The sequence below is a fragment of the Streptomyces sp. NPDC051243 genome, assembly GCF_044455405.1.
Lineage (GTDB): Bacteria > Actinomycetota > Actinomycetes > Streptomycetales > Streptomycetaceae > Streptomyces.
Window position 1 is genome coordinate 109315 of the sequence record NZ_JBITES010000002.1, and the last position, 108906, is coordinate 218220.

Sequence of the window (108906 nt, forward strand, 5' to 3'; positions counted from 1 at the left end):
GGAGACCCAAGCGGCCCAGGAGAACACTTCGTCGCTGCCAATCACCGCCGGCACCTATATCGAGATGGCGTCCCGCGTGACCGAGCCGGTCCTTCTGGGCCTGGCGGTCCTGGCCGTCCGTAACCGCGCCGAACGCCGACCCCAGCGCCCCACGGTCCAGCGGTCGACAGAACGCCACAGCCGCCGGGCACTGGAGTAGCCGGTGCGCCCGGACTGCCATGAGTTGCCGCACGGAAGATTTCAGTGCCCAGGTCACAGCCCCGCCCACTGAAATCTTCCGTGCGGCCCGACAACCCGGGCGCCTGCCCACCTTGGAGGCGGCGTGAGAAGCGGGTTCCACTGGCCGTTAAGCACTGGGACGGCCAGATGAAGATCCGTATCTTGGCCACATGGCGGATGAGGGAGAGCCGAGACTCTTCGTGAACCGGTGGGGCGACACATCGGACCCGGCATCTGTAGGACGCGCTTCCTATCGGGATGAATGCGCGTGCTTCGACCAGGCCAAGCCGCACCCGCGAGCCCGTGTCGGTTTCCACGCCGAACGCCAGGACACTTCGACCGCCGGCTGGCGACATCTGCTGGAGTTGATCGAAGAGGCCGCGGAGGATGGGCGGGAGGAATTCCGACCTCTGGTCGACCTCAGTGCCGAGGAGCGTCGGCAGGTCATCACCCTGCCGCCGAGCATCGCCAGACTGACGGCGGTCAAGCACTTCGTGCTCTACGGCAGCAACCTGGTCCGAATACCGCCCGAGATCGGTGCAATGACCAGCCTGGAGGAGCTCACCCCCTACACCTCGTACCGGCTGCACTGGTTTCCCTACGAGATCACCAGATGCTCAAAGCTGGCCCGGAGCACGGTGAGCACCCGCGCGCTCTTCGGGAACTACAAGATCCGTCCTCCTTTCCCCCGGCTTCAGCGCTGGAGGGGCTCAGTTGCTGATCTCGACTTGGCACAGCTCGATGCCCGGCGCTGGGGAACCACCGCCATCCGCGGGTGCAGTGTCTGCGATCGGCCGATCGAGCAGGGTGGGCTCCACCAAGTCTGGATCTCACTGCGGGTGGCCACCGATGTCCTACCTCTCTTGGTCAATGCCTGCTCGGCAGCTTGCGTTTCTGCACTTCCCTCCGGCGCTGAGGACTACGTGCAGCTGCCGCATACGGGCGGCCGGGTCGAGCAGCCACCGTCCGACTGGGACTGATCTCGTCCATGTGCGTACCGACGTAGCGGCGCGCGGCTCCGCGCACTGTCCGTCACTGTGATTCGCTCAGCAGCCAGACGGTCATGAGCCCTAGACGATCAAATCCAAGGGGTGCCTGCGGAGGGTGGGGGGTGGGCGGTCAGGCGTCGGGGTCGACTTCGGGGTGCGTGAACCGCACGGGCTTGCCCAGCGACCGGGCGTAGGCGATTTCGGCTCGGGTGCTGTCTCCGATGTAGTCGCCGACTAAAGCGCCTGAGTTCGCGATTACTGAGCGATCGAGGACGCGAACCCAGGCAGGGGTACTGATCGGGCAGGTGCTCGTCGTCGCCCCTCGAGCAACCGCGGTCCGGCCAGGGACTGAGAGTCCCGGTTTTTATACCTTGCTCGCGACCACCATGTAGTTCTCGGCCTCAAGATCGAATGTGCTCACTTCCGTCCGGAGTCCGACCCCGTGCAGCTCGACTTCGAGTTCCTCGTGCCGGTAGGGCCAGCAGGACAGCAGTTCCGAGCGGACAAGAACCGGCCCAGTCGCATCAACTTGGGCGATCGCAATCTCGATGTGGTGTTCATCCTCCCAATGCGGCGCAATCTCCCAGCGGTAAATTACGACGGCATCGCGACCGTTTCGTCGGACGAGTCGGTCCCAGATGTCCAGCCGGGAGCCTCTGGCCCTCACGAGTTCCCAAGTGCGGGATGTGAGCACCAAGCGCCCGCCAGGGCGCAAAAGCCGTGACATCGACTCCAGAGCAGCACCCCTGCCTGTCGCGCCCGCGGCGTGATGAAGCGAGTTGCCAACGCAGAACACCATGTCGAACGTGTCGTCCTCGAAATGATCGGGCAACTCTTCCCAGTTCGCCCGTAGGGCCCGGACGGATGCCCCGAACTCCTCAGACAACTCTGCAGTCCGACGAACCATCGCCTCGCTGGCGTCAGTTGCGACAACCTGCATGCCACGACCGGCGAGGCCAACCGCCAACTGTCCGGTTCCGCACGAACAGTCGAGGACGTGAGCGTTCGACGGCAGGAGATTGAGGACGTCGTCGAACGACGCAGCGAACTCGTCTGGAGGCAACTTTTCATCCGAGATGAGCCATTCGTAAACCTCGGCAAGCACGCCATAGCCTGTCACAACCTCTACCTCCGTCACGCGGCAGACTCACGGTAGGACGTCAGTCCATCAGCGGAGCGAGCTGGGTACCAATGGTTTTCGCAAGGATGGCTCTGACGGTGTTTCTGGGTTGTCAGTTGTCCGTCTGAGCGGATGGCACCGGACCAGAACAACTCGGTGCAGTGGAGCCCAAAGAACTGCTTATGAACACCCCTGGGTTCCGAGGCGGTGCCGGATGAGATGCACGATCACGCGGCTCACGGCGTGCTCCCACTGGGCTCCTCATCAGCGAGCCGGATCTTCGCTCGGTGCAGATCGTCGAGTCGAACCTTCAGCGCCTCAGCCTCGACAGGATCGGACCAAAGTTCGTGCGGCGACTTCATGTCGCAACCCGGTTTGACGACAATCTTTCCGGCTTTGGTCTCTCGCAGATCGGCCTCGGTCATCTCGGTCATGAAACGGGTGGAGCCGCAGACCACGACGACACGCGGGAGGCGCAGCTGCTTCTTCGCGTCGGCGAGTTTCTCCTCGGGGGTGAGCGGTTGCGGGTATGACGCTGGTTCCTCCTGGTGGTGTGGTCCAACGGGTGCCATCCAGCACGATGGTTGTCGTTGATCTCCCACCCCGACCTGGCCTTTCTTGAAGCGCTGAGCACGCATCGCTGTTGACGTGTTCGGTGCTTTGGCTGCAAGCAGGCATTCCCCGAGAAGCGGGCAGGTCAGGACCGCGCGGTCCGGAACGCGAGATACCGGCTGAAGGCTTCGTGGCTGTCGGGGGTGAAGCGCCACTCCAGCAGGGCCGAGGCGAGCTCCGGCTCGGTCAGCCAGTCATGCCAGGCGACCTCATCGGGATCGGGGACCACGGCGTCCGGCACCACGGCTTCGTGCACGCCGAGCCAGTGAGGGCTCAAGCCGCTGCGGTTGATGAACGTGAACAGCAGGCGCGGCAGCGCACGAATACCCAGCTCTTCGGCCAGCTCCCGCGCGGCGGCCTGTTCATAGGACTCGCCGACATTTGCGGCGCCACCGACCTCGACCTCATAGAGCCCGGGGAAGCGCGATACCTGCTCCGACCGCCGGTGAACGAGGATCCGCCCACGCTCATCACGACACACCGTCACGGCGACCCGGTGCAGCCAACCCTCCCGGATGGCCTGCCGGCGGCTGACCACCACCCCCAGTAAACGATCTTGATCGTCGACACGCTCCACCAGTTCGTCCACGACGCACACCCTGGCAGAGCCCACTGACAACGCCGCTTCTCGGAGCCCCGTGTCTCGGAGCCCCGTGGGAGGCCGACCCAGGAGAGCCTGCACCAGGACGGCGGACGGGGATGACGACAGTTGTCGTGCAAATACGACACCTATCGTGCTCAGGCTCAGCTCCCTCGCACGTGGCGTGGCGCACTATTGCAAGCGGGTGCTTGCAATAGTTAGCGGCGGTGAGGCAAGGTGGAGGCATGGCATCGCTCAACGTCGGCAATCTCGGTGACTATCTGCGTGAGCAGCGGCGCAACGCGCAGCTGTCACTGCGGCAGCTCGCCGACGCCGCCGGGGTGTCCAATCCGTACCTGAGCCAGATCGAGCGCGGGCTGCGCAAGCCGAGCGCGGAGGTGTTGCAGCAGGTCGCCAAGGCGCTGCGGATCTCCGCCGAGACGCTGTACGTGCGCGCCGGCATCCTCGACGCCGACCGGGACCGGGACGAGGTGGAGACGCGCGCCGTCATCCTCGCCGATCCCACGCTGAACGAGCGGCAGAAGCAGGTGCTGCTCCAGATCTACGAATCCTTCCGCAAGGAGAACGGGTTCGAGATATCCCCGCAGGCGGGGGAGGCTGCCGAGACGGTCGAGCCGTCCGAGGCGGTCCGACTGGCCGACCTGGGCACCCGACAGAGCGACGGCCACGACGGCGCGGACGCGGTAGACGCAGCGGACGCGGCGGACGCCCAGGGCAGCGACGCCGCCGCACGCCGCAGCCGTACGACCCGCAAGACGCGCACAACCCGCACGAACAGCACAACCCGTAAGACCCGCACGACCCATGCCTCCGACGGCAGCGACGCCGGCCCGGAGGACCCGACCAACCCGCAGCAGTCGGCCGGCTGACCGAGCTGACCGAGTACCGCCGTACGCGCGCCACGCCCAGCACGCGTAGGCACGCTCGAGCATGCGAGGGCAGGTGACGGTGAGCAGCCGTGACCTGTCCGGCCGGCCTGCGGAACCCAAAACCCTCACCTCACAGCACACCGGGAGGACCATCACCATGGCCATCGCCGACGACCTGCGTAAGACCCTCAGCGACCCGACCCCGTTCTACTTCGCCGCCGGTACCGCCGACCTGGCCCTCCAGCAGGCCAAGAAGGTGCCCGGCCTGGTGGAGCAGCTGCGCACCGAGGCGCCGGCCCGGTTCGAGGCCGTTCGCAACACCGACCCGAAGGCCGTCCAGGAGAAGGCCACCGCCCGCGCCAAGGAGGCCGGTGCGAAGGCCCGGGAGGCGCAGGAGAACATCCAGGCCAAGGTCAACGAGTTCATCAGCAGCATCGACGCCGACTTCAAGAAGTTCGGCAGCAGCCTCGACGCCGACTTCAAGAAGCTCGGCAGCAGCCTCGACGCCGACCTGAAGAAGCTCGGCGAGACCGCCCAGGACCTCGCGCTGCGCGGTGTCGGCGTCGCCGCCGAGTACGCCGTGAAGGCCCGTGAGACCTACGAGAAGGTCGCCGAGCACGGCGAGCAGGCCGTGAAGACCTGGCGCGGCGAGGCTGCCGAGGAGATCGAGGAGCTCGCCGTGGCCGTCGAGCCCAAGGCCGAGCCGGTCGAGGTCAAGGACGACAAGTCCGAGGCCAAGCCCGCCGAGGCCAAGCCGGCCGCCGAGGCCGCCCCGGCGAAGAAGACGACCACCGCCAAGAAGACCACCCCGGCGCGCAAGACCACCGCCAAGAAGACGACTCCGCCCGCCAAGTAACACGTACCGGTGAAACGGGGCCGTTCGCCACGGGCCGGGCACTCACGGAGTGCTCGGCCCGTTGTTCGGGTAGCGGTCCTGCGGTTGCGGGTACGGTGACCGCGTAGGTACGAGCCGATTCGGGTGGTGGACGTTGTGCTGATGCAGGGCTTCGCGAACTTCATGTGGCTGCTGAGCATGGCTCTGATCGTTTTCAGCGGCTTCGCGCTGATCGACGCGGCCATCCGCCGGGAGGACGCCTACCGCGCGGCCGACAAGAAGACCAAGCCGTTCTGGCTGATCATCCTCGGCCTCGCTTTTGTGGTGAACCTGCTCTTCCCGATCCTGTCGTTCCTGCCGATCATCGGCCTTATCGCGACGATCGTGTACATGGTGGACGTCAGGCCCGCGATCAAGGGGCTGCCGGGAGGGGGCCGCAGCAGAAGGGGCTCCAGCAGCGACGGGCCCTACGGCCCGTGGAACGGCGGCCGCTGATCACCGGAATGACGCCTGCTGATCGGCGCCGCTGAGCGGCAACGCCCTTTGGGGACGCGGGTCTGTATCCATTTGCGGCTCCGCCGCGATGGGAGTCCCCCTGTTCGAGCGCAGTCGAGAACCTGGGGGAGCGAGCAGCCGAAACGGACCCGCAGTTGGTCCGGGACCTGCTGCGGCTACGGCAGTACCCGAACGGCGTGTCTGCGCGCCGGCATCAAAGCGCGGCGCCGCTCAAACTCCCCGATCCAGCAACAACACAGCCACGTCATCCGTCAGCTCCCCGCCATTGAGCTCCCGAACCTCATTGACGGCGGCCCGCAACAACGCCTCTCCCCGCAGTCCCTCATCCAGCTGCCGGCGGACCATCTCCACCATGCCGTCCTGCCCGAGCCGCTCCCGGCCCTCGCCGACACGCCCCTCGATGAGCCCGTCGGTGTAGAGCATCAGACTCCACTCCGCCCCCAGCTTCACCTCCATGCGCGGCCACCGCGCACCCGGCAGCAGACCGAGCGCGGGCCCGTTGTTGTCGTACGGCAGCAGCTGCGCCGGCCGTCCGGGCCGGGCGAGCAGCGGCGACGGATGCCCCGCGAGGCACAGCCCCGCCCGGCGCCCGTCCGGTGCGATGTCCACCGTGCAGAGGGTCGCGAAGATCTCGTCGTCGGCCCGCTCGTGCTCGAGGACCTGCTGGAGCGTCCCCAGCAGAGCGTCCCCGCACAGCCCGGCCAGCGTCAGCGCCCGCCAGGCGATCCGCAGCTCCACACCGAGCGCCGCTTCGTCGGGGCCATGCCCGCAGACGTCGCCGATCATGGCGTGCACGGTGCCGTCGGAGGTGCGGACGACGTCGTAGAAGTCACCGCCCAGCAGGGCACGCGACCGCCCCGGCCGATAGCGCGCGGCGAACCGCAGCGACGACCCCTCCAGCAGCGGCGTCGGCAGCAGGCCGCGCTCCAGCCGGCGGTTCTCCTGCGCCCGCATCCGGCCCTCGGCAAGCCGCCGCTCGGCCGTGTCGGAACGTTTCCTCTCCACCGCGTACCGGATCGCGCGGCTCAGCAGCCGCCCGTCCAGCTCGTCCCGGAAGAGATAGTCCTGGGCGCCGACCCGCACGGCCTCAGTGGCGCGCTCGGCGTCGCCGGACGCGGTGAGCGCGAGGACGGCGTGCCGGGGCGCGAGCTCCAGGACGTGCTTGAGCACGGCGAGCTCGTCCTCGTCGGCGGCCCGGCCCGGCGCCGGCAGCGAGAGGTCCAGCAGGATGCAGTGGACGTCGTCGGTGAGCAGCCGCTCGGCCTCGGTGAGGTTGCGGGCGGTGCGCACCCGGATCGGCTTGCCGGCCGAGTCGAGCAGCTCGGGCACGAGTGCGGAGCCGCCGGGATCGTCCTCGATCAGCAGCAGCGTCAGATTGGTGTGGGTGGTGTTCTCGACCGTCTCTTCCTTACGCGGGGCCTCTTCCTTGGAGGTGCCGCCTGGGGACGCGGCCGGCGCCTGACCACTCTCCACGGCCGGGATCGCTCGCTGCCGCGGTATGGGTAGGGGCATGGTGTTGAGTTCCTTCCCTCCCCCCGAGGGCACTGGTGGCAACGAGGGACCTCGATCCACCGACGGGGACCATAGCGGTAGTCCGCGCAGTAACGGAATGGTGTGAGGCACGCCGCCTGGACACCGGCCCCTGTCATATGCCGCGTTCCGTACCGCAGTTGGACAGGCCGCTGGCGGGGTGGGGATGACGAACGTCACGTCAGCGCGGAGTTTGGGGGCGATGTGACGTGGGGTGGGTCACGTGGCGGGGGTCACGGCCCGGCGGTCAAAAGCCCCCTGAATCCTCACGCATCGGGCCGAACCACCCCGAGGATCGGCATCGAGCCGGCCCCCGCGATCGTCACCGTCCGCCCCGGGCGCGGGGCGTGGATGATGGCGCCGTCGCCGATGTACAGGGCGACATGGCTGGCGTCGGCGTTGTAGATGATGAGGTCGCCGGGGCGCATGTCCTCGACGGCGATGCGCTTCAGCTGCTTCCACTGTTCCTGCGAGGTCCGCGGAATGCCGGTCCCGGCGCTCGCCCATGCCTGTGACGTGAGGCCCGAGCAGTCGTATGTCTCCGGCCCCTCGGCGCCCCATTCATACGGTTTGTCCAGCTGGGCGGTGGCGTACTCGACGGCCTTGCGGCCCTGCTCGGAGGCCTTCGTGTCGAGGTCCTTCAGGATGCCGGAGTCCAGCCAGGCGGTCTGCGCCTTGTAGGCGGCCTCCTCCTCCAGCTGGGCGAGGCGCTCCCGCTCCTCCTTCTCCAGCTGGGATTCGAGCTGTTCGGCCGCCTTGATCTGCTTCTCGATCTTCTTCTGCGCGGCCGCCTTGGCCTTGCGGCCCGCCTCCAGCTTCTGCCACTGGGCGGAGGCGTCCTTGGCGTACTGCTCCAAGTCCTGCTGGGTGCGGGTCATTTCGTCCAGCAGCCCCTTGGTCGCGCGCTCACCCTGCAGCACCCGCCCCGTGCCGTCCAGGAACTCCTGCGGGTCGTCGCTGAGCATCAGCTTCGCCTCGTCGGGCAGGCCCCCGGAGCGATACTGGGCGGCGGCCGCCGCACCGGCCCGCTTCTTCAACTCGGCGAGCTTCTCCTGGCCTTTGACGATCCGCTTCGCCAGCTCGACGATCTCGGCGGACTGCTTCTGGGCCGCCTCCTCGGCGGCGTTGTACTCGTCGGTGGCGACGGCCGCGGCGTGGTAGAGCTTCTCGAGCCGCTGGCGGACCTCCTCAAGGTCCTTGTTGGACACGGGCGTCGGTGACGCGGAGGACGAGGCCCTCGGCGACGGGATGGGGGTGGGTGCCGCGAACGCCGTGCCTGGTGCCGCCAGTGCGGTGACCGCGCCGATGACGATCACGGCCGCTGTGATCAGGCCGCGCTTGCCCGAGCCCATACCTGTTGCCCCCAAACTGATGTCTCGTCAGTAACTTACGAGCGTCCGGGGGATCGTGCCACGACGGCGCGCAAAGTGACAGAGGTCTGCTTCCCCCCTTTCCCTCCCCGTCATGACGATCTCCCCGTCTTTGTGACGAACGACTCGCGGAGATCGTTCCCCGCAGGTCACGCCCGAGGCGCCAACGCCTGCCACCGCACGGTCACTTCGCCCTGCCGCCACCGCACCGGCCCGTCCGTCACCGGCCAGTCGGCGGCGAGGTCCCGCACCGCCCGGATCCAGCGCTGACGTACGCCGTAGGAGGCGTAGGGCGCGGCGGCGGCCCAGGCGCGGTCGAAGTCGCGAAGGAAGGCGTGCACGGGCTCCCCGGCGACGTTGCGGTGAATGAGCGCCTTCGGCAGCCGCTCGGCGAGATCCGACGGCCGCTCCAGCGACCCCAGCCGGGTGGCGAAGGTCACCGTACGCGGCCCCTCCGGCCCGAGCGCGACCCACACGTGCCGCCGCCCGATCTCGTCACAGGTCCCCTCGACGAGCAGCCCGCCACGGGCCCCCGAGACCGGATCGGCCGGCGCGAGCCGAGCGCACAGCCGCTCCCAGACCCCCGCGACCTCGCCCTCCTCGTACTGCCGCAGCACATTCGCGGCCCGCACGAGCACCGGCCGCTGAGGAATCGGGATCTCGAACCCCCCGTGCCGGAAGACCAGCCCCTCCCGCTCGTACGACCTGGCGGCGGCGACCCGGGCCGGTTCGATCTCGACACCGACCACACGCGCGCGTGGCGCCACGGTACGCAGCCGCCCGAGCAGCTCCACGGCGGTCCAGGGGGCGGCGCCGTACCCGAGATCGACGGCGACGGGATCCGCGGCCCGCCGGAGCTCGGCCCCATGGGTGTGGGCGATCCACCGGTCCATGCGGCGCAGCCGATTGGGGTTGGTGGTCCCGCGCGTGACAGTGCCCACGGGGCGGGCGGAGGCGCGGGACGACATGCATACGAGGGTAAGCGGCCGGAAACAGGCCACCCGCCACGCGCCCAAGCTCCGAACAGTTGAGCGACCCCCGGTAATTCCTCGGTAAAAACCATGCCACCCGGAATGGGAACCCCTCCCTCCGCTGTTGCACCCCCGTGGAGGGCCCCACCCCCTCCGTCCGGCATGCCCGCAGCCAAGGAGGACCGCCACGTGAGCCGACTGAGGCTCCATCGCCGCCCCCGCCGCGTAGCCATGCTCTCCGTGCACACCTCCCCGCTCCACCAGCCCGGCACAGGCGACGCCGGCGGCATGAACGTATACATCGTGGAGCTCGCGCAGCGCCTCGCCGCGATCAACATCGAGGTGGAGATCTTCACCCGCACGACCGCTGCCGACCTCCCGCCCGCCGTCGAACTGGCCTCCGGCGTCCTCGTCCGCCACATCGACGCGGGCCCCTACGAGGGCCTCAACAAGGAAGACCTCCCCGCCCAGCTCTGCGCCTTCACGCACGGCGTGATGCAGGCCTGGGCCGGCCACCGCCCCGGCCACTACGACCTGGTCCACTCCCACTACTGGCTCTCCGGCCACGTCGGCTGGCTGGCGGCCCAGCGCTGGGGCGCCCCGCTGGTGCACGCCATGCACACCATGGCCAAGGTCAAGAACGCCAACCTGGCCGACGGCGACACCCCCGAGCCCGCCGCCCGGGTCATCGGCGAGACCCAGATCGTCGCGGCCTCGGATCGCCTCATCGCCAACACGGCCGAGGAGTCCGTCGAACTGGTACGGCACTACGCCGCCGACCCCGGCAAGGTCGCCGTGGTCCACCCCGGCGTGAACCTCACCCGCTTCTCACCCGCGGACGGCCGGGCCGCGGCCCGCGCCCGCCTCGGCCTCCCGCAGGACGCCCTGATCCCGCTCTTCGCGGGCCGCATCCAGCCCCTGAAGGCCCCCGACGTCCTCCTGCGCGCGGTGGCCGTCCTCCTCGAAGAACGCCCCGAGCTCCGCTCCCGCATCCTCGTCCCGATCGTCGGCGGCCCCAGCGGCAGCGGCCTCGCCAAGCCCGAGGGCCTGCAGAAGCTGGCCGCCCGGCTGGGCATCGCGGACGTCGTACGGTTCCGCCCGCCCGTCGGCCAGGATCAGCTCGCGGACTGGTTCCGGGCGGCATCGGTGCTGGTCATGCCGTCGTACAGCGAATCGTTCGGCCTGGTCGCGATCGAGGCGCAGGCGGCGGGCACACCCGTGCTGGCGGCAGCCGTGGGCGGCCTGCCGGTGGCCGTGCGGGACGGCCGCACCGGCTTCCTGGTCCAGGGCCACGATCCGGCCCACTACGCGCGCGTGCTCGGCGCCTTCGCCGACGACCCCCACCTGTCCCCACGGATGGGCGAGGCCGCGGCCCGGCACGCCCAGTCCTTCGGCTGGGACGCGGCGGCGGCCGCCACGGCGGACGTCTATGTGGCCGCGGGCCACGCGCACCGGCGTCGCGTACGCTCCCACCATGGCTGACGTGCAGAAGACGGCGCAGGTCGTCGAGGGGGCCCTGAAGGACGCGGAGCTGGAGTGGGAGAGCCCCGCTCCCGGCAACTACGTCGTCAAGCTCCCCGGCACCCACAAGCTGTCGACGACGGTCTCCCTGCTCGTCGGCCGCCACTCCCTCTCCCTGAACGCCTTCGTCATCCGCCACCCCGACGAGAACGAACCCGGCGTCCACCGCTGGCTCCTGGAGCGCAACCTCAAGCTGTACGGCGTGAGTTACGCCGTCGACCCGCTCGGCGATGTCTACGTCACCGCCAAGCTCCCGCTCGCCGCCGTGACCCCCGACGAGATCGACCGCCTCCTCGGCCAGGTCCTGGAGGCGGCGGACGGCGCCTTCAACACCCTCCTGGAGCTGGGGTTCGCCTCCGCGATCCGCAAGGAGTACGAGTGGCGCGTCGCGCGCGGCGAGTCGACGCGGAACCTGGACGCGTTCACCCATCTGACCCAGCGTCCCGCTGACTGAATCCAGGTCCGCACTAAGACGCGCTAAGCCGTACTAAGCCGTACTAAGCCGTAGTAAGCCTCGTAGTGAGCAACCCTGGCGCACCCTCTTCCGCGTGCGGGGGTCGCGTGGCATGCTCACCGGCCAACGCAGTTCTGAACGTCGTTCACATCCATGAAGAGCCGCATGGAAGGACGTACGGACATGGGCAACGCCAACCAAGGCATGGCCAGACGGAGCCTCCTGCTCGGCACCACGGCGGCGGCCGCCGCCGCACTCACCGGCACACCCGCCCTCGCCGCAACGCCCCAAGTCCCGTCGCTCTGGCGCGAGTTCACCCGCACCCCCTTCACCCACCCCCAGATCCCCTATGTCGGCCGGGCCGGCTGCCGCGCCGGAGCACCCCGCTTCCCCCGGCGCCCAGTCGTCGCCGACGTCCGTGACTTCGGCGCCGTGCCGGACGGCACGACCGACTCCGCCCCCGCGATCAACCGTGCCGTCGCCGCCGCCGGAAGGGCCGGCGGTGGCACGGTCACCATCCCGCCCGGAACGTTCCGCATCGACGACGTGATCCGCGTCGGCCACTCGAACGTGGTCCTCCGCGGCGCCGGAAGCAGCCGTACGACACTCCGCGCGACGAAGAACCTCACCGAACTGATCGGCCCCTACGGTTCCCGCTACGGCGGCGACAAGTCGTCCTGGTCCTGGGCGGGCGGCCTGATATGGCTCGCCCCCGGCGCCCGCTGGACCTCCCTCGTGGCCGCGATCAAGGCGAAGGCGTGGCCCTTCGAGGGCTGGACGGGCAACCGCCGCGACGAGTGGCGCACCCTCACCACGGTCGCCCCGGCCCAGCAGGGCTCCTGGACGGTGACGGTCGCGGACCCCTCGGCGCTGTGCCCCGGCGCCCTGGTCCTGCTCCGCCTCGCCGACGACGCCGACCACACCCTCCTGGAGCACATGTGCGGCGGCGGACCGGGCCCCGAGGCGTACACCTGGGAGGACAAGACGAAGCTGACGTCGTACGTCCCCTACGAATGGCCGGTCCGCGTCACCCGCGTCCACGGCCGCAGGGTCACCCTCGAACGCCCGCTCCCCCTCGACGTACGCCCCGAATGGGCGTCTCAACTGACCACCCATACCGGGGAGTTGAGTGGATCAGGGGTCGAGGGCCTGACCCTGGAGGCCACCGAGACCCCACAACAACCCCACCTCCTCGACAAGGGGCACAACGGTGTCGTCCTCCAGTGCGCCTACGACTGCTGGGTGGACGACGTGACCGTCCGCCACGTCGACAACGGCTTCGGCCTGGTGGCGGCCTCGGCGTGCACGCTGCGGCACACGCGGGTGGCGGGCCGTGGCACCCACCACCCCTACTTCTGCCGCGAGGGCTCGCACGACAACCTGATCGAGGACTTCACGATCGAGGCCCGCACGACCCCGGCCCCCGCCGGCACCCAACTTCACGGCATCAACGTCGAGGGCCTGTCCTCCCACAACGTCTGGTCGCGCGGCGACATGCGGATGGGCACCTTCGACAGCCACCGCGGCCTGCCCTTCGCCAACGTCCGCACCGACATCAGCGTCCACAACGACGGCCGCCACGGCGGTGACGCGAGCGCGGGCCCGCTGTTCGGCGCGCGCTTCACACACTGGAACGTCCGGGTCGGCAATGGCCGCGCGGGCATGGTCCGGCTCGACGGGCTGGCGCCGTATTCCGCCACCGTGGGCCTCAACGAGGTCAGGGAGTTCGACCAGATCGACGTACCGGACTTCGCGGGTGACCTGCACTCCCGACTGGAGCTGTACGGAACGACGGACGTCGTACGCCCGCGCAATCTGTACGACGCTCAGCGCGCGCTGTTCCGGTAGCGCCCCGGCGGCACTCCCACCAGCCTCCGGAAGTGCCGGGTGAGATGGGACTGGTCGTGGAAGCCGGTCGCGGCGGCCACCTCGGCCGGCGGCCGGCCCTCCAGGAGCAGCCGGCGGGCGCGGTCGACGCGGCGGGACATCAGGTACTGGTGCGGGGCGATGCCGTAGGCGGTGCTGAACGACCGTACGAGATGGGCGGGATGGGCCTGGACGAGTGCCGCGGCCTCGTCGAGGGCGATGCCCTGGACCACCCGCTCGTCGAGGAGTTCGCGCAGTCTGCGGGCGAGCACGGGGTCGCGGCGGGGGACGTCCGTGACGGCTCCGGGGCGCAGGTGGGTGCGCAGCCGGTCGCCGATGAGGGTGAGCCTGCTGTCGGCCTCCAGTTCGTCGCCGGGGTGGGCGAGCGCGGCGTGCAACTGGCCGACGCGCAGCCGCAGGACCGGGTCGCGCAGGTCGGGGGAGTCGACGGCCGGGCCGATCAGGTCGTCGCCCAGCCGCGTGCTGTCCAGGTACAGCACCCGCTTGCGGAAGCCGTGCGGGGTGGCGGGGGAGCCGTTGTGCGGGACGTGCGGCGGGAGGAGGGACACGGTGTCGTGCGGGGTGCCGTGCTCGTGCCGGTCGAGGTCGTAGCGTACGGCGCCGTCGTCGACGATGAGGAGCGTCCAGGCCTCGTGCACGTGCATCGGGTACGCGTACTCGGTGAAGTGGGCGTGGAAGACCTCGGTGACGCCCGGGACGCGGGGCCGCCACGCGGTGACTTCCTGCCGGGTGGCCATGCAAAGAACGTACAAGACGCGGGTGTACGGCGGCCGCGAGTCTCGTCGCATGAGTGAGACGAGTGCTGAACCCGCTGTCCGTTTCGACACGAAGATCGCCGTGCTGCTGCGCGAGGACCTGGAGACCTGGCAGCGCCTGAACGTCACGGCGTTCCTGGTCAGCGGCCTGGGGACGCAAATCCCGGAGGTGATCGGGGAGCCGTACGAGGACGCGGGCGGCGTGCCCTATCTGCCGATGTTCCGCCAGCCGGTGCTGGTCTTCGAGGGCACCAAGGAGACCCTGACGACGGCCCACGCGCGCGTGCTGTCCCGTTCGCTCCCGCGCGCGGTGTTCACCTCGGACCTCTTCGCGACGGGCAACGACCGTGACAACCGGGCGGCGGTGCGGGCCGTGGGTACGGGGGAGCTGGATCTGGTGGGGCTGGCGGTGTACGGGCCGCGGAACGCGGTGGACAAGGTGATGAAGGGGGCGCGTATGCACCCGTGAGCGCCCGTATTCACCCGGGACCGCCCGCGAGGGCCGTACCGGCTCAGGCCGGGCTGACCTCGGGCTTCGCCGCGGCCGGGGTCTCGGTGGCGGCCGGTGCCTCGGCGGGCAGCCGGCGCATCAGGGCGGCGTATCCGATCGCCGCCACCGTACCGACGACGGCGCACAGCCCCCACAGCCACTCGGCACCGAAACGGTCGATGACGAGGCCGGACACGAGGGGTGCGACCAGGGCCGCCACCGACCAGGACAGGGTGTACATGCCCTGGTAGCGGCCTCGTCCGTGGGTGGGGGACAGGCGGACGACGAGGCCGGTCTGGGTGGGCGCGTTCAGCATCTCGCCGAGCGTCCACACGCACACCGTCAGGGCGAAGACGCCGACGGACCCGGCGAAGGCGGTGAGTCCGAAACCGTACCCCGCGAGCAAGGACGAGACGACGAGGATCCGCGCGGGGTCGCGCCGCTCGATGAACCGTGTGACCGGGATCTGCAGGGCGACGATCAGGACGCCGTTGACGGCGATGGCGAGACCGTAGTCGGCGGCGGAGAACCCGGCCTCGCCCATCGCCACCGGCAGCCCCACCGAGCCCTGCTGGAAGAGGAAGGCGACCAGGAAGGACAGCCCGACCACGCTCATGAAGCGCCCGTCGCGCAGGACGGTACCGAGCCGGACCTCGTCGCCGGCCTTCTCCGCCTCGGTGCGCCGGGGCCGCGACTCCGGCAGCTTCACGAACACCACCACCGCGCAGACGGCCGTCATCCCCGCCTCGATCAGGAACCCGGCGAGGTAACTGACCTCGGCGATGAAGCCGGCCGCCATGGCGGAGACGGCGAATCCGAGGTTGATGGCCCAGTAGTTGAGCGAGAAGGCCCGAACCCGGTCCTCGGGCCGCACGATGTCGGCCATCATCGCCTGGACGGCGGGCCGGGAGGCGTTGGAGGCGGCGCCCACGAGGAACGCCACGGCGGCGATGGCGACGGGGTGCTGCACGAAGCCGAGCGCGGCCACGGACCCGGCGGTGGCGGACTGGGCGACGAGGAGGGTGGGCCGCCGACCGATCCGGTCGGTCATCACCCCGGCCCCGATCGACGATATGACGCCGCCGAGGCCGTGCAGGGCGGCGACGAGCCCGGCGTAGGAGGCGGAGTAGCCGCGGTCGAGGGTGAGGTACAGAGCCATGAAGGTGGCCACGAAGGCGCCGAGCCGGTTCACCAGCGTGCTGGTCCACAGCCACCAGAACTCGCGGGGGAGCCCGGAGACGGTCTCCCGGGTGGCACGTCTCAGGGCGGCGACGGACATGTGGATCCCCCACGGAGGTAAGAAGCTCAGGCGGCAGACGCAACTTACAAGCGCGGGCTCTTCGGGGGCCACCGGATTAACAGATCCTGTCAACCGTCCGCTCTTCGAGAGCCCGGCGCACCCGGCCAAAGCCTTCGATTACGCTCGGACGCATGGCCGACGCACCGTACAAGCTGATCCTCCTCCGCCACGGCGAGAGCGAATGGAACGCTAAGAACCTGTTCACCGGCTGGGTGGACGTCAACCTCAACGAGAAGGGCGAGAAGGAGGCGGTCCGCGGTGGCGAGCTCCTGAAGGACGCCGATCTCCTCCCCGACGTGGTCCACACGTCCCTCCAGAAGCGCGCGATCCGCACGGCCCAGCTGGCGCTGGAGGCGGCCGACCGCCACTGGATCCCGGTCCACCGCTCGTGGCGCCTGAACGAGCGCCACTACGGCGCCCTCCAGGGCAAGGACAAGGCCCAGACGCTCGCCGAGTTCGGCGAGGAGCAGTTCATGCTGTGGCGCCGCTCCTACGACACCCCGCCGCCCCCGCTCGAGGACGGCACGGAGTTCTCCCAGTCCTCCGACCCCCGCTACGCGACGATCCCGCCGGAGCTGCGCCCCCGCACGGAGTGCCTGAAGGACGTCGTGGTCCGCATGCTCCCGTACTGGTACGACGGCATCGTCCCCGACCTGCTGGCCGGCCGCACGGTCCTGGTCGCGGCCCACGGCAACTCGCTGCGCGCCTTGGTCAAGCACCTCGACGGCATCTCCGACGCCGACATCGCGGGCCTGAACATCCCGACGGGCATCCCGCTGTACTACGAGCTCGACGCCGACTTCAAGCCGGTGACGCCCGGCGGCAAGTACCTCGACCCGGAGGCGGCTGCGGCTGCCATCGAGGCGGTCAAGAACCAGGGCAAGAAGAAGTAGGGTTTGTGATCATGCCCCTGAGCTGCGTAAACGGCGCGACTCAGGGGTATTTTCACGGCCTGGGCCCTCTCTGGGCCCTCAGTGCCCTTTGATCACGTCGAGGTGGACTTTGCTTCGCCCGTACTCAGACGCTCGTTCTTGTAGGCGAGCCAGCCCCTCCGCAGATAGCAAGCGTCACCAAGATGGTCACCACGATTAGGGTGGTGGTTAGGTCGAACTGGTCATGCACCTGCGGCCCCTTCGGCTGGGGGTCTGCTCGGAGCGCCTACTCGGAGGCGCCGGCATGCTACATAAACCCGCCTTCACGCTTGCATGGTGTGTGAGTGTGGCTCCGAGAGCCTTTCGGGCACGATCCCGACTACTCGGCATGAGGTGCGCGTACACCTTCAGCGTCAGGCCCGGGAAGTGCCTCAGGGCGTGCATGCCGTGCTCCCGCGCGGCGGTGTGCTCGCGGCTCTTGGCCTTGGGGATGACGCCGACTTTGGCGAGCGCGGGCTTCCAGTGGTCCTCGTTCAGCGAGGTACGCCAGACGTGCCCGCCCTTGGGCCCACTGAAGATCAGACGCTTGGTGACAGGCTGGCCGTTCGCTCGCATCCACGGCAATGTGATCTCGGCGGGTGGGAAGCGCTCGATGTGCTCCTGCAGCGCCTCCGCCACGGGGTCGGGGAGAGGCACGTCACGGAGCTTGCCACCCTTCGGGGGCGCGAATACAGGCTTACTCAGGCTCAGAAGGAAAGTAGCAACGCCGAGGCCGTCATCCTGGCCGGCCTGAGCGACGTCCTTGCAGTGGCCGACGAGGTTCGCTGGGCAGTGGATCTCACCGGCACCGCGCCCGCCCTGCTGTTGACCCTGCTCGCCGAACACGGCCAACAGGTTGTCCATGTGCCCGGCCGGACGGTCAACCGCATTTCCGCCGCCTACCGGGGCGAGGCCAAGACCGATGCCCGCGATGCCTACGTCATCGCCGACACCGCCCGCTTACGACGGGACTTCGCCTCCGTCTCGGTGCCCACGAACCTCGCCGCTGACCTGGCCCTGCTCACCACCCACCGCGCCGACTTGATCGCCGACCGGGTCCGTCTGCTCAACCGCCTCCACGACGTGCTCACCGTCATCAGCCCCGCACTGGAAGCAGCCTTCGACGACGCCGGCCACAGGGGCGCCCTCATCCTGCTCACCGGCTACCAGGCCCCCACCGACACCGCGCGCGTGCGACGCTGCGGCCAGACCCGCCTGACCCGCTGGCTGGCCGCCCGAGGAGTGCGCCACCCCGAAACGGTCGCCACCACCGCCCTCACCCCTGCGCATGCCCAGCACGTCCAGCTGCCCGGTCAGGACACGGCCGCGGGCATCACCGCAGACCTTGCCGCACAGGTGCTGGCCCTGGACGAACGGCTCAAGCAACTCGACCGGCAGATCAGCGATGCCTTCCACACCCATCCGCAAGCCGCCATCATCGAGTCCATGCCCGGCATTGGCCCCATCCTGGGCGCCGAATTCCTTGTTGCCGCAGGCGACCTGGCCGCCTACCCCGACGCCGGCCACCTCGCCTCCGCCGCCGGCCTCGTCCCCGTCGCCAAAGTCTCCGGACGCCGCACAGGCACCCTCCACCGGCCCCAGCGCTACAGCCGCCGCCTGCGCCGCGTCTTCTACCTCTCCGCGCAGACAAGCATCATCCGCGACGGCCCCAACCTGACCTCTACCTGAAGAAACGCGCCGAGGGCCACAAGCACATACCTGCCGTCATCGCCCGAAAGCGGATGCGCCCGCAGCGATCGTGCTCCTCCTCGGACGCGTCCGGAGAACAGCAGCAATGACGAGAGAGCCACCGAAGGTCATCAGGATCGAGCCAGAGGGTACGCGCCCCTTCTCCTGCTCACTCTTCGAGTCACTCGGTTCGACGGCAGTCATACAGGGAGCGCAGCCGGGCCATCGCAAGCCCACTGGGCGAGGACCGGTCTCCGTCGAACCCACACTTCACCGACCTCACGCGCAATTCACCCCTGGGTCCGTCACCTCCAAGTGCCAGCCGTAGGGTGCTGAGCGTGGACAGCAACCTGCAATTGCCGACAGAAAAAGACATGGAGCTGGTCGAGTTCGCCCAGCGCATTGTGAAGGCCAACGGCGACGGGGAGGTGCACACGGTTGGCGCCGCTGTCCGAGATGCGCGAGGACGGATATTCGGTGGCATCAATCTCTACCACTTCACTGGCGGACCCTGTGCAGAGCTCGTGGCACTGGGGCATGCCCGTGCGGCAGGGGCGCGTGAGTTGGCAACCATTGTTGCTGTCGGCGACAGAGGCCGCGGTGTGCTCGCGCCGTGTGGCCGTGATCGACAAGTCCTCCTCGACCACCATCCAGGCATACGCGTCCTGGTGCCCACGGCCGACGGGGTTCGCAGCATCGCCATAGCGGACCTCCTTCCGCACAGCTATGTATGGGCCGACCAGGCCGCTTCCTCTGATGAACCGGGCTGCCATGCGACGGCGAGGCAGTCCATGTATTTCCATCGGGACTATCTCGACGCCGTCCGCACCGGACGGAAGACGACGACCGTTCGCTTCCGTGATCCGGTTGCCCCTGGGCCGGTCAACATGGTCTTCGAGCTGGATGAGGAGGTGGTGCTACGGGGTGTCGTAACGCAGATCATCTCAAAAAGGGTCGACGAGCTGACCGAACAGGACGCCATCGCTGACGGGTTCCGCGATCTTGAAGAACTACACGACAGGCTGCGGTACCACTACCCCGACATCGTTCCCGCCGATGATATTGCCATCGTCCAGTTCCGCTTGGCTGACGCATGAACCCTTGCCCAGACTGAAGGGGTGAGTGTCTGACTGTGTGACAACGCCTACGGACAGGTCAGGCGGAGGAGCGAGCCGCTGAGGAGGTCGAGGCCTTCAATCGACAGTTGGATGAGCAACGCGAGGCATATCGCGCTGGCGAGCCGGAAGCAGCGGAAGCGCTCCTCGGGGCCGTCCTCGATGCTTCGTCGTACCCGATGGGCTTCCCTCACGAGCACCGCATCGCCTTCCGTCCTGCTACGGGGGACGTCCTTGTTGAAATTCAGCTGCCGCCGGAGACGATCGTGCCTGCCGCGCGCGGCTATAGGTATGTGAAGAGCCGGGACGAGACGACTGTGGTGCCTCGGCCGGAGAAGGAGCGCAAGGCGATCTACTCGTCTGTCTTGGCGCAGGTCGCTCTACGGACTGTCCACGAGATCCTGGCCGGCGATCCGGACCGAGTGGTCAACGGCGTCATCCTGAACGGATTCTCGAACAACTCCCCCCCGTCCGTCTCGGCAGTGCCGGCCGAAGCCCGCCCGATCGCCCCGGCGGGTGCCACTCTCCTCGACCGGCAGCAGAGATCCGGCAGCGTTCGCGCCGATCGACCCCTACCAGGGCGCCGCGGGCGTGGCTCGCAACTTCCCAAGCCGAGGGCTTCGATGCCGTAGTTCCGGGGCGGACGGCGTCGCTCACCGGCAGCAGCCATGCCGGTCATCATCCCGGCCGTTCGAGGGAGACGCGCGCGGCCTCGGGGAGCGTGTCCCATCCTGCGGGGCATCCCTTGCTGAGACGAAAGGGAGACATGATGCCGCTCTACCTGTCGACGTTCAGCTACACGCCGGAGACCTGGGCGAGACTCATCGGCCACCCCGAGGACCGCGCAAAGGCCGCTCAGTCGTACATCGAGTCCGTCGGCGGAAAGCTCCACGGCTTCTGGTACGCGTTCGGCACCCGCGACGGCTACAACTTGTGGGAGGCTCCCGACAACGTCTCCATGGCCGCGGTCGCCCTGGCGATCAGCGGAGGCGGCGCACTCAGCTCGTTCGAGACGACCGTTCTCCTGACCGTCGACGAGACCATGGATGCCCTGCGCAAAGCGGGACAAGTCCAGTACCGGGCCCCCGGCGCGTAGCGGTCGAGGCGGCCGGCAGCGACCAGCAGGTCCCAGGCGCCCGGAACCATGGCCCGGACTTGCAAAGACCCAGGTCCCCGTGATCCCCGACAAGACCCAGGGCGAGAAGAAGTCGGGCGGCTGCCTCAGCGCACGGTGGCGGCGGTGCGCTCCCGGTGTCCCTCGTGGTCGGGGGAGCCGCAGTGGCCCGGTTCGCGTTGCGTCTCGCCGAGCCACAGGTGGGGGGCGTGCTGCCGGATCGCCTCCACCATGGGCTCCCGGTACCTGGCGTACCGGCCTGTGGTCGCGAAGCGGTAGCGCAGGCGCGGGAGGCCGGGGCGGATGGGCTCGTCGTCGCGGACCAGGCCCCACAGGACCGGATCGTCCCGGTCGATCGGGCCGTTCGGGCACAGCTCGATCGAGTACTGCCTGACACCCCGGTCGGTCTCGCTCCAGTGGACGGCGACGCCGGCGAGGCTGTCCCAGCGGATGACGTTCTGCCCGGCGCTGTTGCGCAGCCACAGCCCTGTGCCGTCGACGCTTACGGCGAACGGGCGGATCGCGAGGGCCGAGCGGAAGACCTTGTAGCCGGAGTAGCCGATGGTCGCGAAGAACAGTGATGCGAGCCCTGCCGGCTCGGGGTCGTTGCCGTTGAGCCCGGCCATGATGACCACGGCCAGGATCACGAAGAGGACACCCATCGCCATGAGGATCCCACCGATCACGAACCCCTGTCGGGCGACTCGTCGGGTGTAACGAATGACTGTGGCGGTGGGGGCGGGACCGTACGCGGGCGACGTCGACATGATCCGAGAGTCTAGGCAGGCCGTCCTGGCGCGAAGTCGCCGCCCTGCTGGGTCAGTTGTCCGTCTCCGGACCCCAGTGCTCCGGCCCGACTCCGCGCCAGTCGATCCACGGCGACTCCGCGACGTCCGCCGGATCGATCTCCAGCCCGGCTCGGCGCAGGAACTCGGCGACGTCGACCACGTTGTGGGCGAGGCCGAGGATCTCGCCGTCCACGCGCACGCGTCGGCCGCCCGTGGGCGACGGCGGATGCACGATCACGCGCGGTGGTCCGGACATGCATTCAGGATCATCCGGGACATACGGCCCCGCATTCCAGCGCGTCATCGATGAAGCCACTCACTCATGTCCCCGCCCGACCGCCCCAGGTCACGCAGCTCCCACCAGGCCGCGGGGCTCGGACGCCGTCGCTGCCAGTACGGATGGAAGTACAGCTGGACCGACAGCCGGTACAGGCGCCGACGCAGCTCGGTACGGCCGGGCCGTGCGGCGAGCTGCCGGTAGGTGGCGCTCCATTCCTGCTGTGCCTGAGCCAGGTCGGCGGGAAACGATCGCATGGCCGAATTCAAGCATGTGTTCGATTTTTGAGTCCATCGAGGGTGATGCCGAGGGCGGGGGGTGAGGTGGGAAACGGCCGCCCCGCGGTGCCGGCTGCTGACGGCCCGGGTTCGGAGCTGTGGCTCGTCGGCGGGGGCTGACAGCTTTCCGGGGACGGCCGGCCGGAACCCACCGGGCGGCCCCCATCCGAAGGAGCCACCTTGCGCACTCCCGTCACGATCATCGGCGCCGGACTCGGCGGACTCACCCTGGCCCGCGTCCTGCACGTCCACGGAGTCCCGGTCACGGTCCACGAGGCCGACCCGTCCCCGTCGGCGCGCTCGCAGGGCGGGGTGCTCGACATCCACGACTACAACGGCCAGCTCGCCCTCCAGGCCGCCGGTCTGATGGACGAGTTCCACGCCATCGCCTGGCGGGCCGCCAGGCGATGCGGGTCCAAGCCCCCTGCCCGCGTTCGCCGCGAGACAGGGGGCTCTTCGTGCCTTCGTGCCGCCTCGGGCTCGGCCCCTGCGGGCCGTCACCCCTGGGACCGCGTCGCTACGCCCGCCCCCGGCCCTCCGCCTCGGCGTCGGCGACCGCGATCGTGATGCCGAGGGCCTGGGCGATGTTGCCGGCTGCCGTCATGACCCGGGCCGTCCCCACGACGGGCGCGATGGCCACCAGCACGTCCTGCACCTGCTCGGCGGTCAGGCCGGCCTGGATGGCGGGGTCGATATGGGCGACGTACGAGATCGGCGGGGCGTCCGACGCGGCGAGGGCCGCGATACGGGTGAGCATGAACGTTTCCGGGCGCAGCCCGCACCGCTCGACCGAGTCGACCGTCATCGCGGCGAGGGTGTCCAGTACCGGGGTTTCAGATGCTGTGGCCATGGCAGGTCGTCTCCTGTCGGTGACGTGGAAGGATCGGCCGGCGCCGACACCCGAGGGCGCCCACTCGGTACAGCGCCTACCGCTCGACCGTAAGTCCGTCTCCCGCGGATCGCCTGTTGAGAGGAGCGTCGGGGAACGGAGGCCCGCGAGGGGGCGCGGTCGTGCGGATGGCAAACTGGCCGCTGTTCGTGGGTAGTTCGGGTGGGGGCGGGATGCGCAGGCGCGCCAAGGGGTGGCTGTTCGGCGGTTGGCTCGTGCTGGTGGTCGCCGGCTGGTCGTTCACGGAGTCGATCAACGACGGGATCGAGCCGACCTCGGGACCGCGGCCGAAGTCGTCGCCGGATCGTGCCTCCGACTGTTCGGTGGCGACGCCGACCCCTGCGCCGAGTCCCACACCGATGCCGACATGGCCGGCCAGAGCGGACGGTTACGGCCTGGCCGACCAGTACGGCGAGGCGAACGCCGGCGTCGTCGTCACACTCGTCGCCTGCAAGACGGTGGACTGACACCTCACCTCACACCGTCAGCGGCACCGCGTGAATCTCGTCCGGTACCCCGCCACCCCCGCGCTCGTGGGCGCGCTTCACCGCCTCCGCCGAGGGGCCCTCGCTGAGGCAGTAGACCGTGCCGGACTCCGGGTCCGCCCAGGCGTGTTCGAAGTGGACTCCTTCTTCCTGCTCGACCGCGGCGGTGGCGTCGTGACCTTCCTGCAGCTGTTGGGCCGTGATGCCCTGCATTCCGTGGTGGACGTCCATGAACCGTGTCACGGGCCCCGCACCTCCTTCCGATCCATTGCCCCCGTTACCTCCCGCGTGCTCAGACCGACAGCGGTACCGGATGGATCTCGTCGGCCTTGTGCCCGGCGCGCTCATGGATGCGCTGGACCGCTTCGGCCGAGGGCGCCTCGGAGAGGCAGTAGACGACGCCCGACTCGGGGTCGGCCCACGCCCGCTCGAAGTGCACGCGCTCGTCCTTCTCTATGGCGAGGTCCGCGTTGTGGGCCTCGCGCAGTTTGTCGGCCGTGATGCCCTTCATGTTGTGGTGTACGTCCATGAACTGAGCCATACCTCGCACCTCCTCACGATCCTCGGACGAAACGTCCTCGGAGTGCGTCGGCCGCTCTCCTTCCATGCTCCTCCCGCACGGCACGGCGAGCGAGGCGAGAACCGAGGTCCGGGCACGCGAAGGGCCCCGGCGCGGCAACCGCACCGGGGCCCTTCGACGTCGTACGAGATCTACCTCACCCGCACTGGCAGGGGTTCCCCGACTGGCACCCGCACCCGCAGCCGGAGCCACAGCCGCAGGCGCCGAAGAGCGGGAGGCTCCTGATGTCGGCGGGCTGCTCGGTCGGGCGTTCCTGAGTGGGGTCGGGTGTCGTGCCGGAGACGCTGGGGGATTCGGCCATGGTCCCTCCTCGAGGCTGGTGCCTGTGCCCATTCCATGCCCGCCCCGCTGGGCGCATCAACGGCGCACAGAGGCTTGCGCACGCCCCGAGCAGACCCCAGCGAGCCCGCGTACGAGCCGACCCGACCCGCACGCACCACGAGCCTCGCGCCCCTCATGCCACCCCGGCCGGGACGACCTCGAAGGGACAGGAGGACCAGAGGACCCGGAGGACCAGAGGACCTAGAGGACCGAAGGGCCCGCAGCAACCGGAGGCCCTACGCGCCTTCCGCCCCCGCGACCGGCTGGATCTCCGGCTGGATGTCGGCCTGGAGCTCATCCGCGTGCTCACCCGTCACCAGGTACACCACACGCTTCGCCACAGCCACCGCATGGTCGGCGTACCGCTCGTAGTAGCGGCCGAGCAGCGTCACGTCCACGGCCGTCTCGATGCCGTGCTTCCAGCGCTCGTCCATCAGGTGCTGGAAGAGCGTGCGGTGCAGCAGGTCCATCGCGTCGTCGTCCTGCTCCAGCTGGAGCGCGAGGTCGACGTCCTTGGTGATGATCACCTCGGCGGCCTTCGCCATCAGGCGCTGCGCGAGCTGGCCCATCTCCAGGATGGTCGCGTGCAGGTCCTGCGGGATCGCGCGCTCGGGGTAGCGCAGCCGGGTGAGCTTGGCCACGTGCTGGGCCAGGTCGCCCGACCGCTCCAGGTCCGCGGACATCCGCAGCGAGGTGACGACTATCCGGAGGTCCGTCGCCACCGGCTGCTGGCGGGCGAGCAGCGCTATGGCCCGCGCCTCCAGGTCGTGCTGGAGGTCGTCGACCTTCTGGTCGGCCTCGATCACGCTCTCGGCGAGCTTCAGGTCGGAGTCGAGGATCGCCGCCGTGGCGCGTCCGATCGCCGACCCGACCATCCGGGCCATCTCCACCAGGCTGTCGCCGATCGAGTCCAGTTCCTCGTGGTACGCGTCCCGCATCAGGGGTCCCTCTCTTACGTCTGCCTCGGGGGTTCCGGGGGCCGGGAGACGGCCGGCGAACCGCCGACCTCATCCGCTTTATCCGTTTTATTGGCCGAACCGACCGTGTTGTCGTCAAACCAGTCAAACCGTCGAGCGGACAGTCTTACGGTCATGACCTCCGACAGTAAGACTGTCGCGAAAACGTCAGTCGGACTGTCGTGAAACCGCCAGTGTGATCTCCACGCTAAACCGCCGGAGCGAGATGCTCGCGAACCCGACGCCTCCACGATCCGGTGGCTACGCGTCCGTTTCCGCCAACCCAAATGAACCATCACTGGCTCCAAGGTGAACTCTGGGCGACGAGTGTTCGAGCTCGCACTCCGACGGCTGTGGCCACCACCCACCGCATGCCTAACCTGGACGCATGGACGTGAACGCGGCGGTCGCCGCAGCGGCAGCGATCGCCGGTGTGCTCACCGGTGTGATCGCCATGCTGGCGTTCCGCTGGAGCGAACGCGACCTGAAGCGACCCACCCGAACCTCCCTGCACACCGACCCGGTCCTGCCGCCCGGCGTGGACACGGTCCTGTCGGTGCTGCGCTCCTCCGCCGTCGTCCTCGACGAGGGGGACGCCGTGGTCAAGGCCAGCTCGGCGGCGTACGCCCTCGGACTGGTGCGCGGTGGCAAGCTCTCCGTCGAGCCCATGCTGCAGATGGCCCGGGACACCAGACGTGACGGTGAGATACGGCAGGTCGAGCTGGACCTCCCCCGGCGCGGCACCGGACGCGGCGAGGCCCTCGCCGTGTCGGCCCGCGTCGCGCCCCTCGGCTCCCGCCTCGTCCTCCTCCTCGTCGAGGACCTCACCGAGGCCCGGCGCATAGAGGCGGTACGCCGCGACTTCGTGGCCAACGTGAGCCATGAGCTGAAGACCCCGGTCGGCGCGCTCTCCCTCCTCTCCGAGGCCGTCATGGACGCCTCGGACGACCCCGAGGCCGTACAGCGCTTCGCGGGCCGTATGCAGATCGAGGCCACCCGGCTCACCAACCTGGTGCAGGAGCTCATCGACCTCTCCCGGGTACAGAACGACGACCCGCTGGAGGACGCCGAGCCCGTCCGCGTCGACGAGCTCGTCGCCGAGGCCATGGACCGCTGCCGGCACGCCGCCGGGACGAAGCAGATCACCATGGCCGCCGGGGGCACCGCCGACCTCAGCATCTGGGGCAACCGCGGCCAGCTCGCCGCCGCGCTCGGCAACCTCGTCGAGAACGCCGTCAACTACTCGCCCGCCCGCACCCGCGTCGGCATCGCCGCCCGCCGGGTCAGCGCCCCGGGCGGGGACCTCATCGAGATCGCCGTCACCGATCAGGGCATCGGCATCTCGGACAAGGACAAGGAGCGCATCTTCGAGCGCTTCTACCGCGTGGACCCGGCCCGTTCCCGTGCCACCGGTGGCACCGGCCTCGGTCTCGCGATCGTCAAGCACGTGGCCGCCTCGCACAGCGGGGAGGTCACGGTGTGGAGCTCCGAGGGACAGGGCTCCACCTTCACCCTGCGGCTGCCGGAGGCGGGTGCGGCCCGCGACCGCGCACAGCAACACCCCGATCTCGACGACGAGGCCGGGCAGTCCGCCGCATCACATCCCCCCACTTCCACCGACTCACCCGCGTACGAAACGCTTTCCGCCCCGGAGGTCCTTCCGTGACCCGTGTGCTCGTCGTCGAGGACGAGGAGTCCTTCTCCGACGCCCTGTCGTACATGCTCCGCAAGGAGGGCTTCGAGGTCGCCGTCGCGACCACCGGGCCCGACGGACTCGACGAGTTCGAGCGCAACGGCGCCGACCTCGTCCTCCTCGACCTGATGCTGCCCGGCCTGCCGGGCACCGAGGTCTGCCGTCAGCTGCGCGGCCGCTCCAACGTCCCGGTGATCATGGTCACCGCCAAGGACAGCGAGATCGACAAGGTGGTCGGCCTGGAAATAGGAGCCGACGACTACGTCACCAAGCCGTTCTCCTCGCGCGAGCTGGTCGCCCGTATCCGGGCCGTCCTGCGCCGCCGCGGCGAGCCGGAGGAGGTGACCCCGGCCGCCCTGGAGGCGGGCCCGGTCCGCATGGACGTCGACCGCCACGTGGTGACGGTCTCCGGCTCCAAGGTCGACCTCCCCCTCAAGGAGTTCGACCTCCTGGAGATGCTGCTGCGCAACGCCGGCCGCGTCCTGACCCGCATGCAGCTCATCGACCGCGTCTGGGGCGCCGACTACGTCGGCGACACCAAGACCCTCGACGTCCACGTCAAGCGCCTGCGCGCCAAGATCGAGCCGGACCCGGGCGCGCCCCGGTACCTGGTGACGGTGCGTGGCCTCGGCTACAAGTTCGAGCCGTAAAGAGCAGCAGAAGAGCAGTGGCGGAAGAGCAGCAGCAGTAACGCCGAAGGGCGGGGCCCCGGATCTCCGGGGCCCCGCCCTTTTTACGGCTGTGCGGATGCCGTACGACCGCTCAGTGCCCGGCCGCCGTGTGGGAGGCGCTGTCGGACGGGGTCGCCGCACCGCCGGAACCCGTGCCGGCCTCGGCTCCGGTACCGGCCTCGGCGCCGCCGGTCGACGTCGCGCCCGCGGAGGCCTCGTCGGTCGCGGTGCCGCCGGCCGCCGGAGATCCGGTCGGCGAGCCGCTCTGGGCGGGCGTCTCGCTCGGCGCCGCCGGGACCTCGGTCGGGCCCCACTCCTTGAAGTAGTGCTCGGCCGGCACGACGAAGGCGCGCAGGCTCACGTCACCGGTCTTGCTGAAGGTGAAGGTGATCTTCTGCGCGTTGCCGTCCTTGACGGCCTCGCGGCTGCTCGGCAGCACGGCGGAGGCGTTGTCCTTGCCGCCGATGATCAGCGAGCCGCCGGCCGGGATGGTCAGGCTGCCACCCTTGGCGGGCTTGAGCTCGGCGGTCTTGTCGGTGCCGTCGACCTTGATCGCGTCCAGCGTCTGGGCGGTGCTGCCGGAGTTGAACAGGGTCGCGGAGATCGCGGCCGGACCGGTGGACTCCAGGTCGGGCTGGGTGATGACGACGGCGTTCTGGATCTTGATGTCGCCAACGGTGGTCGCCGCGTTGTCCGGCTTGATCTCCAGCGTCTGGCTGTTGTTGCCGGCGCCGCACGCGGCGAGCGAGGCGATCGAGAACGCGATGGCGGCGGCGGCGAGGGCGCCGCGTCGAAGGCTGCTGCTCACGGCGGCGGCAACTCCTTGACTCGAACGGGGCGGGCGCATAAAGCCGCCCTAAGCATCTGTCAGCGGCCTTAGGTTACCGAGCCGTTCCCGCACGACCGCACCCGACCCTCCCCTGAGCGGCCGAAGTACCGCCGAAGGACCCCTGCGGCACCTCATCGGGCGTCTTGGGGCCTGTTCGGTGATCCATCCCGTCATCCGTCCCGTCGATCCGTCCCGTCGATCCGTCCCGTCGATCCGTCTTGTCGATCCGTCCAGTCGATCCGTCCAGTCGATCCGTCTCGTCACTCACAAGTGACCCAGGAGTCACATTGCCGCGCACCTCGTCCGCCATTCACATAAGTCCCCGGCAAGGCGCCGCGCAAAATTTCCGTGAAGGAATGCGCGACCTTCCCGGAATTGATCACCGAGTGTGCTGCCGAGCTGGGCCGTGATCAATTCCGGAATCGTCCGGTACCCGACTCGGGACGCCGAACGGAGTAGCGGAAGTCGCACACTTGGAACCGGACATATGTGTACGTTCGGCCACTCGGACGCGCCGCCGGATGTGTGTAACGTGCGCGTTTCACCTCGCCCGCAGAGCCGCTCCGACCTGCGAATACCTTCTTCCGGTCGGCCCGCGAAGCACGTTCCTGTCGGAGTTGTCAAGCCCCGAGATATGCCCTGACCTGCGAAAACGCCATTCAGAACCCGCCGTTTCCGTGTTACCCTGGATAGCCACGGAAGGGGTACCTGTCACATGACGTTCAAGGTTGGCGACACCGTGGTCTATCCCCATCACGGGGCCGCGCTGATCGAGGCCATCGAAACTCGCCAGATCAAAGGCGTGGACAAGACCTACTTGGTGCTGAAGGTCGCCCAGGGTGACCTGACGGTGCGTGTGCCAGCGGACAATGCGGAGTTCGTCGGCGTGCGTGATGTGGTCGGTCAGGACGGGCTGGACCGGGTCTTCGAGGTGCTGCGCGCGCCGTATGCCGAGGAGCCCACGAACTGGTCGCGTCGATACAAGGCAAATCTGGAGAAGCTCGCCTCCGGCGATGTCATCAAGGTCGCGGAAGTCGTGCGTGACCTGTGGCGTCGTGAGCGTGAGCGTGGACTCTCCGCCGGTGAGAAGCGCATGCTCGCCAAGGCCCGCCAGATCCTGGTGAGCGAGCTCGCCCTCGCGGAGAACACCAACGAGGACAAGGCCGAGGCCCTGCTCGACGAGGTTCTCGCGTCCTGACGCGGTCCATCCGCCTCAGTTCAGCACAAGCTGTGTTGTTGTAAAGAAGTGCCGCGGTGCCCGATGACGCAATAGCTGTCGCCGGGCGCTGCGGCATGTTCGCGCTCAGACGCCGTCAAGACGCTCACATTCGAGGGAGTCCCCCCGATACTTGACGTGCCGGGCCCGGGCAGCAGGCTCGACCGACTGTCACGGAAGGGTCCGGTCAAGGCGTCGCGCCCGGCACGCTGTGGCCATACCCAAGTTGGCCGAGCACACAAACCTGACAGGAACCGATGTCTGACGTTTCGCGCCCTTCGCCCTCGGAAGCCCGTACCGGGAACCCCGCCGGGACCTCCGCCGGAACCCGTACGGCCGTCGTGATCCCTGCCGCCGGCCGGGGCGTACGCCTTGGTCCGGGCGCCCCCAAGGCGCTCCGCGCGCTGAACGGCACACCCATGCTCATCCACGCCGTGCGCGCGATGGCCGCTTCCCGCGCCGTCTCCCTCGTGGTCGTCGTGGCCCCGCCCGACGGCGCCGCCGAGGTCAAGAGCCTGCTCGACGCGCACGCGCTGCCCGAGCGCACCGACTTCCTGGTGGTCCCCGGCGGGGAGTCCCGCCAGGAGTCCGTCAGGCTCGGCCTGGACGCGCTGCCGCCGCACTACGACATCGTCCTGGTGCACGACGCGGCGCGCCCGCTGGTCCCGGTGGACACGGTCGACGCGGTGATCGAGGCGGTACGGGACGGCGCACCGGCCGTCGTCCCCGCGCTGCCCCTCGCGGACACGGTCAAGGAGGTCGAGCCCGCGTCGACCCCCGGCGAGCCGGAACCGGTGGTGGCCACCCCGCCGCGCGCCCGCCTCCGTGCCGTACAGACCCCGCAGGGCTTCGACCGCGCCACGCTGATCCGCGCACACGAGACGGTGACGAACGATGTCACCGACGACGCCGGCATGGTCGAGCAGCTCGGGCTGACGGTCGTGGTCGTGCCCGGCCACGAGGAGGCCTTCAAGGTCACCCGCCCGCTGGACCTGGTCCTCGCCGAGGCGGTCCTGGCACGCCGGAGGCTCAACGATGGCTTCTGAGCAGGTGACGCCGCTGCCCCAGGTCGGCATCGGCACCGACATCCACGCCTTCGAGGAGGGCCGCGAACTGTGGTGCGCGGGCCTGAAGTGGGAGGGCGAGGGCCCCGGCCTCGCCGGCCACTCGGACGCGGACGTCGTCGCCCACGCCGCCTGCAACGCCCTCTTCTCGGCAGCCGGCCTCGGCGACCTGGGCCAGCACTTCGGCACCGGGCGCCCCGAGTGGTCGGGCGCCCCCGGCGTCGTACTCCTCACCGAGGCGGCCCGGATCGTACGCGAGGCGGGCTTCCGGATCGGCAACATCGCGGTCCAGGTCGTCGGCCCCCGCCCGAAGATCGGCAAGCGGCGCGACGAGGCGCAGAAGATCCTGTCGGAGGCGGCCGGGGCGCCGGTGTCGGTGTCGGGCGCGACGACGGACGGGCTGGGCTTCCCGGGCCGTGACGAGGGCCTGATGGCCGTGGCGACCGCGTTGGTCGTGCGGGCCGGCTGAGATCCCCTCCCACACGACAACGCACAAACCGCACTTAGGCGCCAGGCACTCCGGTCCGCCCACTACCCTGGTGTCGTGACTATTCGCCTGTACGACACCAGCGCCCGGCAGATCCGTGACTTCACCCCGCTCAAGCCGGGCTGCGTCTCGATCTACCTGTGTGGCGCCACCGTGCAGGCGGCCCCGCACATCGGGCACATCCGCTCCGGGCTCAACTTCGACATCATGCGCCGCTGGTTCGCGTACCGCGGCTATGACGTGACGTTCGTCCGGAACGTCACGGACATCGACGACAAGATCATCACCAAGGCGGCCGAGCAGGGCCGCCCGTGGTGGTCCATCGGGTACGAGAACGAGCGGGCGTTCAACGACGGCTACACCGCCCTCGGCTGCCTGCCGCCGACGTACGAGCCCCGTGCCACCGGCCACATCACCGAGATGGTCGAGATGATGCAGGGCCTCATCGAGCGCGGGCACGCCTACGAGGCGGACGGCAACGTCTACTTCGACGTGCGGTCCTTCCCTGGCTACCTGGAGCTGTCGCGGCAGGAGCTGGACAACCTCCTGCAGCCGTCGAGCGAGGGCGAGACCGGCAAGCGCGACTCGCGTGACTTCGCCATGTGGAAGTCGGCCAAGCCCGGTGAGCCGACCTGGGCGACGCCATGGGGCCCCGGTCGTCCGGGCTGGCACCTGGAGTGCTCGGCCATGGCGCACAAATACCTCGGCAGCGCCTTCGACATCCACGGCGGCGGTCTGGACCTGATCTTCCCGCACCACGAGAACGAGATCGCCCAGGCCAAGGCCTACGGCGACGACTTCGCCCAGTACTGGGTGCACAACGCCTGGGTCACCATGGCCGGCGACAAGATGTCCAAGTCGCTCGGCAACAGCGTCCTGGTCAGCGAGATGGTCAAGGCGTGGCGTCCGATCGTCCTGCGCTACTACCTCGGCACCCCGCACTACCGCTCGATGATCGAGTACAGCGACGACGCCCTGCGCGAGGCCGAGTCCGCGTTCGCGCGCATCGAGGGCTTTGTGCAGCGCGTGGTGGAGAAGGCCGGCATCGTCGAGCCGTCCGCCGAGGTGCCGCTCGCCTTCGCCGAGGCGATGGACGACGACCTGGGCGTCCCGCAGGCGCTGGCCGTCGTGCACACCACGGTCCGGCAGGGCAACTCCGCGCTCGCGGCCGACGACAAGGAAGCCGCCGTGGCCCGCCTCGCCGAGGTACGCGCCATGCTCGGCGTCCTCGGCCTGGACCCGCTCGACCCGCACTGGGCCGGCGAGACCGACCGCGGCGAAGACCTGCACGGGGTGGTCGACACCCTGGTCCGCATGGTCCTCGACCAGCGCGAGGCCGCCCGCTCCCGCAAGGACTGGGCGACGGCGGACGCCATCCGCGACCAGCTCAACCAGTCGGGCCTCGTCATCGAGGACGGCCCGCAGGGCCCGCGCTGGAGTCTCGGCCCGCGCTGACCGGGCACACGCAACAGAAGATCGATTGTGCCGCCCGGCCGTCCGGGCGGCACACTGCATAGACGTACGTACGAAATCTCACGACAGACAGGTAGGTCATGGCCGCGAACAACCGCCGCATGTCCGGCAAGAAGGGCGCGCAGGTCGGCAGTGGCGGCCAGCGGCGCCGGGGCCTGGAGGGCAAGGGGCCGACGCCTCCCGCCGAGATGCGCAAGGGCCACGCCAAGCAGCGCGCCGCACAGGCGAAGGCACGACGCGCCCAGGGCGCCCGTCCGCAGGCCAGGCGCGGCGGCAAGGGCACGTCCGAGCTGGTCGTCGGGCGTAACCCGGTCGTCGAGGCGCTGCGCGAGGGTGTCCCGGCCTCCACGCTCTACGTCCAGCAGTTCATCGACAACGACGAGCGCGTCCGCGAGGCACTCCAGCTCGCCGCCGAGCGCGGCGGCATCAACCTCATGGAGGCGCCGCGTCCCGAGCTGGACCGCATGACGAACGGCCTCAACCACCAGGGCCTCGTCCTCCAGGTCCCGCCCTACGAGTACGCGCACCCCGAGGACCTCGCCGGAGCCGCCGCCGACGCGGGCGAGGACCCGCTGATCGTCGCCCTCGACGGTGTGACGGACCCGCGCAACCTGGGCGCGGTCGTCCGCTCGGTCTCCGCCTTCGGCGGCCACGGGGTCGTCGTACCGGAGCGGCGCGCGGCGGGCATGACGGCCGGCGCCTGGAAGACATCGGCCGGCACGGCGGCCCGCACCCCGGTCGCCCGCGCCACGAACCTGACCCGTGCCCTGGAGTCGTACAAGAAGGCGGGCATCGTGGTCGTCGGCCTCGCCGCCGACGGCGAGGCCGAACTCGGTGACCTGGAGGCCCTGGAGGGCCCGGTCGTCATCGTGGTCGGCAGCGAGGGCAAGGGCCTGTCGCGCCTGGTCGGCGAGACGTGCGACTTCCGCGTGCGGATCCCCATGCCCGGCGGAGCTGAGTCGCTGAACGCGGGTGTGGCGGCAGGCATCGTCCTGTACGAGGCGGCCCGCCGACGCGTCTGAACGGACCCCCGGACCCGACACCTGAACAGACAGCTGGAAAGGCATCAGAACAGGTATCTGAACAGGCATCCGCGGCTTCACCCGTGCGGGTTAATTCTGGCGACAGTGGTGCGACCTGCGCATCTTTGACGGGGTCCGGACAGATCGGACCGGGCAAGGCAGTGTCCTAACGTCACGTCACTCGGTTAGTTGAGTGTGGACACCAGAACACCCCGCACACCCACGGGGGACCGCTCGTCGGGATTCGACGACGCTCCCGCGCTGAGCATGGTGAAGGTGCCGAGCGATCCGGCGCAGATCATCGTCAATCACGCGAGTTTCCGCGTGCTGCTGGGCGCGTCGACCGGGCGCACCAAATCCCAGCGGATCGCACGGCACTTGAGCGCCACCGAGGACACCGCCCGCATCCCTGTCATGGGCGCGGCCGGCAGAGCGGGCGCGGCCGCCGGCCCCCGCCGCCGGGTCGCCGTCTGGAACGGCACGTCGGCACCCGACGACACCGGCGCCCACCGCCTGCTCCAGGCCGTGCGGGACGGCAGCGTCCGCCACGGCGACGAGCCGGTCCCCGCCGGGGCCACCCAGGTCATCCCGCGCGTGGATGTGGGCGGCGGCTATGACGGGGGCTACGACGACGCGTTGACGCAGACGGTCGAGACACCGATCGTCGGCGCGCAGCGCACGCACGAGTCGATGGAGACCCGCCTCCTTCCGCACATGCGCACGGTGGAGAGCGCATACGACGAGGAACTCGCATACCGGTCCGAGGACTTCGCGGAGGACTTCGAAAGCGAGGCCGACGGCCCGGACGAGACCGGTACGCCACTCAAGCGCCTGGGCGACGACCCGGCGCGGCACGCCTACTACCCCGGCCGCCGGATGAACCTCGGCGTGGTCCTCCTCCCTCTCCGCGTCTTCCTCGGCTTCATCTCCATCTACGCCGGCATGGGCAAGCTGTGCGACCCCGTCTACTTCGACGGCGGCAAGCGCGGCTCGATGGTGAAGTGGCTCAACACCCTGCACCCCTGGGAAGTCGCCGAGCCCCTGCGCCAGTTCGCGCTCGAACACCCCGTCGGCTCCGGCCTGGTCATCGCCTTCTTCCAGGTCATCGTGGGCGTCCTCACGGTCCTGGGCTGCTGGCAACGAGTGGCCGCGGTAGTCGGAGCGCTGCTCTCCGCCGCGCTCCTGGTCACCGTCAGCTGGAAGAGCGTCCCGGTCTACGACGCCCCCGACATCATCTACCTGGCGGCGTGGTCCCCCCTGATCATCGCCGGCGCCCCCGTCTACTCGATCGACGGCCGCCTGGCCGGCATGGCCTGGCGCCGCCTCGGCCCCCGCTCCGACATCTGGGAGCTGCGCCGCTACGTCCTTCGCCGCGGCGCCCTGATCACGGCGATCGTCACCGGCCTCACCCTCCTCATCGGCTCCCTGCTCGGCGGTGCGGTCCGAGACGCGGACCGCGTCGTGGTCCCCGGCCCAGGCGAGGCCCCGCGCAACGAACTCCCCGGCTCTCCGCTCCCGCAGGAGCCCGACCAGCGCGAGAAGACGCCGTCCGCCTCCAACTCGCCCACCCAGGGCGCCACGTCGGGAACGGCCACCCCGTCGGGCTCCGCGACGACGCCCGGCGCCACCAGCGACACGGGCACGACCGGCGCCGGTACGCCCAGCCAGACCCAGGGCACGGCGGGCCAGGCCCCGCCCCAGCAGTCCACCCCGGCCGACGAGGCCCCCAGCACCAGCACCGGTCCCACCTCCGGAGGCCCCACCTCCGGCGGCGGCTCCACCGGCGGCTCCGGCAGCGGAGGCTCCGGCGGTGGGGAACCGGGCCTGGTCGGCGGTCTGTTGGGGTAGCGGGGCCGGTGGACGACCTCCTCGGCGGACGGTCCACCGGCTGACACGACGGCCATGACGCCGACTGCTACGACTGCAACGACTGCTACGACTGCCACGGCGAAGGGCCCCGGACGCGGTGACGTCCGGGGCCCTTCGCCGGGTTCGTGGCCGCGTCAGTCGACGGCGGTCCCCTCGAGCTCGACCAGCTGGCCGGGGATCGCCAGCCGTGTCACCCCGAGCATCGTGGTGGCCGGCGCGACCCCGGCGGCGCCCAACCGCGATGCCAGCACGCCGTAGTGCGGGAACAGCGCATCGACGTCGGTGGTGTAGACGTTGAGCCGGACCAGGTTCGCGAGGGACATGCCGGCCTCACCGAGCACGGCCTCGAGGTTGTCGAGGCTCAGCGCCAACTGTGCGGCCATGTCACCGTCGTGCTGCGGCTTGCCCTCACTGCTCATCGCGGTCTGTCCGGAGCAGTACAGGGTCCGGGTGTGCCCGGAGACGATCTCACCCTGGTGGAATCCCATCTCCACGGACCAGGTCACCGGGTTGACTGCCGTTCTTTCCACTGCCACATCAGCTCCAGGCGATTCGTCGGTAGTACGGACGAGCCTCGCAACAAAACATGACACCCTTGGTCAGGTAATCGATAAGGTCCTCGTATGCGCGCCGATCGGCTCGTCTCGCTCGTGCTGCTGCTGCGTCAGCGCGGTCGGCTGACCGCGGACACTCTGGCCCGCGAGCTCGAGGTGTCCACCCGTACCGTGCTGCGCGACATCGAGGCGCTGTCCGCGGCCGGTGTCCCGGTCTACGCCGAACGCGGCCGACACGGCGGGTTCGCGTTGTTGCCGGGTTTCCGGACCGAGCTCACCGGACTGAACCAGGACGAGGCCCTTGCCCTGCTGACCGCCGGATCGGGACGCGGCGAGCAGGCGTTCGGCCTCGGCTCGGCGCTCGCTTCGGCCATGCGCAAGGTGGTTGACGCGCTACCCGAGAACCATCAGGCCACCGCGGGCGACGCGGCCCGGCGATTTCTCGTCGAGCCGGAGACGGACCTGCTCTCACGCCGGCCGGCCACGCAGGAGGTGCCCGGTACGACGATGACCGAGATCCGCCGCGCGGTGCTCGCCGGCCACAAACTGCGCATCCACTACACGGCCACGGACCAGCCACCGCGGTGGCGCACGGTGGACCCGATCGGCCTGGTGACGGTGCGCGACCGCGGATACCTGCTGGCCACGAGATCCGGCGCGGACCGCACCTACCGGCTGTCACGGGTACTGGCCGCCGAGGAACTCCCCGAACCGGCCCAGCGACCGAACGCGGTTGACCTGGACCGGGTCTGGCGGGAACGCTGCGCGAGGTTTCTGTCCGGCGGCCACATCGCCGTACTGGTACGAGTGAACCCCGAGCGGCGCGAGGAACTGCTGAACACGGTGGTGGCCGTCCGCGCCGCGGAACCCGACGCAGACGGCTGGCTCCGGCTGGAGGTGACGTTCCAGGACCTACGACACGCCGAGTGGGCGCTGTGGCAGCTCAGCACGGACGCGGAAGCCTTGGCCCCCACGTCACTGCGCACCGCCCTGCACAACCGCGCCGCGGAGATCGCCACCCGCTACGAGGCCACGGTCCCCGACAAGTCGCTGTGACCCGCACCGCGGAAACAAGCGCTGTGGCCATGCGCTGTGGTGGACGCGTACCCCTACGGGCCGGTGGTCGCGTACGGCGGGAAGGGGACGGGTCGGGGGTGTCCGCCCGCAGTGGCCGGCGTCAACGCGCGGCGCCTCCTGGCCTGAGTCCAGCCGCCGGTCCGAGGACGGACACCCCCCGGCCCGGCCTCGACGCACAACCCACCCGCAGGCGCTACGCGCACCCCCACCGGACAGCAACAGGCCGCCGCAGGCATCACACCCGCACCCCCACCGAACACCAGCAGGCCGCCGCAGGCACCCCCGCCCAACCGCCGGAGGCACACGCACACCCTCAACGCCCCAGCGCCGCCAGTTCCTTCGCCGCCTCCGTCAGGTCCTTGGCCGTGTCGATGGCGCGCCAGTACGCCCCCTGCGGAATCGGGAACCCGGCCAGCCGGCGCTCTCGAGCGAGATGGGGGAACGTCGTGCGCTCGTGGTCGCCGCGTTCGGGCAGGAGCGAGGCGAACTCGGGGGAGAAGACGTAGACACCCGCGTTGATCTCGAAGGTCGACGGCGGCGCCTCGATGAAGTCGGTGATGTGCCCGAAGCCGTCCGTCTTCACCGCACCCCACGGGATACGCGGACGGGCCAGCGCCAGCGTCGCGACGGCGTCGCGCTCGGTGTGGAAGTCCGCCATGTCCCGCAGCGAGAACCGCGTCCAGATGTCCCCGTTGGTGGCGTACCAGGGCCGGTCGGGATGCGGCAGATGCGCGGCCGCGTACTTCAGACCACCGCCCCTGCCGAGCGGCTCCGTCTCGACGACGGTGGTCACCCGCACCGGCAGCTCGGCCGACTTCAGCCAGTCCTGCAGCACCTCGGCGAGATGACCGCAACTGACCACTACATCCGTCACACCCTCCTCGGCGAGCCAGGCAAGCTGATGGCCGATGATCGGCGTCCCCGTACCGGGAATCTCGACCATCGGCTTGGGCCGGTCGTCGGTGTACGGACGCAGCCGGGACCCCTGGCCCCCGGCCAGGACGACGGCTTGAACGGGGCGGGACGCGGCATTCGGATCAGTCATGCCCGAACTGTACGCGGCGCCCCGCTCGCGGCATTCTCCGGCAACCGGTTCTTAATCAGCCGTTACCGTCCGCAACAGGAGTGTTCGGCTCAGGGACCGTTCAGCTGTGCGCCGCCGCCACGCCGGAGGCGAACGCCGTGTCGCAGACGGGCCGGGCGTACGACTGCGCCCGAGACGGACCGTACACCCGCACCGCGGCGCGCCCGAGCGCACGGGCGATCGAGGCGCAGTGCCGGGCCAGCGAGGGACGCTCGTGGACGGCCTGCTGGAGGTGGGTCAGGGCGACGCCCGGGTTCTCCTCCTGCAGCTCGGTCAGGAGTTTGTCGCGCAGCACGTCCTGCGGGGCGCGCGGGGCGGCGTTCTTCCCGTTACCCGCGTTCGTGACGTCGGTCGCGGTGAGCACCGAGTCCGAGGGGTTCCCCGACCAGTTGACCCGGGTGACCGCGAGGGTCCCGGAGAGCACCAGGACGACGGGCAGGACGAGGGCGAGAGTGCGGCCGAGCTGGCGGGCGGGGCCCCGGTGGCCGCGTCGTGTCTGTTGGGTGGTGGAGTGCTTCACGCGAGTGAGGGTAGCGTTTAGTACTGATATGGCGACATTTGGTCACCGGTTCGGGGGACGAAGTGATGCTCTCCCCTGAACGGCGCGTTGACGTACAGCGCTCGAAATGAACCGATCTGCCGGGGTATTTGTCGACAACGAGAAGGGCCCCGCAGCACTCTGCGGGGCCCTCTTCGTCAACCTGGGTGAATTACCCGGGTTGTACTGCCTCGACGGTCTCAGTCGGAGAGCCGCTCACCCGTGGAGGTGGAGAACACGTGGGTCTCGCCGGAGCGCGGGACGACGTGCAGCGTGCTGCCCTTCTCCGGGACGTCACGGCCGCTGACGCGGACGACGAGGTCCTTGGAGTCGTCGCCGCCGACCTTGGCGGTGCCGTAGACGTATGCGTCGGCGCCCAGCTCCTCCACCACGTTCACGGTGACCGCGAGACCCTGGTCGGAGTCCGAGCCGGCCACGTCGAAGTGCTCCGGACGGACACCCACGGTGACGGTCTTGTCGGTGGCGGCGGCGAGCGCCTCGCGGTCCACCGGCACGACCGAGTTGCCGAACTTCACGCCGCCGTCGGTGATCGGGACCTCGACCAGGTTCATGGCCGGGGAGCCGATGAAGCCGGCGACGAAGAGGTTGGCCGGGCGGTCGTACATGTTGCGCGGGGTGTCGACCTGCTGCAGCAGACCGTCCTTGAGGACCGCCACGCGGTCGCCCATCGTCATGGCCTCGACCTGGTCGTGGGTGACGTAGACGGTGGTGATGCCGAGACGGCGCTGCAGCGACGCGATCTGCGTACGGGTCGACACACGGAGCTTGGCGTCCAGGTTGGACAGCGGCTCGTCCATGAGGAAGACCTGCGGCTCACGCACGATGGCGCGACCCATGGCGACACGCTGACGCTGACCACCGGAGAGCGCCTTCGGCTTGCGGTCCAGGTACTCGGTGAGGTCGAGGATCTTCGCGGCCTCCTCGACCTTCTTGCGGATCTCCGCCTTGTTGACGCCGGCGATCTTGAGCGCGAAGCCCATGTTGTCGGCGACGGTCATGTGCGGGTACAGCGCGTAGTTCTGGAACACCATGGCGATGTCCCGGTCCTTCGGCGGCAGGTGCGTGACGTCGCGGTCACCGATGCGGATGGCGCCGCCGTTGACGTCCTCGAGCCCCGCCAGCATGCGGAGCGAGGTGGACTTGCCGCAGCCGGACGGGCCGACCAATACGAGGAATTCCCCGTCCTCGATGTGGATGTCGAGCGCGTCAACGGCGGGCTTCTCGGTGCCCGGGTAGATCCGGGTCGCCTTGTCGAACGAGACAGTGGCCATGGTGAATGGGCCCCCTTCTACCGGCAGGAACGTGCCGGACGATCCGTTGTAGGAAGGTGGTTGGTTTAGTCCACATGTGCGGACTGGCTCTGGACGGTACCCGGCGTTCGCCTGATCTGTCAGTACCTGGGGGCATGTGAACTTCGCGGAAATTTTCGACAGGGCCCACTCGGAACCTGGGTACACTGCACGGGCGCGTGCGTCTCGGGTGCGCGCAGGCCTCCTTAGCTCAGCTGGTCCAGAGCGGCTGTCTTGTAAACAGCAGGTCGTCGGTTCGAATCCGACAGGGGGCTCCGACGGCATCAACAATCCGTGACAGGGCTCCGGCACGCATCCAAGTGCGCCGGAGCCCTCTGCGCTTGAGGCGTACTCAGCACTCTTGGTAATCCCCCGCACACCCATCTCCCCCCTGGGACACGGGATATGCACCGGTATGGAACCTGTTGGCTACTGCTAGTGTTCGTGCAGTCACAGTAGGCAACCAGCCTCAATGCATAGGTAATGAAAACCGAGGGTTCCATGCGCAAGCTTCACCAGGTCATGATCGTCGCAGCGGCGGCCGGCAGCCTGTCCGCCATCGGTGCCGGTACCGGTGTCGCCTACGAGGTCAAGCCGACCTCGACCGACCTCTACCGCCCCTACCAGGAGTGCAGCCCGCAGACGGTGGCTAGTGGCGACCTCCCGATCGCCGTGCTCGGACTCGCCGAGACCTTCGACACCACCTGCGGTCAGTTCAACAACGCCTTCACTGGCTGAGGTCGGCGGCACGGTCGTGCGCGACGCCTTCCGCGGGCCCCTTCGGGGTCATCCCCCGAGGGGGCCCGCTCGCGTCCGCGATCGCTGAACTCCGGCGCGTCGACGAGTCGTTGCGGCGGCCGCCCCGGCGGTGTCGTGTGCGGCGCGGGCGAGGCGCGCGACCCGAACCTCGAAGCCCAGGTCAGTCCTTCACTTCGTAAGCGAAACGGCCCCCGAACACCCCGGACATGGGTGGCAACGCCGGGGTCCGTATCTCCGACATCCCGGGGCCCGGCGCCGCGGTTCGCGGCGCATGGCGCCCGGGCACCCCTCACAAAGGAGACGCAACACATGTTCAACGGAAAGAAGATCGCGGCCGTCTCGGGGCTTCTTGGCGGCCTCGCCATGACCTGGATCGGCGTCACGCCGGCCCACGCCGCGGCGAACCCGGGCGCCTGTGCGCCCGACAACCAGGGCAACATCGTGTGCACCCAGCGGATCGTGGGCGAGATCCCCGAGGGCGGCGAATTCACCGTCCGCCGGTCGGTGACCTGTCAGCCGACGGAGCCCGTGACCCTGCCTGCCGCGGGCCTGCTGAACAGCGGGACCACGCGGATCGGCCCCCACATCACCTGCAGCGACATGCAGCGGCCCACGATGCCCGCGCCGGTGGCCAACTCCAACACCAACGACGGCAGCGACGCCGGTCACCTCGGCGCTCTCGCGCGCATCATCGGCGGCCCCGGGGCGTAACCGCACACGCCTCCCCACCTCTCAAACAGCGGATGGCCGGACCGGGTTGACCGGGTCCGGCCATCCGCTGTTTCCGTGTGCGCGGGGTTCGGCAAACGGGTGACCGCCGACGCCCGCCCGTGACTCGCCCTCGGGGAAGCGTCGTTGCTCTCACGGAAGACCCCCTCCATTCCCTTCACGTCCATGGCGAGCCGGGCGAAAGGGCTCCTTGTCATGGGCCGACACGACACAGAGAAGGGTTAAAGATCCCAAATTGCTACGGATTACGTGTATATGCTCACACTAAGTAGTCAAGCCAGGGCTTCGTGCCCGGGAAGAAAGGGTCAAACTATGCGCAGGTTTCAGCGCGTTGCGGTCGTAGCTGCTGCGGTCGCGGGTCTGTCCGCCTTCGGTGGTTCCGCGTTCGCTCACGAGGACGGCTGGGACGGTCAGAACGTGACCGCCGTGGCCACCTCGACGGCCAACGCCGTGGGTACGTGGGGCGTTCCGTCCGACAAGGCGCACGCCGCTCCGACGCAGGCCACGCAGGCCGCGCCGGCCGCTGCCCCCGCCGCCGCGCCCGCCGCCGCGCCGGCGGCCGCTCCGGAGGCCGCCCCCAAGACCGTGGCGCCGGAGTACGGCTACGGCGAGTACTCCGCTCCTATCGCTGCCCAGTAATAAAAGCACCGAGGACTCGATGCGCGAGTTTCAGGGCACTGCGGTTGTCGTCGTGACGGCCGCGGGGCGGACGGCTCCGTACTCCGCGCCACGGTCGGCCCCATAGGGCGTTTCTCACGACAGGCGCATCGATGTCCATCGGACCCCTTAGCAAATGCAGCCCGGACGCGCGGCAGAACCCCTCAGGGTGCGCGGCCGGGCTGCAGCAGTGCCGTCGCCGGACGAAGAGCACACGTCGGGCGGCGTATTCCGTATTTCGAGATTTCTGGAAGGGCTCGGGCGGGCGCCGGTTGTCGGCGCGGTCGCCCGGGCCTCGATTGCAAAGGAACGAAGTACATGATCGGTCGACAGAAGATCGCCACGGTCTCGGGGCTCCTCGGTGCGCTCGCCGTGCTCTACGGCGGTGCCGCGCCGGCGTACGCCGCTGACGACCCCAAGGGCGAGTGCAAGATCACCGCGCAGGGGGACGTCGTCTGCATCAAGAAGAAGGAGACGATCCGCAAGGGCAAGCGCACGTACGTCGTGAAGCAGACGCAGGACTGCCTGGTGGCCGAGCGGCCGCGCTTCACGTTCCACGACGGGCACATGCTGAACGACGACGGGTCCGTGCACTCCGGTCCGGTGGTGGAGTGCTCCAACAAGGCCAAGCTGCCCAAGGGGTTCAAGGGGTTCAAGGTGCCCAAGTTCAAGTTCTGAGAAGCGGACGGGGAATGCCGGACCGGGATTCACTCCGGTCCGGCATTTCTGCTTCTCCCGGAGCGGAAGTCGCCCGGCAAAAGCCAGGTGCCCCGGTCCGGGACCGGGGCACCTGGCGGGATGAGGCTGTGGCTTACTTGCCGCCGACCTCGTTGTTGCAGCCCATGGACGAGCCCAGGCCGGTCTCCTGCGCGCCCGGGTTGCCCTCGCCGTTCAGCAGGTTGCCACCCAGGCCGTTGGCGATGCCGACCTGGCCGAGAACGTCGACGTTGGCGTCGTGCGACTTGCAGGAGGTGCTCTGCAGGACGCTGAAGGAGGAGCCACCGTGGCCGCGGCTCTTCTTGTGCCAGCCGCCCTGGTCGGCGTGGGCAGCGCCGGTGGCCAGGATTCCGATGCTCCCGAGGGCGGCGACCACGACGGCGGCCTTACGGAGCTTGTGCATGTTCTTCTCCGGTGGAGTGAAGAGGGTGCGATCCATAATGGATCGACTTCGAACAGTTACAGAGGCTAATAGGAAGTATTCGAAATTAATCAGCGGCACGCCGAATTCGGGGAAGTCTCACCGCCTTGGCCGATATCCGGTAAATACCGCGCGTCGCTCTTGTGCCCCGGGACAAAAAGATGTCCCGGTACCGGGCTTCGAGTCCGGTACCGGGACTTTTCCTGCGGTCGGCCGGCTAGGCGGCCGTCAGGCGCTTAGAAAGCGCTGTTGTTGCAGCCCATCGTCGAGCCGAGGTGGGTGTCCTGCCCACCGGCGTTGCCCTCGCCGTTGAGCGCGTTGCCCAGCAGGCCGTTGAGGATGCCGACCTGGCCGAGGACGTCGACGTTCAGGTCGTGCGACTTGCAGGAGGAGCTCTGCAGGACGCTGAACTTGCCGCCGTCCTTGCCGCCCTTGCCGTCGAGGCCCTGGGCGGTGGCGGTGCCGGCACCCAGAAGGCTGACGCTGCCGAGGGCGACGACCAGGACGGCAGCCTTGCGAAGCTTGTGCATGTCATCTCCGGTGGAGTGAGGTTGGGTGCGATCTGTAAGAGATCGACTTCGTACAGTTACGGGAGATTAATAGGAACTATCCGATATGTCTGAGCGGCACGCCGGGATTCCTGATCTCGTATCAAAAGCACCCGGAAGTCGCATCGCACCATGCGAAAGTGCTGGTCACGGCCGCTCGTCGCGGGCTGTGACCAGCACTTTCGGCGTGGTTGGCGGGCCTAGCTGGTGGCGCGGGCGTGGGCCGCGGCGTTCGCCTGGCTGTTGGCCTGGTCGCAGTCGACGCCGGTGGCCTCGGCGGCGGCGAGGGCGGCGACCGGGACGTTCGCGTTCAGCAGGGACTGCGGGCTGCACTCCTGGGACGGGCGGAACAGGTTGGACTGGCTGAGCGGGCCCTCGCCGGAGGCGGGCTGGGGGGAGATCTGCGGGCTGATCTGCGGGCTCAGCTGCGGGCTGACCTGCGGGCTGACCTCGGCGCCGCGCTGCGGGGCCGCGGGGCGCGGCGCGTAGTTCGGGTTGCCGGGGGTCTGCACGCTGGCCTGCGAGCGGGTCCAGGTGTGGGCCTGGGCGTCCTGCTGCCCCACGGGTGCCGGGGTCGTGCCCCGGTATGCGACGGGGGAGTCGGCGGCGCTGGGGCCGGCGCCGATGGCTGACAGACCACTGGCTGCTGCGACGACGAGCGCGACCTGCTGAAGCTTGCGCATGGAACTCGGCCCTTCATTGACCTGTGCATGGAACGTACGGAAGTGCTGTGAGCCATTGCTCTGACCCGTGGGGAACGATTCGGGCGCAGGGCCGGTCACGTGCGTCGGAGTGTGCTCACCCATTTGCCAGAGGTGTTAATCATCAACGATGAGAAGTGTGGTCCCCGTGCTTGTTCCTTGACGGGGTGAATAGTCCGCAGAGCCGTTTATCTGATCGATGGCAATTGAGTGACGGACTATTCCGTCCCGTGACCTGGCCCAGAAATTGTCGTTGCCAGCGGAGAGAGGGCAGCGATCAGGAGTCAGAGAGGGGCAACGGGATCCGCTGCCGGCTCCAGCGTGAAGTCCACACGACAGCTCAGGCATTACCCCTGTAAGGGCGCAGTACGAATATCAGACTGAGCGCACGCAAGACTGCACTGAATACAACGGATTCCCTGCACAGGTAATGAAGGGCCGAGGGTTCCATGCGCAAGCTTCACAAGGCCGCGCTCGTCGTAGCGGCGGCCGGCGGATTGACCGCCATCGGCGCCGGCGTCAGCGAGGCGGCCGAATATCCCTATGGGTACGGCGCTCCGGCGCCCGCTCCCGAGTACCCGGCCCAGTACGCGGCCCCGGCGCCTCCCCCCTACTACGCGCCGCCCCAGTACGCGGCCCCGGCGCCCGCTCCGCACTACGCGCCGCCCCAGTACGGCCCGCCGCCCGCCCCCCACTACTACCCGGCGCCTCAGCAGGCGGTCGCGGAAGCCCGTTCGACCGGCGTCGCCCAGTCCTCCGCGCCGCACCCCCACCCCCAGCCGGCGCCTCACTACGCGCCCCCGGCTCCGGCCCCGGCGCCGCGCTACGAGCCCCCGGCGCCCGCTCCGGCTCCTGCCCCTGCGCCTGCCCCTGCTCCCGCCCCGCAGCCGCAGAGCGGCTACGCCTCCGCCTCGGCGTCGTCGGGTGGTGCGGCGGAGGCCTCCAACGGGCCGCGGCCCGCTCCCCAGCAGTCGGTGCCCCAGGTCGTGCCGCAGGTCACCCCGCAGACGGCGCCGCAGGTCATGCCGCAGGTCGCCCCGCAGGTCCACGCGCCGCAGGTGTTCAACCCCGAGCCCCCGCCGCGGGTCGCCCCGCAGGTGAACCCGCAGGTGAACCCCCAGGTGAACCCGCTCATCAACCCGCTGGTCCCGACGGCCGGCGCGCCGCAGGTGCCGGGGCTCGGCCTCGGCCAGGTCCAGGCGCCCCCCGTCGGCCAGTTGGGTCTGCCGCGGCTCGGCTGAGCTGCCTTCCGTAGTTGTCCACCGTTCCAACTCGATCTGCTGCACAGCACATCCGCTCGACCAACGGAGAAGAAATGCGCAAGCTTCACAAGGTCGCCCTCGTGGGCGCCGTCCTCGGCAGTGTCGCGCCCTTCGGCGTCGGCACCGCCGTCGCCCACGGCGAGGCGGGAGCCCACGACCTCGACATCTCGCAGGGCATCGAGTGCCGCTCGCACGATATGAACATCGATGTCCTCGGCAGTGTCGGCGCCCTCAACAGCCTGCTGGCGAACGCGCTCAACGGCGAGGGCAACCCGGGCGCGCAGTCCACGCACCTCGGCTCCGACATGGGCTGCAACAGCCAGGCGCTCAACTAGAGCGTGTGAAGCGTTCGGTCCAACGCCCGCTCCAGCACGGGGCGGGCGTTGGACTGTCGGGCGCGCCATGTACGTTGAGTGAAGGTTCGTAACCCTGCGTGTAGGGTGATCTCGTTTACCAGGAAGGGTGGGCGACCGGTCTCATGAGACTCTCCTGTGCCGACGAGATGCTGTTGCTCAACGGGTGCCCGGGTGTCATCGGCCTGGCTGCGGTCTTCTCCGGTGGGCAACCGGATGTGGATCAGGTGCGGGCGCGGGTCGCCGAGCGGTGGACGGGCCTGGAGCGGATGAACTGTGTGCTCGACCGCCCCCCGGGCGGCGCGGCGCGCCGGGGTCCGTTCCGGCGGCGGCGCGTGCGGTGGGTCGTGCCGGGACCGTTCGATCCCGCCGTGCATGTCACCGTGGCCCGGGGCAAGTTGGACGACCTGTGGACGCGCAGCGTGGACCGGCCGCTCACCGGCGCGGTCCCGCCCTGGCGGCTCTTCGTGGTCCCCGACACGGCGTACGGCGGCGGGTTCGCCCTGGCCCTCGTCGCCCAGCACGTGCTGCTGGACGGACGTTCCCTGGCGACGCTGATGCGCGCGTTGACGGACAGCCCCGTCGCGGCGCGGGAGTCGGCGCGGTCGGTGCCGCTCACCCGCACGGGGCTGCGCGCCGCGAGCCGGGAGCTCAGGGCGATGGCGGCCGTGGGGCAGGCCCTTCCGATGCGGTCGCCGCAGGAGACGCATCCCTCGGTCGCGGTGAGTGAACTGCCCGCGCACCTGGTCCGCTCCGCACGCCGGCAGCCCGCCGACGGCCGGGGCGCGACGCTGAACGAGCTGCTGGTCGGTGCGGTGGCCGGGGCGCTGCGGGCCAGGTACGGCCCGGTGCGCGGATGGCGGCAGCGCGATGAACCCGCGTACACGGCCGTACCGTGCGACCTGCGCACCCGGGCGAATCCGCGGGAACTCGGCAACACGCTCACGGTCGTTCGGGTGCCGTTGCCCGTCGACGTGGACGGTTCCGTGGCGCGGCTGCGGGCGTGTCAGGCCGCGCTGGCGAGGGTTCCCGAGCGGGCCGCGGTACACGCCGGGGTGCTGTTTCCCGCCGCGGAGGCGGTTCGGCGGACGGGGCCGTGGGTGACCGGGCTCCTGACGGACCGCGGTCGCCGCTCCTGTTTCGCGGCGACCGCGACCACAGCCATGAAGTGGCCCGGCGGACCGAGCACCTTCGAGGGACGCCGGCTCGTGCGCACCGTCGGGCTGCCGCCGCTGCAGCACCCGGGCACCGTCAGCTTCGCCCTGGCCCAGGCGGGGGACGCGTTCACCCTCACCGCGGTGTGCAACCTGCGCCCGGACGACGCGAGACGACTCGCCGACGCGGTCGTCACGGAGTTCGAGACATGGGCTCGGATGGCGACGCCGTCGGCGTGAGTCAGCCCTGACGGCACCAGGAGATGGAGGCAGTTGCATGGATGTGGAACACGGCGACGTATGGGAAGCGCTGCGCCCGCTCTGCGCGCGCGTGATGTCGGTGCCGCCGGAGGCGGTCGTGCCGCAGGCCCGGCTGGTCGCCGACCTGGGAGCCGACAGCCTGGACATCACCGAACTGGAGGCGGCGTCGGAGGAGTTGTTCGGGGTGTCCCTGCGGGGCACCGACAAGTCCGGGGTGTCCACCGTGGGTGACGTCGCCGACCTCATCGTGAGCCTGCGCGTCCCGCCCGCCCAGACCCCCGCCGCCCGGTGACCCGCCGACCCGCTGTCGCCGTCACGGGCCTGGGTGTCCGCTGCGCCGCCGGAGCGACTCCGGCGGCGCTGTGGGAGAGCCTCGTACAGGGCCGTACGGCGACGACGCTGCACACCTTCGACGACGAGGGCACCGTCGTGTACCCGGCGTGTCCGATGCCCGACTTCGACCCGGCCGGCTACCTGTCGCCCAAGGAGGTGCGGCGGGCCGACCGGTCGGTGCAGCTGGCGGTGTGCGCGGCCGTGGACGCCGTGGCGGACGCCGGGGGACTGGAGGTCGAGCCCGGTCGGCGGGCGGTGGTCACCGGGACCGGGTACGGCGGGGTGATCAGCCAGGAGAACGGCATCGGGCGTCCCGACGTGCTGTACGCGCCCCGGCTGATGCACAACGCGGGCGCCTACTGGATCAGTGCCCGGCTCGGTATCACCGGCCCCAGCCTGACCGTCTCCACCGCGTGCGCCTCCGGGACACACGCGGTGGGGGAGGCGATGCAGATGATCCGCGCGGGGTGCGCGGACGTGGTCGTGGCGGGCGGCCATGACAGCCCGCTGACTCCGACGACCGCGCTGGCCTTCGGGCGGGCCGGCGCTATGGTCACCGAGTGCGCGGATCCCGCCGCCGCGTCACGGCCGTTCGACATCGGGCGGCAGGGCTTCGTCCTCGCCGAAGGGGCGGCCTTCCTGGTGCTGGAGCGGCTGGACCTCGCGCGCGAGCGCGGGGCGCGGATCTACGCCACGCTGACCGGGTACGGCCGTACGTCCGACGCCCACCACCTCACCGCACCGCATCCCGACGGTGCCGGTGCGCGGGCGTGCATGGAGCAGGCGCTCGCCGACGCCGGGACGACCGCGGAGGCCGTCACGCATGTCAACGCGCACGGCACCGGCACCGAGCTGAACGACATCGCGGAGGCGCAGGCCATCGCCGCCCTGTTCGGCCCGCGCCGGGTGCCCGTGACCGCGCCCAAGGCGGTGACCGGGCACGGGCTGGGGCTGGCGGGGGCGCTGGAGGCCGTGATCACCGCCTTGTCGGTGCGGGAGGGGCTGGCGCCGCCGACCGCGTGCCTCACGCGGCTGGACCCGCGATGCGAGCTGGACGTGGTCACCGGCGAACCGCGCAAGATCCCCAACGGTCCGGTGATCAGCAACAGTTTCGCCTTCGGCGGCCACAACGCCTGTGTCGTCCTCGATTCGCCGCACGGCTGATCAGCGGAGGGTTCGTCCCATGAGACTGACCGCCATCGAAGAGGGGCACGTGCGCAACGGGCTTCCCGGGACGATCGGCATCGCCGGGGTGTTCCGGGGAAGGCCGTTCGAGCCGGACGAGGTCCGGTCCCGGGTCCGGGAACGGTGGGGCGGGCTGGAGCGGATGAGCCGCGTCCTGCTGCCCCCGGCGCGGTCCGCGGCGTTGTCGGGGCACCGATGGGCGGCGGCCCGGTCGTTCGATCCCGGCGCGTATGTCACCACCACGGACCAGGAACTCGAATCGCTGCTGGCCGACGCGGTCAGCCACCCGGTGCCCGTCGAACGGCCCCTGTGGCGGCTGCTGGTGACGCGACCCGCGACCGAGGCGGACGAGCAGGCTGTCGTACTGCTCGCCGATCACGCGCTGCTGGACGGCAGATCCCTGGAGACCCTCTTCCGGCTGCTGATGGACGGCGCCGAACCGCCGGCCGCGGCACTCCCTGCCGCCGCGCCGCGACCGCGCCCGCCCCTGCGTCCCGCCACCGTGGGCCGCGAGTTGCGCCGCATCGGGGCCGTCGGCCAACCCCTCCCTACGGCCTCTCCCGGTGAACCGCGGCCGTCGGTCGCCGTGGTCGCGCTGGACCCGCAGGTGATGCGCGCCGCGCGCCGTCAGCCGGCCGGCGGGCGGGGAGCGACCCTCAACGAGTTGTTGCTGAGCACGTACGCCGGAGCGCTCCGTGCCTGCTACGGTCCCCTGCGCTCCTGGCCCAGGGGGTCGACCCCCTTCCTCGCCACGGTGCCGGTCGACCTGCGCACCCGGCACGACGCACAGCGGCTCGGCAACGGCGTCACCGCGCTGCGCATCCCGCTGCCCGTCGACGTCGACTCGCCGGTGGCCCGCCTCCAGGCGTGCCAGGACCTGGTCGCGGCGTTCCCCCACCGCCTCGACGCCCACCACGCGATCCTTCCCGCGCTGCAGGCGGCCGCGCGTGCCGTGCCGTTGCTGGCCGGGGTCATGGCCAGGAACCTGGCCCGCCCCGAGGCCACCACGAGCCTGTGCACCGCCTTCAAGTGGCGGGACCACCCCAGCCATCTGCACGGTCGCCCCCTGTCGCGCATCGTCCCCCTGCCGCAGCTCTCCCCGCCGGGCACGGCGAACCTCTGCCTCGTCCACACCGCCGACGCCTACACGCTCACCGTCGTCGGCCACGCGCGCGCGGGGGACGCGGGGATCATCGGTGATGCCGTTGCCCGGGAACTGAAGGCGCTGGCGGCGTACGACGTTCCCGCCGCGCCTGCTGGACAGCCGTGCTGAGAGCCCTGGCCAGGGCGGGGCGCGTCAGCACGTCCGTGCTGTCGGCGAACTGGTCCACCGCCCCGACGGGCGGCAGGTCCTTGAGGGCCGGGTCGGTGATGCGGGCGGTCAGGGCCGCCGTGAAGCGGTCGGCGGGCAGGACCTGGAACGGGCGGGAATGGTACGCGCGCGTGGCCGGGGCGACGCGGTCGGTCAGGCGCAGCTGGTTGTGCTGGTGGGCGACGATCTCGTAGGCGTGGACGAGGCGCTGCTCGCGCGTGTGCCAGTCGGTGGCGGACAGGACGGCCGTCAGGACGGGGGACAGCCGGGGGCCGACGGCCGTGCGGCGAAAGCTCCCCCACTGCCCTAAAGGCGTGGGGGCACCCCCAGCCGAGCCATTTGCCGTACGGCGGGTAGCGGCGGTCCATCAGGAGGCACCTCCCGCGCGACGCGGTGCCACTGGCAGGCCAGGACGTACAGCCAGCTGTCGTGGGGGTGCCAGCGCAGCGCTCGGCGTAACGGCGTGAGGGTGTGCAGTCCGTCGTGGAAGACGGCGCCCGCGATGACCTCGGAGAGGAGCTGGGTGGGGGCGGCCAGCCAGTCGGCCGGGGTGATGTCCTGCCCGGGGTCGAAGCCGAGGGTGGCGGTGAACCGGGTGGAGGCGCTGGTCGCTTCGACGTGGTGGTCGGTCGGGTGGCCGAGGAAGGTCTTCGGGAGGTGCTCGGCGAGGATGTGTCTGATGCGGGCGGCGTGGCGGGGGACGTCGTGGCGGTGGAGGAAGACCTGGAGGCGCGGGCCCCATTCGTGGTCGGCGGAGTGCGGGGTGTCGTGGCCGAGGACCTCGGAGCCGCTGCCTGTCCGGGCCGCGGAGTGCGGGACTCCCGGTGCGGCCTCCTCCAGTAACGGGCGTACGGCGTCGGTGGAGAAGCGGCGGGAGAGTTCGAGGCCGGGGACGAAGTCGGGCTCAGGGCCGGCGGAGTTCGGGTGGCGCGTATTCGCGGGGCTCATGCCGGCAAGCCGTGCCCATTTCGGTGAGGGGTCGTGCGAACTCCGTTCACGCTGTTGCCCGTTGGGGACGGTCAGGCAGCCTGCCCGCCGCCGCCCAGCCACGCCAGCGCGTCGTCCGTCAGCCGGTACATCGTCCACTCGTCCTGCGGGCGGGCGCCGAGCGCCTCGTAGAAGGCGATGGAGGGGGCGTTCCAGCTCTGTACGCACCACTCCAGGCGCTGGTAGCCGCGCTCCACGCACAGCCGGGCCAGTTCGGTGAGCAGGGCCTTGCCGTGGCCGGCGCCGCGGGCGGTGGGGCGGACGTAGAGGTCCTCCAGGTAGATGCCGTGGACGCCGCGCCAGGTGGAGAAGCTGAGGAACCAGACCGCGTAGCCGACGGTCTCGCCGGTCTCGTCGTCGGCCGCGACGTGGGCGTGGGCGGCGGGGTGGTCGCCGAAGAGGGCGTCGTGGAGCTGCTCCTTGGTGGCCCTCGCCTCCTCCAGCGCCTTCTCGTACTCGGCGAGTTCGCGGATGAGGGTGTGGATGACGGGGACGTCGGCGGGGGTCGCGGGTCGGATCATGGGCGCAGGTTAGTCGGCGCGTGCTCTGAGCTGCCGGGCGATTTCCAGTTGTTCCTCCTCCAGTGGGCGCCCGTCCTCGATCTCCCACAGGCAGTTCTGCAGGACACGGCCGAGGGACCAGGCGCGGGCGCGGCCCCGGTCGAGGTCCAGGACGTCGGTCATCGCGTCGAAGCGCCAGTGGACCTCGTCGGCGTCGAAGCGGTTCCACAGGGCCGGCAGCAGGTCGAAGGCGGGGTCGCCGGCCAGGGGCTTGGGGTCGATGGCGAGCCACGGGGACCGCTCGGAGGCGAGGACGTTCGCGTAGTGCAGGTCCCAGTGCAGCAGGCGGTCGCCGGGTTCGGCGACCACTTCGCGTACGGCGGCGGCGCAGTCGGCGACGAGACGGCGCTCCTCGGGGTCCGGGATGTGCTCCAGGGCCTCGGGGGTCTCGTCGAGCATGGCCTGGGCGATGTCCCCGAGCCGCCGCATGCCGCTCGGTGCCGGTGCGGACGTCAGGTGGGCCAGCAGACGGGCGATGACGAGGACGGCCTCGCGGGAGTCCGGGACGTGGGACAGCATCCGGGTCGGGTCGAGGCGTTCCAGGAGCATCGTGCCGGTGGCCGCGTCGTGGTCGAGGAGCCGTACCGCCCCGTCGCCGTCCCAGGCGCGCAGGGCGACCGGTTCGCCCTCGCTCTCCTCGTCGAGGACTTGCAGCTTGAGGACGGCCGGGGCGCCGTCCGGGCGGAGCACGGGGAGGATCAGGGCGGAGACTCCGTGCATCGGACGTCCGTCGACCGTGAGCTGCCAGCGGTCGAGGAAGCCGGCGGTCAGGCCCGGGAGTCCGGCGATGAAGGCGCGGCCCGCCTCCCCGTTGTACTTCTGCTGTGATGCGGCCAGCTCCTGCGGAATGTCGATCACCTTGTGACCGTACCGGGGTGGGGGAATCGGCTCACCCGAATTACCGTCCTCGCATGAGCAGCTCGGTCAGTGGTGCCGTGAACGGCGGCATCTCCTTCTGGTACGCGGACGACGGCCTCCCCGAGGTGCGCGAGCCGCTGGCGGGGGACGCCTCCGCGGACGTGGTGATCGTGGGTGGCGGGTACACGGGACTGTGGACCGCGTACTACCTGAAGAAGGCGGTCCCCTTCCTCCGTATCACCGTCCTCGAGCAGAAGTTCTGCGGCTACGGCGCTTCGGGGCGCAACGGCGGCTGGCTGTACAACGGCATCGCGGGTCGTGACCGGTACGCCAAGCTGCACGGCCACGAGGCCGCCGTACGGCTGCAGCGGGCCATGAACGACACGGTGGACGAGGTCATCAGGGTCGCCCAGGACGAGGGCTTCGACGCCGGCGTCCACAAGGGAGGCGTCCTCGAAGTCGCCCGTACGCCCGCGCAGTGGGCGCGGCTGAAGGACTTCCACGAGCACGAGGTGTCGTACGGCGAGAAGGACCGTGTGCTGTACGGCGCCCGGGAGACCGCCGAGCGGATCCGGGTGGCCGACGCGGTCGGTTCGACCTGGACGCCGCATGGCGCGCGCGTGCACCCCGTGCAGCTGGTCAAGGGCCTCGCGGCGGCAGTCGAGGCGCTGGGCGTGACCATCCACGAGCTGACGCCGGTGACGGAGATCCGGCCCAAGCACGCCGTCACGCCGTACGGCACCGTCCGCGCGCCCTATGTCCTGCGCTGCACCGAGGGCTTCACCGCCGCCCTGAAGGGCCAGAAGCGGACCTGGCTGCCCATGAACTCCTCGATGATCGCCACCGAGCCGCTGACGGACGAGCAGTGGGCGGCGATCGGCTGGGACGGCCGCGAGACGCTCGGGGACATGGCGCACGCCTACATGTACGCGCAGCGCACCTCCGACGGGCGGATCGCGCTGGGCGGGCGCGGGGTGCCGTACCGCTTCGGGTCGCGCACCGACAACGACGGGCGCACGCAGCCCGCGACCGTCGAGGCGCTGCGGGAGATCCTCGCCGACTTCTTCCCGGCGCTGGCCGGGGTGCGGGTCGAGCACGCCTGGTCGGGCGTGCTGGGCGTGCCGCGCGACTGGTGTGCGACGGTGACGCTGGACCGGTCGACCGGGCTCGGCTGGGCGGGCGGCTACGTCGGTTCGGGCGTGGCCACGGCGAATCTGGCGGCCAGGACCCTGCGCGACCTGGTGCAGCAGGACTCCGGGCAGGGCGGGCGCACCGAGCTGACCGACCTGCCGTGGGTCGGCCACAAGGTGCGCAAGTGGGAGCCGGAGCCGCTGCGCTGGCTCGGGGTGCACGGGCTGTACGCCACCTACCGGGCGGCGGACCGGCGCGAGCGGGCCACCAGCGGCGCCGAGGCCTCGAAACTGGCGCGGATCGCCGACCGGGTGGCCGGGCGGCACTGACGCCGTCACGGTGGGGGGAGGACTCCGATGGCGGTGGGCGAGGGGGTGAGGGGGCGAGGGGGCGAGGGGGCGGTGGGGCCTCTCCTCACGCGGTTCCGTGAGCCGAGGGCTCCAGCACCACCTTCCCCGTGGTTCCGCGTGTCTCCAGAGCGCGATGAGCTGCCGCCGCCTCGGCGAGCGGGAAGCGCTGCACGGCCGGGGTGAGGCGGCCCGCGGCGGCTTCGGCGAGGGCGCGCAGTTCCAGGGTGCGGATGGGGTTGGGGCCGCCGGCCCGCCGCATCATCGCCGCGCCGAGTACCTGCTCGGAGACGCCGTCGACGAGGTAGGGCTCGCCGTCGCGCAGGCCCGCGCCGGACCAGCCGAAGACGAGGTGCCGGCCGCCGGGGCCGAGCAGGGCGACGGACTCGCGGGCGACCTCGCCGCCGACGCCGTCGAAGACGACGGTGGCCGGCCGCCCGCCCAGGAAGGCGCGGACCTTCTCGGGCCACGCGGGATCCTTGTAGTCGACGGCCAGATCGGCGCCGTTCTCCCGCACCCGCGCGACCTTCTCGGGCCCGCCCGCGAGGCCGATGACGACGGCGCCGGCGTTCCTGGCGTACTGCACGAGCAGCGTGCCGATGCCACCGGCGGCCGCCGGGATCACGGCGACCGAGTCCGGGCCCAGCTCGGCGAACTGCAGGATCCCCATCGTCGTACGGCCCGTGCCGATCATGGCGACGGCCTCGGCGAAGTCGAGGTTCGCCGGGATCTCGTGGACGCGGTCGACGTCGGTGACGGCGAGCTCGGCGTAGCCGCCCGGCGCGAAGCCGAGGTGGGCTACGACGCGCTTGCCGAGCCAGAGCGCCGCCACGCCCTCGCCGAGGGACTCGACCACACCGGCGACCTCGCGGCCGGGGACGGTGGGCAGCGTGGGCGGCTGCGGTGCCGGGCCCTGGACGCCCTCGCGCAGGGAGGTGTCGAGGAGGTGGACACCGGCCGCCGCCACGGAGATGCGGACCTGGCCGGGGCCGGGTGCGGGATCGTCGACCTGTTCGTAGGTGAGGTTCTCGGCCGGGCCGAAGGTGTGCAGGCGGATGGCGTGCATGGGTCCCCCATCGTTGCGGACTCGTCTGGGTCAGGGCGTCGGCCCCGTCGCCGGAGGCGGCTGAACGATGCTGCGACCTCAAGCTTGCTTGAGGTCAAGGGGGTGCCGGCCGGCGGTGTGCTTGCCGAGGGCCAGGGAGACGGCCGTGAGCGCGCTGTTGAAGGAGACCTCGGACAGCACGCCCGGAGCGGCGACCTGGTCCCCCGCCAGATAGACGCCGTCGCCGCGGTCGACGGCCGGACGGTCCCGCCAACTCGTGCCGGGCAGGTCGACGGCACCGGTACGGCCGTTCGCGACGGACTCCCGCCGCCAGGTGACGCGTTCGCGCCAGCCGGGGAAGCCGAGGTCGAGCAACTGCTCGGCGCGGGCGACGCCGTCGGCCTTGGACTCGTGCGGGCCGATGGGGAGCTGACCCTGGATCAGCTGCTCGCCCGCCGGTGCCAGGGACCGGTCCTGCGCGGTGAACCGCTCCAGCCACCCGGTCGCGTCGAGATCGGACACGGCGAAGGCGTCCCCGCGCCGGGTGCGCACCGCCAGATCGACGAGCGTCGTACGGCCGCTGGTCCAGGTCAGGGAGTCGTCCTTGAGGAGGCGGCGGGCGGTGTCGAGGGAGGTGGCGACGACGACGGGCGTGTCGGTCGGGAGTTCGCCGACGCGGGACAGGGTCTCCATCCGCACCCCCAGGTTCCAGGCCCGGGCCGCCATCCGGTCGATCACGGTCGCCCAGCCGCCCCTCGGATAGTGCGCCTCAGGCGGCAGTTTGGTGGCCCGGCGCAGCCGCTCCTGCACGAACGCGGCGGACAGGGAGCCGGGGTCGTGGTGGAACAGGGCGACCGCGGAGTAGTGCGCGGCCGCCCGCGCGCCCTCCTCGCCGGCGATGCCGGTGGCCCAGGTCAGGAAGTCGATGTCGACGGGAGCCTGCGGCAGACCGCGCCGCAGCAGCTTGAGCATGGCGAAGGGCGGCGTACGGCGCAGCGCGCCACGGTGCCGCAGTCGCAGCCGGGCCGCCTCCAGGGGCGGTATCGGCGCGAGCGGCCCGATCAGGTCGCGCTGCTTGAGCCAGGCCCAGTGCGGGCCGCCGTTGTACAGGGCGTGCGGTCCCTCGTTGGTCCGGTACGGCCCCTCGGCGGTCCGTGCCCGCCCGCCGAGGGTGTGGTGGGCTTCGTACACGGTGACCTTGGCGCCCGCCTCGGCGGCGGTGATGGCCGCGGTGAGTCCGGCGAAGCCGCCGCCGATGACGGTGATGCGGTGCATGGCTGGGGGTCTCCCTCTTGCTCGGGGATTGGTCGGGCTTGCTCGGGTCGCGATTCCCGCCTTCTTCGTGAGTACGACGGTCCGAGGCCCCCGGAATGTGACATCGGCGGCGTTCTCGCAGGTCGCGGGGATTGTCAGTGGCGGGGTGCAGCATGGGGGCATGGCGAGGAGAGCGATGGGTGAGGGCGGCAGTGCGGGCCGGGGTGCCGGCGCCGGACGGACCGGTGTGCGGGGGGCGCGGCGGCCCGAGGTGCGGCTGCCGCCGCTGGAGCCGTACCGGGACGGGCGGTTGGAGCCGGACGGGGACTACGACAGCCTGGAGTTCCGCGCGGAGGACCTCACCGGGCAGGACGGCTCGGGCGCCCGGTTCATGGACTGCGCGCTGCGGGGCTGCGCCCTGGACGAGACGGGACTGCGGCACGCCCGGATCCTGGACTCCGTCCTGACGGCGCCACGGGGCGTCGGCACCGACCTCGCCGAGTCGACCCTGCGTGATGTGGAACTGGTGGACGCCCGGCTGGGCGGGGTGCAGCTGCACGGCGCCGTCCTGGAGCGGGTCCTGATCCGGGGCGGCAAGATCGACTACCTGAACCTGCGCAAGTCCAAGCTGAGAGACGTCGTCTTCGAGGGCTGCGTCCTGGTCGAGCCGGACTTCGGGGGCGCCCGCCTGGAGCGGGTGGAGTTCGTGGACTGCGCGCTCAAGGCGGCCGACCTGAGTGGGGTGACGCTGACGGACGTGGATCTGCGGGGGGCGGCCGAGCTGGACATCGCGCGGGGCGTGGAGCGGCTCGCGGGGGCGGTGATCAGTCCGGCACAACTGCTGGATCTGGCACCGGCGCTGGCGGCGGAGATGGGGGTGCGGGTGGAGGCGGCCGGTGAGGCCGGCGGTGCGGTCGGCGGCCAGGTCGGCCGGTGATCGGCACCCCAACGGGTCCGGTATGATTGATGCAGAGCTGCTCGCCAGAACTCCTGGCGGTCGGTGATGCGTTGGTGGTCCAAGGAAAGACGTCCCGCTTCCTGCGGGGAGATGCAGGTGCAAGGCCTGCCCGGCGCTCGGATCAGGAGCCCCATCCCGAAGTCGTACGGGATGGGGCTCCTTCGTTGTCTGGCCGTGCGCTCGGGGTGCCTGGTCAGAGCTCCGCCGGTACCCGCCGGTCCACGCCGACAAGTGGGCGGAGCCCTGTCCCGGAGCTACGGCACCCGGGGAAAGCGTGCCTGGAGGGTCCAGATCGCCGGGTTCTCGCCCAGGTCCTCGTGCAGGTCGATCAGGTCGGCGAGCAGGTCGTGCAGGAAGTCGCGGGCCTCACGGCGCAGTTCGGCGTGCGAGAAGGTCAGCGGGGGTTCCTCGGCAGGCATCCAGTCCGCCTCGATGTCCACCCAGCCGAAGCGGCGCTCGAAGAGCATGCGGTCCGTGGACTCGGTGAAGTCCAGTTCGGCCCGCTGCGGGCGGGAGGCGCGGGAGCCGGCCGGGTCGCGGTCCAGTCGCTCGGCGATGTCGCACAGGGCCCAGGCGAAGTCGAGCACCGGCACCCATCCCCAGGCTGTGGACAGCTCCCGGTCGGCCTTGGTGTCGGCGAGGTAGACGTCGCCGCAGAACAGGTCGCGGCGCAGCGCACGGACGTCCGCGCGGCGGTAGTCCGTCTGCGGGGGGTCCGGGAAGCGGGTGGAGAGGGCGTAGCCGATGTCGAGCACGGAGGTGATGGTGTCACGGCTCGCGCTCATAGGATCACTGACGTGTCCCGTTCTGAGTCCGTTGTCCCGGCCGCCCGGAAGTTCACGGCCGTCGGCTGTGCCCTGCTCGCCCTCGCCCTGACCGCATGCGACGGCGGTGTCCGGGGCACGCCCGGCGGCTCAGGTGTACGCGACCCGTACTTCCCCAAGGCGGGCAACGGCGGCTACGAGGTCACCCACTACGCCCTGGACCTCGCGTACGACCCCGACGACCGCCGCCTCGCCGGTACGGCGGAGATCACCGCACGCGCCACCCAGGACCTCTCCGCCTTCGACCTCGACCTGAAGGGCATGGACGTCGAGCGGGTCACCGTGGAGGGCGAGCGCGCCCGCTGGAGCCGCAACGGCCAGGAACTGGTCGTCCGCCCGCACGGCGACCTCGACAAGGGCGAGACCTTCCTGCTCACCGTCCGCTACTCCGGCACCCCGCAGACCCTCACCGACCCCGACGGCTCCGAGGAGGGCTGGCTTCCCGACGACGACGGCGGGGGCGCGCTCGCGCTCGGCGAGCCGACGGGGTCCATGGCGTGGTTCCCCGGCAACCACCACCCGTCCGACAAGGCGTCGTACGACCTCGCGGTCACCGTGCCGGAGGGACTGGAGGCCGTCTCCAACGGTGAGTTGACCAACCGGACGACCAGCGGCGGCCGCACGACGTTCCGTTGGCACACCGCCGAGCCCATGGCGAGCTATCTCGCCACCCTCGCCATCGGCGACTACGACATCAGCCGCGCCACGGTCCCCGGCGCGGCCGGCGGCGAACTGCCCGTCTACACCGCCGTGGTGCCCTCCGAGAACGGCCCCGCCCGTGCGGCCCTCGCCCGGATCCCCGAGGTCATGGAGTGGGCCGAGTACAACTTCGGTCCCTACCCCTTCTCCTCCACCGGTGCGATCGTGGCCCGCAAGCACGCCTCCCGTTACGCCCTGGAGACCCAGAACCGGCCCGTCTTCCCCGGCGCCCCCGGCATCGAACTGCTCGTCCACGAGATCGCCCACCAGTGGTTCGGCAACTCGGTGACGCCGAAGAGCTGGCGCGACATGTGGCTGAACGAGGGCTTCGCGACGTACGCCGAGTGGCTGTGGGAGGAGGACGAGGGCGGCGACAGCGCGCAGGAGACGTTTGACGCCCTGTACGACCACGGCGAGGACGAACACGAGGACCTCTGGGCCTTTCCGCCCGCCGAGCCCGCGGGCGCCGAGCAGATCTCCGCCGCGCCCGTCTACCAGCGTGGCGCGATGGTCATCCACAAGATCCGCCAGACCGTCGGCGACGACGCCTTCTACGACATCGTCCAGGGCTGGGCGAAGGCTCACCGCCACGGCAACGCGGACACCGACGACTTCACGGCGTACGTGGAGGAGAAGGCGCCGGACAAGGACTTCGCGCCGATCTGGCAGGACTGGCTGTACGGCGACGGGAAGCCCGGCCGGCCCTGACAGCCGGGTCCGGCCGCCAACGCCGGGAGCCCCCGGCCGCGGCACACCGCAGCCAGGGGCTCCCGCTCAGGGCACCTTCGGTCAGACGTTCACGCCGAAGTCCTGCGCGATGCCCACCAGGCCCGAGGCGTAGCCCTGGCCGACCGCGCGGAACTTCCACTCGGCGCCGTTGCGGTAGAGCTCGCCGAAGACCATGGCGGTCTCGGTGGCCGCGTCCTCCGACAGGTCGTAGCGGGCGATCTCGGCGCCGCCGGCCTGGTTGATGATGCGGATGTAGGCGTTGCGGACCTGGCCGAAGTTCTGCGAGCGCGACTCGGCGTCGTAGATGGAGACCGGGAAGACGATCTTGTCGATGTCGGCCGGGAGGGCGGCCAGGTTGACGTTGATCGCCTCGTCGTCGCCGGCGCCCTCGCCGGTGCGGTTGTCGCCGGTGTGGACGATCGTGTTGTCCGGCGTCTGCTTGTTGTTGAAGAAGACGAAGTGGGCGTCCGAGTAGACCTTGCCCTGCGCGTTCACGGCGATCGCGGAGGCGTCGAGGTCGAAGTCCGTGCCGGTGGTGGTGCGGACGTCCCAGCCGAGGCCCACGGTGACGGCGGTCAGGCCCGGAGCCTCCTTGGTGAGCGAGACGTTGCCACCCTTGGACAGGCTTACAGCCATTGTTGGGAGTCCCTTCCCTCGTTGCGGTACGGCTAGAAGCTACAGCTACCCCTACCAACGCGGAGAGGGGTACCGCAGGTTCCAGGTGTCTTTACTTTCTTTGCCAAAGAGCACCCTGAGGGACTCAGGCTCAGGTACTCAGGCGGGGCCCAGGGGATATTCGCGTGACGTGGACCGGACAGAGACGGGAACATGGAGGCATGTCCGGTCCATACGTCATCCGTGGCTCCGTCCCGCTTCCCGAGGCCGAGCTCATGTGGCGTTTCTCGCGCTCCGGCGGCCCGGGCGGCCAGCACGTCAACACCAGTGACTCGCAGGTCGAGCTGCGGTTCGACCTGGCGGGGACCGAGGCGCTGCCCGAGGTGTGGAAGCAGCGGGCGCTGCAGCGGCTGGCCGGGAGGCTGGTCGACGGTGTCGTCACCGTGCGCTCCTCCGAGCACCGCTCCCAGTGGCGCAACCGCGAGACCGCCGCCGTACGCCTCGCCGCGCTCCTCGCCGAGGCGACGGCCCCGCCGCCGAAGCCGCGCAAGGCCACCCGTATCCCCCGCGGGATCAACGAGCGGCGGCTGAGGGAGAAGAAGCAGCGCTCGGAGACCAAGCGCGGGCGGTCCGGGCGTGACTGGGGGTAAGCGGGACTGGGGGGAAGGGGCCGGACGCGGCGTCCACCCCGCCGCCGTCACATCCGTGTCGCGTGATCCGTCAGACAACTGACGACGGACCGCGACGAGAGGCTGCGACAGATGAGCGCCGACGGCACCCACGGCACCCCCCGCACCCACAGCACCCATGACCCCCACTTCCTCGCCCAGCGTTTCGAGGCGCACCGGGGTCAGCTGCGTGCCGTGGCGCACCGCATGCTGGGTTCGACCGCCGAGGCCGAGGACGCCGTGCAGGAGGCCTGGTTCCGGGTGAGCCGCTCCGACACCACCCGGGTCGACAACCTCGGCGGCTGGCTGACGACCGTCGTCGGCCGGGTCTGCCTGGACATGCTGCGCTCCCGCAGGTCCCGCGCCGAGGAGCCCCTGGACGCCGCCGCGCCGCCGCCCGCCGCGCCCACGGCCCTCGCCTCCACGACCGTGCCCGACCCCGAACAGGACGTCCTCCTCGCCGACTCGGTCGGCGTCGCCCTGCTCGTCGTACTGGACACCCTGACGCCCGCCGAGCGGCTGGCGTTCGTGCTGCACGACCTGTTCGGGGTGTCGTACGACGAGGTGGCGGCCGTCGTGGACCGTACGCCGACGGCCGCGCGGCAGCTCGCCAGCCGGGCCCGGCGCCGGGTTCAGGGCGTCGACGCGTCCGAGGCCGGACCGGCCGGGCAGCGCAGGCAGCGGGAGGTCGTCGACGCCTTCCTCGCGGCCGCGCGGGAGGGGGACTTCGAGGGGCTCCTCGATGTCCTCGACCCGGACGTCGTCGCGCGCACCGAGGTCGCGGTGACCACGGGCGCGGCGGCGGTGGCGCGGGGCGCGGCGACCTTCGGTCCCCTCGGCGGGGCCGGGCGGGCCGCGCTGGTCGACGGCGTGCCGGGGCTCGTGGTGCTCGCCGAGGGGCGAGTGGTACGGGCGCTGAGGTTTGCGTTCGTACGGGATCGGATCGCCGTGATCGACATCGTGACGGACCCCGGGCGGGTGTCCCGGCTGGACATCGGGCCGGTTTAGCCGACCGTGCGTCCGACGGCTCGGTGCGAGCGGTTCGGTCCGGTCGGCCGGCCGGTGCGGCGCGGTGCGACCGGCCCGGTCCGTGCAACGGCCGGTGCGGTGCGACCGGCCCGGCCAGATGCCTCGGTCCGGCGGCTCCGTCCGGCCGTTCGGTCCGGCGGATCCGGTCCGGTTGCCGGGAGTCCGGACGGTCCGTCCGGCCGGTCCGTCCGGCTGGTCACTCCGGCCGCCGGGTCCGGTGCGGTTGCCTCACTCCGGCCGGTCCAGCTCCAGCACCCCCACCGTCTCCCCCTCGCTGGTCTCGCCGTTGGGGCGGAAGCCGAGGCCGAGGTAGAAGTTCTCGGGGCCGTTCGGGCCGGGGTGCCAGGTGACGTACAGCCGGCTGCCGCCCCGGCGGCGGATCTCCGCGGCGACCGACTCGACCGCGAACCGGCCGTATCCCCGGCCCTGTTCGTCGGCGGCGATGTTCAGGCGCCACAGTCCCGAGCGGAACAGGGTGCCGTCGCCGCGCCAGTCGATGTCGAAGAAGGCCATCAGGAAGCCGACCGGGCGCTCGCCGTCGACGATCAGGCGGGGCCAGGCGACACCGGCCGGATGGACGTATGCCTCGGCCAAGGACTGCATCACGGGGGAGACCGCGAATTCCTGATCGGGGCGTACCCGTATGCCGGTGGCCGCCTCGAAGTTCGCGGGTGTGATTTCCTCGAGGCGGAGCAATGAAGTGGTCGACGTCATCCGGGCACGGTATGGCGGATGATCATTTACCCGCCATGGAATTATCTGTCGGCCCCGTCCGTCGAGTTCATCCCAACTGCCGGTAACGGCCCCGGAAATACGTCAGCGGGCCGCCCTCCGCGCCCGGCAGTGACGCCGACAGGACGCGGCCGATCACCAGGGTGTGGTCGCCGGCGGTCACCCGCTGCTCGGTGCGGCACTCCAGGGTGGCCAGCGCGCCGCCCACCAGCGGAGCGCCGGACTCCCTGCCGCGGACGTACGGGATGTCGGCGAACAGCAGGCGGTCGCTGACGCGGCCCTTCATGGCGAAGCGGCCGGCGATCTGGCGCTGGCTCTCGGAGAGCACCGAGACGGCCCACAGGGGCTGTTCGGCGAGCAGGTCGTCCATGCGGGAGCCCTCGCGCAGGCTGACCAGCACCAGCGGCGGGTCCAAAGACACCGACATGAACGCGGTCGCGGTCATGCCGACGTCCTCGCCGGCCGGAGCGTGCGGGTCGTCCGGGTCCAGCGGCGGCTCCAGCGCGGTCACCAGGACCACTCCGGCGGCCAGCCGCGACATGGCGGCACGGAACTCGTCGTTGCTCACTCCCTCAGCATGCCCGGAGCCGCTCCGGGAGGCGGGGAGGACGGCGGTCACGGGCGGCGCGAGGGGCGGGGAAGTGTTCGGCACGCCGAAGACGCTAATCTCACACCCGCGCTCCTCACATCGGGCCTTCGCCCGAGAACGGACCTAGGACCGCGGACGGACCGGCGGCCGGTGGTGGAGCGACCTTTCGTCGGCATCTCCACAGACGCACAAAGTCTGTGTTCAGTAAACGCACAGGAAAAACGCAGAAACACCGCTCAATTGTTCACGTTTACCTGTGACTTGAGTCACAAGGGCCATTAATTGTTGACCCTGTGTACCGAGTGGGCAGCGCGCTGTGATTCAGTGGCGGGGAACTAGCAAGGGACGTTACGCCGAAGTAGAACCCTTGATTCGCTGCGAGGTCTCGGGGGGAGGGCGAGCATGGAGACCGAGTCGGAGCCGTATGTCCGTCTTGCGACCCTGCGACAGCTGCACCAGGTCATGGCGGACATGAACAAGGCCCGCAGCCTGGCGGACACGCTGCAGGCCGTGGCCGACGGCGTCGTCACCGGCCTCGGCTACGAGCTCGCGTGCGTCAACCTCGTGCGCCCCGACGGCGACCTCGTCGTCGCCGCCTTCTCCGGCAACCCCGCGGCCGAGGCCCTCATCACCGGCCGCGTCGGCTCCCGTGAGTCGTGGGAGCGCCGGCTGAGCATGGGCGAGCACTGGGGCGACCTGGTCTTCATCCCGCACACCGAGGGCTGGGTCCTCGACGACGACGACGTCCCGCAGTGGTACACCGACGGCCCCGCGCCCCGCTTCGAGGACGAGTGGCACCCCTCCGACCGCCTCTTCGCGCCGATGTACACGCCCGGCGTGCAGGGCGGCGCCTGCGGCGAGCTGATCGGGGTCCTGTCCGTGGACCGGCCGCGCAACGGCCGGCTGCCGGGCGCCTGGGGCCGCGAGGCGCTCCAGATGTACGCGTTCCAGGCCGCCATCGCCATCAGCAACGCACGTCTACGCGCGAATATGCAGCGGGCCCTGGTCAGGCTGGAGCGCGACCAGCAGGCCCTGCGGGCCAGTGAGGAAAGCTTCAGGCAGGCCTTCGAGTACGCCCCTTCCGGCATGGCCATCGCCGAGATGGGCGGCGACCAGCACGGCCGGATCCTGCGCACCAACGACGCCCTGTGCCGTCTGCTCGGCCGCCCCGCCTCGGCGATGCGCCGCTACTCCTTCTCCGACCTCGTCCACCCCGAGGACATCGGCACGCTGCTGCGGACGTCCGCCGAGGGCGGCCGCGCGGAGCTCAGGCTGGGCCGTCGCGACGGCACGTACGTCTGGGTCTCACTGCGCAACTCCGTCGTCGCCGACGCCGCCGACGGCCCCCGCTTCCTGCTCACCCACGTCGAGGACATCGAGGACCGCAAGCGCCGCGAGCTCCAGCTCGCCCACCGCGCCTCCCACGACTCGCTCACCGGCCTGCCGAACTCCGCCGAGCTGCGCTCCCGCCTCTCCGCCCGGCTGTGCGAGCGCCCCACCCTCCCGCAAGCCCTCGACTCCGCTCGGGGCGGGGGGATCCCCATGGGTGCCCTGGAGTCCACGGACGCGGCCTACGGTCACCCCGCCGTCTACGACGCCAACGGCCACGGCTTCGACTTCCGGCCGGCCACGACCGCGTTCGACGGCTACGACCACCATGTCCACACCGTCGCCCCGCCGGCCGAGGGCGAGCGTGACGACGGCACCAAGGGGCTCGCGGTGCTCTTCTGCGACCTCGACGGCTTCAAGTCGATCAACGACCGGTTCGGGCACAACGCGGGTGACGCGGTTCTCATCGAGGTCGCCAGGCGCCTCTCCCGCGGGGTCCGCGACGGCGACACCGTCGCCCGGCTCGGCGGCGACGAGTTCGTGATCCTCGCCGACGGACTCGGCCGGGCCGACGCCCAGGACCTCGCCGTACGTCTGCGCAACGAGATCATCCAGCCGATCCGGGCCGAGGGGCGGGCGGTCCGTGTCGGCGCCAGCTTCGGCATCGGGTGGGCACACTGCGGCATGACCGCGGACGAAGTGTTGAAGTCCGCTGACGAGCGGATGTACGTAGAGAAACGATCTCGTCCCAAACAACACAGACGCGCGGGATGAATCCCAGGTCAGCGAGCTGATGCGGTCTGAGTCACCCGTTTGGGCCAGCAGGAGCGGGTAGGCTCGCCATTCTGACCGTCCTATCGCAACGCCCGCACCTGGTGAGGAGTACCAAGGGATGACGTCCGGCAACAACGGCGCCAGCACGCCCGAGGACGACGACCCGTTCGGCTACCTCTACGCCGACGGGCAGGCCAACGGCGCCCAGCCCCCGTCCGGTGGCTACGGCTACCCGAACTCGGTCAACCGGGTGCGAGCGGTCGGGCAGCGCCAGTACGGCCAGCAGCAGGCGGCGGCGCCCCACGGCCAGATGCCGCAGCAGCAGGGCGCGTACGGCCAGCCGAACGCGCACTACGCCGCCCCGGAGACGTTTCCCGGCGGGGCACCGACGGCCCAGCAGCAGTCGGCGTACAGCGGCGGCAGCGGCTCCGGTGCCGGGCGTGGCGGCGGTCCCAACACCAAGGGGCTGCTGATCGGGGCGATCGCCGTGGTCGCGGCCGTCGTCATCGGCATCAGCGTGGCGATCCTGGGCGGCGACGACGACCCGGGTGACAAGACCGACGACGCCGGGGCGACGCCGACGCAGTCCCAGCAGAGCACCACGCCGAGCCCGTCGAACAGCAACAGCGCGGCCGCCGAGGACGACCTGCCGACCATCGACGCCAAGGCTCTCGCCCTCGGCGGCACCGCCGCCCTCGCGTCCGACATCAAGGGCGCCCAGGCGGACGGCGGCGTCTACGTGAACGGGTTCAACGCGGTCGGCTCCTCGGTCACCTGGACGGTCAGCGACATCCCGAAGTCCGGCAAGTACACCGTCTTCGTCGGCTACAGCGTTCCGGGCAAGGACCAGAACGCCACGCTCACGGTCAATGACACGCCCTCCGATTCGCCGGTCGACCTGAAGAACTGGGCGAACGGGCCCGAGGGCGACTACGAGAAGGGCTGGACGAAGACCTACAACTGGATCCAGCTCAACAAGGGCACGAACACGATCAAGCTGTCCTGCGAGCAGGGCAACCAGTGCGACGCCCTCCTCGACCAGATGTGGCTGGTCAAGGGCTGGTACAAGTCGTAGCCGTCAGGCGGCGGTGACCTCGGCGGTCACCGCCACCCGCTTCAGCAACTCCTCGTAGGCCACCCGGTCGAACTCCCCGGCCACCGGCGCCACGACGCTCGCCGCGCTCAGGGCCGCCGCGCGGGCCAGCCGGTCCGGCCACGGCAGCCGTTCCGCCAGGCCCGACAGCAGACCCGCGACCGCCGCGTCGCCCGCGCCCGTCGGATTGCCGCGCAGGCGGGCGGGCGGGGTGGCGCGCCAGCGGCCCTCGGGGGCCAGGGCGAGCAGGCCCGCCTCGCCGAGGGAGGCGACGACCGCTCGGGCGCCGCGCCTGCGCGCGTCCTGCGTGGCACGCGACGGCTCGTGGGAGCCGGTCAGCTCGGCCAGTTCCTCGGCGTTGGGCTTGATGATGTCCGGCCGGGCGGCGACACCCCGGCGCAGTGCCTCTCCGCTGGTGTCCAGCAGTACGGGCACGTCGGCGGCCTTCGCGGCCCGGACCAGACCGGCGTACGCCCCCACCGGCACCCCCGGCGGCAGGCTGCCGCACAGCGCCACCGCGGACGCCGACGCGAGGAGGTCCACGTACGCCTCCTGGAAGGCGGACCACTCGGCGGCGCTGATCGTCGGGCCGGGTTCGTTGAGCTGGGTCGTGTCGCCGGTGTGCTCGTCGACGACGGCGATGGTGCGCCGGGTCGGTCCGCTGACCGGGACCAGCGCGTCCACCACGCCCGGCGTGTCGGTGAGCCGGTCCTGCACCACGCGTCCCGTCGCGCCGCCCGTGAAGCCCGTGACCGTCACCTCGTGGCCGAGGGCCGCCAGCACCCGGGCCACGTTCAGGCCCTTGCCGCCGGGGCGTTCGGTCACCTCGGAGACGCGGTGGGACGCGTGGGGTCGTAGCGCCGGTACCCGGTAGGTGATGTCGAGAGCGGTGTTCAGCGTGACCGTGAGGATCACCTGGGCCGACCTCCCCCGAAGTTCGGAATGTGTTCGCCGTCTGTCTGCCGGACGTGCCGCCCGGAGGCCTTGATCATGCCAAACGGGCGGCGGCCGTCCCAGTCTCGCAGGACAACCACCGCCCTCAACAGCCGGACAGATCACCCCAGTTGGGGCTCAACCACCCATTCGCCACGGCGCATCACGCCCTTGAGGTCGAAGTCGGCGTCCAGGATCACCAGGTCGGCGTCCTTGCCGGGCTCCAGGGAGCCGATGCGGTCGTAGCGGCCGAGCAGCCTGGCGGGGTTGGCGGACAGGGCCGCCACGGCGTCCTCGACGGGCAGCCGGTCGATGGTCACCGCCCGCTTGAAGGCGCGGTCGAGGGTGAGGGTGGACCCCGCGATCGAGCCGCCCTCCACCAGGCGTGCCACACCGTCGGCGACCTCGACCTCCAGCGGGCCGAGCATGTAGTGGCCGTCGCCGAAGCCGGCCGCGTCCATCGCGTCCGTGATGAACGCGACCCGGTCCGCGCCCGCGTGACGGAAGGCCAGCTGCAGGGCGGCCGGGTGCAGGTGCGTGCCGTCGTTGATCAGCTCGACGGTGATGCGCTCGTCCTCCAGCAGGGCCGCGATCGGGCCCGGCTCGCGGTGGCCGAGCGGCGGCATCGCGTTGAACAGGTGCGTGGCCACCGTCGCGCCCGCGTCGATCGCCTCCACCGTCTGCTCGTACGTCGCGTCCGTGTGCCCGATCGCCGCGATGACGCCGTGATCGGCCAGGAGGCGTACGGAGTCGATGCCGCCCGGCAGTTCGGTGGCGAGGGTGACCATCGTCGCGTGGCCGCGCGCGGCGTCGATCAGCTTGCGGACCTCCGCCGGGTCCGGGTCGCGCAGCAGCTCCTCGGAGTGCGCGCCCTTGCGGCACGGGGAGATGAACGGGCCCTCGAAGTGGATGCCGGCGATGTCGCCCTGCTCGGCGAACTCGGAGAGGAGGCCGGCCCGCTGGGCCAGGAAGTCCATGTCGCCGGTGACGGTGGAGGCGACGAGGGTGGTGGTGCCGTGCAGGCGGTGGGTGTGGATGCCGGTGACTACGTCGTCCGGCGTGCCTGACGTGAACGAGGCTCCGCCGCCGCCGTGGTTGTGGATGTCTACGAAGCCGGGGACTACGTAGTGGCCGGTGAGGTCGAGGCGGTGGGCGTTCTCCGGGGCTGTGCCGGCGATTCGGGTGCCGTCGATGATTACTTGGGCGTCTTTGACGGTTCCTGTGGGCATGACCGCGTTGGCGCCGGACAGGATCAGGGGCGCTTTGTCCGTTGCGGGCTGCGGGTTCGTTGTGGCTGGTCGCGCAGTTCCCCGCGCCCCTAGGTGGGCTGGCATCAGGGAGATACCTCCGTAACGTCGGTTTGGTCGAGGAGATCCCAGGCCAGTAGGCCGGCACCCAAGCATCCCGCCGTGTCGCCCAGGGCCGCGGGGACAATGGACGGCAGCTTCTGGAACGTGACCCGCTGCCGGACCGCGTTCCGCAGTGGTGTGAACAACGTTTCCCCCGCCTCGGCCAGGCCGCCACCGATGATCAGTGTGCGGGGGTCCAGCAGGGTGAGGGCGGTGACCAGGCCGTCGGCCAGGGCGTGCACGGCCTCCTGCCAGATTCGTACGGCGTTCGGATCGCCGGACGCGACGGCCTTGGCGCAGTCGGCGGCGTCCGCCTCGGGGTCCCCGCAGGCGGCGGCCCATGCCTCGGTCACCGCCGCCGCGGAGGCGAACCGCTCCAGGCAGCCGCGCTGTCCGCACGGACAGGGAGCGCCCCCGGGCCGTACGACGATATGGCCGATCTCGCCCGCGAAGCCGTGCGCGCCCGCCTCCACCCGGCCGTCGATGCCGATGGCGCCGGCGATGCCGGTGCCGAGCGGGACGAAGAGGAAGCGGTCGGCGCCCCGGCCCGCGCCGATCCGGCCCTCGGCGAGACCGCCGGTGCGTACGTCGTGGCCGAGGGCGACGGGGACGCCGCCGAGCCGTTCGGTGAGCAGCTCGCGCAGGGGTACGTCGCGCCAGCCGAGGTTGGCCGCGTAGGCGGCGATGCCCCGCTCCTCGTCGACGATGCCGGGGACGGCGACGCCGACGGCGGCCGCGGGCTCGCCGAAGTGCTGTTCGCCGTATGCGCGCAGCTCGGCGGCGAAGTCGAGGATGCCCTCGACGACCGCGTCCGGACCGCGCTCGCGGCCGGTCGGGCGGCGGGCCTGGTGGAGCAGGGCGCCGCTCGCCCCGGCCAGGGCGGCCTTCATCCCGGTGCCGCCCACATCGAGGGCGATGACATGTCTCACGGGGAACAGTGTGTCTTGCGCACCCGCGAGAGGTCTAGTCCACTTACGTGGTGTAGACCTTACGGAGGCAATATGTATGACGTTTCGAAAGCTTTCGAACGTGGGTGTGAGGCGGGTTTGCGTGCAGCGGCGTAGGCGTACGGGACGTACGTGGCGTACCGGAACGATCGCGGCGGTGTCCGCGCTGGGACTGACAGCGGTTCTCGGCGGCTGCGGGGTGACCGGCGGCTCGGACGAGGTGACGCTGAAGCTGGTCGCCGCGGACTACGGGGACAGCGAGGCGAACAGCTCCCAGAAGTACTGGGACAAGCTCGTCAAGGCGTACGAGGCCGAGCACCCCGGCGTCTCGATCGATGTCTCCGTGTACTCCTGGAACGACGTCGACGCCAAGGTCAAGTCGATGGTCGACGCCGGGGAGGCGCCGGACATGGCGCAGATCGGCGCGTACGCCGACTACGCGGCCAAGGATCTCCTCTACCCGGCCGACGACCTGCTCTCCATCCCCGTCCAGGCCGACCTCGTCTCGCAGCTCGCGGACGCGGGGCAGGTGGACAGCGTGCAGTACGGCATCCCCTTCGCCTCCTCCACGCGGCTGCTCTTCTACAACAAGACCCTCTTCGAGAAGGCCGGCCTCACCCCGCCGACCACCTGGAAGGAACTGGCCGCCGACGCCGTGGCCCTCAAGGCGCAGGGCGTGAAATACCCGTACGCGCTGCCGCTGGGGCCCGAGGAGGCGCAGGCCGAGACGATGCAGTGGCTGCTCAGCGGCGGGGGCGGCTACACCGACACCAACCTCGGCACGTACAGCATCGACTCCACGGAGAACGTCGCCACCTTCAACTGGCTCAAGAGCAACCTGGTCGGCAAGGGGCTCACGGGTCCGGTGGCGCCCGGCGAGCTCAACCGGGCCGACGCGTTCGCCGCCTTCGCGGCCGGGGACGTCGGCATGCTCAACGGCCATCCCTCGCTGATGCAGATGGCCGCGAAGAAGGGCGTGAAGTTCGGCATGGTGCCGATGCCCGGCATCGAGGGGCCGACCAAGATGTCCATGGGCGTGGCCGACTGGATGATGGCCTTCAAGCAGAACGGGCATGCCGAGCAGGTGGGCGAGTTCCTGAACTTCGTCTACGACGAGCAGAACGTCCTGGAGTTCTCCCGGGAGTACGACCTGCTTCCCGTCACCAACTCCGCCTCCACGGTGATGACCGCGGCCAAGCAGGACGCCGATCTCAAGCCCTTCCTGGAGGAACTCCCGCTCTCCGAGCTCTACCCGGTCGGCCGGACCTCCTGGGCCGCGGTCAGCGCGGAGGTCAAGCAGCGCATCGGCGGGACGGTCTCGTCCGGCAGCAGCCCGTCGCTGGTCCTGGGGCAACTGCAGTCGACGGCGACTCGGGCTGAGAGCGCGGAGTAGTCGCCGGTTGTCAGTGGTCGGGGCTGCCGGTTGTCAGTGGCGGGGGCTACGGTGCGACACATGGACCAGGACCAGCCGGAGGCCGCCGCCCTTGCCGACCGCGAGCGGGACATCCTCGCCCTGGAACGCCGGGGCTTTCCGGGCCCCGGCGCCAAGGAGCGCGCGATACGCGAGGAACTCGGCCTGGCCCCCGTCCGCTACTACCAGCTCCTGAACGCCCTGCTGGACGACTCGCGGGCCCTGGCCCACGACCCGGTGACGGTGAACCGGCTGCGGCGGGTGCGGGAGGCGCGGCGGGCGGAGAGATGAGAGAGGGGTACGCCGGGTGCTCCCTGGATAGGGTCGGCGTATGGGCAGTCACAAGGATCAGAACGATCTGACCGACTCGGACTCGATCGATTCCGTCAATCCCGTGGACCCCCTGCCGGTCCCCTCGACCCGGCCGGGCCGCGACGGGCTGGCCGCCATCCTCGCCCGTCCGGCGCGGGCGCTGGTCGCGCTCGACTTCGACGGGACGCTCGCGCCGATCGTGCCGGACCCGGAGAAGGCCCGGGCCCACCCCGACGCCTTGCCGGCGCTCGCCGCGCTCGCCCCGAAGGTCGCCGCCGTCGCGGTGATCACCGGGCGCCCGGCCGACGTCGCCGTGCGGTACGGCGGTTTCGCCGGGGTCCCGGGGCTGGAGCACCTCGTGGTGCTCGGGCACTACGGCGCCGAGCGCTGGGACGCCGTCAGCGGTGAGGTGACCGCGCCCGACCCCCACCCCGGCGTCGCGGCCGTCCGCGCCGAACTGCCGGGCGTCCTCGAGGGGAGCGGGGCCGCGCAGGGCACCTGGATCGAGGACAAGGGACACGCCCTGGCCGTGCACACCCGCCGCGCGGCCGACCCGCAGGGTACCTTCGACGCCCTCCGCGCCCCCCTCACCGACCTCGCCGCCCGCAACGGCCTCATCGTCGAACCGGGCCGCATGGTCCTCGAACTGCGCCCACCCGGCATGGACAAGGGCGTGGCCCTGAGCGAGTACGTCCGTGAACTCGGCGCCGAGTCCGTCCTCTACGCCGGCGACGACCTCGGCGACCTCCCCGCCTACGCCGCCGTCGACGGACTCCGCTCCGAAGGCACCCCCGGCCTCCTGGTCTGCAGCGGCAGCGAGGAGGTCACCGAGCTGTCGGAGCGGGCGGACGTCGTGGTCGACGGGCCGCAGGGGGTCGTACGGCTGCTGCGGGCGATCGCGGATCAGGCGGGCTGACCCGCCGTCCCCTCCTCCAGTGCGTGCAGCTGGTCCAGGAACCACTGGGCCGGCGGCAGGGCGGTCGCGGCCGCTGTCAGTCGCTTCGTGCGTTCGGCCCGTTCCTCCGGGCGCATCGACAACGCCTCGTGCAGCGCCCGTGCGGTGTCCACGACGTCGTACGGGTTCACTTCGATCGCGTCCTCGCGCAGTTCCTCGAACGCCCCCGCCTCCCGCGACAGCACCAGCGCGCACCCCGCGTCGGAGACGACCGGCACCTCCTTCGCGACCAGGTTCATGCCGTCCCGGATGGGGTTGACCAGCGCCACGTCCGCCAGCCGGTACGCCGCCAGCGACCGTGCGAAGTCGTCCTTGACGTGGAGTACGACCGGGGTCCAACCCGGGGTGCCGTAGCGGGAGTTGATCTCCTCCGCCAGCCGCTGGACCTCCGCCGTGTACTCCCGGTAGACCGCCAGGTCCTGCCGTGAGGGGTACGCGAACGCCACGTGCACCACCCGCTCGCGCCACTCGGGGTGGTCGTCGAGCAGCTGCCGGTACGCCAGCAGGCCGCGCACGATGTTCTTGGACAGCTCGGTCCGGTCGACCCGCACGATCGTCTTGCGGGCCCTGCCGTCCGGGGCCGAGCCGATCTCCTCCCGCAGCGCCGCCATGCGCTCGGCCACGTCGGACTCGTGCGACCTGGCCCGCAGGAACTCCGCGTCCGCGCCCAGCCCGTGCACGCCGATCCAGGTCTTGCGCAGGGGCGGACGTCCGGTCGGCGTGTGCTCGATCCAGCGCGGCTTGCTCGGGACCGGGACCATCGGGACGATCCGCTCGCCGTCCACGGCGCCCGCGCAGTTCATGAAGGCGTACGCCCACCGCCAGGTCAGGAACCCCAGCCGGTCCGCGCCGAGCATTCCCCACACCAACTGCGCGCGGATGTCGTCCGGCAGCATCCGGAAGTACTCCGGCGGCGCCCACGGCGTGTGCGAGAAGTGGCCGATCCGGACGTCCGGCCGCAGCTCCCGGAGCATGCCCGGCACCAGGCACAGGTGATAGTCCTGCACCAGCACCGCCGCCCCCGGCGCCGCCCGCTCGGCCAGCGCCTGCGCGAACGCGCGGTTGTATGTCTCGTACGACGCCCACCGGCGCCGGAACTCCGCGTCGAAGACCGGCTCCAGCGGCGTCTGGTACAGCATGTGGTGGACGAACCAGAGCACCGAGTTGGCGATGCCGTTGTAGGCGTCGGAGTGCACCTCGGCCGGGATGTCCAGCATCAGCACGCCGTCCTCGCCGACCCCGCGCCGAACCGCCTCGCGGTCCCCGTCCGACAGCGCCGAGCACACCCACAGGGCACCCGCGTCCGGCCCGATCGCCGACAGCCCGGAGACGACTCCGCCGCCGCCTCTCCTCGAGTGCAGCGAGCCGTCCTCGCGCACCTCGTACGAGACCGGGCCGCGGTTCGACGCGACCAGCACCCTGGCAGCACCGTGCGCATCCTGCGCATCCTGCGTGGAAGCCATACGCCACAACCTAGCCCGGCCCGGAACCGCTCAAACGTGCGGTTCACCTCTCTGGCAGGGGCCGTATACGACCTCCGGAATCTTCAGGCCACCTTGCGGGAGGCGTACTCCGCGATCTCCACCATCGGCGGCCGCTCCTCGGTGTCCACGGAGTACGTACGCGGCTCGAACCCGTCCTCGCCCCGCTCGAACTGGGTGAGGGAGGGGCGGACCAGGTGACCGCGGGCGAGCCTGAGCTGTGCGGTGCGGTAGATCGCGGCCGACATCCGGCCGAGCGCCTGCCCGTCCTGGTGCCGGTGCTTGCGCACGCCCACGTCCACCTGGGCCAGCGCGTCCAGACCCACCAGGTGCAGCGCGTCGATCAGCATGCCCAGCTCGACGCCGTACCCGACGGGGAACGGGAGCTGTTCCAGCAGGCTGCGGCGGGCCGCGTACTCACCGCCGAGCGGCTGCACGAAACCGGCCAGCTGCGGCCAGTGCATGTTCAGCAGCGGGCGGGCCATGAGCTCGGTGACGCGCCCGCCCTGGCCGGCCGCACCCCTGAGCGGGCGGTCGTACATGCCCTTGACCAGGTCGATCCCGGGGTCGGTCAGCAGCGGGCCGACGATGCCGGAGACGAAGTCGGAGGAGAACTCCTTCAGATCGGCGTCGATGAAACAGACGATGTCCCCGCTCGTGACCAGCAGGGAGCGCCACAGGACCTCGCCCTTGCCGGGCACGGCCGGGATGTGGGGCAGGATCTCGTCCCGGTGCACCACGGTCGCGCCCGCGGCGGCGGCCACCTCGGAGGTGCGGTCGGTGGATCCCGAGTCGACGACGACGATCTCGTCGACGAGCGGAACCTGGTGCATGAGGTCGTGACGGATGATCGCGACGATCTCGCCGACCGTCTCCTCCTCGTTGAGCGCGGGCAGCACGACGGAGACCGACTGACCCGTACGCTGTTTGGCGGCCAGGAGCTGGTGCAGCGGGCGATCGGTCACGGACCAGGAGCGGGTGCTCAGCCAGCGCTCGACTTCTTCCAGCACAGTCTGCGGCTCCTCACTGTTCGTGATCACATCTGCTAACCGTGTGATCCATCTCGCGGTTCGGACGACTATCTCAACTGTCCTGGCCTTCGGTTACAGTCTTGAACAACGCGGATGACCATCGCATGTCCGGGGTCAACCGGTGTTAACAACCACATACAGCTCATCCAGAGGGGCAGAGGGAAACGGCCCGATGAAGCCCCGGCAACCCTCCAGCCGGTCTCGTAGATCAGTGTTGATCGTCGTCGATCAGCGTTGATCGTCTCCGCGAGGCTCCCGGCTAGGGAAGGTGCCAAATCCGTCTCACGGCGAGATGCGTCGTGAGGAAGATGAGGAGAAAGGGCCTCGCCTCACATGGCTGTGCAGACTGTTGCAAGCACCACCGATTCCACCGTAGACCTCGGTCCCGCCGCGGCGCTGTCCTGCCGCGAGTGCGGTCACCGGGTGCCGCTCGGCCCGGTCTTCGCGTGCGAGGAGTGTTTCGGCCCGCTGGAGATCGCTTACGACTTCTCGGCCTACGACGCCGAGGAGCTCCGCAAGCGGATCGAGGCGGGACCCGCGAACATCTGGCGTTACGCCGCCCTGCTGCCCGTCCCCGCCGACGTGGCCACCAAGCCGAACCTCAACCCCGGCTGGACCAAGCTCGTCAAGGCCGACAACCTCGCCCGTGAGCTGGGTGTGACCGGCGGTCTGTATGTGAAGGACGACTCCGGCAACCCGACGCACTCCTTCAAGGACCGCGTCGTCGCCCAGGCCCTGGAGGCCGCCCGCGCCTTCGGCTTCACCACCCTCTCCTGCTCCTCCACCGGCAACCTGGCCGGGGCGGTGGGCGCCGCGGCGGCCCGCGCCGGCTTCCGCTCCTGCGTGTTCATCCCGCACGACCTGGAGCAGGGCAAGGTCGTCATGGCCGCGGTCTACGGCGGCGAGCTCGTCGGCATCGAGGGCAACTACGACGACGTGAACCGCTTCTGCTCCGAGCTGATCGGCGACCCGGCCGGCGAGGGCTGGGGCTTCGTCAACGTCAACCTGCGGCCGTACTACGCGGAGGGCTCCAAGACCCTGGCGTACGAGATCTGCGAGCAGCTCGGCTGGCAGATCCCGGACCAGCTGGTCGTGCCCATCGCGTCCGGTTCGCAGCTGACGAAGATCGACAAGGGTCTGCAGGAGCTGATCAAGCTCGGTCTCGTCGAGGACAAGCCGTACAAGATCTTCGGCGCGCAGGCCGAGGGCTGCTCGCCGGTGTCCACCGCCTTCAAGGCCGGCCACGACGTCGTACGGCCCCAGAAGCCGAACACCATCGCCAAGTCGCTGGCGATCGGCAACCCGGCGGATGGTCCGTATGTGCTCGACATCGCTCGGCGGACGGGCGGTTTCGTGGAGGATGTGACGGACGAGCAGGTCGTGGACGCGATCAAGATCCTGGCCCGGACCGAGGGCATCTTCGCGGAGACCGCCGGTGGGGTGACGGTGGGTGTGACGCGCAAGCTGATCGAGAACGGTGTCCTCGACCCGACGAAGACGACGGTTGTCCTCAACACGGGCGATGGTCTCAAGACGCTGGATGCTGTGGCCGGTACTGGCCTGACTGCGACCATTCGTCCCAACCTGGACTCGTTCCGCGAGGCGGGTCTCGTCTAGGGGCCTGTCCCACTGATTTCGTCTGCGGGCCGGTGGGGGCTGGTCGCGCCCACGCGGCGGTAGCCGCACATCCAACACAGCCCCGCGCCCCTCAGGGCGATTAGCTGACCGGAGGTCACAACGTGAGCGTCAACGTCCGCATCCCCACCATCCTGCGCACCTACACGGGTGGCCAGGCCGAAGTGACCGCCGAAGGCGGGACGCTCGCCGAGGTCATCGCCGACCTGGAGAAGAACCACACCGGGATCGCCGCCCGGGTGCTGGACGACCAGGGCAAGCTGCGGCGGTTCGTCAATGTGTACGTCAATGACGACGACGTCCGTTTCGAGCAGGGGTTGGAGACGGCGACGCCGGACGGTGCGGGTGTCTCCATCATTCCCGCCGTCGCCGGTGGCTGACACTGACCCGACTCTGACCGAATGACCGATCATTACCATCGGTAACACCGGTTACTAAGAGTTCATCGAATTGCCCCCTCCGTGAGAGAAGCGGAGGGGGCAATTCTGTGTGGTTGAGCGAGGTACAGTTGGGGAACGCGTCGCCGATCCACGGGTCGGCAGCCTTGATAAGCCTTTGATTTCTGCCGCACGCCCGACAAGAAGTAGCCAAAGTGTGCGGGTTTCTTGCGGCTTTTGTTCCTTTTGTCAGGTCCGACTTGACCTGAAGTCAGGGGAATTGTCCCCACATTCCCGACCGGTCGTGCCCGGATTTCTCGTCCGATTGACCTGTTGCAGACGGCAGTTGGGCAGATACATTCAGCCGCGGTCGACGCGTTCCGGCGCACGCCCCCGACCGATGGGGGGTGAGGTCTGACCCGGATCCGCGAAGTGTGGATCTGTGCAAGGGCCAGTAATAGGGGAGTTAGGCATGGCTCAGGGCACCGTCAAGTGGTTCAACGCGGAGAAGGGGTACGGCTTCATCGCGGTCGACGGTGGTGCGGATGTTTTCGTCCACTACAGCGCGATCCAGATGGACGGCTACCGCACCCTGGAGGAAGGTCAGCGGGTCGATTTCGAGATCTCGCAGGGCCAGAAGGGGCCGCAGGCGGACATGGTCCGTCTGGCGACCAGCTGAAGCACGCGTCGACTAACAGCAGCGACGTTCTTCTTCGAAGGACCCGCACCCTCGGGGTGCGGGTCCTTCGCCATGTCCAGGCCCTGCTCGGGTCGTGCCCGGACCCTGCCCGGCCCCTGCCCGGCCCCTGCTCGGACCCCGTTCGCGCCGGGCTGAGCGCCCCGCCCGATCCCCGAGGTCCGCTTGCCCCCGCCCGTCACCCGACCATCACCCCTCAACGAGCGCTCGCTTCGCGAGCGCGCCTTGCACTCTCCTGGGTCGAGTGCTAATCATTGGCGTTAGCACTCTGAAGGTGAGAGTGACAAAGAAGGACCGGGTCGGTGAGGCCCGCAGGCCGGGTGGGGCAAGGAACCACGAGGCAGGCGAGCCGTCCGTCGCGGGCGCGGGCGCGGTCCGAAGGAATCACCCCCAGTCCTGGAGGGACCACTTCACATGGCCAAGATCATCGCGTTCGACGAGGAGGCGCGGCGCGGCCTCGAGCGCGGCATGAACCAGCTCGCGGACGCCGTGAAGGTGACGCTCGGCCCCAAGGGTCGCAACGTCGTCCTCGAGAAGAAGTGGGGCGCCCCCACGATCACCAACGATGGTGTCTCCATCGCCAAGGAGATCGAGCTCGAGGACCCGTACGAGAAGATCGGCGCCGAGCTGGTCAAGGAAGTCGCCAAGAAGACGGACGACGTCGCCGGTGACGGTACGACCACCGCGACCGTGCTCGCCCAGGCCCTGGTCAAGGAAGGCCTGCGCAACGTAGCCGCCGGCGCCAACCCGATGGCCCTCAAGCGCGGTATCGAGAAGGCCGTCGAGGCCGTCTCCGCCGCCCTGCTCGAGCAGGCCAAGGACGTCGAGACCAAGGAGCAGATCGCCTCCACCGCCTCGATCTCCGCCGCCGACACCCAGATCGGTGAGCTCATCGCCGAGGCGATGGACAAGGTCGGCAAGGAAGGCGTCATCACCGTCGAGGAGTCCCAGACCTTCGGTCTGGAGCTGGAGCTCACCGAGGGTATGCGCTTCGACAAGGGCTACATCTCGGCGTACTTCGCCACCGACATGGAGCGTATGGAGGCCGTCCTCGACGACCCGTACATCCTGATCGCCAACTCCAAGATCTCCTCGGTCAAGGACCTGCTCCCGCTCCTGGAGAAGGTCATGCAGTCGGGCAAGCCGCTGCTGATCATCGCCGAGGACGTCGAGGGCGAGGCCCTGTCGACCCTGGTCGTCAACAAGATCCGCGGCACCTTCAAGTCCGTCGCCGTCAAGGCCCCGGGCTTCGGCGACCGCCGCAAGGCCATGCTCAACGACATCGCCATCCTCACCGGCGGCGAGGTCATCTCCGAGGAGGTCGGTCTCAAGCTCGAGAACACCTCCCTGGACCTCCTGGGCAAGGCCCGCAAGGTCGTCATCACCAAGGACGAGACCACCATCGTCGACGGCTCCGGTTCCTCGGAGCAGGTCGCGGGCCGCGTGAACCAGATCCGCGCCGAGATCGAGAACAGCGACTCGGACTACGACCGCGAGAAGCTGCAGGAGCGCCTGGCGAAGCTCGCCGGTGGCGTCGCCGTCATCAAGGCCGGTGCCGCGACCGAGGTCGAGCTCAAGGAGCGCAAGCACCGCATCGAGGACGCCGTGCGCAACGCCAAGGCGGCCGTCGAGGAGGGCATCGTCGCCGGTGGTGGCGTGGCCCTGCTGCAGGCCTCCGGTGTCTTCGAGAAGCTGGAGCTGGAGGGCGACGAGGCCACCGGTGCCGCCGCCGTCAAGCTGGCGCTCGAGGCCCCGCTGAAGCAGATCGCCGTCAACGCCGGCCTCGAGGGCGGCGTCGTGGTGGAGAAGGTCCGCAACCTCACCCCGGGTCACGGCCTGAACGCCGCGACCGGTGAGTACGTCGACCTGGTCGCCGAGGGCATCATCGACCCGGCGAAGGTGACGCGTTCCGCGCTGCAGAACGCCGCGTCGATCGCCGCGCTGTTCCTCACCACCGAGGCCGTCATCGCCGACAAGCCGGAGAAGGCCGCTGCGCCTGCCGGTGGCGGTATGCCGGGCGGTGACATGGACTTCTGATCGGCGTCGGGGGCTTCGGCCTCCGGTTGATCAACGTCCTTGCCGAGGGCGGTACTTCCTGTTGCGACATTCGCGACAGGGGGTGCCGCCCTCGGTGTTCTGGCGGGTGTGCGTGGTTCGTGGTTGCCGGCGCAGTTCCCCGCGCCCCTCAAGGGCGTGCGGCGGACGTACCCCCAGGGGCACCTCCCCGCGGCGAAGAGGCATATGTGGCCGGGGTCACAGCCCAGGCGCGCTCGGATGCGGAATGTGCCGTAGCGCATAGCCCGTTGCTTAAGAAGATGCAAGCATGCGCGCGCACATACCACCCGGTTAGCAACGCCACCCTCGAGGAGCCCTCCACGTGACCGTCACCGAGTCCGCCGCCTCCCGCGCGGCCCAGGTCCTGTCCCGGCCGACCACGATCAACGGCCTCACCGTTCCCAACCGCATCGTGATGGCGCCGATGACGCGCATGTTCTCCCCGGGCGGCGTACCCGGCGAGGACGTCGTGTCGTACTACTCCCGTCGCGCCGCGGCCGGCGTCGGTCTGATCGTCACCGAGGGCACGTACGTCGGCCACGACTCGGCCGGGCAGAGCGACCGCGTCCCCCGGTTCCACGGCGAGGAGCAGCTGGCGGGCTGGGCGAAGGTCGCCGAGGCGGTGCACGCGGCGGGCGGCACGATCGTTCCGCAGCTGTGGCACATCGGCATGGTCCGCAAGCAGGGCGAGCCGCCGTTCGCGGACGCCCCCGCCGTCGGCCCGTCCGGTCTGCGCATCGGCGAGAGCGAGCCCACCGGCAAGGCGATGACCCGGCAGGACCTGGACGACGTCATCGGCGCGTTCGCTCAGGCCGCCGCGGACGCCGAGCGCATCGGCTTCGACGGCGTCGAGCTGCACGGCGCCCACGGCTACCTGCTCGACCAGTTCCTGTGGGAGGGCACCAACCGCCGCACGGACGCCTATGGCGGTGACCCGGTCGCCCGTACGAAGTTCGCGGCGGAGATCGTGGCCGCCGTACGGGAGTCGGTCTCGCCGTCCTTCCCGGTCATCTTCCGCTACTCCCAGTGGAAGCAGGAGGCCTACGACGCCCGTCTCGCCGAGACCCCGGAGGAGCTGGAGGCCATCCTGACCCCGCTCGCCGCGGCCGGCGTCGACGCCTTCCACGCCTCCACCCGCCGCTACTGGATCCCGGAGTTCGACGGATCCGACCTCAACCTCGCCGGCTGGACGAAGAAGCTGACCGGCAAGCCCACCATCACGGTCGGCTCGGTCGGCCTCGACGGTGACTTCATCAACGCCTTCGTCGGCCAGGGCTCGGAGACCAAGGGCTTCGACGACCTCCTGGACGCCCTGGAGCGCGAGGAGTACGACATGGTCGCCGTCGGCCGCGCCCTGCTGCAGGACCCGGAGTGGGCGACCAAGGTGCTGTCCGGTCGCTTCGGTGAGCTGGCGGCGTACGACGCGGCGTCGCTGAAGACCCTGAGCTGAGTTCCAACTCGCCGCTAGTGTCGGAGAGATGAGGATCCTTCATCTCTCCGACACTCATCTGGAGCACTCCGACGCCCCCAACCGGCACGGTGTCAACGCCACCGACTCGCTGCGGCTGATGATCGCCGAGCTGGGACATCTGCGGGATGTCGACGCGATCGTCGTCACGGGCGATCTCGCGAACGACGGCGCGGTCGAGGCGTATACGGCCCTCCGAGAGCTGGTGGGCGAGTTCGCGCGCGGCCTCGACGCGCCCGTGTTCTACACGACCGGCAACCACGACGAGCGCGGCGCCTTCGGGAAGGTGCTGGGGAGCGGGCATCCGGCACCCGAGGCGGTCCTGGAATCCGAGGCCTCGGAGCGGGCGGCGGTGAGCACCGTCCGGGGCTGGCGGTTCGTGACGCTGGACTCGCTGGTACCGGGGAAGGTGTACGGCCATGTGAGTGCCGGTCAACTGGACTGGCTGCGGGGGGCGTTGAGCGCCGCCGCCGAGCGGGGCACCGTCCTCGCCTTCCATCACCCGCCGATCAGCCTCGACATCTCGGCGACCCAGCCGTTCTTCGGCTTGCGCAACCCGGACGAGCTGGCGGAGGCGGTCCGGGGAAGTGACGTACGGGTCATCCTGACCGGGCACTATCACCTCCAGCTCTCCGGATTTCTGGAGGCGGTTCCGGTCTGGGTCACCCCCGGCGTGGTCAACCGCATCGACCTGACGACCCCACCCGGCACCGAACGGGCGGTGCGCGGCGCGTCGGCGTCGCTGGTGGAGCTGGGTGGAGCGGACGGGCCGATGTTCCACACCTTCCATGCGCGCGATCCCCGGGCGCACGAGACGGTGTACGAGCTGGAGGAGGAACAGGTGCGGGCATTTGTCGAGCGGGAGGCGTGAGCTGCGTCGGTTGAGTAAGTCAATCAACTGACTTAAGGTTGCCTCGGTCAATCACTCGTGCCGGGCCGGTGTGCCCTGTGCGCCCGTACGCCGACGGAGGCCCCGCCATGCCCGAAAGCCCTGCCCCTTCCGCCGAGGCCGGGGGCTCCTCCCCGCCGCGGCCGAACGTCGTGGTGGCGGTGCTGGCCTTCGCCGGGATCGTCGTGTCGCTGATGCAGACGCTGGTCATCCCGATCGTCCCGGAGCTGCCCAGGCTGCTTGACGCCCCCGCGTCGGACACCGCCTGGGCGGTCACGGCCACGCTCCTCGCGGCGGCCGTGGCGACGCCCGTGATGGGACGGCTCGGGGACATGTACGGCAAGCGGCGGATGCTGCTCGTCAGTGTCGTGCTGCTGGTGAGCGGGTCCGTGGTCTGCGCCCTGAGCGAGTCGCTGGTGCCGATGATCGTCGGACGGGTGCTCCAGGGCCTGGCCTCCGGTGTGATCCCGCTGGGCATCAGCATCATGCGCGACGAACTGCCCGCCGAGCGCCTAGGCTCCGCGACCGCCCTGATGAGCGCCTCCCTCGGCATCGGCGGCGCGCTCGGGCTGCCCGCCGCCGCGCTCATCGCGGACAACTTCGACTGGCACGTGCTGTTCTGGACGTCGGCCGGGATGGGTGTCGTGGCGCTGGTGTGTGTGCTGCTGCTCGTGCCGGAGTCGAAGGTGCGCACGGGCGGGCGCTTCGATCTGGTCGGCGGCATGGGCATGGCGGCGGGGCTGGTGTGCCTGCTGCTGGGTATCTCCAAGGGCGCCGACTGGGGCTGGGGCAGCGCTACGACACTCGGTCTCTTCGCGGCGGCCGTGGTGATCCTCTCGGCCTGGGGCTGGTGGGAGCTGCGTGCCGAGCAGCCCCTGGTCGACCTGCGGACGACGGCCCGGCGTCAGGTGCTGGTCACCAACCTGGCCTCGATCGCGGTGGGCTTCGCGATGTTCGCGATGAGCCTGGTCATCCCGCAGATCCTCCAGCTTCCCGCGCAGACCGGCTACGGCCTCGGCAAGTCGATGCTGGTGGCGGGCCTGTGCATGGCGCCGTCCGGTCTGGTCATGATGGCGACGGCTCCGGTCTCGGCTGCGATTTCGCGGGCCAAGGGGCCGAAGGTCACGCTGATGATCGGTGTCCTGATCGTGGCCGCCGGCTACAGCCTCAACATCGTCCTGATGTCCGAGGTCTGGCACTTCATCCTGGTGGCCTGCGTCATCGGCGCCGGTGTCGGCTTCGGCTACGGCTCGATGCCCGCGCTCATCATGAGCGCCGTGCCCGCGTCGGAGACGGCCGCCGCGAACAGCCTCAACACGCTGATGCGGTCCCTCGGTACGTCCACGGCGAGCGCGGTCGCGGGTGTGATCCTCGCCCAGATGACGACGAACCTCGGCGGCTACGCCCTCCCGTCCGAGAACGCCTTCAAGGTGGTCCTGGCGGTGGGCGCCGGGGCGGCGCTGCTGGCCTTCGCGGTGGCGTCGTTCATCCCGCGGCAGCCGGTGGCCGCTGGCGGGGAGCCGGTGGCCGAGGGCGCGGCCGAGCAGGTGGGGGCGGCGGCGAAGTAGTAGCTGGTGGTACCTACAGGTTCCCCAGCGGCTCGATGTCGACCTTCACCGGCGTTCCCCACACACGCAGCACCTCGTAGTCGGTGAACTCGTGCACGAGCCGGTAGGCCATGGCGGGGCGCGGGCCGCGGCGCTGGGCGGCGAGATAGAGCTCGGCCTCGCGGCGGTCGCGGCGCGGGGTGCCGCAGAGCTGCCACTCCTGGCCGTTCCACAGCTCCGGCAGCCAGCGCTGCTGGGGCTGGGGGCGGTCGCCCCGGACGCCGTAGCGGGAGGGGGCCGTGGGCTCGGGGGCGCGGGGGACCGCGGGGCCGGTGCCGTTGTACTCGGAGCGGCGGGCGGCTCGGCGGCGGGTCTCGCAGAGCAGGCAGAGGTCGGGGGCGGCGGGGTCGACCGGGCCGGCCGGGTGCTCCGGGCAGCGGGTGGTGCGGGCGGAGCCGGTGACGCTCTCGTCGAGGAGTTCCAGGGCGCGGCGCAGATCGGCCTTGACCTCGTGGAGTCTGGCGTCCGGGGTGTCGGCGGTGAGGGCCTCGCCGTGCTCGCCGAGGAGGCGGAGGGCTCGGCCCAGGGCGGTCAGCTGGGCGTGGTTCATAGGTGCCAGTGTGCCCCCGCAGCCGTCGGCGCACTGCGGGGGCCGGTCGCTCGGTGTCCGGTCGGCGCGCTCCGGTCCGGTCAGCCCATGCTCTTCGCGCCGTCCAGGGACTCGCGGAGGATGTCGGCGTGGCCGGCGTGCTGGGCGGTCTCGGCGATGACGTGCAGCAGGACCCTGCGGGCCGACCACTGGGCGTCGGGCTCGAACCAGGGGGCCTTGGGCAGCGGGTGGGCGGCGTTCAGGTCGGGCAGCGACGCGACCAACTCGTCGGTGCGGCGCGCCACTTCGGCGTAGGCGGCCAGGACGCCCTCCAGCGTCTCGCCGGGCAGCATGCGGAACTCGGCGACCCGGGCTGCCCAGTCGTCCTCGGTCATCTCGGTGAAGTCGCCCATGGCCGACGGGCCGTGCTGGATGAAGTCCGCCCAGTTCCGCTCCATGGACGCGACGTGTTTGATCAGGCCGCCGAGGCAGAGTTCGCTGGCCGTGGTCCGCTGTCCAGCCTGCTCGTCGGTGAGGTCGCGGGTCGTGAAGCGCAGGAAGTGGCGGTGCTTGGCCAGGGCTTCGAGGAGGTCGGCGCGCTCGTCGGTGGCGGTGGCGGTGGCGGTGTCCTGCATATGTCGGTCCTCCATGGCTTTCTGTTCCATCGGTCGAGACTCACGCTAGGAGCCATTGAGGTCAGGTACTGACCTCAATGCGCAGGCTCTTCGGAACCGGCCCATCAAACGGCGGCCCGCGGAATTTTCGTCCAAGACAGGACCGCCGAACTCGGCGACCGTAGAGGCATGCGCAGCCACCAGATGGGGTCCGCCCCCGTGCATCGCGAGGCCGAGGACGGCTGGGAGGTCGCCGTCCCCGTCGGGCGCCCGGCCCTCGACGGCGTCCGGATGGCCGGGTTCCGGGACCGTGTCGACGCCGGGCTGGACATGCGGGTGCTCCCGCAGCCCGCCGTGGTCGTCGTCATCGGGCTCGGGGACGCCCCGATGACGGTGGAGAGCGCCGGCGTGTCCCGGCCCGCGCGCAGTCTCGTCGCCTCGCTGTCGCCCGGCCCCACCCGCATTCGCGGTGAGCGGGTCGAGTGCGTCGAGGTCTGTCTGTCACCGCGGGCCGCCTATGCCGTGCTGGGAGTCTCTCCGCGCGAACTCGACGGGGCCGTCACCGGACTCGATGACCTGTGGGGGCGGCAGGAGCGGCTCCTGCGCGAACGGTTGGGCGACGCGGGGACGTGGCGGGAACGGCTCGGGTTGACGGACGCGTTCCTCGCCGAGCGTGCTGCGCGAGCACCTTCGATGTCCCCGGAGGTCGCCGCCGTATGGGACACCATCGTGGCCCGTCGAGGCCGGGTACGGGTAGCTGACCTCGCCGCCCGCTGCGGGTGGAGCCGCAAGCGGCTGTGGTCCAGGTTCAGCGCGCAGATCGGCCTCACCCCGAAGCGTGCCGCGATGCTGGTTCGCTTCGATCATGCGGCCCGGGCGCTCTGCGCCGGCGCGAGCATCAGTGACGTCGCGCTGGCCTGCGGATACGCCGACCAGCCGCATCTCCATCGGGACGTACTGGCCCTGTCGGGATGTACGCCCGGCGCGCTGGCCGGCATGGCTACGTCGGCGGGTTAGTCCGGTGCCGTCGCCTGCGGGAGCCATCGCGTTACGGCTTCACCGCGCCGTAGGCGCACATTCCCGGTCCGCCGCGCCGCAGTCGCACCACACCCCGTTTCCACCACCCATTGAAAGGAAGCCGCCCGTGGCGAACACGACCGACACCGACGTCCGAGCAACCGACGCCGACGTCCGAGCCTCCGGCACAGCCGACCGCGACCGGATAGTCCGGCTCGCCTTCGGCAGCATGGCCGCGCAAACCCTGCGCGCGGCAGTCCGGTTGGGGGTGCCCGAGCTGCTCGGCGACACCCCCCGCCCGGCCGCCGAGGTGGCCGTCGCGGCCGGAACCGAGCCCCAGCCCATGACCCGGCTCCTGCGCGCCCTGGCCGGCCTGGGCCTGCTGACGGAACCCGCTCCCGACACCTTCTCGGTGACCCCGGCGGGCGCCCTCCTCGACCCGGGTCATCCCGACTCCCTCACGTCGTTCGTGCGGATGTTCACCGAGCCGGCGATCGTACGCGCATGGGAGCATCTGGACAGCAGTGTCCGCACCGGCGAGATCGCCTTCGACACCGTCTTCGGCACGGACTTCTTCAGCCACCTCGGCCAACGCCCCGAACTGTCCGCGCAGTTCAATGCGGCGATGAGCCAAGCCGTGGCGGAGACCGCCGCCGCGCTGCCGTACGCCTTCGACTTCGGCCCGTTCACCAGGGTCACGGACGTCGGCGGGGGCGACGGCAGCCTTCTTGCCGCCGTACTCGACGCTCATCCCCACCTCACCGGCGTGGTCCTCGACACGGCGCAGGGACTGGCCGAGGCGCCGAAGACGCTGGAGCGGCACGGGCTGACGGACCGCTGCTCACCGGTCGCCGGGGACTTCTTCAGGGCCGTGCCCGAAGGCTCCGACCTCTACCTGATGAAGAGCATCCTGCACGACTGGACGGACGACCAGGCGGTCACCATCCTGCGCCACTGCCGCGAGGTGCTGCCTCCTGGCGGGCTCGTCCTGATCGTGGAGCCGGTGTTGCCCGAAGTCGTCGACACCGGGGCCGAAGCCGAGGTCACCGACGGTGGGGTCACCTATCTGAGCGACCTCAACATGCTGGTGAACGTGGGCGGCCGGGAGCGCACCCGGCGGGACTTCGAGGAGGTGTGCCGGCGCGCGGGCCTGTCCCTCACCTCGGTCACCCCGCTCAAGGAAGCCGCGCCGTTCTCCCTCATCGAGGCGGTGGCCGACTGATCCCTGATCCACACCCCGGTCCGGGCAACGGGAGGGCGATGCCCAGGAATTCAGACCGACCAGTAGTCGCGATCCGGCAGTTCGACCCAGTGGTCCGGTGGGCCGATGACCGCGCGGGCGTCGGTCGGGCGCAGGCCGGCGTACGCGAGGGAGTAGGCGACCGCGTTGTAGCAGTAGACGTACGAGAAGAGGACCTCTTCCGGGCTGTCCTCCGGGCACGGGCCGCCGCCTGGGTGCAGGTCCCATCCCTCGCAGACGCCATCGCGGTGGATGCTGCCCTGGTTCCCGCTCTTGGGGTTGGCGTACAGGCCGTAGGAGACGGTGCCTGCGGAGAGGCGGGTGTGTATGCCCGGCATCGAAGGGCCGTATCCCCAGGGCTGGGTGACGACGCAGCCGCCCGGCACGGTCGTCACGCCGACGAGTCGCAGGGTTTCGTCCGGGTCGTAGTCGTACGGGTCCTCCAGCAGGTCGGCGATCAGTTCGTCGTCGGCCGGTGTCGCCTCCAGGCGGCTTATCGCCTCCTCGGCGTCGATCCCGGCCACGCATGCCAGGCCCAGGCCGTCGTAGTAGAAGTCGCCGAGGGCCGGGATGAGCCGTCGGCCCTCCTCCGCCACCGCGCGCTCCGCCTCCGTCAGACCGGGGCGGCCCTCGGGCAGGGCGAACAGGTCCGGCTCCGGCCCGGCCAGGCTCAGCCGCCCCGGCGTCCAGCCGCCGTATCCGATCCACCCCGGGTCGGCTCCGGCGGCGGCCAGCGCTCGCGCGTTCTCCGTACGGCCCGCCACCACCGCGTCCCACAGTGCTGTCGTACCGTCCTCCAGCGCGTCCACGTCCGCCACGCGCCGGGCCAGTTCCGCGACGACCTCGGGCGAGCCGAACACCGCCGCCCGATGCAGGGGCCGCGAGCCTGCGACGCCCCACCTCTCCGGGTCGGCCCCCGCGTCCAGGCGTCGCTTCACGTCCTCGTGGTCCTCCCAGCCGCGATAGTCCATGCCCGCCCAGCCGCCGGCGTCCCGCCCCGTCATCCCGTACCCCCTCGGTCTGCCGATCTCCGTCCTCACACCATCGCAGACCCCACTGACAACGGCTTCCTGCGACGGGGGAGAGGTGAGGACAGGGAGGCGGTATCAGGCCCTGTCCGGCGGATCATGTGGTCGCTTCCGCCCCTCGGGCCTGGGCAGGACCGCCAGTGCGGTGTCCGCGATGTTGCGCAACGTCTCCGGGGCCAGACCGGCCTTGCCCACCGCCTCGATACCGCGGACCACGGTCAGCAGCAGTGCCGCCAACCGCTCCGGATCCGCGGCGTCGTCGATGTCGCCGTGGCGCTGGGCGGCGCTGATCTCCGTCCGCAGCAGGGTCAGCAGTGCCGTCATGGTCTCGGCCGACCGTGCGGCGACCGCCGGATCGTGCTGGGCCAGTTCCGCCGCGCCCTTGGCCAGCAGGCACCCGCGGTGCTCGGTGTCGGATGCGGTGTTCTCCGCCATCAGGTGCACGTACTCCGACAGCCGGGCCAGGGCCTCCGCGTCCGGGCCGCCTGCCAGCCGCCCTTCGGCCACCTCGACGACTGCGGTGCACCAGTCGCCGAACACACGGTGGAACAGCTTGCCCTTGTCGCCGAACGCGCCGTACAGGCTGCCCTTGCCCAGGCCGGTCGCCCGGGCGATGTCGTCCATCCGGGTTCCCGCATAGCCGGTCGCCCAGAACTGTTCCCGGGCCCGCTCCAGGACCTGGCGTTCGTCGAATGCGCGTGGTCTCGGCATGCTCCGAGCCTAGCCATTCTTGACTCGATCGTCCATTACTGCCTATGTTATGGACGATCCGTTCCATAACATAGGGGGGTCGCCGTGGCAGGCGTGCTGCAGGAGAAGGTGGCCGTGATCACCGGAGGGACCAGCGGGATCGGGCTGGCCATCGCCCACCGCTTCGTCCGCGAGGGAGCACGGGTCTTCGTGACCGGCCGGGACACCGACCGCCTCGAAGCGGCAGTCGAGGAGCTGGGCCCCGCGGCCACCGGCGTACGATCCGACGTCTCGGTCCTTGCCGATCTGGACGCGCTCTACGCGCGAGTCCGCGAGGAGGCCGGACGCGTCGACGTGCTCGTGGCCAACGCGGGAGTCGTCGCGGACGCCGTGCTCGGCGCCCACACCGAGGCGAATGTCGACCTGACGCTCGCGGTCAACGTCAAGGGCCCGCTGTTCACCGTTCAGAAGGCGCTTCCGCTGCTGGCGGAGAACGCCTCCGTCCTGGTCGTCGGCTCGAGCAACAGCGTGCGGCCCAATGAGCAACTCGAGGTCTACAGCGCCTCCAAGGCGGCGGTGAGCAACCTCGTGCACAACTGGGCCCGGCAGTCGCGGGAGCGCCGATTCCGGGTCAACGTGCTCAGCCCGGGGCCCACGCGGACCCCTGGCCTGCTGGGCGTCGCGGGGCCGGACGCCGACCGCTTCGCCGAGGCCGTCGTGCCGCTGGGGCGGCTGGCCGACGCCGAGGAAATCGCCGACGCCGCCCTCTTCCTGGCGTCGGACGCCTCGTCGTTCGTCACCGGCGCCGAACTCTTCGCCGACGGCGGCTACAGCCGGGCCTGAACGACGAGGCTCCTTGTCGGTTTCCCTGTGGAAACTGCGGGCCTGGCGTCGAGTTCCGAAGAGGGCTCGGAACTCGACGCGTTCGGCCGCCTGCCGGGGTCAGCCGAGCTTGGCCGCCTGTGCCTCGATCACGGCGGTCGGCTGGTCGAACGCCTCGCCCCGGGTGACCGAGGCGATGTTGAAGGACGAGAACCCGGCGAGCGTGGTGCCCTGCCGGAAGACGACGACCTTGGTTTCGCCGGCGGAGCCGTCCACCTTCGTACCCACCGTCCAGGCGACGGCGTCCTCGCCGGCCGCGAGCTTCTCCTCGCTGACCTTCATGACCTGCTGCTTCTCACCGTCGATCGTCATCGAGAAGCCCCCGGCGCACTTCTTGCCGGCCTCCCGCAGCGCGGCGAGCGTCTGCTCGGCGCCGTCGGCCTCGTAGGACCAGAGAGAGGTCATCGTCTTCGTGATGTCGAGCGTGGCCAGGGTCGCCGCCTCCGCCTCCTCCTCCGTCATCTCCGCGAGCTCCTCCAGGGAGGGCATCTCCTTCTTGGCCGCGTCGGGCTCCTGGACCACGAGCCGCTGGACGCTCGCCGCCGGCTTGCCCGCCGGCAGGGCCGACAGCACCTGACCGACGGGGTCGCACTCGGCCTTGTCGACGGACACGGCACCGGGCTCGAAGACGTCCGCCTTCCCCGGCTTCGTGATCTCGTGGCCCTTCACATCGCCCTTGGCGACGACGAGCTTCTCCAGCTCGGCGGCGGTGAGCGCCTTCGCCGCCGGCTTGTCGGACGCGGTGCCGCCCTTCGCCCCCTTGTCCTCACCCTGCTCGCCGCCACCGCAGGCGGTGACCAGAAGCGCGAGGGAGACCGCGCAAGCGGTCAGAACGGTACGACGGACTGCGGTGCCGGACATGGTGCATCTCCTGTGCTCAACGCCCTGCGCCCGGTTGCGGCGCAGGGTTCACGGAGGCAAGACCAACGTGCCCGGGGCAGGGTTGTGCACGGCCTGCGAGGTTTCCGCGGCGGCCTGACAAGGCAGCCGCGGAAACCTCGTCAGGCCGAGTCCGCGGCGCGGTCCAGCCGGTCGTACTGCTCCCGGGTGAGCCGCACGGCGTCCGCCCCGAGGTTCTCCTCCAGATGCGCGACGCTCGACGTCCCCGGAATCGGGACGATCACCGGGGAGTGGGCGAGGAGCCAGGCGAGGACGACCTGGGTCGGTGTGGCGTCGACCTCCCGCGCCACCGCGGCGATCTCCGACGACCTCGCCCCGGACACGCCCGCCGCCACCGGCCGCCACGGCAGGAACGCGATGTCCGCCACCGCACAGGCCTTCAACACCGGTTCGTGTTCGCGGTCCAGGAGGTTGTAGCGGTTCTGGACGCTCGCGATGTCGACGACCGACCGCGCTTCGGCGAGCTCCTCGGCCGTCACCTCCGACAGGCCGATCCGGCCGATCTTGCCCTCGTCGCGCAGGTCACGCAGGGCGCCGAGCTGGTCGGCGAGCGGTACGCCCGGGTCCAGGCGGTGCAGCTGGAGCAGCTCGATGCGGTCCAGGCGGAGCCGGCGCAGGGCCTCCTCGACCTGGGCGCGCAGCTCGGCCGGGGCGCCCGCATGACGCCACCCCTCACCGGACGTCGTCTGCCGGATGCCGGCCTTCGTGGCGATCACGAGCCCTTCCGGATAGGGGTGCAGGGCCTCGGCCAGGAGATCCTCGTTCGCTCCCCAGCCGTACATGTGCGCCGTGTCGATCAGCGTGACGCCCAGTTCGACCGCGCGCCGGGCGACCGCGACGCAGGCCGCGCGGTCCTCGGCGGATCCGGGCCGCAGGTGCATGGCCCCGAAGCCGAGCCGTCGTACTTCCAGATCGCCGCCGATGCGGAACGTCGTCGGTGCCGTCATACGGCCACGCTAACAGCGGAGTTGACCCAGAGCCGGTGTCGTATCTCAGGCGCCCGCTGCTTTCAGCGCCGTCCGCAGATGGCCGCCCGCCCCGGACAGCAGCCCGGTCGCCGTCGGTCCGTCCACGTCGGCCAGCAGCACCAGGATCGCCGTCTTGACCTCGCCGCCCGCCTCGGTCAGGGCCCGTTCGATGTCGTCGTCGGACGCGCCGGTGGCCAGGGCGACGATACGGCGGGAGCGGGCGCGCAGCTTGTCGTTGGAGGCGCGGACGTCGACCATCAGGTTCCCGTACGTCTTGCCCAGCCGGATCATCGTGATCGTCGACAGCATGTTGAGGACCAGCTTCTGCGCGGTGCCGGCCTTCAGCCGGGTCGAGCCGGTCAGCAGTTCCGGACCCACGACGATCTCGATACCGTGCTCGGCGGCCGCGGCGAGCGCGCTGTCCCGGTTGCAGGACAGTCCGACCGTCAACGCGCCCCGCTCGCGGGCGTGTTCGACCGCGCCGATCGCGTACGGGGTGCGCCCGGACGCGGAGACGCCGACGACCGTGTCGGCGGGGGTGAGCGCGAGGGCCTCGAGGTCGGCGCGGGCGAGGTCCCTGGAGTCCTCGGCACCCTCGACCGAGGTGACCATCGCATCCGGCCCGCCCGCGATGAGCCCGACCACCTGGCCCGGCTCGGTGTTGAAGGTGGGCGGACACTCGGACGCGTCGAGCACTCCGAGGCGGCCGGCGGTGCCGGCACCCGCGTAGACGAGCCGCCCGCCCCGCGCCATCCGCTCGGCGACGGCGTCGATGGCGGCGGCGATCTGGGGGAGCCGGGAGGCCACGGCGGCGGGCACGGAGGCGTCCTCGCCGTTCATGAGGCGGGCGATGTCGAGGGTGGGGAGCTGGTCGATCCCGGCGAGTTCGGGCCGGAAGGCTTCGGTGGTCAGGGTCTCCAACTCGGCGCGGAGATCACGGGGGTTGGATGTGGAGGTCATGAGAGACGGCTCTTTCCGATCTTTCTGCTGTGCGGTGTCCGGTCCGACCCGCTACCTGCGATGCCGATGTGCCAGCGCCTCGTAAGACGCGGCCAGCGCGGGCGCCGCCGTGTCATAGGTCCGCTGGGCGACCCCCACGAACAAGCAGTCCACCACCAGCAACTGACTGGTCCGCGACGACATCGCCGCCGGCCGCAACTCGCTCTCCCGCGCCGTGGACGTCGTAAGGATGTGATCGGCGTACTGAGTGACCGGCCCGTCCGGCCGCCCGGTGATGGCGACGGTCGTCGCCCCGTGCTCGAACGCGACCCGCAACGGCTCGATGACGTCACCCGTGGACCCGGAGTGCGTGATGGCGATGGCCACGTCACCTGCCCGCAACTGCACCGCGTTCGTCACGGCGAGATGCGGATCGCTGTGGGCATGGGCTATCAGCCCTATCCGCAGCAGCTTCTGCGTCAGATCCTGCGCGACCAGCCCCGACGCCCCGACGCCGTACACATCGATACGGCGGGCCCCGGCGGCGGCCGACACCGCCGCTTCCAGCTGGCCCGTGTCGAGGCCTGCGGCCGTGTCGGCGAGGGTCTGCTGCTCGTCGTAGGCCAACTTGGCGACCACGTCGGCGATCGGGTCGTCCACCGCGATGTCGGTGGTGATGGCGGGGGAGCGGCCCGACTGCTGCTGGGCGGCGAGGCCGGCGAGCGCGAGGCGCAGATCGCGGTATCCGGGGTAGCCGAGGAGGCGGGCGGTGCGTACGACGGTGGCCTCGCTGGTGCCGGTGCGTTCGGCGAGGCCGGTGACCGTGAGGGCGGAGCAGCCCGCCGGGTCGTTCGCGACCGCCTCGGCGACGCGCTGCATGGAGCGGGTCATCGACGGGGCGAGCGTGCGCACCTTGGCGGCGAGGGCGGCGGGTGCGGGCGGGGGTCCTCCAGGACCGCTGCCGAAACTTTCCTTCAGTTCCCGGGTCACAGATGAAAGATATTTTCGGCTCGGCGTCGTGGTCAAGAGTGCGCACAATGGGTCCATGGAACCGATCAGTCCGCTGGAGCAGGCGCTGCACGCCGCTCGTGCCCTGGTGCTCGCCGACCTGGTCGCGGGTGAGGTCGCCGAGGCGGACGTCGTCTCGCTGGTCGAGGAGTCGGTCGTACAGCGGCGCTGGTGGGTGGAGCAGTGGCCGCAGGGCGCGGCGTATGTCGCGGGGCTCGTCGCCCAGGACGTACAGGACGCCCTGCTGGACTGCTACGGCCGCTGGCCGCTGTGCCCGGTGTGCCCCTCCGGCGACCCGCACGCGCTGGACGTGGAGCCGGAGCTGGGGCCCGATCCGCACTGGGTGTGCCATGAGGCCGGGGTGCGGGTCGCGGCGGTCGGGGCACTCGGATCCGCCCTCGCCGGCGGCGGGCAGTCCTCGTGAGGGAAGTCGCCCGCATGGGCGAACGGGTTGTCCTCGTACGGCAAGACGTGCCGTCGTGACGATCTACATCGACCCGCCGACCTGGCCGGGCCACGGGCGGATGTGGTCGCACCTCGTCAGCGACGTGTCGTACGACGAACTGCACACGTTCGCCGAGGAGCTGGGCGTGCCGCGGCGGGCCTTCGAGCGGGATCACTACGACATCCCCTCTCATCGGTACGCCGACGCCGTGCGCGCCGGTGCCGTGGAGGTCAGCAGCCGTGAGGTGGTGCGGTTGTTGCAGGCGGCGGGGTTGCGCAGGCCGAAGGGGCGGGGGCAGGGCTGACGCCCCCTCGGCCGCGCGGGTCGGCCCCGGTCAGGCGAACTGACCGGGCTGGTAGCTGCCCGCGGGCTGCTGGACCAGGACGTTCAGCCGGTTGAAGGTGTTGATGATGCCGATCAGCAGCACCAGGGCGCCGAGCTGCTCCTCGTCGTAGTGCTTCGCGGCGTTCTCCCAGACCTCGTCGGGGACCCCGCCGGCCGCGTCCGCGATGCGGGTGCCCTGCTCGGTGAGTTCCAGCGCGGCACGCTCGGCCTCGGTGAAGCAGGTGGCCTCCCGCCAGGTCGCCACCAGGTTGAGGCGCAGCCAGTCCTCGCCGGCGGCCACCGCGTCCTTGCTGTGCATGTCGGTGCAGAAGCCGCAGCCGTTGATCTGGCTGGCGCGGAGGGTCACCAGGTGCTGCGTGCTGACGGGCAGCGGTGAATCCTGCACCACCTTGCCGGCCGCGGCGAAGTGCTTGACGGCCTTGCCGATGGCCGGGTTCTCCAGGATGTTCAGACGGGCGTTCATGGCCAACTCCCTTGCCGTTGTCGACGGTTACACAGACATGACGGAACGGCGCGGCGGGATGTGACGTCGGCGAAGGTGACGTGAGTCACGTGCGAGTGGCCCGGCGCACGGGTGAGGCGCGGGCGGTGCAGGGCCCGGCTGGGCCGCCTACTCCCGCTCCCTGCGGAGGTAGAGCCGCAGCGTCGGGTCCATGTCCCGCTCCTCCCGCGCCGTCTGCTCCTCCTCCACGGTCGCCCGCACGTAACCCGCGCGCGTGGCGACGCCCTGGGACGGGAGGTTGCCGGGGTCGATGGTCGCGCAGAGGAGCTGCACGTCCTCCCGGGCCAGGGACCACTCCGACAGTGCGCGCAGCGCCTCGCTCGCGTAGCCGCGTCCCCGGGCGCCCTCCACGAGGTCGTAGCCGACCTCCGCCCGGCCCTCCTCGTCGGGGGCGCCGTGGAAGCCCATGCCGCCGACCGCGAGGTCGTCCTCCTTCCGCACGAGGACGAACAGGCCGAACTCGGGGCGGTGCACGCCCGCCTCGTACGCCTTCAGCACCATCCCCGCGGCCTCCCTCGTCCCCTCGAAGGGGCCGCCCACGATCCAGGTGAACCCGCCGTCGCCGCCCGCGCTCAGGTCGGCGGCGGCCGCGGGGGTGACGCCCTGGAGGGTGAGGCGGTCGGTGGGGATGACCAGGTTGTTCTGCCAGCGCCACTCGGTGACGGGCGCGCGGCCGGGCAGGTCGCCGCGGCCGGTGGCCCACAGCAGGGTGCGCCAGTGGTCGGGGCCGGGCTGGACGCACGGGAAGATCGTGGTGAGGACGAACTCGGCTAGTTCGGCGGGAGGTTCGTACGCCAGGCCGAGCCCCTCGGCGATGTCGTGCGTGTGGAGCAGCACTTCGGCGATGCCCATCGCGGCGAAGCCGTCGCGGTTCGCGCTGCGGAACGGGTAGGGGTGGAAGCCGCGCGCCTCGCGGGGGGTGGTGCGGATGGTGGCGGTGAGCAAGGCGCCGGTGGTTTCGATGACTTGGAGCAGGCCCTCGTTGTCGGTGCCCTCGTCGAGGGTGATCTCGAAGGGGACGTAGGCGTCCTCGGCTCGTCCGGCCAGGTTGGCGGCGTAGGCGATGAGGTCTTCCGCGATGTGGAACGCGGTGGCGTGGCAGTCCCACTCCAGCCGCCCGGCCCGGACGGCCGTCCAGTCCCGGTCCGCCGCCGTCCTCAGCAGTGCCACGCAACCGGCCACGGCTTCCTGCACACGTTCCCCGCTTATGTCTCGCATGCCGTGCAGGCTACGGCGGCGCGCTGGTCAGAGCGACAGCATTTCCAGCTCCGAGGAGAGGTTGTAGCGGGCGGTCGCCTCCCACTCCTTCCTGCCGTGCGGGGTGCGGAACAGGCTTGGCAGTTCGAGGAGTTGGCGCAGAACAGCGGCGCGGCCCTCGCGGAAGGCGTCGTTCGGTACGAAGTGGTACTCCTCGCGCACGGCGGCCGTGTAGGCGGCGTACGCGGAGGGCGGCGCGGCGAGGATCGCGAGGTCGGCGTCGCACAGGACCTGGCCGTCGCGGTCGTCCGGCGCCGGGTCGTGGGTGGTGGTGAGGCGGACGAGGCGGGCCACCTCGGCGGTCCGCTCCGCGGGGACGCCGATCTCCGGAAGGGCGCGTTCGGCGAGCCGGGCGGAGCGCTCCTCGTTCTCGGAGCGGTCGGGCAGGTACACCGCGTCGTGGAACCAGGCGGCGAGGCGTACGACGTCCGGGTCGTCGGCGTGGCCGGCCAGCTCGTCGATGCGGTCCAGGACCGCGGTGAGATGGGTGAGCGTGTGATAGCGGCGCTGGGGCTCCTGCCAGCGGGTGAGCAGGTTGTCGGCGTACGGGGCCGGGTCGGGCGTGGTGGCGGGGCGGACGGCGTCGATGGCTCGGGTGAAGCGGGTGCGCAGGGCGTCGAGGGCGTGGGGATCGGCCATGGCGCCATTGTGACGCGTGCGGTGGCGTTCTCCCGGGCTCGGGCGCGGCCACCTAGGCCCTGTCGTTTGGATCAGGCCGGCTATGAGGTACGGCACCCTTGAGCCGACCCGAGCCGGGGGCGAGGGGGGTGCCCGCGCGCGAGCCGGGCGAAGCCGGTTCGCGCGCGGGGGAGTCGGCGAGTGACGACAACGCGGCTGGGGGTACCCCCTGCTCGAAGAGCTTGGGGGAGTGCGTGCCAGATCCCGCGACGCCGGGATGATCCAAACGACAGGGCCTAGCGTGGACGCCATGACTTCTGCTGACGTGCACGAGGTACGGGATCCCGAGCTGCCGGGGCGGTTGCTGGTCGTCGAGCGGGATGCGCTGGTTCCGTTGTTGCGGGCGCGGGCGGACGCCGACTTCGCGCTGCCGACCCGCGCGTGTCCGGGTTGGTCGGTGCGGGATGTGCTGGCGCACTGTTCGGCCGCGTTGATGCGGGTGGTGGAGAACCGGTTCGAGGAGGGCGTGTTCTCGCCCGAGTCCAACGACCGGGACATCGCCGAGCGGACCGACTGGAGCAACGCGCGGGTCGTCGACGAGCTGGAGCGCGGGATGACCGAGGCGGGGCCGGTGATCGCCAAGGCGGGCGGGGCGCTGGACGGCATCGCACTGGGCGAGTGGGTGCACGGCGGGGACGTACGGGAGGTGCTCGGGGAGCCGGGGGCGTACGCGGGCGCCGGGCTGCCGGACGCGCTCCGGCTGCTCGCGTGGCTGACCAGGGAGCGGCGGCATGTGCCGCTGCATGCCGACCTGGACGACGTCGACGAGCCCCTGCGCCTGGGCGAGGCGGCCGCCCCACGGCCACCGGCGCGGTACATCGGGGACGCCGCCACGCTCGTACGGCTGTATGCGGGGCGGCCGGTGGACGGGGCCTCGTACGAGCTCGCGGGGGCGCAGGCGAGGGAGCTGAACATCTTCGAGTGACCGTCGGGAGTCGGCCAAGTGGGCGGCCCTCCTCCGCTGCGGCTGCTCCACCCCGTACCCTGGGATTGGACTAGACCTGTAGCCGCCGTCGAATGCCGAGGAATGGGGTCCCATGAGCAAGCGTGCAGTCCTGGAGGTGATCGCCCTCGGCGTCGAGGACGCGGTCGCCGCCCAGGCCGGGGGTGCGGATCGGCTCGAACTGGTCACCGACATGGCGGCCGACGGGCTCACCCCGCCGGTCGAGACCGTCGCCGGGATCCGCGCCGCCGTCGGCATCGACCTGCGCGTGATGCTGCGGCTCGCGGACGGGTTCGCGGTGGGGGACGTCGAGCGGGTGGCGCGGACGGCTCGCGCGATGCGGGGTGCCGGGGCGGAGGAGTTCGTGCTCGGGTTTCTCGATACTGACGGCGGGGTGGACCTGGCGGCCGTCGAGCGGGTGGTGGATGAGCTGGACGGGTGCCGGTGGACCTTCCACCGGGCCATCGACCGGGCGGCTGACCGGGACGCGTTGCGCAAGCAGCTGGACGGGATGCCGGGGCTGGACACGTATCTCACGGCCGGGTCGGCGGCGGGGGTGGACGACGGACTTCCGACCTTGCTCGCCGAGGCGGCGCGCAGTGGGGAGCCCGGGTATGAGCAGCGGATCCTGGTGGGGGGCGGGCTGCGGCTCGACCATGTGCCGACGCTGCTTGCCGCCGGGGTCGACGGGTTCCATATCGGCGGGGCGGCCAGGCCCGGGGGCTGGGACGGTCCGGTGTCGGCGGAGGCCGTGGCCGAGTGGCGGGCGGCGTTGGATGTGGGGATGCGGTAGGGGCCGTGGACGGGCGTGGCATGAACTTGCCACTATTTTCGTATGACAAGTGGATTCTCGGCTGAGACTCCGTCGATCGACGGCAGCGCGCACCTGTTGCTCGAGCTGGCGTCCCTGCTCCACGCGGGCCGCCTCGACGGAGACGCCGGCACGATGGCGCGCTCACCCCGCTCGCATCCCGAAGTCGGCCGGAATGTCGAGGAGTTCGCGCGCTTCGCGGACGACCAGTACCAGGACCTGGTGACCCTGCTGACCGCGCTGTCCACGAAACTGCGTGCCACGGGTTCGGCGTATGTACAGGTGAACGGAACGGTCCAGGCCGATCTGGACCGCATTCTCGCCGACGGCCGCTATGTGGCCCCGAAGGACCGGTGACCGAGACCGCCATGACGACGTACCACGCCGATGTGGAGTTCCTGGAGGACTGCAATCCCGCGCTGATCGAGCGCAACGCCCAGGAGTTCACGCGGATGCGGGATCTGCTGGACTCCGTCGAGGACCCGGTGAAACGGGCGAAGGACGGCACGCAGTGGGAGAGCGTGCACCGGCAGTCCTACGACGAGCGGTTGGTGCAGGTCGCCTCCCTGGTCCGAGGGCTGTCCGACGGCTTCGGGAAGGCACGCAACGCGCTGCTCGGCTACGCGGACGCGGTGGCGGACGCCAAGCAGCACCTGGAGACCGGCATCCAGCACGAGTCGCGCCTGGACGCGTTGGTCGCCTCGGTGGCGACGGCCGTCACCCGTACCGCGCAGGCCGCCGAGCCGATGCGACGGTGGGAGGACATCCGCCAGACCACGGGGTTCCTCGACTGGATCGCCGAGATCGGGGTGGACGCCGACGCCATCCGGGAGGACGCCGAGCGCGAGTACGGCGCGGCGGAGGCGGCCTTCGCCCGGGCCCGGAGCATCGAGGAGAACGCCCGCCGGGACTGCCTGGGGCGGCTGCAGACGGCGTACGCCGACCTGCCGGACTTCCGGGGCGGTGACTTCAAGGACGGTCAGGACGTCATCGGCTGGATCGCCCCGATGATCGAGGAGGCGGCACAGGCCGCCCGCCTCGACGGCGACACCCGGCTGCCGGGCGGCGACCTGCGCAAGAACCCGTTCCCCTCCGCCGGCGACGCCCGCGTCTCGCCCGCGCTGCAGGACATCCGCAACCAGCTCAAGAGCCTGCCGGAGGGCGACAGTCTCTGGCTGCTGGACGAGTTCGGCGGCCGGGAAAGGTGGATCGGCAACAACAAGGAGCTGATCAACGCCGCGGCACAGCAGACCGGCCTGCCCCCGGACATGATCGCCGGGATCGCGTGGAAGGAGATCGGCGGCAAGCCGTATGTCCTGGACAGCGTCACGGAGACCGCCCGCGAGGCGGCCGAGGGATGGTTGAGCCCCGTCATCCCCGACAATCTGCCGGGACCGCTGGCGGGCGACCGGGACAACACCTCCTACGGGCCCATGGCGGTACAGATCCGGCGCGCGGCGGAAGTGCTGGGCTACGACCCGGACCGGCTGAGCGAGGACCAGCGCGACGAGATCCGCGGGGCGCTGAAGGACCCGGCGCAGAATCTGTTCATCGCCTCGAAGTACCTGGCGAACCTGAAGGCGGAGAGCGAGTTCGCCGATGTGCCGGCCGACCAGATGACGGCAGCCCAGTACCGCGAGCTGGCCGCACGCTACAACGGCGGCCCGTACTACCAGGGCGAGCAGGCGCAGGCGTACGCCGACGACTTCGAGACGCACCGCGCCGAAGCGGGGCGGGCACTGCGGTGAGGAAACGTGCGATGGCGAGCGCCACCGTGCTGGTGGCGCTCAACGGCCTGGCGCTGTGCCTGGTGGCCCTGGCCTACTACTTCATGCCGCAGTACCGCCTCGACCGCGACACCCTGGACAGCGCGGGCACCTGCGCCCTCCTCGGCGCCTGTGCCGGCGGCCTCGCCCTGCTGCTGACCTGGCCGACCGTGGCCGCCGGGTGGCTCAGGCGGGGGTGGTACCTGGTGCCGCTCGGCCTGTCGGTACTCGCGGTGGTCCGCTATGTGTACCTGGATATGGCCTACGACGCCTGGTAGCGCGCCTCCCAGGGCGCCCGGTCATCCCTCCAGCTGAGCGGGCAGCGGCGCCCCGTGCACCACGATCAGCCCCGACACCGCTCGCGTCAGCGCCACGTACAACCGCCGCAGCCCCGTCCGCTCGTCCGGCTCGCCGTCCACCACCGCCTGGGGCTCGTCCAGTACGACGTAGTCGTACTCCAGACCCTTCGCGAGCGATGCCGGGACCAGCGTCAGGCGGGTCTCCCGAGTCGTCTCCTCGCCTGGGGCCAGGTAGGTGATCCCGGCCGCCGTCAGTGCCCCCGCAAGCTCCGGGACACGGGCATCCGCGGCGATCAGCCCCACCGACCCCTCCCTGCCCAGCAACTCCCCGCACGCTGCGACGACTTCGGCCGTCTCCGACGCCGTACGGACCTCGAAGAACCCGGGGTTCTCACGGATCGACGCCACCGGAGTCAGCCCCGGCGCGATGTGGGGGAGGAGGCGCGAGGCGTACGTGATCACGTCCGTCGGGACGCGGAAGCCCGCCGTCAGTTCCTCGATGACGCCGTCCGACTTGCCGAGGTGGGCCAGCGCCTCGTCCCAACTGCGGGTCGCCCAGGGGGTCGTGCCCTGCGCCAGGTCGCCGAGGACCGTCGCCGAACCGGTCGTGCAGCGGCGGCCCACCGCCCGGTACTGCATGGGGGAGAGGTCCTGCGCCTCGTCGAGGACGACATGGCCGAGGGACGGGGTCCGGGAGACGAGGTCCGCCGCCTCGTCGATCAGGACCGCGTCCGCCGCCGACCAGCCGGCGGACTTCACCGACCGCGCCGGCTTCGCCCACAGGATCGTCTTCTGCTCGTCCTCGTCGAGGATCCCGGCCGCGTGCTCGGCCAGGAAGTCGGCGTCGGCGAGCAGGCGCAGCACCAGTTTGGCCGGGTCGACCGGCGGCCAGATCTCCTTGACGGCCGCCTTCACCGCGCTGTTGCGGGCCACCGCGTCCTGCACCCGGTCGTCCGGCGCCTCGCCCGACCGCTCCATCTGGACCAGCACAGCGTGCGCGATGCGCTGCGGAAGGGCCTCGCGGGCGGCGCCGTATCGGATGTCGCGGTCGAGCAACTCGCGGACGATCTCCTCGAGTTCGTACGCCGGGACACGCCAGCGACGTGATCCCCGTACGACGACCACCGCCTCCGTCGGCATGGTCACATGCGAGTACACCGCCCGCCGCAGCACCTCCGCCATCCTCGCGTCGCCCTTGATCACCGCGGCCGCCGCGTCGTCCGTACCGCGCACCTCCACGTGGGCGACCAGGTCGTCCACCGTCGCCTGGCGGACCGTCAACTCGCCCAGCGCCGGGAGCACCTGCTCGATGTAGTGCAGGAAGGACTTGTTCGGCCCGATGACGAGCGTGCCGGTGCGGGCGAGCCGCTCGCGGTGGGCGTACAGCAGATACGCCACCCGGTGCAGGCCCACCGCCGTCTTCCCGGTGCCGGGGCCTCCCTGCACGCACACGGTGCCGCCGAGCCCGGACCGTACGATCTCGTCCTGCTCCGGCTGGATGGTCGCCACGATGTCCCGCATCGGGCCGACGCGCGGGCGCTCGATCTCCTGCTGCAGGAGTTTGCTGGTGCGGGCCTCCCCGGCGGAGCCGGATAGTGTCACAGCGGCGGGGTCGGAGAGGTGCTCGTCCTCGTACGCCGTCAGATCGCCGCCCGTGTAACCGAAGCGGCGGCGCAGCGCGATGTCCATCGGGTCCTTCTTGGACGCCCGGTAGAACGGCTGGGACACCGGCGCACGCCAGTCGATGACCATCGGGTCGCCGTCCGCGTCGTGCACATGCCGACGCCCGATGTAGAAGCGTTCACCTTCCGCGCCCTCGGCCCCCTCGGCGCCCGGCGCATGCAGATAGTCGAGTCGGCCGAAGAACAGCGGGGTGTCGCTGAGGTCGGCCAGGGACTTGATCCGCTCGTCGATCTGATGGGCGAGGACTTCGGCGTTGACCCAGTTCGCGGTGACATCGCTGATGTCCAGGGACTCGACGTCCTCGCGCATGGCGCGCAGGGCGGCGCGGGACTCGGCCAGGTGGGTGCGCTCCCGGGAGAGCGGGTCGAGCGGGTCGAGGGGGCCGAGCGGGTCGTCGACGGGCGTGGACAAGGGGGTGCCTCCGGAGGACCTGCGGGTGAGTGGTCGAGAGAGCCGACCGGTTTCCGTCCGGACGGCGGCACTCCGTGAACGGAGGCGGGCAAGAGCGGAGATTTTAGGTGAGCGCCCTCCTCGGACGCCAACGGATTTTCCACCCCTGGTGCGACCCTTAGGGGAAGCGGCCTCCCCCCTGGGGGTAGGGGGTACATCCGGAGGCGTACGGGGGCGGTGCGCGGCTTGGCACCGCAGGGCGATGCGTACTCCGTGTCTGCGAATCCATCATGGAGACATGAGCGCAGCAACCATCCACCCAGCCCCTCCGGGCCCCCGAGGAGCGACAGCGCTCCAGGGGAGCCATCATCGTCACCGCATCGGTGAAGCCCTGCGTGCCGTCAGGGTGTTCGCGGGTGCCGCCTTCGACGTGATCATCCTCGGTGAGTACGGCGAGGAGGCGGGCGTCCGCCACAAGTGACACCTAGTGTCGCTCCGTGGCCCGCCGATCACACGGAGCAACTCCCTGCTGTCTTCCGACTCTTTCCCTCCTCGCCTTCACCGCCCTCTGCCTCCACCAGCACCTCCCGATGGCCGACGCGCTGGTCTACCGGGCGGAAGGAGAAGCCGTCCTGAGCGGCGGCGATCACCTCTACGACTTCACCGTCACCGAGTGGCACCTCCCCGCCACCTACCCGCCCTTCGCGGCACTCCTCTTCGTCCCGACGGCGCTGATCCCCGTCGCCGTCCTCAAGGGGGCCTTCCTGGCGGGCAACGCGCTCCTGCTCGCCGTACTCGTCCGTCTCTCCGCGCGCCTGGCGAACCTGCCCCTCCGCCTCCCGGCCCTGTGCGCCGCCACGGCCCTGGCCCTGTGGCTGGAACCGGTCTTCCAGACCCTCGTCTTCGGCCAGATCAACCTCGCCCTGGCCTGCCTGGCCCTGTGGGACCTGACCCGGCCGCCGGGCGCGCGCGGCAAGGGCACGGCGGTCGGTGTCGCCGCCGGGATCAAACTCACCCCGGCGATCTTCATCGCGTACCTGCTGCTGCGCGGGCGCCGACGGGAGGCGCGCGCGGCGACCGCGGCCTTCGCGGGGACGGTCGCGCTCGGCGCCCTCGCCCTGCCCTCCGCGAGCCTCGACTTCTGGACCCGCCGGCTCTACGAGACGGACCGCGTGGGCAAGGTGTGGATCATCGACAACCAGTCGCTGCGGGGCCTGATCGCCCGCGCCCTGGGTGATCAGGCCCCGGGCCCCGGCTGGCTGCTGCTCCCGGCAGCCGTGGTCGCGATCATCGGCCTGTGGACGGCGGCGCGGGCAGCCGAGGAGAGCGACGCCCTGCTCGTCACGGCGTTCACCGCGCTGCTGATCTCGCCGATCAGCTGGTCGCATCACTGGGTGTGGTGCGTCCCGCTGATCGCCGTACTCCTGGCGGGCGGCCGTACGCGACTGGCCTGCGCGGTCGTCGCGCTCTTCACGGCCCGCACGATGTGGCTGCTCCCGCACGAGGGCGAGCTGGACCTCCGACTGACGTGGTGGCAGCAGCCGTTGGCGTCGCCGTACCCGCTCCTGACCCTCGCCCTGCTGGCCGCCTACTCCTGCGCGAGGATCTCGTCGGCGTCCACGATCCGGTACGCGTACCCCTGCTCGGCCAGGAAGCGCTGGCGGTGGGCGGCGAAGTCCTGGTCGATCGTGTCGCGGGCGACGACCGAGTAGAAGTGCGCCTGGTGGCCGTCCGACTTGGGCCGCAGCACCCGCCCCAGCCGCTGCGCCTCCTCCTGCCGCGACCCGAAGGTGCCCGACACCTGGATGGCGACCGTCGCCTCCGGCAGGTCGATGGAGAAGTTCGCGACCTTGGACACGACGAGGACGCTGATCTCGCCCTCCCGGAAGGCGTCGAAGAGCTTCTCGCGCTGGGCGTTGGAGGTCTCGCCCTTGATCACGGGCGCGTTCAGGTGCTCGCCCAGTTCGTCGAGCTGGTCGATGTACTGGCCGATCACCAGGATCTGCTGTCCGGCGAACTTGCGGACGATGGCCTCGGTGACCTTCCGCTTGGTGTCGGTCGTCGCGCAGAAGCGGTACTTCTCCTCCTGCTCGGCGGTGGCGTACGCGAGCCGCTCGGAGTCGGTGAGATTGACGCGGACCTCGACGCAGTCGGCGGGCGCGATGTAGCCCTGCGCCTCGATCTCCTTCCACGGCGCGTCGAACCGCTTCGGGCCGATCAGCGAGAACACGTCCGACTCCCGCCCGTCCTCCCGGACGAGGGTCGCGGTCAGGCCCAGCCGGCGCCGGGCCTGGAGGTCGGCGGTGAACTTGAAGACGGGCGCGGGCAGCAGGTGCACCTCGTCGTAGACGATGAGGCCCCAGTCGCGGGAGTCGAAGAGCTCCAGATGCGGATAGACACCCTTCCGCTTCGTCGTCAGTACCTGGTACGTGGCGATGGTGACGGGCCGGATCTCCTTGCGCGTCCCGCTGTACTCCCCGATCTCGTCCTCGGTCAGCGACGTCCGCTTCACCAGCTCGTGCTTCCACTGCCGGGCCGAGACGGTGTTCGTGACGAGGATGAGCGTGGTCGACTTCGCCTGCGCCATGGACCCGGCGCCGACGAGGGTCTTCCCGGCGCCACAGGGCAGCACGACGACCCCGCTGCCGCCGTGCCAGAAGTTCTCCACGGCCTGCTTCTGGTACGGCCGCAGGGCCCACCCGTCCTCGGCCAGCTCGATCGGGTGCGCCTCGCCGTCCACATATCCGGCGAGGTCCTCGGCGGGCCAGCCCAGCTTCAGCAGCGTCTGCTTGATCTGCCCGCGCTCGGAGGGGTGCACGGCGACGGTGTCCGGATCGATCCGGGCGCCGACCAGCGGAGCGATCCGCTTCGAGCGCAGCACCTCCTCCAGCACCGGGCGGTCGGTGGTGGTGAGGACGAGGCCGTGGGTGGGGTGCTTGCTCAGCGTCAGCCGGCCGTACCGGTCCATCGTGTCGGCGATGTCGACCAGCAGCGCGTGCGGCACGGGGTAACGGCTGTAGGTCACCAGCGCGTCCACGACCTGCTCGGCGTCGTGCCCGGCCGCGCGCGCGTTCCACAGGCCGAGCGGTGTCACCCGGTAGGTGTGGATGTGCTCCGGCGCCCGCTCCAGTTCCGCGAACGCCGCGATCGCCCGACGGCACTCGTCGGCCTGCTCGTGATCGACCTCGAGGAGCAGTGTCTTGTCCGACTGGACGATCAGTGGTCCGTTCACGTGCGTCAGCCCTTCCGCTCGACCACTCGGCCAAACGTCCAGTGTGCCTGATCGTCTCCGGAGTCCTACAGGATGAGTTTTCATTCGTGTGAGTGGCGTGGTTTCACCTGTACGGCCGTGGCTGCGAAGAATGCCCACCGTGCAGGCCATCACTCGTGATCCGTCCCCCACGACCACCACTCTCGGCTACGCCCTGTTCGCCACCCGCTGGCTGCAGGCCCCGCTCTACTTCGGCCTGGTGGCCGCACAGGGGGTGTACGTCTACAAGTTCTTCAACGAGCTGTGGACGTTAGTGCTCCGGTGCGTGACCGGGCAGGCCACCGAGACCTACGTCATGCTCGCCGTGCTGAAGCTCGTCGACGTCGTGATGATCGCCAATCTGCTGATCATGGTGATCGTCGGCGGCTACGAGACGTTCGTCTCCCGCATCGGTCTGCAGGGCCACCGCGACCAGCCCGAATGGCTCTCGCACGTGAACTCCAACGTGCTGAAGGTCAAGCTGGCCACCGCCATCGTGGGCATCTCCTCGGTGCATCTGCTGCAGATGTTCGTGGACGTCCACCACACCTCGCGCCACTCGCTGCTGTGGGGCACGGTGATCCACATGGCGTTCATCGCCTCGGCGGCGATCCTGGCGTACATGTCGGGGCCGATGGCCGCGCACGCCGAGCGCGGCGACCGGCACGCGCACCGTGAACACGCTCCCGACGAGCCCGCCGCGAAGGCCTTCGTCCCGGCCCAGGTCACCACCCGTGAGGACGAGCCGAGCGCCGAGCAGCGGCTGCGTGCCGCCGGTTTTCCCGCCCGGAAGCGGCTGGAGGACTTCGACTCCGAGCACCCGCGCTCCTTCGACCGGGAGGCCGTGGCCGGGCTCGGCAAGCTGGACTTCGTCGCCGCCCGCCGCAACGTGGTCTTCGTGGGCCCGCCCGGCACCGGCAAGACGCATCTGGCCGTCGGCCTCGGCGTGCGCGCCTGTCAGGCCGGCCACTCGGTGCTGTTCGCGACCGCCGAGGAGTGGGCCGCCCGGCTGGCCGGCGCCCGGGACGCCGGGCGGCTCGCCGAGGAACTGGCCGCGCTCGACGACCACGCCGTGCTGATCGTCGACGAGATCGGCTACACCCCCTTCGACGCGGACACCACCGCCCTCTTCTTCCAGCTGATCGCCCACCGCTACGAACGGGCCTCGCTGATCGTGACCGGCGACCGGCCGCTCGGCCGCTGGGACGAGATCTTCGGCGGCCCCTCCACGCTGGCGATGGTGGACCGGCTGGCCCACCACGCCGACGTCGTACGGATCGACGGGGACAGCTACCGGATGCGGCGGGCTACTTCAGCGTGGGCAGATTGAGGTTGTTGACCAGCGGCTGGGCGAACAGGTGCCCGTCGATGTTGACGATCGGCTCGCCTCCGGACCCGGCGGCCGGGAGCGGCAGGGGCAGGGCGGAGGCGGGGGCCGCGGCGGCCAGTACGCCGATGATCAGGGCGGCGGCGACGGTGGCGAGGCGGGTCGAGGTGGGGCGCATGAGTGCTGGCGGACCTTTCTGATGCCGGGGTGTGACAGATGGCGTGACAGATGGCGTGGAAGGTGGTGTGCGCGCCGGACGGGCCGGACCCGGGGACACGGGTCCGGCCCGACGCGTGGACGGAGGGTCAGATCGCCGGAGTCTCGAGGACGAACCCGGCTGCGTCGATGACGACCGCGGCCGCCTGGGTGGCGAAGGCTCCGATCATGGTGGCGGTGGCGGTCAGCACGGTGGCGATGCGGCGCGCAGTGCGCATGGGACAACTACCTCTCTGTTTCGCTCACTTGAGCGCGATCAGGACATCCGGTGGCTGCCCTGCGCCGCGCGAGGCGATGCGGAGGTCCCCGCAAGCTCCCTCAACAGTGGGAAGAGCCCGGCGTGGCGTGCATGAAACGCCGCGTACGCCCGAACGGGTGGCACCTCAGATCTGGTCGTCCGCCAGCTCCGCCACTCCCGTGATCCGGTGCAACGGATACGTCCGCACCTCGTCCGCGGTGTGGTCGTACGCCGTCACGAACCCGCCCTCGACGCGCACCGGGGCGATCACCCGCTGACTCGCGGCGCCCTCGGCGTTGACGTACCCGATCCACAGCGCCTCGCCGGTCAGGACGGCGGCCTGCATGGTGGCGAGGGTCTCGGCGGAGGTGGTCCGGGGCAGCGCACCGCCGGTCACCGGGGCCGCGCTCGCGCTGGGCTTGCGCGGTGTCGTGGAGGCGACGTCGCCCGCCCGGATGGCGCGGATCGCGGCCGCCAGCAGCGTGGCGTCCGGCGTCGGCGGGCCGTCCGGGACCGGTTCGGGTGCCGTGCGCGGCGGGGTGCGGTGGGCGTCGGCGCGGGTGATCAGGACGTCGCCCTCGGCCGACTCGGCGGCCGGCGCGAAACCCATCGCGCGCAGGCCCTCCAGCAGCGTGGCCGGATCGGCCTGGGCGGCGAGCACCGTCGGCGCGAGGCGGCGCAGGCGCAGGCCGGCCGCCCGCTTGTCGGCGAGGATCTCGTTCAGCATCGCGTCGTCGTCGCAGCGGACGTACGCCGAGGCGGCGCCCACCCGCAGATGCCCGTGCTTACGGGCCACGTCGTCGATCAGATACGCCAGCGGCTGCGGCACCGGCGTCCGCGAGTGCTCGGCGA

Annotated in this window: 115 protein-coding genes, 1 tRNA gene, 5 pseudogenes and 1 riboswitch (3 of these 122 running past the window's edge); of the genes and pseudogenes, 66 read left to right on the top strand and 55 right to left on the bottom strand. The window is 70.5% G+C overall.

All coding sequences use genetic code 11. The annotated features are described in order from the left end of the window. Positions 1–54: the 5' end (the start) of a DUF2199 domain-containing protein gene (locus tag ACIBAG_RS04285; protein WP_399100814.1), read on the bottom strand. Its footprint begins 291 nt before the window's first position; the window shows 54 of its 345 coding nt (coding positions 1–54); it begins with the start codon at positions 52–54; its stop codon lies off the left edge, out of view. Between ACIBAG_RS04285 and ACIBAG_RS04290 the strand changes: the two genes are divergently transcribed. Further along, positions 1–199: the 3' portion of a hypothetical protein gene (locus ACIBAG_RS04290; protein WP_399101978.1), read on the top strand. The gene continues 29 nt to the left of window position 1, outside the view; only the last 199 of its 228 coding nucleotides appear in the window; its start codon lies off the left edge, out of view; its stop codon occupies positions 197–199. The genes ACIBAG_RS04285 and ACIBAG_RS04290 overlap by 83 nt on opposite strands. 190 nt (positions 200–389) lie before the next feature. Further along, a complete protein-coding gene (locus ACIBAG_RS04295) occupies positions 390–1199 on the top strand; it encodes a leucine-rich repeat domain-containing protein (protein ID WP_399100817.1) in 810 nt (269 codons plus the stop codon). Between the two features lie 373 nt (positions 1200–1572). On the opposite strand, the gene ACIBAG_RS04300 is transcribed toward ACIBAG_RS04295, so the two are convergent. The 3 genes and pseudogenes from ACIBAG_RS04300 to ACIBAG_RS04310 all read right to left on the bottom strand — a co-directional run bounded on the left by ACIBAG_RS04300 (position 1573) and on the right by ACIBAG_RS04310 (position 3529). Next, positions 1573–2328 (bottom strand): class I SAM-dependent methyltransferase, encoded by a 756-nt coding sequence (locus ACIBAG_RS04300; RefSeq protein WP_399101921.1) that lies wholly within the window; start codon positions 2326–2328, stop codon positions 1573–1575. Between the two features lie 260 nt (positions 2329–2588). Continuing rightward, a pseudogene (locus ACIBAG_RS04305) lies at positions 2589–2900 on the bottom strand (hypothetical protein); the annotation flags it as partial. 125 nt (positions 2901–3025) lie between these two features. Then, positions 3026–3529 (bottom strand): NUDIX hydrolase, encoded by a 504-nt coding sequence (locus ACIBAG_RS04310; protein WP_399100819.1) that lies wholly within the window; start codon positions 3527–3529, stop codon positions 3026–3028. Positions 3530–3765: 236 nt separating this feature from the next. Here ACIBAG_RS04310 and ACIBAG_RS04315 point away from each other — a divergent pair, with 236 nt between their 5' ends. The 3 genes from ACIBAG_RS04315 (at position 3766) to ACIBAG_RS04325 (ending at position 5740) form a co-directional block, all read left to right on the top strand. Next, on the top strand, positions 3766–4410 hold the full coding sequence (locus ACIBAG_RS04315; RefSeq protein WP_399100821.1) for a helix-turn-helix domain-containing protein: 645 nt from the start codon (positions 3766–3768) through the stop codon (positions 4408–4410). A 157-nt stretch (positions 4411–4567) separates the two neighbouring features. Further along, positions 4568–5266 carry a hypothetical protein gene (locus ACIBAG_RS04320; protein WP_399100823.1) on the top strand — a complete coding sequence of 233 codons (699 nt, stop codon included), beginning with the start codon at positions 4568–4570 and terminating at the stop codon, positions 5264–5266. A gap of 141 nt (positions 5267–5407) precedes the next feature. Beyond that, positions 5408–5740 (top strand): DUF2516 family protein, encoded by a 333-nt coding sequence (locus tag ACIBAG_RS04325; protein WP_399100825.1) that lies wholly within the window; start codon positions 5408–5410, stop codon positions 5738–5740. 231 nt (positions 5741–5971) lie between these two features. On the opposite strand, the gene ACIBAG_RS04330 is transcribed toward ACIBAG_RS04325, so the two are convergent. The 3 genes from ACIBAG_RS04330 to ACIBAG_RS04340 all read right to left on the bottom strand — a co-directional run bounded on the left by ACIBAG_RS04330 (position 5972) and on the right by ACIBAG_RS04340 (position 9629). After that, positions 5972–7273 (bottom strand): PP2C family protein-serine/threonine phosphatase, encoded by a 1302-nt coding sequence (locus tag ACIBAG_RS04330; protein WP_399100828.1) that lies wholly within the window; start codon positions 7271–7273, stop codon positions 5972–5974. 284 nt (positions 7274–7557) lie between these two features. After that, on the bottom strand, positions 7558–8643 hold the full coding sequence (locus tag ACIBAG_RS04335; RefSeq protein ID WP_399100830.1) for an NlpC/P60 family protein: 1086 nt from the start codon (positions 8641–8643) through the stop codon (positions 7558–7560). A gap of 167 nt (positions 8644–8810) precedes the next feature. Next, positions 8811–9629 (bottom strand): class I SAM-dependent methyltransferase, encoded by an 819-nt coding sequence (locus ACIBAG_RS04340; protein WP_399100832.1) that lies wholly within the window; start codon positions 9627–9629, stop codon positions 8811–8813. Between the two features lie 165 nt (positions 9630–9794). On the opposite strand from ACIBAG_RS04340, the gene mshA reads away from it, so the two are divergent. The 3 genes from mshA (at position 9795) to ACIBAG_RS04355 (ending at position 13455) form a co-directional block, all read left to right on the top strand. Beyond that, entirely contained in the window at positions 9795–11114 is a 1320-nt protein-coding gene (gene mshA / locus ACIBAG_RS04345) for a D-inositol-3-phosphate glycosyltransferase (RefSeq protein ID WP_399100834.1), read from the top strand. Continuing rightward, a complete protein-coding gene (locus ACIBAG_RS04350) occupies positions 11107–11607 on the top strand; it encodes a YbjN domain-containing protein (RefSeq protein WP_399100836.1) in 501 nt (166 codons plus the stop codon). Before mshA ends, ACIBAG_RS04350 begins: the two co-directional genes overlap by 8 nt. A gap of 165 nt (positions 11608–11772) precedes the next feature. Beyond that, positions 11773–13455, top strand: coding sequence for a glycosyl hydrolase family 28-related protein (locus ACIBAG_RS04355; RefSeq protein ID WP_399100838.1), 1683 nt, complete (start codon positions 11773–11775; stop codon positions 13453–13455). On the opposite strand, the gene ACIBAG_RS04360 is transcribed toward ACIBAG_RS04355, so the two are convergent. Further along, complete coding sequence (locus tag ACIBAG_RS04360; RefSeq protein WP_399100840.1) at positions 13434–14231, bottom strand: AraC family transcriptional regulator; 798 nt, start codon at positions 14229–14231, stop codon at positions 13434–13436. The two genes, ACIBAG_RS04355 and ACIBAG_RS04360, sit on opposite strands and share 22 nt — an antisense overlap. Before the next feature lie 49 nt (positions 14232–14280). Between ACIBAG_RS04360 and ACIBAG_RS04365 the strand changes: the two genes are divergently transcribed. After that, the gene (locus ACIBAG_RS04365) at positions 14281–14718 is read left to right on the top strand and encodes a DUF2000 family protein (protein WP_399100842.1); all 438 of its coding nucleotides are present in this window, start codon (positions 14281–14283) and stop codon (positions 14716–14718) included. Positions 14719–14761: 43 nt separating this feature from the next. Here the strand turns inward: ACIBAG_RS04365 and ACIBAG_RS04370 are convergent, their stop codons facing one another. Beyond that, a complete protein-coding gene (locus ACIBAG_RS04370) occupies positions 14762–16018 on the bottom strand; it encodes an MDR family MFS transporter (protein ID WP_399100844.1) in 1257 nt (418 codons plus the stop codon). Between the two features lie 152 nt (positions 16019–16170). Here ACIBAG_RS04370 and ACIBAG_RS04375 point away from each other — a divergent pair, with 152 nt between their 5' ends. Further along, on the top strand, positions 16171–16932 hold the full coding sequence (locus ACIBAG_RS04375; RefSeq protein WP_399100846.1) for a phosphoglyceromutase: 762 nt from the start codon (positions 16171–16173) through the stop codon (positions 16930–16932). A 207-nt stretch (positions 16933–17139) separates the two neighbouring features. On the opposite strand, the pseudogene ACIBAG_RS04380 reads toward ACIBAG_RS04375, so the two are convergent. After that, a pseudogene (locus ACIBAG_RS04380) lies at positions 17140–17661 on the bottom strand (hypothetical protein); the annotation flags it as partial. Between the two features lie 12 nt (positions 17662–17673). Here ACIBAG_RS04380 and ACIBAG_RS04385 point away from each other — a divergent pair. The 4 genes and pseudogenes from ACIBAG_RS04385 to ACIBAG_RS04400 form a co-directional block, all read left to right on the top strand. Further along, positions 17674–18692 (top strand): annotated as a pseudogene (locus tag ACIBAG_RS04385) (IS110 family transposase); the annotation flags it as partial. 285 nt (positions 18693–18977) lie between these two features. Further along, positions 18978–19736: an ASCH domain-containing protein gene (locus tag ACIBAG_RS04390; protein WP_399100848.1), complete on the top strand. Its 759-nt coding sequence runs from the start codon at positions 18978–18980 to the stop codon at positions 19734–19736. 107 nt (positions 19737–19843) lie between these two features. After that, positions 19844–20386, top strand: coding sequence for a hypothetical protein (locus ACIBAG_RS04395; protein ID WP_399100850.1), 543 nt, complete (start codon positions 19844–19846; stop codon positions 20384–20386). A 137-nt stretch (positions 20387–20523) separates the two neighbouring features. Further along, positions 20524–20850 carry a GYD domain-containing protein gene (locus ACIBAG_RS04400; protein ID WP_399101923.1) on the top strand — a complete coding sequence of 109 codons (327 nt, stop codon included), beginning with the start codon at positions 20524–20526 and terminating at the stop codon, positions 20848–20850. Between the two features lie 125 nt (positions 20851–20975). Here the strand turns inward: ACIBAG_RS04400 and ACIBAG_RS04405 are convergent, their stop codons facing one another. Genes ACIBAG_RS04405 through ACIBAG_RS04415 form a run of 3 tightly spaced genes read right to left on the bottom strand, consistent with a single transcriptional unit; the run spans position 20976 to position 22190 of the window. Continuing rightward, positions 20976–21635 carry a hypothetical protein gene (locus ACIBAG_RS04405; RefSeq protein WP_399100852.1) on the bottom strand — a complete coding sequence of 220 codons (660 nt, stop codon included), beginning with the start codon at positions 21633–21635 and terminating at the stop codon, positions 20976–20978. A gap of 52 nt (positions 21636–21687) precedes the next feature. Beyond that, complete coding sequence (locus ACIBAG_RS04410; RefSeq protein WP_399100854.1) at positions 21688–21912, bottom strand: hypothetical protein; 225 nt, start codon at positions 21910–21912, stop codon at positions 21688–21690. Positions 21913–21956: 44 nt separating this feature from the next. Continuing rightward, positions 21957–22190 carry a hypothetical protein gene (locus tag ACIBAG_RS04415; protein ID WP_399100856.1) on the bottom strand — a complete coding sequence of 78 codons (234 nt, stop codon included), beginning with the start codon at positions 22188–22190 and terminating at the stop codon, positions 21957–21959. Between the two features lie 201 nt (positions 22191–22391). Here ACIBAG_RS04415 and ACIBAG_RS04420 point away from each other — a divergent pair. Further along, a pseudogene (locus tag ACIBAG_RS04420) lies at positions 22392–22636 on the top strand (FAD-dependent oxidoreductase); the annotation flags it as partial. Between the two features lie 92 nt (positions 22637–22728). Here ACIBAG_RS04420 and ACIBAG_RS04425 read toward each other — a convergent pair. Further along, the gene (locus ACIBAG_RS04425) at positions 22729–23061 is read right to left on the bottom strand and encodes a carboxymuconolactone decarboxylase family protein (RefSeq protein ID WP_399100858.1); all 333 of its coding nucleotides are present in this window, start codon (positions 23059–23061) and stop codon (positions 22729–22731) included. Positions 23062–23228: 167 nt separating this feature from the next. Between ACIBAG_RS04425 and ACIBAG_RS04430 the strand changes: the two genes are divergently transcribed. Beyond that, positions 23229–23567 (top strand): hypothetical protein, encoded by a 339-nt coding sequence (locus ACIBAG_RS04430; RefSeq protein WP_399100860.1) that lies wholly within the window; start codon positions 23229–23231, stop codon positions 23565–23567. 9 nt (positions 23568–23576) lie between these two features. Here the strand turns inward: ACIBAG_RS04430 and ACIBAG_RS04435 are convergent, their stop codons facing one another. From ACIBAG_RS04435 to phoU, 3 genes are all read right to left on the bottom strand, one after another. Next, the gene (locus ACIBAG_RS04435; RefSeq protein ID WP_399100862.1) at positions 23577–23828 is read right to left on the bottom strand and encodes an SCO4226 family nickel-binding protein; all 252 of its coding nucleotides are present in this window, start codon (positions 23826–23828) and stop codon (positions 23577–23579) included. A gap of 49 nt (positions 23829–23877) precedes the next feature. After that, entirely contained in the window at positions 23878–24126 is a 249-nt protein-coding gene (locus ACIBAG_RS04440) for an SCO4226 family nickel-binding protein (protein WP_399100864.1), read from the bottom strand. Positions 24127–24722: 596 nt separating this feature from the next. Then, entirely contained in the window at positions 24723–25424 is a 702-nt protein-coding gene (phoU, locus tag ACIBAG_RS04445) for a phosphate signaling complex protein PhoU (RefSeq protein WP_399100867.1), read from the bottom strand. A 406-nt stretch (positions 25425–25830) separates the two neighbouring features. Here phoU and ACIBAG_RS04450 point away from each other — a divergent pair, with 406 nt between their 5' ends. Both ACIBAG_RS04450 and ACIBAG_RS04455 read left to right on the top strand, forming a co-directional pair. Then, entirely contained in the window at positions 25831–27108 is a 1278-nt protein-coding gene (locus ACIBAG_RS04450; protein ID WP_399100869.1) for a sensor histidine kinase, read from the top strand. Then, the gene (locus tag ACIBAG_RS04455) at positions 27105–27785 is read left to right on the top strand and encodes a response regulator transcription factor (protein ID WP_015659563.1); all 681 of its coding nucleotides are present in this window, start codon (positions 27105–27107) and stop codon (positions 27783–27785) included. Before ACIBAG_RS04450 ends, ACIBAG_RS04455 begins: the two co-directional genes overlap by 4 nt. Before the next feature lie 112 nt (positions 27786–27897). Here ACIBAG_RS04455 and ACIBAG_RS04460 read toward each other — a convergent pair whose 3' ends face one another. Further along, a complete protein-coding gene (locus ACIBAG_RS04460; RefSeq protein ID WP_399100871.1) occupies positions 27898–28614 on the bottom strand; it encodes a DUF461 domain-containing protein in 717 nt (238 codons plus the stop codon). Between the two features lie 736 nt (positions 28615–29350). On the opposite strand from ACIBAG_RS04460, the gene ACIBAG_RS04465 reads away from it, so the two are divergent. The 6 genes from ACIBAG_RS04465 (at position 29351) to ACIBAG_RS04490 (ending at position 35745) form a co-directional block, all read left to right on the top strand. Continuing rightward, the gene (locus tag ACIBAG_RS04465) at positions 29351–29833 is read left to right on the top strand and encodes a CarD family transcriptional regulator (RefSeq protein WP_003953493.1); all 483 of its coding nucleotides are present in this window, start codon (positions 29351–29353) and stop codon (positions 29831–29833) included. Positions 29834–30108: 275 nt separating this feature from the next. Further along, positions 30109–30897 carry a 2-C-methyl-D-erythritol 4-phosphate cytidylyltransferase gene (gene ispD, locus ACIBAG_RS04470; RefSeq protein WP_399100874.1) on the top strand — a complete coding sequence of 263 codons (789 nt, stop codon included), beginning with the start codon at positions 30109–30111 and terminating at the stop codon, positions 30895–30897. Then, on the top strand, positions 30887–31384 hold the full coding sequence (gene ispF, locus ACIBAG_RS04475; RefSeq protein ID WP_399100876.1) for a 2-C-methyl-D-erythritol 2,4-cyclodiphosphate synthase: 498 nt from the start codon (positions 30887–30889) through the stop codon (positions 31382–31384). The genes ispD and ispF overlap by 11 nt, the downstream gene beginning before the upstream one ends. A gap of 75 nt (positions 31385–31459) precedes the next feature. After that, a complete protein-coding gene (gene cysS, locus ACIBAG_RS04480) occupies positions 31460–32857 on the top strand; it encodes a cysteine--tRNA ligase (protein WP_399100878.1) in 1398 nt (465 codons plus the stop codon). Between the two features lie 98 nt (positions 32858–32955). Further along, on the top strand, positions 32956–33897 hold the full coding sequence (gene rlmB, locus ACIBAG_RS04485; protein WP_399100880.1) for a 23S rRNA (guanosine(2251)-2'-O)-methyltransferase RlmB: 942 nt from the start codon (positions 32956–32958) through the stop codon (positions 33895–33897). Between the two features lie 195 nt (positions 33898–34092). Then, positions 34093–35745, top strand: a complete 1653-nt coding sequence (locus ACIBAG_RS04490) for a DoxX family membrane protein (protein ID WP_399101925.1) — start codon at positions 34093–34095, stop codon at positions 35743–35745. Positions 35746–35900: 155 nt separating this feature from the next. Here the strand turns inward: ACIBAG_RS04490 and ACIBAG_RS04495 are convergent, their stop codons facing one another. Further along, positions 35901–36296 carry a RidA family protein gene (locus ACIBAG_RS04495; protein ID WP_399101927.1) on the bottom strand — a complete coding sequence of 132 codons (396 nt, stop codon included), beginning with the start codon at positions 36294–36296 and terminating at the stop codon, positions 35901–35903. 93 nt (positions 36297–36389) lie between these two features. Here ACIBAG_RS04495 and ACIBAG_RS04500 point away from each other — a divergent pair, with 93 nt between their 5' ends. Continuing rightward, positions 36390–37376, top strand: a complete 987-nt coding sequence (locus tag ACIBAG_RS04500) for a helix-turn-helix transcriptional regulator (protein WP_399100882.1) — start codon at positions 36390–36392, stop codon at positions 37374–37376. Between the two features lie 334 nt (positions 37377–37710). On the opposite strand, the gene ACIBAG_RS04505 is transcribed toward ACIBAG_RS04500, so the two are convergent. The 3 genes from ACIBAG_RS04505 to ACIBAG_RS04515 form a co-directional block, all read right to left on the bottom strand. Further along, positions 37711–38442 (bottom strand): NDP-sugar synthase, encoded by a 732-nt coding sequence (locus ACIBAG_RS04505; RefSeq protein ID WP_399100884.1) that lies wholly within the window; start codon positions 38440–38442, stop codon positions 37711–37713. Between the two features lie 100 nt (positions 38443–38542). Next, positions 38543–39001: a hypothetical protein gene (locus tag ACIBAG_RS04510; RefSeq protein WP_399100886.1), complete on the bottom strand. Its 459-nt coding sequence runs from the start codon at positions 38999–39001 to the stop codon at positions 38543–38545. A gap of 218 nt (positions 39002–39219) precedes the next feature. Beyond that, entirely contained in the window at positions 39220–40311 is a 1092-nt protein-coding gene (locus ACIBAG_RS04515; RefSeq protein ID WP_399100888.1) for an ABC transporter ATP-binding protein, read from the bottom strand. Between the two features lie 218 nt (positions 40312–40529). On the opposite strand from ACIBAG_RS04515, the gene ACIBAG_RS04520 reads away from it, so the two are divergent. The 5 genes from ACIBAG_RS04520 to ACIBAG_RS04540 all read left to right on the top strand — a co-directional run bounded on the left by ACIBAG_RS04520 (position 40530) and on the right by ACIBAG_RS04540 (position 43152). Next, positions 40530–40604: transfer RNA gene (locus ACIBAG_RS04520), tRNA-Thr, on the top strand. 226 nt (positions 40605–40830) lie between these two features. Continuing rightward, the gene (locus ACIBAG_RS04525) at positions 40831–41067 is read left to right on the top strand and encodes a hypothetical protein (protein ID WP_031478984.1); all 237 of its coding nucleotides are present in this window, start codon (positions 40831–40833) and stop codon (positions 41065–41067) included. A gap of 330 nt (positions 41068–41397) precedes the next feature. Further along, positions 41398–41799: a hypothetical protein gene (locus ACIBAG_RS04530; RefSeq protein ID WP_399100891.1), complete on the top strand. Its 402-nt coding sequence runs from the start codon at positions 41398–41400 to the stop codon at positions 41797–41799. A gap of 330 nt (positions 41800–42129) precedes the next feature. After that, positions 42130–42456: a hypothetical protein gene (locus tag ACIBAG_RS04535; RefSeq protein ID WP_399100893.1), complete on the top strand. Its 327-nt coding sequence runs from the start codon at positions 42130–42132 to the stop codon at positions 42454–42456. A 336-nt stretch (positions 42457–42792) separates the two neighbouring features. After that, entirely contained in the window at positions 42793–43152 is a 360-nt protein-coding gene (locus ACIBAG_RS04540; protein WP_399100895.1) for a hypothetical protein, read from the top strand. A gap of 133 nt (positions 43153–43285) precedes the next feature. Here the strand turns inward: ACIBAG_RS04540 and ACIBAG_RS04545 are convergent, their stop codons facing one another. The 3 genes from ACIBAG_RS04545 to ACIBAG_RS04555 form a co-directional block, all read right to left on the bottom strand. Further along, entirely contained in the window at positions 43286–43594 is a 309-nt protein-coding gene (locus ACIBAG_RS04545; protein ID WP_399100897.1) for a hypothetical protein, read from the bottom strand. 254 nt (positions 43595–43848) lie between these two features. After that, complete coding sequence (locus tag ACIBAG_RS04550) at positions 43849–44142, bottom strand: hypothetical protein (protein WP_031478973.1); 294 nt, start codon at positions 44140–44142, stop codon at positions 43849–43851. 218 nt (positions 44143–44360) lie between these two features. Beyond that, the gene (locus ACIBAG_RS04555) at positions 44361–44843 is read right to left on the bottom strand and encodes a hypothetical protein (protein ID WP_399100899.1); all 483 of its coding nucleotides are present in this window, start codon (positions 44841–44843) and stop codon (positions 44361–44363) included. Positions 44844–45310: 467 nt separating this feature from the next. Here ACIBAG_RS04555 and ACIBAG_RS04560 point away from each other — a divergent pair, with 467 nt between their 5' ends. From ACIBAG_RS04560 to ACIBAG_RS04585, 6 genes are all read left to right on the top strand, one after another. After that, complete coding sequence (locus ACIBAG_RS04560) at positions 45311–46102, top strand: hypothetical protein (RefSeq protein WP_399100901.1); 792 nt, start codon at positions 45311–45313, stop codon at positions 46100–46102. A gap of 74 nt (positions 46103–46176) precedes the next feature. Next, positions 46177–46458, top strand: coding sequence for a hypothetical protein (locus tag ACIBAG_RS04565; RefSeq protein ID WP_031478968.1), 282 nt, complete (start codon positions 46177–46179; stop codon positions 46456–46458). A gap of 143 nt (positions 46459–46601) precedes the next feature. Then, entirely contained in the window at positions 46602–47870 is a 1269-nt protein-coding gene (locus ACIBAG_RS04570) for a WS/DGAT domain-containing protein (protein WP_399100904.1), read from the top strand. A 37-nt stretch (positions 47871–47907) separates the two neighbouring features. Further along, positions 47908–48183 (top strand): acyl carrier protein, encoded by a 276-nt coding sequence (locus ACIBAG_RS04575; RefSeq protein WP_031478964.1) that lies wholly within the window; start codon positions 47908–47910, stop codon positions 48181–48183. Beyond that, on the top strand, positions 48180–49388 hold the full coding sequence (locus ACIBAG_RS04580; protein WP_399100907.1) for a beta-ketoacyl-[acyl-carrier-protein] synthase family protein: 1209 nt from the start codon (positions 48180–48182) through the stop codon (positions 49386–49388). Before ACIBAG_RS04575 ends, ACIBAG_RS04580 begins: the two co-directional genes overlap by 4 nt. A gap of 19 nt (positions 49389–49407) precedes the next feature. Beyond that, complete coding sequence (locus tag ACIBAG_RS04585) at positions 49408–50682, top strand: wax ester/triacylglycerol synthase domain-containing protein (RefSeq protein ID WP_399100909.1); 1275 nt, start codon at positions 49408–49410, stop codon at positions 50680–50682. A gap of 345 nt (positions 50683–51027) precedes the next feature. On the opposite strand, the gene ACIBAG_RS04590 is transcribed toward ACIBAG_RS04585, so the two are convergent. From ACIBAG_RS04590 to ACIBAG_RS04600, 3 genes are all read right to left on the bottom strand, one after another. Then, positions 51028–51669, bottom strand: a complete 642-nt coding sequence (locus tag ACIBAG_RS04590; protein WP_399100911.1) for a DUF4037 domain-containing protein — start codon at positions 51667–51669, stop codon at positions 51028–51030. Between the two features lie 71 nt (positions 51670–51740). Further along, positions 51741–52229 carry a GNAT family N-acetyltransferase gene (locus ACIBAG_RS04595; protein WP_399100913.1) on the bottom strand — a complete coding sequence of 163 codons (489 nt, stop codon included), beginning with the start codon at positions 52227–52229 and terminating at the stop codon, positions 51741–51743. 9 nt (positions 52230–52238) lie between these two features. Further along, the gene (locus tag ACIBAG_RS04600) at positions 52239–53153 is read right to left on the bottom strand and encodes an aminoglycoside phosphotransferase family protein (RefSeq protein WP_399101930.1); all 915 of its coding nucleotides are present in this window, start codon (positions 53151–53153) and stop codon (positions 52239–52241) included. 26 nt (positions 53154–53179) lie between these two features. Here ACIBAG_RS04600 and ACIBAG_RS04605 point away from each other — a divergent pair, with 26 nt between their 5' ends. Further along, positions 53180–54586 (top strand): NAD(P)/FAD-dependent oxidoreductase, encoded by a 1407-nt coding sequence (locus tag ACIBAG_RS04605; RefSeq protein WP_399100915.1) that lies wholly within the window; start codon positions 53180–53182, stop codon positions 54584–54586. Positions 54587–54671: 85 nt separating this feature from the next. Here the strand turns inward: ACIBAG_RS04605 and ACIBAG_RS04610 are convergent, their stop codons facing one another. Both ACIBAG_RS04610 and ACIBAG_RS04615 read right to left on the bottom strand, forming a co-directional pair. Further along, positions 54672–55670 (bottom strand): zinc-binding dehydrogenase, encoded by a 999-nt coding sequence (locus ACIBAG_RS04610; RefSeq protein ID WP_399100917.1) that lies wholly within the window; start codon positions 55668–55670, stop codon positions 54672–54674. A 78-nt stretch (positions 55671–55748) separates the two neighbouring features. Continuing rightward, positions 55749–56924 carry an NAD(P)-binding protein gene (locus ACIBAG_RS04615; RefSeq protein ID WP_399100919.1) on the bottom strand — a complete coding sequence of 392 codons (1176 nt, stop codon included), beginning with the start codon at positions 56922–56924 and terminating at the stop codon, positions 55749–55751. A gap of 160 nt (positions 56925–57084) precedes the next feature. Here ACIBAG_RS04615 and ACIBAG_RS04620 point away from each other — a divergent pair, with 160 nt between their 5' ends. Then, the gene (locus tag ACIBAG_RS04620; protein ID WP_399100921.1) at positions 57085–57840 is read left to right on the top strand and encodes a pentapeptide repeat-containing protein; all 756 of its coding nucleotides are present in this window, start codon (positions 57085–57087) and stop codon (positions 57838–57840) included. 275 nt (positions 57841–58115) lie between these two features. Here the strand turns inward: ACIBAG_RS04620 and ACIBAG_RS04625 are convergent, their stop codons facing one another. Continuing rightward, complete coding sequence (locus ACIBAG_RS04625; protein WP_399101932.1) at positions 58116–58616, bottom strand: hypothetical protein; 501 nt, start codon at positions 58614–58616, stop codon at positions 58116–58118. A gap of 42 nt (positions 58617–58658) precedes the next feature. Here ACIBAG_RS04625 and ACIBAG_RS04630 point away from each other — a divergent pair, with 42 nt between their 5' ends. Beyond that, positions 58659–60092, top strand: a complete 1434-nt coding sequence (locus ACIBAG_RS04630; RefSeq protein ID WP_399100923.1) for a M1 family metallopeptidase — start codon at positions 58659–58661, stop codon at positions 60090–60092. Positions 60093–60173: 81 nt separating this feature from the next. Here ACIBAG_RS04630 and ACIBAG_RS04635 read toward each other — a convergent pair whose 3' ends face one another. After that, on the bottom strand, positions 60174–60749 hold the full coding sequence (locus tag ACIBAG_RS04635) for a TerD family protein (protein ID WP_399100925.1): 576 nt from the start codon (positions 60747–60749) through the stop codon (positions 60174–60176). A 200-nt stretch (positions 60750–60949) separates the two neighbouring features. On the opposite strand from ACIBAG_RS04635, the gene arfB reads away from it, so the two are divergent. After that, positions 60950–61378, top strand: coding sequence for an alternative ribosome rescue aminoacyl-tRNA hydrolase ArfB (gene arfB / locus ACIBAG_RS04640; RefSeq protein WP_399100928.1), 429 nt, complete (start codon positions 60950–60952; stop codon positions 61376–61378). Between the two features lie 111 nt (positions 61379–61489). Then, entirely contained in the window at positions 61490–62404 is a 915-nt protein-coding gene (locus ACIBAG_RS04645) for a sigma-70 family RNA polymerase sigma factor (RefSeq protein ID WP_399100930.1), read from the top strand. 249 nt (positions 62405–62653) lie between these two features. Here ACIBAG_RS04645 and ACIBAG_RS04650 read toward each other — a convergent pair whose 3' ends face one another. Both ACIBAG_RS04650 and ACIBAG_RS04655 read right to left on the bottom strand, forming a co-directional pair. After that, positions 62654–63139: a GNAT family N-acetyltransferase gene (locus ACIBAG_RS04650; protein WP_399100932.1), complete on the bottom strand. Its 486-nt coding sequence runs from the start codon at positions 63137–63139 to the stop codon at positions 62654–62656. A gap of 67 nt (positions 63140–63206) precedes the next feature. After that, the gene (locus ACIBAG_RS04655) at positions 63207–63809 is read right to left on the bottom strand and encodes a flavin reductase family protein (protein WP_399100935.1); all 603 of its coding nucleotides are present in this window, start codon (positions 63807–63809) and stop codon (positions 63207–63209) included. 339 nt (positions 63810–64148) lie between these two features. On the opposite strand from ACIBAG_RS04655, the gene cdgB reads away from it, so the two are divergent. Together cdgB and ACIBAG_RS04665 are read left to right on the top strand one after the other, a co-directional pair. Next, positions 64149–65849, top strand: coding sequence for a diguanylate cyclase CdgB (gene cdgB / locus ACIBAG_RS04660; protein WP_399100937.1), 1701 nt, complete (start codon positions 64149–64151; stop codon positions 65847–65849). A 118-nt stretch (positions 65850–65967) separates the two neighbouring features. Next, a complete protein-coding gene (locus ACIBAG_RS04665; protein ID WP_399100939.1) occupies positions 65968–66924 on the top strand; it encodes a carbohydrate-binding protein in 957 nt (318 codons plus the stop codon). Positions 66925–66927: 3 nt separating this feature from the next. Here the strand turns inward: ACIBAG_RS04665 and ACIBAG_RS04670 are convergent, their stop codons facing one another. From ACIBAG_RS04670 to ACIBAG_RS04680, 3 genes are all read right to left on the bottom strand, one after another. Continuing rightward, the gene (locus tag ACIBAG_RS04670) at positions 66928–67857 is read right to left on the bottom strand and encodes a 1-phosphofructokinase family hexose kinase (RefSeq protein ID WP_399100940.1); all 930 of its coding nucleotides are present in this window, start codon (positions 67855–67857) and stop codon (positions 66928–66930) included. 140 nt (positions 67858–67997) lie between these two features. Continuing rightward, entirely contained in the window at positions 67998–69104 is a 1107-nt protein-coding gene (gene nagA, locus ACIBAG_RS04675) for an N-acetylglucosamine-6-phosphate deacetylase (protein ID WP_399100942.1), read from the bottom strand. Between the two features lie 104 nt (positions 69105–69208). Next, positions 69209–70153, bottom strand: a complete 945-nt coding sequence (locus ACIBAG_RS04680) for an ROK family protein (protein WP_399100944.1) — start codon at positions 70151–70153, stop codon at positions 69209–69211. 175 nt (positions 70154–70328) lie between these two features. Between ACIBAG_RS04680 and ACIBAG_RS04685 the strand changes: the two genes are divergently transcribed. Genes ACIBAG_RS04685 through otsB form a run of 3 tightly spaced genes read left to right on the top strand, consistent with a single transcriptional unit; the run spans position 70329 to position 72810 of the window. Then, positions 70329–71564, top strand: a complete 1236-nt coding sequence (locus ACIBAG_RS04685) for an ABC transporter substrate-binding protein (protein WP_399100946.1) — start codon at positions 70329–70331, stop codon at positions 71562–71564. A 60-nt stretch (positions 71565–71624) separates the two neighbouring features. Beyond that, positions 71625–71873, top strand: coding sequence for a DUF3263 domain-containing protein (locus tag ACIBAG_RS04690; RefSeq protein WP_399100948.1), 249 nt, complete (start codon positions 71625–71627; stop codon positions 71871–71873). Positions 71874–71913: 40 nt separating this feature from the next. Then, on the top strand, positions 71914–72810 hold the full coding sequence (gene otsB / locus ACIBAG_RS04695; RefSeq protein ID WP_399100950.1) for a trehalose-phosphatase: 897 nt from the start codon (positions 71914–71916) through the stop codon (positions 72808–72810). Here otsB and ACIBAG_RS04700 read toward each other — a convergent pair. Beyond that, entirely contained in the window at positions 72798–74312 is a 1515-nt protein-coding gene (locus ACIBAG_RS04700) for a trehalose-6-phosphate synthase (RefSeq protein ID WP_399100952.1), read from the bottom strand. The two genes, otsB and ACIBAG_RS04700, sit on opposite strands and share 13 nt — an antisense overlap. An 83-nt stretch (positions 74313–74395) precedes the next feature. Beyond that, the gene (locus ACIBAG_RS04705; protein WP_399101934.1) at positions 74396–75340 is read right to left on the bottom strand and encodes a glucosyl-3-phosphoglycerate synthase; all 945 of its coding nucleotides are present in this window, start codon (positions 75338–75340) and stop codon (positions 74396–74398) included. A 160-nt stretch (positions 75341–75500) separates the two neighbouring features. Then, positions 75501–75676: riboswitch (SAM riboswitch) on the top strand. A gap of 18 nt (positions 75677–75694) precedes the next feature. Here ACIBAG_RS04705 and thrC point away from each other — a divergent pair. The 7 genes from thrC to ACIBAG_RS04740 all read left to right on the top strand — a co-directional run bounded on the left by thrC (position 75695) and on the right by ACIBAG_RS04740 (position 84050). After that, positions 75695–76978, top strand: a complete 1284-nt coding sequence (thrC, locus tag ACIBAG_RS04710) for a threonine synthase (RefSeq protein WP_399100954.1) — start codon at positions 75695–75697, stop codon at positions 76976–76978. Between the two features lie 122 nt (positions 76979–77100). Beyond that, positions 77101–77376 (top strand): MoaD/ThiS family protein, encoded by a 276-nt coding sequence (locus tag ACIBAG_RS04715; RefSeq protein WP_189186171.1) that lies wholly within the window; start codon positions 77101–77103, stop codon positions 77374–77376. A 469-nt stretch (positions 77377–77845) separates the two neighbouring features. Further along, positions 77846–78052 (top strand): cold-shock protein, encoded by a 207-nt coding sequence (locus ACIBAG_RS04720; protein ID WP_019057200.1) that lies wholly within the window; start codon positions 77846–77848, stop codon positions 78050–78052. A 432-nt stretch (positions 78053–78484) separates the two neighbouring features. After that, positions 78485–80107, top strand: a complete 1623-nt coding sequence (groL, locus tag ACIBAG_RS04725; protein WP_126393097.1) for a chaperonin GroEL — start codon at positions 78485–78487, stop codon at positions 80105–80107. A 340-nt stretch (positions 80108–80447) separates the two neighbouring features. Continuing rightward, positions 80448–81575: an NADH:flavin oxidoreductase gene (locus ACIBAG_RS04730; protein ID WP_399100957.1), complete on the top strand. Its 1128-nt coding sequence runs from the start codon at positions 80448–80450 to the stop codon at positions 81573–81575. Between the two features lie 28 nt (positions 81576–81603). Then, positions 81604–82464: a metallophosphoesterase gene (locus tag ACIBAG_RS04735; protein ID WP_399100960.1), complete on the top strand. Its 861-nt coding sequence runs from the start codon at positions 81604–81606 to the stop codon at positions 82462–82464. Between the two features lie 107 nt (positions 82465–82571). Beyond that, positions 82572–84050, top strand: coding sequence for an MFS transporter (locus tag ACIBAG_RS04740; protein WP_399100963.1), 1479 nt, complete (start codon positions 82572–82574; stop codon positions 84048–84050). Positions 84051–84063: 13 nt separating this feature from the next. Here the strand turns inward: ACIBAG_RS04740 and ACIBAG_RS04745 are convergent, their stop codons facing one another. Continuing rightward, positions 84064–84639, bottom strand: a complete 576-nt coding sequence (locus ACIBAG_RS04745; protein ID WP_399100965.1) for a hypothetical protein — start codon at positions 84637–84639, stop codon at positions 84064–84066. Positions 84640–84719: 80 nt separating this feature from the next. Beyond that, positions 84720–85283, bottom strand: coding sequence for a DinB family protein (locus ACIBAG_RS04750; protein WP_399100967.1), 564 nt, complete (start codon positions 85281–85283; stop codon positions 84720–84722). A 138-nt stretch (positions 85284–85421) separates the two neighbouring features. On the opposite strand from ACIBAG_RS04750, the gene ACIBAG_RS04755 reads away from it, so the two are divergent. Beyond that, a complete protein-coding gene (locus ACIBAG_RS04755; protein WP_399100970.1) occupies positions 85422–86249 on the top strand; it encodes a helix-turn-helix domain-containing protein in 828 nt (275 codons plus the stop codon). Positions 86250–86478: 229 nt separating this feature from the next. Then, a complete protein-coding gene (locus ACIBAG_RS04760; protein WP_399101936.1) occupies positions 86479–87471 on the top strand; it encodes a methyltransferase in 993 nt (330 codons plus the stop codon). A gap of 50 nt (positions 87472–87521) precedes the next feature. Here ACIBAG_RS04760 and ACIBAG_RS04765 read toward each other — a convergent pair whose 3' ends face one another. Both ACIBAG_RS04765 and ACIBAG_RS04770 read right to left on the bottom strand, forming a co-directional pair. Then, complete coding sequence (locus ACIBAG_RS04765) at positions 87522–88493, bottom strand: ankyrin repeat domain-containing protein (RefSeq protein WP_399100972.1); 972 nt, start codon at positions 88491–88493, stop codon at positions 87522–87524. Positions 88494–88595: 102 nt separating this feature from the next. Then, positions 88596–89228: a TetR/AcrR family transcriptional regulator gene (locus ACIBAG_RS04770; RefSeq protein WP_399100974.1), complete on the bottom strand. Its 633-nt coding sequence runs from the start codon at positions 89226–89228 to the stop codon at positions 88596–88598. Between the two features lie 93 nt (positions 89229–89321). Between ACIBAG_RS04770 and ACIBAG_RS04775 the strand changes: the two genes are divergently transcribed. Next, positions 89322–90050 carry an SDR family NAD(P)-dependent oxidoreductase gene (locus ACIBAG_RS04775; protein WP_399101938.1) on the top strand — a complete coding sequence of 243 codons (729 nt, stop codon included), beginning with the start codon at positions 89322–89324 and terminating at the stop codon, positions 90048–90050. 99 nt (positions 90051–90149) lie between these two features. Here ACIBAG_RS04775 and ACIBAG_RS04780 read toward each other — a convergent pair whose 3' ends face one another. The 4 genes from ACIBAG_RS04780 to ACIBAG_RS04795 form a co-directional block, all read right to left on the bottom strand. Next, complete coding sequence (locus ACIBAG_RS04780) at positions 90150–90950, bottom strand: hypothetical protein (RefSeq protein ID WP_399100976.1); 801 nt, start codon at positions 90948–90950, stop codon at positions 90150–90152. 140 nt (positions 90951–91090) lie between these two features. After that, positions 91091–91936: an aldo/keto reductase gene (locus ACIBAG_RS04785; RefSeq protein ID WP_399100978.1), complete on the bottom strand. Its 846-nt coding sequence runs from the start codon at positions 91934–91936 to the stop codon at positions 91091–91093. A 45-nt stretch (positions 91937–91981) separates the two neighbouring features. Further along, positions 91982–92917, bottom strand: coding sequence for an N-acetylmuramic acid 6-phosphate etherase (gene murQ, locus ACIBAG_RS04790; protein WP_399100980.1), 936 nt, complete (start codon positions 92915–92917; stop codon positions 91982–91984). A gap of 51 nt (positions 92918–92968) precedes the next feature. Further along, positions 92969–93886 (bottom strand): MurR/RpiR family transcriptional regulator, encoded by a 918-nt coding sequence (locus ACIBAG_RS04795; RefSeq protein ID WP_399100982.1) that lies wholly within the window; start codon positions 93884–93886, stop codon positions 92969–92971. Positions 93887–93941: 55 nt separating this feature from the next. Between ACIBAG_RS04795 and ACIBAG_RS04800 the strand changes: the two genes are divergently transcribed. Beyond that, a complete protein-coding gene (locus tag ACIBAG_RS04800; protein ID WP_399100984.1) occupies positions 93942–94328 on the top strand; it encodes a hypothetical protein in 387 nt (128 codons plus the stop codon). A 55-nt stretch (positions 94329–94383) separates the two neighbouring features. Further along, entirely contained in the window at positions 94384–94653 is a 270-nt protein-coding gene (locus ACIBAG_RS04805) for a DUF4031 domain-containing protein (RefSeq protein ID WP_399100986.1), read from the top strand. A gap of 30 nt (positions 94654–94683) precedes the next feature. Here the strand turns inward: ACIBAG_RS04805 and ACIBAG_RS04810 are convergent, their stop codons facing one another. The 3 genes from ACIBAG_RS04810 to ACIBAG_RS04820 form a co-directional block, all read right to left on the bottom strand. Beyond that, complete coding sequence (locus tag ACIBAG_RS04810) at positions 94684–95157, bottom strand: carboxymuconolactone decarboxylase family protein (RefSeq protein ID WP_399100988.1); 474 nt, start codon at positions 95155–95157, stop codon at positions 94684–94686. A 147-nt stretch (positions 95158–95304) separates the two neighbouring features. Beyond that, the gene (locus tag ACIBAG_RS04815; protein ID WP_399100990.1) at positions 95305–96414 is read right to left on the bottom strand and encodes a GNAT family N-acetyltransferase; all 1110 of its coding nucleotides are present in this window, start codon (positions 96412–96414) and stop codon (positions 95305–95307) included. A gap of 27 nt (positions 96415–96441) precedes the next feature. Continuing rightward, positions 96442–97092: a hypothetical protein gene (locus ACIBAG_RS04820; protein ID WP_399100992.1), complete on the bottom strand. Its 651-nt coding sequence runs from the start codon at positions 97090–97092 to the stop codon at positions 96442–96444. 289 nt (positions 97093–97381) lie between these two features. Here ACIBAG_RS04820 and ACIBAG_RS04825 point away from each other — a divergent pair, with 289 nt between their 5' ends. The 5 genes from ACIBAG_RS04825 to ACIBAG_RS04845 all read left to right on the top strand — a co-directional run bounded on the left by ACIBAG_RS04825 (position 97382) and on the right by ACIBAG_RS04845 (position 100929). After that, positions 97382–98056 (top strand): maleylpyruvate isomerase family mycothiol-dependent enzyme, encoded by a 675-nt coding sequence (locus ACIBAG_RS04825; RefSeq protein WP_399100994.1) that lies wholly within the window; start codon positions 97382–97384, stop codon positions 98054–98056. Between the two features lie 112 nt (positions 98057–98168). Further along, positions 98169–98867: a copper homeostasis protein CutC gene (locus ACIBAG_RS04830; protein WP_399100996.1), complete on the top strand. Its 699-nt coding sequence runs from the start codon at positions 98169–98171 to the stop codon at positions 98865–98867. 42 nt (positions 98868–98909) lie between these two features. Then, entirely contained in the window at positions 98910–99242 is a 333-nt protein-coding gene (locus ACIBAG_RS04835) for a hypothetical protein (RefSeq protein WP_399100998.1), read from the top strand. Then, complete coding sequence (locus ACIBAG_RS04840; protein WP_399101000.1) at positions 99239–100633, top strand: hypothetical protein; 1395 nt, start codon at positions 99239–99241, stop codon at positions 100631–100633. The genes ACIBAG_RS04835 and ACIBAG_RS04840 overlap by 4 nt, the downstream gene beginning before the upstream one ends. A gap of 11 nt (positions 100634–100644) precedes the next feature. Beyond that, entirely contained in the window at positions 100645–100929 is a 285-nt protein-coding gene (locus ACIBAG_RS04845; protein WP_399101002.1) for a hypothetical protein, read from the top strand. A 21-nt stretch (positions 100930–100950) separates the two neighbouring features. Here the strand turns inward: ACIBAG_RS04845 and ACIBAG_RS04850 are convergent, their stop codons facing one another. Continuing rightward, positions 100951–103044, bottom strand: coding sequence for a HelD family protein (locus ACIBAG_RS04850; protein WP_399101004.1), 2094 nt, complete (start codon positions 103042–103044; stop codon positions 100951–100953). 277 nt (positions 103045–103321) lie between these two features. Here ACIBAG_RS04850 and ACIBAG_RS04855 point away from each other — a divergent pair, with 277 nt between their 5' ends. Next, positions 103322–103504, top strand: a complete 183-nt coding sequence (locus ACIBAG_RS04855) for a hypothetical protein (RefSeq protein WP_399101006.1) — start codon at positions 103322–103324, stop codon at positions 103502–103504. 109 nt (positions 103505–103613) lie between these two features. Then, positions 103614–104336 (top strand): annotated as a pseudogene (locus tag ACIBAG_RS04860) (glycosyltransferase 87 family protein); the annotation flags it as partial. A 275-nt stretch (positions 104337–104611) separates the two neighbouring features. Here the strand turns inward: ACIBAG_RS04860 and ACIBAG_RS04865 are convergent. After that, positions 104612–106255 carry a DNA repair helicase XPB gene (locus tag ACIBAG_RS04865; protein ID WP_399101008.1) on the bottom strand — a complete coding sequence of 548 codons (1644 nt, stop codon included), beginning with the start codon at positions 106253–106255 and terminating at the stop codon, positions 104612–104614. A gap of 130 nt (positions 106256–106385) precedes the next feature. On the opposite strand from ACIBAG_RS04865, the gene istB reads away from it, so the two are divergent. Next, a complete protein-coding gene (istB, locus tag ACIBAG_RS04870; RefSeq protein WP_399101010.1) occupies positions 106386–107603 on the top strand; it encodes an IS21-like element helper ATPase IstB in 1218 nt (405 codons plus the stop codon). Here the strand turns inward: istB and ACIBAG_RS04875 are convergent. The 3 genes from ACIBAG_RS04875 to ACIBAG_RS04885 form a co-directional block, all read right to left on the bottom strand. Continuing rightward, positions 107581–107778, bottom strand: coding sequence for a hypothetical protein (locus ACIBAG_RS04875; RefSeq protein WP_399101012.1), 198 nt, complete (start codon positions 107776–107778; stop codon positions 107581–107583). The genes istB and ACIBAG_RS04875 overlap by 23 nt on opposite strands. Positions 107779–107905: 127 nt before the next feature. Further along, positions 107906–108034, bottom strand: coding sequence for a hypothetical protein (locus tag ACIBAG_RS04880; RefSeq protein WP_399101014.1), 129 nt, complete (start codon positions 108032–108034; stop codon positions 107906–107908). Positions 108035–108199: 165 nt separating this feature from the next. Continuing rightward, positions 108200–108906 carry the end of a helicase-associated domain-containing protein gene (locus tag ACIBAG_RS04885; protein WP_399101016.1) on the bottom strand. The gene runs 1996 nt beyond the window's last position, so only the last 707 of its 2703 coding nucleotides appear in the window; its start codon lies off the right edge, out of view; the stop codon is at positions 108200–108202.

What these genes read in the sequence shown, in the direction of transcription:
- ACIBAG_RS04360 (WP_399100840.1), bottom strand. Translation starts at nt 14,231, where the DNA reads ATGGCCACCCGGCAGGAAGTCACCGCGTGGCGGCCCCGCGTCCCGGGC.
- ACIBAG_RS04830 (WP_399100996.1), top strand. Translation starts at nt 98,169, where the DNA reads ATGAGCAAGCGTGCAGTCCTGGAGGTGATCGCCCTCGGCGTCGAGGAC.
- ACIBAG_RS04525 (WP_031478984.1), top strand. Translation starts at nt 40,831, where the DNA reads ATGCGCAAGCTTCACCAGGTCATGATCGTCGCAGCGGCGGCCGGCAGC.
- ACIBAG_RS04575 (WP_031478964.1), top strand. Translation starts at nt 47,908, where the DNA reads ATGGATGTGGAACACGGCGACGTATGGGAAGCGCTGCGCCCGCTCTGC.
- ACIBAG_RS04800 (WP_399100984.1), top strand. Translation starts at nt 93,942, where the DNA reads ATGGAACCGATCAGTCCGCTGGAGCAGGCGCTGCACGCCGCTCGTGCC.
- ACIBAG_RS04410 (WP_399100854.1), bottom strand. Translation starts at nt 21,912, where the DNA reads ATGTCCGGACCACCGCGCGTGATCGTGCATCCGCCGTCGCCCACGGGC.
- phoU (WP_399100867.1), bottom strand. Translation starts at nt 25,424, where the DNA reads ATGCGGGACGCGTACCACGAGGAACTGGACTCGATCGGCGACAGCCTG.
- ACIBAG_RS04530 (WP_399100891.1), top strand. Translation starts at nt 41,398, where the DNA reads ATGTTCAACGGAAAGAAGATCGCGGCCGTCTCGGGGCTTCTTGGCGGC.
- ACIBAG_RS04340 (WP_399100832.1), bottom strand. Translation starts at nt 9,629, where the DNA reads ATGTCGTCCCGCGCCTCCGCCCGCCCCGTGGGCACTGTCACGCGCGGG.
- otsB (WP_399100950.1), top strand. Translation starts at nt 71,914, where the DNA reads ATGGGCAGTCACAAGGATCAGAACGATCTGACCGACTCGGACTCGATC.
- ACIBAG_RS04370 (WP_399100844.1), bottom strand. Translation starts at nt 16,018, where the DNA reads ATGTCCGTCGCCGCCCTGAGACGTGCCACCCGGGAGACCGTCTCCGGG.
- ACIBAG_RS04450 (WP_399100869.1), top strand. Translation starts at nt 25,831, where the DNA reads ATGGACGTGAACGCGGCGGTCGCCGCAGCGGCAGCGATCGCCGGTGTG.
- ACIBAG_RS04595 (WP_399100913.1), bottom strand. Translation starts at nt 52,229, where the DNA reads ATGATCCGACCCGCGACCCCCGCCGACGTCCCCGTCATCCACACCCTC.
- ACIBAG_RS04585 (WP_399100909.1), top strand. Translation starts at nt 49,408, where the DNA reads ATGAGACTGACCGCCATCGAAGAGGGGCACGTGCGCAACGGGCTTCCC.
- ACIBAG_RS04535 (WP_399100893.1), top strand. Translation starts at nt 42,130, where the DNA reads ATGCGCAGGTTTCAGCGCGTTGCGGTCGTAGCTGCTGCGGTCGCGGGT.
- ACIBAG_RS04500 (WP_399100882.1), top strand. Translation starts at nt 36,390, where the DNA reads ATGCGCGCCGATCGGCTCGTCTCGCTCGTGCTGCTGCTGCGTCAGCGC.
- ACIBAG_RS04375 (WP_399100846.1), top strand. Translation starts at nt 16,171, where the DNA reads ATGGCCGACGCACCGTACAAGCTGATCCTCCTCCGCCACGGCGAGAGC.
- ACIBAG_RS04555 (WP_399100899.1), bottom strand. Translation starts at nt 44,843, where the DNA reads ATGCGCAAGCTTCAGCAGGTCGCGCTCGTCGTCGCAGCAGCCAGTGGT.
- ACIBAG_RS04550 (WP_031478973.1), bottom strand. Translation starts at nt 44,142, where the DNA reads ATGCACAAGCTTCGCAAGGCTGCCGTCCTGGTCGTCGCCCTCGGCAGC.
- ACIBAG_RS04320 (WP_399100823.1), top strand. Translation starts at nt 4,568, where the DNA reads ATGGCCATCGCCGACGACCTGCGTAAGACCCTCAGCGACCCGACCCCG.
- ACIBAG_RS04765 (WP_399100972.1), bottom strand. Translation starts at nt 88,493, where the DNA reads ATGACGGGGCGGGACGCCGGCGGCTGGGCGGGCATGGACTATCGCGGC.
- ACIBAG_RS04430 (WP_399100860.1), top strand. Translation starts at nt 23,229, where the DNA reads ATGGCAAACTGGCCGCTGTTCGTGGGTAGTTCGGGTGGGGGCGGGATG.
- ACIBAG_RS04875 (WP_399101012.1), bottom strand. Translation starts at nt 107,778, where the DNA reads ATGCGCCCCACCTCGACCCGCCTCGCCACCGTCGCCGCCGCCCTGATC.
- ACIBAG_RS04780 (WP_399100976.1), bottom strand. Translation starts at nt 90,950, where the DNA reads ATGTCCGGCACCGCAGTCCGTCGTACCGTTCTGACCGCTTGCGCGGTC.
- groL (WP_126393097.1), top strand. Translation starts at nt 78,485, where the DNA reads ATGGCCAAGATCATCGCGTTCGACGAGGAGGCGCGGCGCGGCCTCGAG.
- ACIBAG_RS04880 (WP_399101014.1), bottom strand. Translation starts at nt 108,034, where the DNA reads ATGCGCACTGCGCGCCGCATCGCCACCGTGCTGACCGCCACCGCCACC.
- ACIBAG_RS04760 (WP_399101936.1), top strand. Translation starts at nt 86,479, where the DNA reads ATGGCCGCGCAAACCCTGCGCGCGGCAGTCCGGTTGGGGGTGCCCGAG.
- ACIBAG_RS04440 (WP_399100864.1), bottom strand. Translation starts at nt 24,126, where the DNA reads ATGGCTCAGTTCATGGACGTACACCACAACATGAAGGGCATCACGGCC.
- ACIBAG_RS04855 (WP_399101006.1), top strand. Translation starts at nt 103,322, where the DNA reads ATGAGCGCAGCAACCATCCACCCAGCCCCTCCGGGCCCCCGAGGAGCG.
- ACIBAG_RS04770 (WP_399100974.1), bottom strand. Translation starts at nt 89,228, where the DNA reads ATGCCGAGACCACGCGCATTCGACGAACGCCAGGTCCTGGAGCGGGCC.
- ACIBAG_RS04815 (WP_399100990.1), bottom strand. Translation starts at nt 96,414, where the DNA reads ATGCGAGACATAAGCGGGGAACGTGTGCAGGAAGCCGTGGCCGGTTGC.
- ACIBAG_RS04665 (WP_399100939.1), top strand. Translation starts at nt 65,968, where the DNA reads ATGACGTCCGGCAACAACGGCGCCAGCACGCCCGAGGACGACGACCCG.
- ACIBAG_RS04820 (WP_399100992.1), bottom strand. Translation starts at nt 97,092, where the DNA reads ATGGCCGATCCCCACGCCCTCGACGCCCTGCGCACCCGCTTCACCCGA.
- istB (WP_399101010.1), top strand. Translation starts at nt 106,386, where the DNA reads ATGCCCACCGTGCAGGCCATCACTCGTGATCCGTCCCCCACGACCACC.
- ACIBAG_RS04735 (WP_399100960.1), top strand. Translation starts at nt 81,604, where the DNA reads ATGAGGATCCTTCATCTCTCCGACACTCATCTGGAGCACTCCGACGCC.
- ACIBAG_RS04560 (WP_399100901.1), top strand. Translation starts at nt 45,311, where the DNA reads ATGCGCAAGCTTCACAAGGCCGCGCTCGTCGTAGCGGCGGCCGGCGGA.
- ACIBAG_RS04570 (WP_399100904.1), top strand. Translation starts at nt 46,602, where the DNA reads ATGAGACTCTCCTGTGCCGACGAGATGCTGTTGCTCAACGGGTGCCCG.
- ACIBAG_RS04405 (WP_399100852.1), bottom strand. Translation starts at nt 21,635, where the DNA reads ATGTCGACGTCGCCCGCGTACGGTCCCGCCCCCACCGCCACAGTCATT.
- rlmB (WP_399100880.1), top strand. Translation starts at nt 32,956, where the DNA reads ATGGCCGCGAACAACCGCCGCATGTCCGGCAAGAAGGGCGCGCAGGTC.
- ACIBAG_RS04365 (WP_399100842.1), top strand. Translation starts at nt 14,281, where the DNA reads ATGAGTGAGACGAGTGCTGAACCCGCTGTCCGTTTCGACACGAAGATC.
- ACIBAG_RS04425 (WP_399100858.1), bottom strand. Translation starts at nt 23,061, where the DNA reads ATGGCCACAGCATCTGAAACCCCGGTACTGGACACCCTCGCCGCGATG.
- ACIBAG_RS04540 (WP_399100895.1), top strand. Translation starts at nt 42,793, where the DNA reads ATGATCGGTCGACAGAAGATCGCCACGGTCTCGGGGCTCCTCGGTGCG.
- ACIBAG_RS04330 (WP_399100828.1), bottom strand. Translation starts at nt 7,273, where the DNA reads ATGCCCCTACCCATACCGCGGCAGCGAGCGATCCCGGCCGTGGAGAGT.
- ACIBAG_RS04650 (WP_399100932.1), bottom strand. Translation starts at nt 63,139, where the DNA reads ATGACGTCGACCACTTCATTGCTCCGCCTCGAGGAAATCACACCCGCG.
- ACIBAG_RS04325 (WP_399100825.1), top strand. Translation starts at nt 5,408, where the DNA reads ATGCAGGGCTTCGCGAACTTCATGTGGCTGCTGAGCATGGCTCTGATC.
- ACIBAG_RS04335 (WP_399100830.1), bottom strand. Translation starts at nt 8,643, where the DNA reads ATGGGCTCGGGCAAGCGCGGCCTGATCACAGCGGCCGTGATCGTCATC.
- cdgB (WP_399100937.1), top strand. Translation starts at nt 64,149, where the DNA reads ATGGAGACCGAGTCGGAGCCGTATGTCCGTCTTGCGACCCTGCGACAG.
- ACIBAG_RS04315 (WP_399100821.1), top strand. Translation starts at nt 3,766, where the DNA reads ATGGCATCGCTCAACGTCGGCAATCTCGGTGACTATCTGCGTGAGCAG.
- ACIBAG_RS04740 (WP_399100963.1), top strand. Translation starts at nt 82,572, where the DNA reads ATGCCCGAAAGCCCTGCCCCTTCCGCCGAGGCCGGGGGCTCCTCCCCG.
- ACIBAG_RS04645 (WP_399100930.1), top strand. Translation starts at nt 61,490, where the DNA reads ATGAGCGCCGACGGCACCCACGGCACCCCCCGCACCCACAGCACCCAT.
- ACIBAG_RS04720 (WP_019057200.1), top strand. Translation starts at nt 77,846, where the DNA reads ATGGCTCAGGGCACCGTCAAGTGGTTCAACGCGGAGAAGGGGTACGGC.
- ACIBAG_RS04785 (WP_399100978.1), bottom strand. Translation starts at nt 91,936, where the DNA reads ATGACGGCACCGACGACGTTCCGCATCGGCGGCGATCTGGAAGTACGA.
- ACIBAG_RS04810 (WP_399100988.1), bottom strand. Translation starts at nt 95,157, where the DNA reads ATGAACGCCCGTCTGAACATCCTGGAGAACCCGGCCATCGGCAAGGCC.
- ACIBAG_RS04615 (WP_399100919.1), bottom strand. Translation starts at nt 56,924, where the DNA reads ATGCACCGCATCACCGTCATCGGCGGCGGCTTCGCCGGACTCACCGCG.
- murQ (WP_399100980.1), bottom strand. Translation starts at nt 92,917, where the DNA reads ATGACCTCCACATCCAACCCCCGTGATCTCCGCGCCGAGTTGGAGACC.
- ACIBAG_RS04690 (WP_399100948.1), top strand. Translation starts at nt 71,625, where the DNA reads ATGGACCAGGACCAGCCGGAGGCCGCCGCCCTTGCCGACCGCGAGCGG.
- ACIBAG_RS04755 (WP_399100970.1), top strand. Translation starts at nt 85,422, where the DNA reads ATGCGCAGCCACCAGATGGGGTCCGCCCCCGTGCATCGCGAGGCCGAG.
- ACIBAG_RS04465 (WP_003953493.1), top strand. Translation starts at nt 29,351, where the DNA reads ATGACGTTCAAGGTTGGCGACACCGTGGTCTATCCCCATCACGGGGCC.
- ispF (WP_399100876.1), top strand. Translation starts at nt 30,887, where the DNA reads ATGGCTTCTGAGCAGGTGACGCCGCTGCCCCAGGTCGGCATCGGCACC.
- ACIBAG_RS04700 (WP_399100952.1), bottom strand. Translation starts at nt 74,312, where the DNA reads ATGGCTTCCACGCAGGATGCGCAGGATGCGCACGGTGCTGCCAGGGTG.
- ACIBAG_RS04565 (WP_031478968.1), top strand. Translation starts at nt 46,177, where the DNA reads ATGCGCAAGCTTCACAAGGTCGCCCTCGTGGGCGCCGTCCTCGGCAGT.
- ACIBAG_RS04605 (WP_399100915.1), top strand. Translation starts at nt 53,180, where the DNA reads ATGAGCAGCTCGGTCAGTGGTGCCGTGAACGGCGGCATCTCCTTCTGG.
- ACIBAG_RS04505 (WP_399100884.1), bottom strand. Translation starts at nt 38,442, where the DNA reads ATGACTGATCCGAATGCCGCGTCCCGCCCCGTTCAAGCCGTCGTCCTG.
- nagA (WP_399100942.1), bottom strand. Translation starts at nt 69,104, where the DNA reads ATGCCCACAGGAACCGTCAAAGACGCCCAAGTAATCATCGACGGCACC.
- ACIBAG_RS04415 (WP_399100856.1), bottom strand. Translation starts at nt 22,190, where the DNA reads ATGCGATCGTTTCCCGCCGACCTGGCTCAGGCACAGCAGGAATGGAGC.
- mshA (WP_399100834.1), top strand. Translation starts at nt 9,795, where the DNA reads ATGCCCGCAGCCAAGGAGGACCGCCACGTGAGCCGACTGAGGCTCCAT.
- ACIBAG_RS04295 (WP_399100817.1), top strand. Translation starts at nt 390, where the DNA reads ATGGCGGATGAGGGAGAGCCGAGACTCTTCGTGAACCGGTGGGGCGAC.
- ACIBAG_RS04750 (WP_399100967.1), bottom strand. Translation starts at nt 85,283, where the DNA reads ATGGAACAGAAAGCCATGGAGGACCGACATATGCAGGACACCGCCACC.
- arfB (WP_399100928.1), top strand. Translation starts at nt 60,950, where the DNA reads ATGTCCGGTCCATACGTCATCCGTGGCTCCGTCCCGCTTCCCGAGGCC.
- ACIBAG_RS04350 (WP_399100836.1), top strand. Translation starts at nt 11,107, where the DNA reads ATGGCTGACGTGCAGAAGACGGCGCAGGTCGTCGAGGGGGCCCTGAAG.
- ACIBAG_RS04610 (WP_399100917.1), bottom strand. Translation starts at nt 55,670, where the DNA reads ATGCACGCCATCCGCCTGCACACCTTCGGCCCGGCCGAGAACCTCACC.
- ACIBAG_RS04400 (WP_399101923.1), top strand. Translation starts at nt 20,524, where the DNA reads ATGCCGCTCTACCTGTCGACGTTCAGCTACACGCCGGAGACCTGGGCG.
- thrC (WP_399100954.1), top strand. Translation starts at nt 75,695, where the DNA reads ATGGCTGTGCAGACTGTTGCAAGCACCACCGATTCCACCGTAGACCTC.
- ACIBAG_RS04620 (WP_399100921.1), top strand. Translation starts at nt 57,085, where the DNA reads ATGGCGAGGAGAGCGATGGGTGAGGGCGGCAGTGCGGGCCGGGGTGCC.
- ACIBAG_RS04845 (WP_399101002.1), top strand. Translation starts at nt 100,645, where the DNA reads ATGGCGAGCGCCACCGTGCTGGTGGCGCTCAACGGCCTGGCGCTGTGC.
- ACIBAG_RS04545 (WP_399100897.1), bottom strand. Translation starts at nt 43,594, where the DNA reads ATGCACAAGCTCCGTAAGGCCGCCGTCGTGGTCGCCGCCCTCGGGAGC.
- ACIBAG_RS04515 (WP_399100888.1), bottom strand. Translation starts at nt 40,311, where the DNA reads ATGGCCACTGTCTCGTTCGACAAGGCGACCCGGATCTACCCGGGCACC.
- ispD (WP_399100874.1), top strand. Translation starts at nt 30,109, where the DNA reads ATGTCTGACGTTTCGCGCCCTTCGCCCTCGGAAGCCCGTACCGGGAAC.
- ACIBAG_RS04745 (WP_399100965.1), bottom strand. Translation starts at nt 84,639, where the DNA reads ATGAACCACGCCCAGCTGACCGCCCTGGGCCGAGCCCTCCGCCTCCTC.
- ACIBAG_RS04835 (WP_399100998.1), top strand. Translation starts at nt 98,910, where the DNA reads ATGACAAGTGGATTCTCGGCTGAGACTCCGTCGATCGACGGCAGCGCG.
- ACIBAG_RS04355 (WP_399100838.1), top strand. Translation starts at nt 11,773, where the DNA reads ATGGAAGGACGTACGGACATGGGCAACGCCAACCAAGGCATGGCCAGA.
- ACIBAG_RS04590 (WP_399100911.1), bottom strand. Translation starts at nt 51,669, where the DNA reads ATGAGCCCCGCGAATACGCGCCACCCGAACTCCGCCGGCCCTGAGCCC.
- ACIBAG_RS04825 (WP_399100994.1), top strand. Translation starts at nt 97,382, where the DNA reads ATGACTTCTGCTGACGTGCACGAGGTACGGGATCCCGAGCTGCCGGGG.
- ACIBAG_RS04635 (WP_399100925.1), bottom strand. Translation starts at nt 60,749, where the DNA reads ATGGCTGTAAGCCTGTCCAAGGGTGGCAACGTCTCGCTCACCAAGGAG.